The sequence below is a fragment of the Chloroflexota bacterium genome (assembly GCA_038040195.1).
Taxonomy (GTDB): Bacteria; Chloroflexota; Limnocylindria; order QHBO01; family QHBO01; genus DASTEQ01.
Window position 1 is genome coordinate 56,975 of sequence record JBBPIR010000001.1, and the last position, 88,586, is coordinate 145,560.

Sequence of the window (88,586 nt, forward strand, 5' to 3'; positions counted from 1 at the left end):
GCTGGTGAGCCGGTTCTGGATGCCGGCCACCTCGCTGACCCCGGCCAGGCCCGCAATGGCGCCACTCACGAGGGCCGCCGCGAGTAACGTCCGGCCGACGTTGATGCCGGCGAAGCGCGCCCCGTGCGGGCTCAGGCCGGCAGCTCGCAGGCGCAGCCCGGCCGGGGTGCGGGCCAGGACGTACCAGGCGATGACGATGACGGCGATCGCGAGGAGGAAGCCGAGGTGGAGCCGGGAGCGCTCGAGGAGCTGGGGGAACTCGGCCACCGCCGCGATGCGCGGCGACTCGGGGAAGCCGGTGACCGGGTCGCGCCACGGTCCGTGGAGCAGGCCGTTGACGAGGAGCAGCGCCACCGGGTTGAGGAGGAGAGTGGTGACCACCTCGTCGATCCCGAACCGGATGCGAAGGATGGCCGGCACCAGGGCCCACGCCGCGCCGGCCAGCGCCCCGGCGACGATCATGGCTGCCAGGGCCGCGATGGGCTGCCACCCGCCGACTACCATGCCCACCCCGGCGGCGGCGATGGCGCCCAGCAGGAGCTGGCCCTCGGCGCCGATGTTCCAGTAGCCGGCCCGGAAGGCGATGGCCACCGCCGCCCCGGTAAACAGGATCGGGGTGGCGGTGACGAGGACCTCGATCGCGGTGAAGCCGCTCGTCAGCGGGGCGATGACGAACAGGTAGTAGGCCTCGATGGGGTTCGCCCCGGCGAGCAGGATGGGACCGGCGGTGATGGCGAACGTGATGAGGATGGCGGCCAGCACCAGGACCGGCGTGGACCACGGGGAGAGGCGGAATCGGCTCCGCATGCGGCGGCGCATGCGCGCGCGCATCAGGCGGCCCTCCCGCGCACTATGCGGCCCTCCCACGCCCGGCCATCAGCATGCCCAGGTGCTCGACGTCCGCCTCGGCAGCGGTCATCTGACCCACGATGCGCCCCTCGTAGAGGACCACCAGCCGATCGGCCAGCGCCAGCAGCTCGTCGAGGTCCTCCGACACGAGTAGCACCGCGGCGCCACGCCGGCGAGCGGCGAGGAGCTGCGAACGGACGTACTCGGTGGCCCCCACGTCCAGGCCGCGGGTCGGCTGCGACACGACGAGCACGCGCGGGTCGCGGGACAGGACGCGGGCCAGGAGGACCTTCTGGACATTGCCGCCCGACAGGGTCACCACCGGGTCGTCGGGGCGGGCACGGATGTCGAAGCGCTCGATGAGCTCGTCGGCATGGGCGCGCACCGCCCCTTCGTCGATCCGCCCGCCGCGCCGGAACTCGTCGAGCCGCTCGAGGACCAGGTTGTAGGCCACCGACAGGTCGCCGACGAGGCTGGCGTGGCGGTCCTCGGGGATCCGCCCCACACCGGCGCCCATCACGGCCGTGGGGTTGGCGGCGGTGACGTCGGTGTCGCTGACGGAGATCGACCCGCCGCTCGGGCGCCGCATCCCGGACAGGACCTCCACCAGCTCGGTCTGGCCGTTGCCTGACACGCCGGCTACGCCCACGATCTCGCCCGCGGCGACGTCCAGGGAGATATCGGTCAACGCCGGCAGCCCCTGGGTGCCCGCGGCGTGGAGGTTCCGGATGCGAAGGATCGGCTCTTGGGCAGCCCGGGTCGCATCGGCTGGTCGTTCGACCCCGAAGCTCGGACGGCCGACCATCATCCGCGCCAGCTCGCGCTCATCGGTCTGCCCGTCCACCGTGCCCACCACCTCACCGCGACGCAGCACCGTGATGCGGTGGCTGATGGCCCGCACCTCGGCCAGCTTGTGGCTGATGAACACGACCGCCATGCCCTCGCCGACGAGCAGACGGAGGGTGGCGAACAGGGCCTGGACCTCGTCGGGGACCAGGACCGCGGTGGGCTCGTCGAGGATGAGGATGCGGCACTCGCTGGAGAGGGCCTTGAGGATCTCGACCCGCTGCTGCTCACCCACCGACAGGTCCGCGACCCGGGCGGCGGGATCGACCCGGATGCCGAGGCGGGCGGACGCCTCCTCGGTCTGGCGCCGAGCCTGGTCGAGGTCGAGCCGCAGCGTGCTGCCCCGACCGAGGACGAGGTTCTCGGCCACGGTCATGGGCCGCACCAGGGCGAAGTGCTGGGTCACCATGCCGACTCCCGCCTGGATCGCGTCGCGCGGCGAGCGGATGGCCTGGACCTGGCCGCCCACCAGGATCTGGCCGGCGTCGGGATGAGTCAGCCCGTACGCGATCCGCATGGCGGTCGTCTTCCCGGCCCCGTTCTCGCCCAGCAGGGCGTGGACCTCCCCGGCCCGGACATCGAAGTCGATCCGATCGTTGGCGACGAGGTCGCCGAAGCGCTTGGTGATGCCGCGGAGCGCGAGTGCTGGCGCGCCGGGTGAGACGCCGGGTGGCGCGCCGGCTGGCGCGCCACCTACGCCCATCTTGGGACCGCTAGCCGGGCACCACCGAGGCTAGCCGGGCACCACCGAGCCCGGCGGGGTGGCCTCGTTGATGTCCACCCGGAAGGTCCCGGCCTTGATCTGCGCCTCCCGCTCCGCGACCAGGGCGGCCAGGTCGTCCGGCACGCCGCCGGGGATGTCGGTGTTGATCGCCGCCAGTGCGGCGCCGCCCTTGGCCACCATCGAGAAGTCCTTCAGGTCCTGGGAGGTGTAGGACCCGGCCAGCACCTGGTCGATGACGTACTTCACCGTTGGGACCATGTTCCAGGTGACACTGGTCACCACGTTCCCCGGCGCCAGCTCCTGCTGGTCGCTCATGTTGCCGACGGCGACCAGGTCGTTTTCCTGCGCCGCCTCGATGACCCCGAAGCGCTCCGCGAACAGGACGTCGGCGTCGGCACCGACCTGCGCCAGGGCCGCTTCCTTGGCCGCGGCCGGATCGAACCAGCTGTTGAGGAACGTGACCTTGACCTCGACGTCCGGGTTCGTCTCCTGCGCCCCGGCGATGAAGGCGTTGACGATGCGGTTCACCTCGGGCACCGGGTAGCCGCCCACGACGCCCAACACGTTCGTCTGGGTCAAGCCGCCGGCGATCATGCCTGCGAGGTAGGCGGGCTCATGGATCCAGTTGTCGAAGACCGAGACATTCGGCTCGGTCGGCCCGACGCCGGAGCCGAATACGAAGGCGATATCGGGGTAATCGGCCGCTACGGCGCGCACGGCATCCTCGTTGCCGAAGGCGTCGCCGAAGATGATGTCAGGCTGGTCCTGCTCTGCCGTCTCGCGCAGTACCCGCTCCATGTCACCGGCGTAGCCGATGTCATCGGCGAAGGTGTACTCGATGCGCCCAGCATCCGCCTCGGCCTGGAGCGCGGCGTGGATGACGCCATCCCATGGCTCCTCGATCTGAGTCGCGAAGGCGCCGAAGACTTTGAGTGTCCCCGCGTCCCCGCCATCTGGTGCGGGAGAGCCGGTGCAGGCGCCGAGCGCCAGCAGCGCGCTGAATGCGATGGCCAGCGGGCGCCATGCAGCCTTGCGGCGGGTGACAAATGGAATGCGTGCGTCCATCGACTGGACCCTCCTCCGAGCGACCCCCGGGGCACGAGGATCAGGCGGTCTAGCCTATGCCACACGCGTCGGCGCCGCACGCCTTGTTCGCGCGTCTGGCCCACCCGGAGGTGGGGGGCCTGAGGCCGCGCGGCGGCCTACCGCGGCTGAAGCAGTTGAGCGATCCGTTGGTGAGAGACGCCGAGTAGGACACCGGCATCACGAACGGTGAGCCCTTCTTCCACCAGGCGCCGCGCGGCCTGACGGGTTAGCTGAGCGGCGACATCCTGAGCTTGTGCGGCTTGAGATCTGGCGGTCGTCGCCTGGTCGACGATGGCACGGACCGTGTCGGGCATTTCGGGAACCACCATCACTTCAAAGGAGTCGGGAGCAACGTCCAGCACGCCCGCTATGGCATCTCGGGCCATGTCCTCAGCCTGGTCGATACGGCGGACCTGGGTGTGCACCCCGCGGATGCCCTCTGCATCCAAGGCCCACCATCCACCGGAGCGGCGAGCACGAACCGTGTAGCGTTTCATGGCCGCCACCAGCCCTCGCCGAAGATCGATTCCAGTTCACGCATGATGGCCTCGGCTGTCCGTTCGCTGATATCGCGATGTCGCGGGACGGCAAAGGACAATCCACCCACCTCCCAGATTTCGTGCTGGCTCCCCTGTCGGTTGAGTCGGTACCGAATGCCTCGTTCCGCAGCCGCCGAGCGGATCCGATGGATGAGCGCCCGGCGCTTCATCGATCATAGTCTAGAGGCATAGCCAGATCAAGGCTATGCCACTGGCCTTATCGGCAGATTATCGACCGGTGATCAGCCCCAGCCGAACGGAGCGCCACCATCGGTATGGGATGGGGCGCCCCGCGCGGCAGTCGTTACGCCGTTTGGCTGTACAGCAGCGATCCCGGCGTGGTGAGCAGCTCCCCCGTCTCGAGCCATGTCTTCAGGCCGGACAGGATCATCGGCCATCCGCCGTAGAGCTCCTCGTTGGCGCCTTCGCGCAGCTGATCGTGGGTCAGGGTCAGCCGGCACGAGTCGCCGACCGGTTCGATGTCCCACGTGACCCGCGAGGTGCCCTCCGCCTTCGCCTCGTCGGACCAGAGCGCCACCATGCTCTGGACCAGCCGGCGCGGTGGGTCGACCTCGAGGTTCTGCCCCTCGCCCAGCAGCCCATCGCCGCCGGGGTGTGTCACCTCGACGCGCGAGCCGGGCGTCCAGTCCGACGTCTGACGCGTGCCGAAGTTGTACTTGGCCCGGATCTCGGGGTCGGTGATCGCCTGCCACAGGCGCTCCGGGGTGGTCTTGATATAGATCTCGTAGATCTTCTCCATGGGGTTCTCCTCCAATTCGTTCTTGAGCCCGCTCAGGGCTGAGACCCAGGGCTCGGCGTACTTGCTCACCCATCGGTCATGGATGAGTCGGATGGGGACCGGGTTCAGGAAGTGCAGCTTCTCGCGCCCGCGACGCCGGGTCACCACCAGGCCTGCCTCCTCGAGCAGCCGCAGGTGCTTCATGACGCCGAAGCGCGTCATTTCGAAGCGCCCCTGCAGCGCGCGCAGCGACTGACCGTCCTCGGCGAAGAGCTCGTCGAGCAGGGCTCGCCGGGTTGGATCGGCCAGGGCTCTGAACACCTCGTCCATGCGGGAGACTATAGGTGACCGATTGGGGTAATTATCCCGTGGGCGTAGGTACGCCCGAGGGCTATGCTGCGCCGTATGAAGCGGTCGCAACTGGCGTCCCGTGGGTCCGCGCAGTCGGTGATCCGCCCATGCCGCTGAATGACCAGTATCCGAAGTCCGTCGTCTTTGTGGTCGGTTTGCGGAGAGATCCGGCCAGCGGTGCATTTGTGCAGACTGCTATTGGGACTGCCTTCTTCGTCGCTATCCCGACCGCTCTTCCAGATCGCGTTTGGGTTTACCTCGTGACGGCTGCACATGTCGTAGAGGCCGAGACTGAGACCTGGGTCCGTGTTCGCGCAAAGAATGGTCTGCTGCCACTCGTGCGGGTGCCGCAATGGACGATCCATCCCAAAGATGACGTGGCGGTCACGCTCGTCGGTGGCGTGGCGAACGACCTCGACATGATTTGCGTCCAGGAGGCGATCTTCCTTGACGTGTGGCCGAGAAAACCCACCGTTGGTGATCGGGTGTATTTCATTGGCCTGCTTGCCATGGCCGAAAGCATGGTTCAGGAAAACGTGCCTATGGTGCGGTCTGGAACCCTCGGCCGCATGTACCAAGAACGGGTGCCGCTGCGCCATGGAGACGACAGAGTGACGTACCACCAGGCGCACCTGATCGACTGCCGGTCATACGGTGGATTCAGCGGGTCTCCGTGCTTTGTCCAATTCCAGAGCACATTGGGCGAGGGGGAGAGACGTGGAGGCGTGTTCGTAGGCGGCGTCTCCCTTGTGCCTGAGACCGTCTGTCTCGGGCTGATAAGTGGTCATTGGGACGACATGGTCCGAGCCAAGGCTACCGGAGAAATGGCGAACGACGAGATCGCTCAAAACATCCGGTTCCCGATCAACACAGGCGTCGGGATCGTCACGCCGATAGAGAAGGTACGGGAGTGTTTGATGGACGAAAACCTCAAGGCTGCGCGGGACGCAGATGACGCTCAGTTGGTGGAGACAGCAGCTCGGGAGGAGAGGGAGAAGGCCGGCACTCCCGATACGACCGATGAACCCCCAGCAGGATTGACGAAGAGCGACTTCGAGGCCGCTCTACGGAAGGTCAGTCGGCGGAAGCCTTCGGATGAGGGCGCCAAGGAAGGGAGCTAGACGTCGGGCACCGTGCCTGCCATGACCCGGCTGACATGCGGTAGTGCATCAGTTTGAGTCGATCTCCTGATCACCTGCCGGCACAGCAACGGTCCAGCTAGGCGGCTTGCGTATGGCGCCGAACTTGTCCCGCAATTCACCGGGGAACTGGCAGGCGGTCAGCTGCGCTTCCGTGGTCTTTCGGAACATCCCGCGCGGAACTGCAGCCTTGAGTTCAGGGCTGTCATGCCGGGGTTCGTCACTCGGATAGCCCGCAGGTCGCTCGGGACGAAGAATGCCTATCGGCAGTCCGTATTCGCTTTGCACCCGCTCGACTGGCCAGGCTAGATCGCTGTCGTTCGAGATCACCCACGCATGCTCAAAATGCTTGGCGGCGGCATCAATGACTAGTGCCGTCGCAAGGTTCACGTCTGAACCCTTCTCCTCCTTGCGCCACACCTTGACCCAATGATTCGATGGGTTTGGCATGTGCGGGTTCGGCGCGTAAGGCGGATCTACACGCTGTTGTTTCTTGGGCCGGAACCGGAAGAATCCCTTCTTGACTTCCACGTTGGGCAAGGTTCCGAGGGCTCGAAGGTACTCGCGTTGCCGATAGGTCGTTGCAGGATCGGCGGGCAATCCAGGGACATCAGCGGTGAAGTACCAAATCTTCTCGATCACGAATTGGGGAAAGGCGCGTGCGCACAGTGCCGAGAGGTCCAGCCATTTGTAGGGCGTCCCCTGCAAGGCTCCGTAGTAGAGGTTGAGGCCATCCACGTAGACGAAGGCTCGGAGTCGCGGCATCGCAAAGTACTCCTCCCGCCGCTTGACAACTTCGGCTATCGTAAACGTACTAACTCAGCCGCTACGGTTGCTGGGGCGAGGAGGCTGTCGAAAGACGGCCTCTTTTGTTGCCCGGAACCTAGTCGAGCAGCGCCGCGATCCTAGTCGGTGGTTGCCTTCACAATCTGACGAAGGAACGTCTCGAACATCGGCTGAACGTCCATCCGGTGGTTGTAGCGGAAGCCGAATTCGTCCAGGTACATCTGCAGGTACTTCTCGGAAACGTTGTGGTACGTGCCGCTGATCCCGCGCTTCACGAGCGACCAGAAGCCTTCGATGGTGTTGGTGTGGACATTGCCAAAGACGTAGACCTTGCGGGCATGATGGATGCGGCGGTGGAGGTAGCCGTGGGCGTACAGCCGCGAGTAGTGCGCGGCTTCATCGGTGAACACCATCGCGGACGGCAGGACGTGCTCAACCACGTTGCCAGCCAGCGGGGAGGTCGGATTGACGACCGCCCGAACACGTCCGCCGCGCTCGACCATCCCCTGAACTGTGACCTTCTTGGCCTGCCAGTCCCGCATGGCCTTCGAATGGTCCGAGGTGTGCTTCCGAGGCTTTCCGCCGATGTAGGTCTCGTCAACCTCAACCGTACCGTCAAGGTTCGTCACCTCTTCTGCAAGCAGCTCTCGAATCTGGTGGAACATCCGCCACGCCGTTTTGTAGGTGACGCCCAGGTCGCGCTCAATGGCCTTTGCGGAGATTCCACATCGCGTCGAGGCCATGAGGAAGATGGCCCGGAACCAGAGACGCAACGGCGTCCGCGATCCGTGGAAGATCGTTCCAGCGGTCGGATGCTCATGGTGGCCGCAGCGGTCGCATGAGTAGGACGGTCGGCTACGAACCCGATGATGCTTCGTCACCGCATCGCACACCTTGCAGTAGATGCCGTCCGGGTAGAGGTACTCACGCAGCCAGTCGAGGCATGCTTCGTCGGTCGGGAAATCTCGCTCAAAGTCGAGGATCGTGTACCGCTCCATTGGACTCTTGGGCTGCTTTCGGTAGGTCATGTACCTACTTTAGTGACCTATCGTGACAACTGTCTGTCGCAACCTACACCGAGGGGATAATTACCCCGATTGGTCACATGTAAAGCCCTAGCCCGCCTTCGGCCCGTGGCGGCCATCCACGTCCGACTAGCACCAGCGCGAGCCGGTATGGGTTCTGTGTCACAGGCTTTCGTGACATCGTGCAGCGCGATAGCACGAAGTGCTGTGATAGGGCGCCTTAGGCTCCCCCAATCGGCGAGTCATCCACGGGTAATGGCATGGGCTGGATGGTGGCCCGATGCCCAAGGTCCGCGACGCGATCCGCCTCGTGGAGTCAGAAGGGTGGTTCTGGGTGCGAACCCGCGGAAGCCACCGACACTATCGGCACCCGTTCCGGCGTGGCCTGGTCACGATCGCCGGGAAGGAAAGCCAACAACTGCCGATCTCGACGTGGCGCAGTATTCTCAAGCAGGCTGGGATCGATCCCAAGGAGCGATAGATGCGATACGCAGTCGTATTCGAGAAGAGTGGCAACGGGTACGCGGCCTATGTGCCGGATTTGCCCGGCTGCATCGCGGCCGCCCGCACACGCCGCGAGGTCGAGACGCTGATCGAGTCGGCGATTCGCGAGCACCTGGAGTTGATGCGTGAGGGCGGCGACCCCATTCCGTCGCCGACGACCTGGACCGACCTCGTTGAGGTTGCCTAGCCCAACGGCACCTAGCCCCTAAGCCAATCACGAGGGCCGACCCATTGAGACTCTTCGGGCCGACGAGCATCGACAAGCTCGAGTCCAAGCGAGGCGTCGCCGCCTTGGTCGAGGCGCTTCAGGGGGCTGACCCCGAGCGTGCCCGGGAGGCCGCCGCAGCACTGGGTCGGCTCGGTGACCCGGCGGCGGGTCTGGCACTGATCAACGCCCTCACGGACGCGGGACTCCGAGATGCGGCTGCCGCGGCACTGGTGGCGATGGGGTCGAAGGTGGTGGACATCCTGGTGATGACCCTCCGCCAGGCGCATCCCGACGTTCGAGATGCCTCGGCGAATTCGGGCGTCCGAGTCGCGATCGCCGGGGTCCTGGGCCATGCGGGCGACCAGCGGGCCGTGGAGCCCCTGATCACCGCCCTCGACGACGTCCCGGAGGTGGGGCTGGCCGCTGCGGAGGCGCTGGGCAAGCTGAAGGATCCCCGAGCGCTGGAACCGCTCAGTCGCCTGGCGGTGCCGTTTGGCATCACCGCCGTGGAAGCGCTGGGCAACCTGGGCGATCAGCGGGGCACAGCTGTGGTGGTCGATTGGGTCATGCCCGACGGGCCTGACGGGTTGGTTCGCAGCGACCCCGACGAGGCCGCGGCGGCCATCCGGGCCCTGGGCCAGCTCGGCCCGGCCGATCTCGTGATGCCCGTCATCGACCGGATCAGCAGCCACTTCCCGGGCCAGGGGACGCCGTATGGCGACGTGATTCACGACGCGATGCGGGAAGCTGAGGCGTCGCTGGGCGCATCGGTCCAGTAGGTGAAAGCCTCGACGCTGACGCGCGCGGTCTCGCTGGCCGACGACCCGGCCGACGATGACGACCTGCGCCTCCGCAAGCGGGTCGGCATCGCCATCGGTTACGTGGCCATCGCAACCTCTCTCGTCCGTCTGGTGGCCCTGGCCGCCGTGGGCGAGGACAACCCGGTGATCTGGGGCGTATCGGTCGGCTTCGTCACAGTCATGGCGGCCAACCTGGCCTTCGTCGCCCGCACTCGGCGGTTCACCGCCTACATCTACGTTCTGCTGGTCTTCGCCGCGGTGGCCGGGGTGATCGGGAGTCTGGCCCTGGGCGGCCTGGTGGCGTCCAGCGCGTCGATCGTGTGGGGGATGCTGCTCCCCATTGCCGCGCTAATGTTCCTGGGGCCGCGCCGGGCCATCCCCGTCTTCGCGCTGTACGGCGCCATGCTGTTGACGGTCATCGTCCTGGATCCGCTGGTGGCCAACCGGGCCGAGCCGCCGCCCTACCCGATCCGCCTGGCGCTACACGGCTTCAACCTGTTCGGGGTGGGGCTGATCGTGTTCCTGCTGCTGCGCTCCATGGACCTCCGCCGTCGCGCCGCCCAGGCCCGATCCGAGGAGCTGCTGACCAACGCCATTCCCTCCGGGATCGCGACGCGGCTGCGCCGCGGCGAGCAGCGGATCGCCGACGTCTACCCCGAAACCACGGTCCTGTTCGCCGACCTGGTCGGCTTCACTCCCTGGGCTGAACGAACCGATGCGGACCGCGTGGTCGACGTCCTGGACCGCCTCTTCAGTCGCTTCGACGAGCTGGCCATGGCCTCCGGGGTCGAGAAGGTCAAGACCATCGGCGATGCCTACATGGCGGTGGCCGGTGCGCCCGAAGCTCGAATAGACCACGCCGATGCCGCTCTGGCACTGGCCCAGGCGATGCTGGGTGCCGCGCGCGAAGTGCTGGCAGAAGACGAGGTCCCACTCGAGCTCCGCATCGGTCTGGCATCAGGATCAGTCGTAGCTGGTGTCATCGGTCAGCGCCGGCTCCTGTTCGACCTGTGGGGCGACACCGTCAACACGGCCTCGCGGATGGAGTCGGCCGGCGTGCCGGGGCGCGTCCAGGTGGCGCCATCCACGTGGGAGATCCTCCGCGACCGCTATCGGTTCGAGCCACGTGAAGGCGTTGAGGTCAAGGGCAAGGGCCGCATGACCACCTACCTGTTGGTGGACTAGCGACCCAATGTTGACAGGTTCGGTAGGAATCCATACCATTCGGGTATGAAAGCCATCGTTTCCGAGAAGGGTCAGGTGACCATTCCCAAGCCCCTGCGTGCGCGCCTCGGAATCAAGCCCGGCGCGGTGCTCGATTTCGAAGCCGAGGGCGGGACGTTGGTCGCCCGCAAGTCCCAGACGCTGGACCCGGTCGATGCAGCGTGGGGCATCCTGAACCTCCCCGAATCGGTAGACGCCTTCCTCGAGCGTACGCGCGGCCGCGGATGATCACGGCCGTCGACACCAACGTCTTGCTGGATGTCTTTGCCGCCGACCCGCACTTTGGACCGTCCTCCCGGGATGCCCTGCGGCGGTGCCTGGCGGAGGGAAGCCTGATCGCGTGCGACGTGGTGTGGGCAGAGGTGGCGGCTGCGTTCGAGAATCCGGAAGCCGCCGCCGGTGCCCTGGATGGGCTCGAGGTGGGTTATGACGGCGTCGATCGCGACGCGGCGCTGAAAGCAGGGGCGGCTTGGCGCCGCTATCGGACGAAAGGCGGGACCCGTCGCCGGATCGTGCCCGACCTGATCATCGGTGCCCATGCCGCGGCTCGTGCGGAGCGGTTGCTTACCCGCGACCGCGGGTTCTATCGGTCCTCGTTCGCCAAACTCACGATTCTCGATCCCAGGTATCGGTCCCCTACTCGCGACTGATCGGCGCCGCTACAGTACGGCCGTGGGCGATTACTCCCGTCAGGAAGCCGCGGAGCGGGCCGGGATCAGCCTCGAGGAGCTGAACCAGCTGGTCGAGCTGGGCATCCTGACCCCCCGCGAGGGGGATCGGCTCACCTCCGGAGACGTTCGCAAGGCAGGGCTGGTGCGGAGCCTGGGGGCGACGGGCGTGCCCCTGGAGGGCATCGGTGCTGCCGTGCGGAGCGGGACCTTCCCCCTCGAGTTCATGGACTCCCCCGCCTACGAGCGCTTCTCGGTGCTCAGCAGCGAGACCTTCCGGGAGGTCAGCCAGCGGACCGGGATCCCGGTCGATTTTCTGATGGTCATCCGGGAAGCGGCGGGCTCCGCGCAGCCGAGCCCCGATGACCGCGTCCGCGAGGCCGAGCTGGCCGTCCTCCCGCTTGGCGAGCTCTTCCTGGGCGCAGGGTTACGTCCCGTGGCCGTCGAGCGCGTCCTGCGTGTGTACGGTGAGAGCCTGCGTCGAATTGCCGAAGTGGAAGCCGACTTTTGGCGGACCGAGGTCATCATGCCGCTGCTCGCCGCGGGCAGTTTGGCGACCGATGTCACCCAAGGCAAACTCGCCGAGGAGTTTTCGGCTCGTGCCGACGATGCGGTATTGGCGCTCCTTCACCTCCACCAGACCCATGCCTGGACCGCCAACATCATCGCCGGCTTCGAGCTGGTCATGGACCAGGCTGGGCTCCATCGCCGCCTCGAGCGGCCGCCGGCGATGTGCTTCCTCGACCTCACCGGCTACACCCGTCTGACCGCCGAACGCGGCGACGAGGCCGCCGCCCAGCTGGCGACCGACCTCAGCCGGCTCGTGCAGCGGACATCGGTCCAGCACGGCGGGAAGCCGGTGAAATGGCTCGGCGACGGGGTGATGTTCTACTTCCCCGACCCCGGCCCGGGTGTGGTGGCCGCGCTCGAGATGGCGGAGGGCGTGACAAACGCGGAGCTGCCGCCGGCGCACGTGGGCCTGCATGCCGGCCCGGTGGTGTTCCAGGAGGGCGACTACTTCGGGCAGACCGTGAACGTCGCCTCCCGGATCGCCGAGTACGCCCGACCGGGGGAGGTGCTCGTCAGCCAGGCCGTGGTGGACGCCGCTTCCGGGGCACCGGTGGCGTTCACCGACATCGGCGAGGTGGAGCTCAAGGGCGTGTCCGGCGCCGTCCACCTCCACGCCGCCCATCGCGGGGGCTCCTGACCGGTCAGACCTCGACCAGATCCCGACGATTGTCGGATTCCGGCATGCCCGCCCGTTGTCAGTAGTAGCAGGAGCTTCAACTACGCTGCCTGTGCCGGAGGACGTCGCATTGAGGGTTTCGCTCGTGGACGAGGAGCCGAGGGTGGCTGTCGGGGCGGTCGGGGCTGTCGACGCCGTCGAGGCCCCCGAGATCGAGCCCGAGCGGCTGGATCCGGCACTCTTCGGGTCGCTCTACCAGAAGCACCGCCTCTCGGTGTACCGCTACCTGCGCGCACGCACACAGAGCGACGCCGACGCGCTCGACCTTGCCGCCGACACCTTTGAGCGAGCGTTCGCGAGCCTCGGGCGGTTCCGCCGACGTGATGGCGGGGTCCAGGCGTGGCTGTTGCGCATCGCGAGGAACACCGCGATTGATGCCCATCGTCGGCGCCGACCAACGGTCGGCCTGGCGGGCGCGGATGCCCATCTGGGCCGGATCGCGGTCGAGGCCGATCGGCAGGACCAGGAGCGCGTCGAGATCCTCGATCTTGTCGGCCGGCTCCCAAGCGATCAGCGCGAGGCGCTCCTCCTTCGATATGGCAGCGGGTTGACGGCGAGGGAGATCGGCGTCGCGATCGGGAAGCGCGAAGGCGCAGTCCAGAAGCAGATTGAGCGCGGGCTGGCCGCGCTGCGGGAGGCCCTTGATGACCACGCATAACGAGATTGAGACCAGGCTTCGCCAGGCGTTCGAGGTGTCCCCCTCAGAGGATGGCCTGCGCTGGCTCGACCAGCGCGTCGCCCAGGTGGCGGCTGGACAGACAGCGATTTCCCGCCGCGGCGTGCCCAACTTGCGCGTCTTCCTTCGACCACTGGCCCTCGTCGCAGCGTTCGTGCTCCTCACCGGTGCCGTGGTCGCGGCGATGGGTCTTCTCGAGCGAATGGTCGAGGAGTCGTCCATCCCCGGTTGGCGTGTGGCCTGGGACCGGGCCGAGATCCTCGGCATCCAGCAGACTGATGCCGGGCTCACGATCACCCTCGAGCGCGCCTATGCAGATCTCAACCAGGTGTTGGTCGGTTTCACCGTCGAGGGCCTGGGAGACGCGGCGATCTCAGACCAAGGGGATCGCGCTCCAATCGAGTGGATTGCCGAACTCCGTGATCCAACGGGCCGGACATCGGATCAGTGGGCGCCCAGTATGCTCGCCATGGGCCTCGAAGAGACCATGCTGTCAGCTGTCGTGCAGACGTGGTTGGGGACCCCCGCCCCGGTGGCCGGGACCTGGGAGCTGACCATCACCTCAGTTGGATACAACAGCGGCACGTGGTCCTCCGGCGAATGCACCGTCGGAGCCACCGACCCAGCATGCGTGAACCCGCCTGCCAACGCCATGGTCGAAGGCACCTGGCGATTCGAGTTCCAGCTGCCCGAACCCACCGGAACGGTCGTCTCGCTCGACGTGAGTGACACGGCTGGCGACGCCACCCTGCACCTCACCGAGCTTCGGGTCACGCCGAGCATGATCAGGTACCGGATCGCGCTGGATGTTGCCGGCAACCCGGTCGCGTACTGGGGATGGCCGAACCCATCGGTCTCAAACGGCAGTGCCGCATACATCACGAACTCGGCCACGCACATCCTGACCGGGGATCTGACTCAGGGGTCCGACATGGAGTACTCCACCTCCGCCGGGGCCGATGCGGCCACGGGCACCTGGGAGATCGTGATCCCCGAGCTGACGTACGGCCTGACCAACGACGAGGTGATCCACCTCAGCGGTCCGTGGACGCTCACGGTGACAGTCCCATAGAGCGTAGGCCGGCCGCTCGAAGCGCTGTACCGTAGAGGAAACACGCTGAAGGAGTGATCCGTGGCCAAGTACCTAGTTATCGGCCGTTATACCGCGGAGGGAGCGAAGGGGGTGCTCAAGGAAGGCGGCTCCGGCCGGCGCGACGCGGCCCGCCAGATCCTCGAGTCGGTGGGCGGCACGCTGGAGTCGCTGTACTGGGGTTTCGGCAAGGATGACTTCTATGCCACCGTCGAGCTGCCGAGCCACGCCGCCGCGGCTGCCGCCAGCTTGGCCATCAGCGCCTCGGGATCGGTCAACGTGCGGAGCATTCCGCTCATGACCGCCGAGGACATCGACGCCGCCACCAAGCTGTCCCCGTCCTTCCGGCGCCCAGGAGCCTAGGAGATAGACCGATGACCGAACAGTCAGCTGCAACCCTGAAGCGCACCTCCGATGCGTCCGTAGCCGTGGTTCGTCAGGCGTTTGACGCCTTCGAAAGCCGCGACCCGCAAGCGGCAGTCGAATTGATCGCTGATGACGTCGAATGGCACGAGATTGGCCGAGCCGAGCCCATCATCGGCAAGGAGGCGCTTGCCGCTCGCTATGCCTCGGCCATGCCCGGGTGGAACATCACCGGCGAGCTCCATGACATCGTGGCCAACGACGATCACGCCATCGCGCTGGTGACGGCCACCGCAAACGTGGGCGGACGAAGCCTCACGTACCGGGTCGCGGAGATCTATCACATCCGCGACGGAAAGATCGCCGCCCGCTGGGCGTTCTCGGACGACACCTCGGCGATCAACGCGTTCTTCGCCGACAGCTGACGCAGTTGGGGCAGCTGGGGCAGCTGGGGGGCAGCTGGGGCGCCACATCAAGGGCGCGCAAACGGGGGCCCGGGCTACGTCTCGGCGCAGTGCTGAGTCGGGTAGAGTCGCCTCCTCCCTACCGCATGCGAGGCAGACCGATGTCACACCATGAGCACCCCAACGCGACACTCTTCCGCGAGATGAACGCCAAGCTGAATGCGGAAGGCCCTCAGGCCATGGCTGACTACCTCGCCGATGACGTCGAGTGGCACGAGATCGGCCGAGTCGAGCCCATCCGTGGCAAGGCGGCGCTCGCCGAGCGCTGGGCAGGCATGGGTGACGCGGGCGGTTCGTTCTCGGTGGATGTCCACGACACGGTGGCCAATGACGATCACGTGATTCAGCTCGTCACCGCCACGGTGACCATGGGCGGCAAGACGTTCACCTACCGCACCGCCGAGATCTTCCACGTGCGCGACGGGAAGGTCACCGCCCGCTGGGCCTTCTCGGACGACACCGCGGCCATCAACGAGTTCTTCGCCGGCACCTAGGAGTCAGCGGCCTGGCGGCGAAGCTCCCCGAGGTACGCCGCCGCTCCCCGCCACGTGGGCCACGTCGGCTCGACCTCATAAGGTGCCGGAGGCTCGGCGAGGCGGCCATGGGGTTCGACAAGGATGGCACGAGCGCCGGCGGCCGCGGCCAACTGGCGGTCCGTCGTGAGCAGTTCGGCATCGGCGGATTCGGCGAGCGCCAGGTACGTCGCGTCGTAGGCGGTCAGCCCGTGGCGCTCCACGAGGTCGATCACGATCAGCCGGCCGAACGCATCGGTCTCGATCGTTTCGATTCCGAGCTCCTCCAATTCGCGGATCGCCTCCAGAATATCGGCGCTCGTGTAATGGTGGCGGCGAGCCAGCGAATTGATCACCTCCAACCAGAAGAACGCTGGGACGCTGGGACGGCCGCGCTTGCGCAGAAGGCGCCGGATGAGATCACGCGCCGGCTCACGGCGGACGATGGCGACGGCGATTGACGCGTCTATGACCAACCCGTTCACAACTCTCGATGCCCGTGGTCACGTTCCCATCGAATGGCAGCTGCGGAATCCAGATCGTCAGGACCTTCGGGATGCGCGATCGCCATGCGCTTCGCGAACGCCTCCAGGCGATCGAAGGCCGCTTCGCGCCGGCGGATCATTTCCTCATCGGGCTGGTCGAGGCGTGTGCCGTCCTCGTAAGGGACCAGGACGGCCATGGGTCGGTGATCCCGCTCGATCACGATTCGCTCGCCGGCCGAGGCCCGGTCGAGCCACTCCCCCATCCTCCGCCGCAGGTCCATGGCTGTGATGGTTCTCATAGCCGACCAGTATAGTCGGCTCACATAGTTGTCTCCGGGGTCGACTATGCGTCCATCCACGGGGGTGCCCGGTTAGGATGGGGTGTCAATCTGAGGAGGTACCCCGATGGCCGAGCATCCAAGCGCCACGCTGATTCGCGAGGGACTGCGCGCCCTGAATCGCGGCGACATCTATGAGATGGCCGACATGCTCGCCGAGGACGTCGAATGGCACGAGATTGGTCGCGCTGAGCCCATCCGCGGCAAGGCGGCGCTCGCCGCCCTCTATGGCGGAGCTGCCCTGCCCGACTCCGAGATCACCGCGGAACTCCATGACGTGGTGGCCAACGACGACCACGCCATTGCGCTGGTCACGGCCACGGCGCGGCGCGGCGGCCGGACCCTTACGTACCGGACCGCGGAGATATTCCATGTCCGCAACGGGAAGGTCACGGCGCGCTGGGCGTTCTCCGACGATACCGCGGCCATCAACGAGTTCTTCGCCGGCACCTAGTCACGGGGCGATTCAGGCGCGGGCGGGCAGATCCATCAGGAGGGTCGATCCGTCCGGGCCGGTCGTCTCGACCGATATGGCGCCACCACTCGGCGCCAGGAGCTCGCGGGCGATGGTCAGACCGATGCCGGCGCGGGGGCCCGCGCCGGGTTGGGTGGCAGGTTGGATGGCGCGCGCCGGATCGGATCTGTAGAAGCGCTCGAAGATGTGGGGCAGGTCCTCGGGCGGGATGCCGGGGCCCTGGTCGATGACCCGAATCTGGACCCGATCCCCCGCCTCCCCGGCGGCCGTGGCGGTGACCCGGACGCTCCTCCCGCTCGCGGTGTGTTGGGCGGCATTGGTCATCACGTTGCGCAGGGCGCGGCCCAGGTGCGCGGTGTCGGCCCAGGCCGCGAGCTCCGGCGCCACGGGCTGCACCTCGACCTTCACGCCGCGCTCGCGGTAGAGGCCATCGAGCGCGGAGGCGGCCTCGGCCAGGATGGCGGCCACCTCCACCCGCTCGGGGCGAGCCTGGAGGGGCGCGGCCTCGGCGCTGGCCAGCTCCCCGAGCTGGACGATCACGCTCCCGAGTGCCGACGCGGACGCGCGCGCAGCCTCCAGGTTGGCGAGGTTCTTGGGCACGACCCCGTCGATCATGGCCTGCAGTTGACCCTCCAGCACGGTGGCGGGGGTCGCGAGGTCGTGGGCCATGTCGGTCGCCGCCCGGCGGCGGAGCATTTCCGTCCGTTCCAGTCGGGTGGCCATGGTGTTAAACGCGCCGGCCAGCTCCTGCGACTCGCGGTCGCCGCCGCCGGTGGCACGAGCCGACAGGTCGCCGCCTTCCAACCGGGAAGCGGCTGCCGTCACGTCCCGCAGCGGCCGAGTCTGTCGCCGCGCAATCCATACCGCCAGGCCCGCGATGACGACCAGGGACACCAGCCCCGATATCACCAACGCTTGGTTGAACAGGCGCAGGAACGGTTGCTCGGGGTTCTGGGCAGCCACGATGACCGAGATCATCGCGACTTCCTGGTCGGCGACCACCACCGGAGCATCGAGGCCGCGAGTCTCCCCGGCGGGGAGCATCTGGTCACCAAAGTGCGTGATCTCGCGACCCTCCGGGCCGTACACCGTGACCGGGCCATGCATGCTCCGAGACAGGCGCAGCAGGACCGATCGGGCCTCCCGCAGCGTCCCGCCCTGGCGCAGAAGCTCACCGAGCGCGTCGGCGGTCGCGTCCACCTGGTCCTGCTGCTGGGCGGTCACCACGTCATCGAAGGACCGGATGACCACCCGGTTGACCACCGCTCCCGTGAGCAGCAGGACAACCAGGACCGCGGCAGATAGGACCAGGCCCAGACGGACGGCCAGCGGCATGCCGGTGGCGCCCGTGGGGCTACCGGTGCTCCCCGGGGTGGGCGGCAGGGCCTGCGTCATATTGCGTCTCGGCTGGCGACCAGCCGATACCCGGCCTGGGGAACCGTCTCGATCAACCACGGGTCCGCCGCATCGTCCCGCAGCTTGCGACGCAGGTTGGCAACGTGGACGTCCACGACCCGCTCGAACACGTCGTCCGGCCGCCGCGCCACAGCCTCCAGGAGCTGCTCCCGGGTCATGACGCTCCCCGGCCGACGTGCCAGAGCCAGCAGCAGCCGCGCCTCCCCCGGTGTCAGCCGCCCGGATCGGGCGGCATCGGTCCCCTCCCCCGCCAGCGTGTACCGGCGGGTGGCGGGGTCCAGGGCCAGGCGTCCGCTGGCAAGCGACAGCATCGGTTCATCGGTCAGGTCATGCCCATTCCCGCCCGATGGCGTCGCGCGCCGCAGGATGGCTGCCACCCGGGCGGTCACCTCGTGGGGGTTGAACGGCTTGCCCAGGTAGTCGTCTGCTCCCTGCCGCAGGCCGGCAATCCGATCGGCATCGGTCCGCTTGGCCGATGTGATGAGGACCGGAACCGATCCACGGTCGCGCAACTCCTCGAGAACCGTCTCGCCCTGCATCTTGGGCAGCATCAGGTCGAGGATCACCAAGTCGGGGGGTTGGGCGTCGTATGCGGCCAGGGCAGCGGCGCCGTCCCCGACGTCGGCCACCGCGTAGCCTTCGCGTTCCAGGTACAGGCGCAGCAGCGCGCGCAGCTGCGGCTCGTCCTCGACGATCAGGATCCGCGGCTTGGCCCTGGCCTGGGCCCCGTTGGGGCGGGATTGGCTATTCGCGCGCGCCATGTGTGGGGCAGATGCTATCGGTCCGCCGATTCAGGAGTTGTGAAGGCCCGCCCCAGCTCTTCGGTTGGCGGGCCACCGTGCGGCGCCGGGCTCTTGTACACCACATGTACGCATCGGCCAAAAGCGCTTGGATGCGGCCCGGATTTGGCCCGGATTTGGCTCCCGCGTGGCCAATTTGGTCACGTCGTGAACATTCCGGCCAAGATTCGGTGCTTTCGGAAGGCTTGGGCGGTTAACCGTGGCCGATACGTACGCCACGTGTACAAACGCCCGGCCGGTGACTTTCTACACTGGTGCCCAAATGGAGACTTGGCAAGCGATCAACACGGTCCGGGTCGTCCGGCGGTTCGCTGACCGGCCGCTCGCCGACGAGCATCTCGATCGCATCCTGAACGCCGGCCGCCGGACCGGCAGCAGCAAGAACGAGCAGAAGTGGGCGTTCATCTCGGTGACGGACCGCGAGGTTCTGAGCCAGCTCACCGGGGTCGGGCGTTACGCGGACCACTTGACGGGCGCAGCCGTGGCGGTGGCGCTCATCACGCCCGATGACAGTGGGCGCGGTTCACGCTCGCTCCTGTGGGACCTGGGCCGCGCGGCCCAGAGCATGGTGCTGGCGGCATGGGAGCTGGGGATCGGCAGCGCGCCGGCAACGGTGTTCGACTTCGACCTCGCTGCGCAGGTGCTCGGCCTGCCGGACGGGCAGCGGTGCCACTATCTGCTGTCGTTCGGGTATCCGGCCGACCCGTCGGTGCTCACCGCGCCCAACAAGCGAGGCGGCCGCAAGCCGCTCGACGCCGTGGTTCACCGGGAGCGCTGGTAGGCCCAGGCTCCTAGCTCGTTGGATGCCGCATGCGTCGGGTTTGTCCCACCCAGTGGACGTATCGGCCAAGAAGGACCTGAGCGCGGGCAGGAATCGGCTGTTTCGTGGCCGTCTGGTTCACGCTGCGGGACAACCGGCCAAGTAGAGGACCCTTGGGGGCGGATTCAGCTGCGAAGTTGGCCGTTATTCCCACCCGGTGGGACAAGGACCAGGTCGCGTGCGAGTTGGGCCAATTCCGTGCGGGAAAGCGAAACGCCCGGTCCGAAGACCGGGCGTTCCAGTTTGCGAGTGGGTCGGGGCCTAGGCGGCCTGGACCTTCACGGCGCGGTCACCCTTGGGGCTGGACTCAACCTCGAAGGCCACGGACTCGCCGCCAACCAGGCGATCGAAGTCCAGAGAAGCGGCGAGCTCGTTCTTGTGGAAGAAGTATTCCTTCCCGTCGGGGCCGCCGATAAACCCGAAGCCGCGCTCCGAGATGACTCTCTTGATAGTTCCGGTAGTCATTGCAAAAAACCTCTGTCTCCTCGAACCAACACTTGCCTCACACAGCCGGCTCGAGAAGGAACCAACGACTACGCGAAGTCCATCGGAGAAGCCAATGGAGACCTATAGGGTACCACTACCCATCTGAAATGGCCGATTTCCGATCCGGATTTGGGCCTTACCGATCCGGAACGGCCGCCTGAGCCCTCGCCGAAGCCGGGGCTGGCAGGGATCCGCCATTCGCGGTTCCGACCTCGCCCTTGGTCCACGGCTCGGCCCACGAATAGCGGTGGCTGGTCTGTTCAAGCGCCTTCAGGACGTCCGCGCGGGCGAGATCCAGCTGGGCGCTCATCTTTCGGGCGTGGGGCCAATCCCCTTCGGGCATCTCGAGTTCCGCGCTGACGGCAGCGCGGGCACGGCGATAGGCCTGGATGGCGTCGTTCGCGGTGCGGGTGATCTGGTTCGTGGCCTCGCGCAGCATTCGCAGCCGCTCTTCGGGCCGCTGCTCTTCGGCCAGGCGGCGATCGAGGATCTCGATCAGATCACCAATGGTCCCCGGGGCGCGCTGGAGGAGTTGGAGATCGGGCACGCGGCGGCCCAGGCGGGTGTGCGCTGGCCTTATCGGCACCGCGGGCTCCGGATCATGAAGACACTCCTTCCGCGCGGCCTCAGCGACCGGGTCTCGCCGGACCTAGAAAGGAGTGATCGGAGGAGCCGCGATGCGAATGCCCCTGACTCGGGGCTCCTAAGGATACCACCCAGGTGTAGGCGCCCGGGGACGGACCCCGGACGCCCGCTACGTGGGCGTGATCTGGTTGGTCGCCTCAGTGCTGGATGTCGATCACCAGCCGGCTGGGATCGAGCAGGGTGAAGGCCCGCAGGCAATCTCCGCTGTTGACGCCGAGGAACCAGTTGTGGGTGGCCTCGAAGTCTCCGTACTCGACGAACTGGACGATCTGCGCGTAGCCGGGCTCGAAGTTGGTCGGGCCCTGGTACGGCTGCTCGCCGGTTTCGGTGTCGTACTTGGTGGCGCCGCCCAGGGTGATTCGATACACCACGGAGCCGTTGACCTCTATCGGAAGACCGCTCGGGTTCTGAACGTACGGCGGCTGAGCGAGGTCGAGCTCCAGGTTCGGCGTTCCGCCGTCGTACTCGAACACGATCCGGTCGTACCCATCGTGGGTTCCCACCCGAATGTCCTGCGTGATCAACGGGTGGAAGTCGCTGCCGACCGCATCGAGCGTAATCGGGAGGTCGCAGGTGAACGGCGGTTCCACGCCCGTGGACGGCTCCGCGGACGGTTCGACAGATGGGGACGGCTGTGCGGAGGGCTCACCCGAAGCGGATGGATCGACCGATGCCGGCGCGGAGGCGCTGGCGCTGGGTCCAGGGCCTCCCACCAGCGGGCCTCCGGCTCCCAGCTGGAGACCGACGATGACGGCCAGGACCACCACGGCGGCCACGGCTGCAACGGTGAAGAATCGGTTCACGAATGGATTCCTCCATGGTCCGAACACGGTCCGCTGGCCGGTGTGCTCGATTTCGGTGCGCACTTCGTCGTAGACGTGGTCGGGTAGGTCCGTCTGGCCCTCGCTCAGGAAGGCATCGATGAGCCGATTGGGATCGCGGGGCGCAGTCATGCCGTTCGCTCCTGTGAGGGCACTCGGGCGTCAGCTTCCAGGCTGGCCCGCAGCGCGATGGTGGCGTGGTGGATGCGGGACTTCGCGGTCCCAAGTGGAATACCGAGTCGGTCGGCCACCTCGGGCACGGGCAGTCCCACGTAGTGGTGGAGGACCAGGACCGCACGCTGCTCAACGGTGAGGCGGCGGAAGGCCCGCTCCAGCTGGTCACGGTCGTGGACGGTGAGGATGTCATTCGCGTTCGAGGCCAGGTCCACGGGGAGCATCCGGATCGAGGACGACCACCGTCGTCGTCGTTTGGCCTCGGCATAGCAGGCATTGACCAGGATCCGATGGAGCCACGGCTCGAACCGATCCGGGTCGCGGAGCTGGCGGAGATCCCGCCAGGCGATGATCAGCGCGGCCTGGACGGCGTCCTGGGCGACATCGGTGTCACGAAGGATGCGGGTGGCAATCGCCATGCACCGGTCACCCGCGGTGCGCGCAAGTGCGTCGAAGGCCTCGCGGTCCCCCTGTTGCGCGGCATCGATGAGTGCGGCCCTGGGTGGTGACTGCATCTGTCTCTGAAGATCATCCGGGCAGGGTCAATCGTTCAATCTGGGAGCCTACGCCTACTCGCCACGGCGGACTCCAGGCCGGCTGGGGCACGTCGCGGCACTCAATCCTCGGGAAGCGGGCAGGCCTCCCGTCCTTCCTGCAGGTAGGGAGACACGCGGGCGGCCCGGCAGGGCCGCCCGCGCATCGGTTCGGTGGCTGGAATGCGAGCCGTTACTCGAAGGTCATCGACTCGAGGATGGCGTGCAGCTCAGCGAGGTCTTCGGCCGGCGTTTCGGCGTAGTAGTTCGCGTCCATCACGATCAGCTGTCCGTCGACGTCCAGGATCCACAGCTCGTCGATCTGGCCAGGGCCCTGGTGGTAGCGCGAGGGGCCGGTGCTCAGGGAGTCTCCCCCGCCCGCCCAGCTTGCGAAGGTGCGGTCGTCGCATTCGCTGAACACGGCGTCATCCCGCACGTGGAGGGTGATCGACTTCCCGGCGTACCCGTCCACCGTGATGTCCACCGGCGCCGAGGCATCGCGCGACGCCTGGGCCGTCAGGGCGGCCACGGCCTCATCGACCGTTGTCGCAGGGGTATCCGGCATCGTCGTTGACCATCGGCATGGGTCCCCATACACGTACAGCTCGCCGAAGAAAGGCCCGATCATCCCCGCACCATCCGGCGGGTCGGCGTTCTCGTTTTTGATGAGGATTCCTCCATTCGGTTGTTCGCCGTACCAGCCGGGGGCCGGGATCGTGACCGTGATCGACGGCCCGCCGGCCGGATGCGCGAGGACGAACGGGCCCAAAGGGAGGCTGCCGTCAGGCGGGGCCGACGGCGTGATCGACGGCGTGGCCGTCGGCTCCGGGGTCTCGGTCGGCTCACCGCCCGGCGCGGGCGAGCCCGGCAGCAGGTTGAAGGCGATGACCGCGATCACCACCACGGCGGCGGCCACCAGGCCGACGCGGACGAAGTTGCTGTTCATGAATCTATCCCTCCACGCCGACCAAGCCGATCGGCGCTGTGGGGTCGCGTCGAGCTCGTCCAGCACCGCCCCCAGGACGCGATCCGCGTCCTCGTGCCGGTCTTCGTTCAGCCACGACCGAACGATGCGGGTGACGTCGCGGTCGGTGCTCATTGAGCGGCCTCCCGTGACGTTGGGCGAGCGTCGGCGTCAAGCGCCGTGCGCATCGCACGCATCGCGTAATGCAATCGAGAGGAAACCGTCCCGACGGGGACGCCGAGCACGTCGGCGACCTGGTCGAGCGGCAGGTCCAGGTAGTGGTGCAAGACCACCACCGATCGATGTTTCAGGGAGAGACGCCGGAAGCCGCGCTCCAGCTGGTCGCGATCGACGACCGATCTGAAGCCGTCCGCCGCCATCGGTTCGTCAACCGTAAGGAGGCGGATGTTCGGCGCCCAACGGCGGGTTCGGCGGCCCTCGGCGTAGCAGGCGCGCACGAGAAGCCGATACGACCAGGCCTCGAAGCGGGCCGGGTCGCGGAGCTGGGGAAGGTCCTGCCAGATGCTCAGCAGCGCCTGCTGCGTCGCGTCCTCGGCCAGGTCGACGTCGCTCAGGATCCTGTGCGACGTCGCCAGGAACCGATCTGAAATCGTGGCGGCCAGATCGGCGAATGCCTCCTGGTCTCCACCCTGCGCCCGTATCACGAGATCGGTATCCATGCCCTCTTCCGCCAATGGCGTCAGTTCAGTCCCGACGCTACACACGGTATGGGGCCGGGCGACGGAGAAATCTTCAAACGGGCGAGAAAAGGCCAGCCGCCGGACTGACCGGCGGCTGGCATCGGTACGGGTGTGGTGTTACTCGATCTGGATCGAGTCGAGAATGGCCTCGAGCTCGGCTACTCGAGAATCCGGGACGCCCGGGCCGTGCAGGGTGGTGATGACCAGCCTGGTCCCGTTGACGTCGAGGATCCAGACCGTAAAGACATCGTCGCCGCCAGGCGCAGACTGGACGTCCGTCCCCTGGTTCACCTGCCACAGCACCGGTTCGTCGGCAGCGCACGTGCCGAACGTGTCCGGAGGAACGTAGTCCAGCTGCAGGCCGTCGAACCCGGCCACGTTCACGTCGGTTGGAGCCGAGAAGGTCAGCCCCGGAACGGTGCCGAGTGCCGCTGCGAGGTCTTCCACGGTTGGCCCCACTGCCGGATCGCGGAAGAGGAGCTGCGGGTCGCACGGATCCTCGTACAGGTTGTCGACGCTCATGACAGCCAGCGTGGCCTTGATGTCTTCCGTCGACCAGACCACCCAGTCGGGAGGAAACTTCTCCCACCCGGAGGGCACGGTGAAGGTCACACGGACCGGCGGAACGTGGGTAAAGACGTACGACCCCGGTGTGAGCGGGGATACGTCGAGGCCGGAGAAGTCCACGGCCGCCGCCGGGTCGGGTGTCGTGGTCGGGGCTGTGCTGGGTTCGACGCTCGGGAAGCGCGAAGACGCCGGCGGGCCGCCGACGTTGTTCCCGCCCAGGAAGAGTGCTCCGCCGATGATCACCGCGCCGATGATCACCGCGGCCACCAGGCCCCATCGGGCCGGGGTATCCATGCTGCGGTTCATGTACAGGTCCCTCATCAGTCCGGAGACCGGACCAATCTGCTTCGTAGTCGGGAGCTGGGCGCGGACGGCGTTGCGGACGACATCGGGCAAGGGGGTCAGGCCCTCGTACTCGTCGAGGTAGCCCTTGAGCTGCCCGATGAACTCTTCGTCGCGTGTCATGCCGGCCCTCGCCTGGCTGGAGCCCGCGCATCGGCCTCGAGGGCCTCGCGCAGGTGCTGGAGTGCGTAGTGGAGGCGGGAGCGCGCCGTTCCGACGGGCGTCCCCATCGTCTCGGCCGCTTCCGCGGGTGTCTGGCCCAGGTAGTGCACCAGGACGACCACCGTCCGGTGCTCAACGCTGAGCCGCCGGAACGCATGGTTGAGCTGGTCCTGGGTGGCGATCTGTGAGGCGACGTCGGACACCATCGGCTGGTCGTGGAGCAGCAGTCGGAGGTTGCCGCGATGACGTCGTTCGCGGCGCGCTTCGACGAAGCACGCGTTCACGATGAGCCGGTAGGTCCAGGCCTCGAAGCGGTCGGGATCCCTCAATCGTGGCAGGTTGCGCCACGCATCGAGCAATGCCTCCTGCGTCGCGTCCTGCGCCAGGGTCGTGTCACGCAGGATCCTGCATGCCACGGAGTGCAGACGGTCCCCGATGCGGTCGATCAACGTGTCGAACGCCTCTTCGTCGCCGTGCATCGCCTGCTCGACGAGCCTCCGCTCCATCCCTCAGCCTCTAGCGTTGGTCGCTGAATGCGGCCAATCGACGAGTATGACTCTGCGTCCGGCGCCAGCGTTCAACGGAGTGATGGCGTAGGGGATCTTGACGCGATCTTCACTGCCGGCCGCGAGAGTCCGGGCTGCCAGGGAGGGCACCAACACAAAGGCACTCCCCAACGAGGTAGCACGGAACGATGTCTCAGCCATTCAAGCTCCTGGGCGGCGCGGCCGCCCTGATCACCGCCGCCCTGGTGGGCGGCACCCTCATCGGTTCTGTCCTTGCTGCGCCGGGCTCCACCGCCAGCGACGACCGGCTGCTGGCGGTCGGCGAGGACCCGTCCGGCGAAAAAGGCGAGTACTGCCAGGTCTTCCTCGACACCTTCGCCGAGGAGCTGGGTGTGGGGACCGATGAGCTGGCACCGGCCGCCAAGGCCGCATCGATCGCCGCCATCAACCAGGCTGTCGAGAATGGCGACCTGACCGAGGAGCAGGGCGCCGCGGCCATCGAGCGGATCAACAATTGGGACGGCACCGGGTGCGCGTTCATCGGCTTCCACTTGCGGCACGGGGCGCATCACGGCGCCCGGGTCGAGTTCATGTCCGGGCTGTTCGAGTCCGCGGCCAAGTCCCTTGGCATGGAGGTCAGCGAGCTCCGCGAGGCGCTCGCGGATTCGACTCTCGAGGAGGTCGCCGAGGCCCAGGGTGTCGACTACGCCGATGTCGTCGCGGCAGCCCTGGCATCGGCCAAGGCAGATCTCGACGCAGCGGTCGAAGCCGGCACCATCACGCAGGACAAGGCCGATGCGATCTACGCGCGGCTGGAGACCTGGCTGAACGAGGGGGGCATCGGGAATTGGGGCGAGCGTGACGGCCGCCCGGGACCGGGCCGCCCGGGACCGGGTCGCCCGTTCTTCGGCCCGCCAAGCTCAACCGATGGCTCAACCGATGGCTCCGCGGAGGGAACTTCCGCCTAGGCTCGAGCCGTCTTATTGCCTGAGGGCCGCCCTGGCTGTGGGGCGGCCCTTTTGGTAATCGACCAGGGAGGCGCCTGGCGCCGAAGGTGGCTGTATCACAGCTCTTCGTGCTATCGCGCCACACGATGTCACGAAAGCTTGTGACACGTAGCTAGCCACTCCGCAGAGGAGCCCGGGTCGATCCGACGGGGTCAAGCCACCGGGTCGAGCCACCGGGTCGAGCCGCCGGGGTCGAGCCGGGTACTTCTGGGTGACTCGTGTGGGGGATTCTGACGCAGTCCGGTGCGGCCGTACGATCGGGCCATGGCTGCGGTAACCCGTCCCCACGCGGCGCTGGCCGGGCTCGCCTTCGGCGAGACGCTGGCCGATCCAACCGGTATCCGCCGGCTGCTCCGCCACTACCTGGCGCGACCGGTGACGGCGATGTTCGTGGCCGCCCCGCTGGTGAGCGCCGTCCTGGGCCTGGGAAACTCACCGCTCCTCCTCACACTGAGCGGCCTGGCGGCCCTCCACCTCGCCACCGACCTGCTCCTGGAGCGGGCTGGTCATCCCGTCTCACCAGACCGACTCCTCCAGCTGAGCCTGATCACCTGGCCGGCGGGATTCGCCGTCATGGGCGCGGCGGGCTGGACCCCGTTGACAGGCGAATTCCACGGCGAGCTCATCGTACTGGTCGGCGTGGTGGTGGCCGGCTTCGTGGGCATCGTCACCCAGCCTGTCACCGCGGTGTTGTGGGGAGTGGCCGCCCTGGCGGCGCTGGGCCTGGGAGCCTCGCTTGAGGGACCGGTGACCGGCGAGACGATGATCGCGGCGGCGTCCATCGCGGTCGGCACGTTCTTCGGCTCCGTGCTGGGCGCGATCCTCGAAGGGTTCCTCGACCGTCGTCGCCACCTGCTCCAGGAGATGACGCGGATTTCGTCAGGCGGCGATCCGTTCGTGATCGCGTCGTCGTTCATCGACGCCCTCACGCGCTGGACGGCCATCCGCACCGCCTCGCTGACGTGGTTCACCGAGGACGGACGCTCGGTCCTGCTCGCGATCCGGGGTGAGAATCTGCCGCCGGCACTGACCCAGGGCAACACGCTCCCCGAGCAGCGCAACGAGTACATGCGCCGGATGGCGGCCAACGGCCCGTGGATCACGGGATGGGCGGTCAGCGACGACGACGAAGCCTACTCCCGCGCCGTTGCCGCAGCGGGCATCAGCACCACGGCCTACCTCCCGATGGTGCACGAGGGCCGCCTGCTGGGCGTGCTCGGCGTGGCCCAGGGCGAGGCAACCGGCGGCCGGGCCACCATTTCCGAGGAGTTCCCGATCCTGGTCGAGGTGGCGGAGCACGCCACGACGGCCCTGGGGCCGCGACTGGCCGATTCGGAAGCGCGCGCCACCGCCTCGGAGATGCTCGACACCGTCCTGGAGCGGCGCCTGTACTGGCCGGTCTTCCAGCCCATTCGCGACCTGTCCTCCGGTGAGATCGTGGGCTACGAGGGGCTCAGCCGCTTCGACGCCCCGGTGTCGACCGGGCATCTGTTCCACCAGGCCGTGATCATGAACCGGCTCCACGACCTGGAGGTCGCCACCCTGAAGGCAACGATCGACGCCTCGCAGTCCCTGCCGTCCGACTGCTGGCTAAGTGTCAACAGCTCCCCCCACCTGCTGACCGATACCGAAACCCTGGCCGCGATCCTGGGCTCGACCAAGCGCCCAGTGGTGATCGAGCTGTCCGAGCACGAGCTGGTCACCGACTACGAATCGATCGCCTCGGCGCTGGAACGTCTTGGTCCGTCCTACAGCCTGGCGGTCGACGACGCGGGGGCAGGATTCGCGAGCCTGCGCCACATCCTCGAGGCGCGCCCTGCCTATGTGAAGCTGGACCTGGCGCTGGTCCAGGGGCTGGCGGAAGACGCCACCCGTCGCGCGTTGGTGGCAGCGATGGTCCACTTCGCGGCCGAAGCGGGCTTTACGCTCATCGCGGAGGGCGTGGAATCGAAGGCCGATCTCAGGGCGTTGCGGGTCCTCCGCGTGCACATGGGCCAGGGTTTCCTGCTCGGGAAGCCGGAACGGATCCGGGAAGTGGGCTTCCGCCCGACCCTGAGTGCGGCGGAGCGGCGGACCGCGACGGGGCAGCCAATGAGGACGGGCCCGCAAGGGTAGACCCAGCCCGACGCGGGGCGCACCATGCGTCCGACCATGGAGCGCCCCCTGTCTTCCAGAGCGCTGACGCTGATCTGGCTGGCGGGGTTGGGGCTCAGCGTCGCGGCCAGCAGCCTCAGCGCGGCCAACGGGCGGCCGCCCGGGGTGTTCCTGCCGGTTGGAATCAGCAGCGCTGTATACGTCACGTCCGGGTACGCCATGGCCCGCCGGCGCCCCGCGAACCGGATCGGGTACCTGCTCGGCGCGATCGGGTTGTTCCAGGCCGCGCAGGTGGCCCTTCGACACCTGATCCCGGTGACCGAGGTCGCCAACGTGGCACTGGGCCCGGTCGGACCGGTGATCCTGGCCTATGTCTTGCTCGCCTACCCGTCCGGCGTGTTGGCGGGACGGATCGAGCGCTGGGCTGTAGGAGGCATCGCCCTCACCTTCGCCTTGCTCGCGGTTGCCACGGTGTTCACCGTTGAGCCGGTCGCGCACGGGACCAGCCGCTGCCCGCCCTGTGTTCCGAATCCGCTGCGGATCACCGACCTCGGGGTGTTTCCATTCATCGACGACCTGAACTCGGTGGCGGTCGTGGCGTCGGGCCTCATCGTCTCGGTCCTGTGCTTCCGCCGCTGGTGGTTGGCGCGAGAGGCTGCTCGCCGGGTGTTGGCCCCGGTCCTGTTCGGCGGAATCGTCACCGGGTTGGGCTTCGCGGTCATCGGAATCGTTTCCGCCGTCGGGCTCGATTTCTCCCTTGGGGCCCAGGTCCTCCTGCTACTCCAGATCCTGATCCCGATCGCCCTGGCCGTGACCTTCGTGTACGTGTACGCGGCTCGCGGCGCAGTGTCGGGAGCGGTGGTCCAGCTGGGAGCGAGTCCCCGGACCGAGGCGCTGGAGGACGCCCTGCGCCATGCCCTGGGGGATCCGGAGCTGATCGTCGCGCGCTGGTCAGCTGCGGCCGGGGCGTACCTGGATCGGGAGGGGCAGCGGGTGGACCTGGACCGGCTGGACGTGGCGCGCGCGGCGCTCCGCCTGGAACGCGAGGGTCAGCCATTGGCGACCGTTGTCCATGACGCGACTCTGAACGTGGATGCCGAGCTGGTGGCGACCGTCGCGGACGCGGTCCGCTTCTCGGTGGAGTCGACTGAGCTCCGCGACCAACTGCGGGCCCGTGGCGGGGACGTCGCCAATCTTCCGCGGGGCGAGGTGACGTTCCTGTTCGGCGACCTCGAAGGCTCGACCGAGATGCTGTCCGCGCTGGGCGATGCCTACATCGACGTCCTGGCCGAGCTGCGACGGATCGTGCGCGAGGTGACCGACCGATTCGGCGGCCGCGTGGTTGACGCGCGAGCCGACGAGTGCTTCCTCGCCTTCGCCGATCCGAGCCAAGCCATGGTCGCGGCAGGCGAGATCCAGCGTCGGCTAGGGGATGCGATCTGGCCTGCCGGGGCGGCACCGCGCATGCGGATTGGGCTTCACTGCGGGACGCCTGATCTCACGGCGGACGGATACGTGGGCATCGACGTTCATCGGGCCGCGCGGGTGATGGCCACCGCCCAGGGTGGCCAGATCGTGGCATCGGCCACGGTGGCGACCGCGGTGGGCGAGCGCGTCCCGCAGGGCGTGAACCTGGTGCCCCTTGGCTACGTCAGCCTGAAGGGGATTTCCGAACCGGAGTTCTTGTACCGGGTGGTGTCGGCGCCAGACTGATACCGGCGCCAGACTGATACCGGCGCCAGACTGATACCGCCGCCAGAGCCCAGACCTCACATCGGTCATCATTCCGCCGTTATGACTGGTGGAATGGTGACCTCGCGTGTCGACTGGCTGATCTTCCTGGCCCTGGGCCTGATGTGGGGCAGCAGCTACCTATTCATCAAGATCGGCGTCGAAACGCTCACGCCGTTCACGCTGATCGCGCTTCGGCTCGGGATCGGACTGATGGTGCTGGCTGCAGTCGTGGCGGTGGCTCGCGAGCCACTCCCCCGCAGCCCGCGGATGTATGGCCACCTGGTCGTCATGTCCATCGTCAGCGTTGCGCTGCCGTTCTTCCTGATCACGTTCGCCGAACAAACGACCGACTCGGCGCTGGCGGCCATTTTCGGTGCGTCAGTCCCGCTGTTCGTCATCGTCATTGCCGCGATCTTCCTGCGCGACGAACCGATCACGGTCAACCGGCTGGCCGGCCTGGCCATCGGCTTTGCCGGGGTGCTCATCCTCGTCAGCCCAGGCCTCGGCGCCGCCATGTCCGGCTCGAACCCGCTGGGCGAGATCGCGCTCATCGGTTCGTCCATCTCGTATGCCGTGGGGGCGGTGTACGCCCGGCGGAACGTCCGCGAGCTGCGACCGATGATCGCGGCTGTCTTCCAGGTGGGTTTCGCGTTCGTCATCACCTCGGTGCTGGCGTTGGTGCTCGAGCGGCCTTTTGCGACCGTCGTCCGCCCCGACACCGTGATCTCGGTCCTGTGGCTGGGGATCCTCGGCTCGGGCCTGGCCTACCTCGCCTTCTTCCGCCTGCTGGGTCGGTGGGGCGCCACGCGCACGTCGCTGGTCGCCTATCTCTTGCCGGTGGTCGGCATCGCGCTGGGCGTCCTGGTGTTGAGCGAGCAGATGGATGCCCGGATCCTGCTCGGGACGGCGCTCGTGATCGGCGGTGTGGCGCTCGTCAACAGCCGATTCGGGCAGCGGCGCCTGTTCGGTCGTGCGGACGCGGAGCCCGCGGCTGGGCCGAGGCCCTAATCGTTCGGGACTGGGACCGCCTTCGACGGCTGGTGCTGGCGCAGGTGGAAGGCCAGGTCCAGGGCGGTTTTCCCAACGATCAGCACCAGCAGCGACCCGACCGGCGTGCCCAGGAAGATGCTGACGAACGCGCCCAACAGGATGGTGAGGTGCATGATCACCAGCCGTCCGTAGGGCTGGGTCATGACCTGGGCTGGAGACAGCGTTCGGTATTCGCCCCGGCCAAGGTAGTTCGTCCAGAACGAGACGCCATGGCTGATGGACAGACCGATGGCGCCCAGAGCCAAGACCCCGAGATCGATATTGGGTCCGGTCAACGGAGCCGGAATCGTTCCATTGGGTCCGAGGGACGGGTCGCTGGCGATCGCCGGGATCAAGGTGAAGACGAACACGCCATGGACAACCCAGAACAGGCCGTAGTGCATGGCGAAGAACCCCGCCACAGCGACGCGGCCCCTCGAGTTGAACGAACTCATGGGTCGGCCGTTCAGGGTCCAGCGAAGGGACGAGGGCGCCGTGCCCTCGGCGCGCAAGATCTTCAGGATGTTGATGACGCCCACTACCCCGTTCTCGACCCAGTACAGGGCCAGGATGAGCAGCAGGTCCCAGCCGAGCCACAGGACGCCGGCCAGGGGGACGAGGTTGAAGAGCACGAGCAGGGCGGCGGCCGTGGCCGACGAATTGACCCGATAGGCGTCGAACGCCCGTTGCAGCAGGCTCCGCGCAGGCATCGGCTGGGTGCTGGTCACGGTGTCACAGCCATTCGTGCTATCGCGCTACACGATGTCACGAAGGACTGTGACGCGATGGGCAAGGTGGGGCTGAGGCCGGCTGCAAGGAGGGGCTGAGGCCGGCTGCAAGGTGGGGCTGAGGCCGGCTGAAGCCGGGATTCCCGAGCCGCCTGGTCAGCCGCCACCCCAGGCCGGAGGCCGCGGACGCATCGAATCGGCGCCGTTCCAGGCGTCCCATTCCTCGACCACCAGGCCGTCGGCGTCGAACTGCAGAAGCGAGATGCCGGCCAGGGTCACCGGCTCGTCGTTCTCGATCTGGGTTGCCCACCACGGGACCGCCGCCCGGTTGCCGTCGACCACCGGATCGCCGAACCAGGCGGTGACCGTGTGCTCGGACGCGAACGACTGGGTCACATACTCCCGCGCGCCGTCCAGGCCTCGGTACGGCTCGCGGAACGGCTCGGCCCAGTACTCGCAATTCGGGGCGTAGAGGGTCAGCACCGCCTCAACGTCCCGTTCCTCCCACCCCCGCTGCCAGGTCTGAGCCCACCGTTGGGCCGCCGCTCGGATATCGTTCAACGGGCGACCTTTGGCATGGGTCCCTAACCGCCGATCTGCGACATATTACGGGGAGGTGGCCGGAACCCAGGGTCCCCGATGTGGTGCTTCAACTCCTTGTTCCAGGCCGCCTCGCGGACGAGCTCCTCCAGGGCGGCGTCTGACGCTCCGGCGCGCATAGGTCCGCGCAGATCGGTCTCGTCGATACTGAACAGGCAGGTTCTCAATGTCCCCTCGGCGGTCAGCCGCAGCCGATCGCATGCGTCGCAGAACGGCTCACTGACCGGGTTGATGAAGCCGATCTCGCCCACCCCGTCCGCAAACCGATACACCCGGCTGGTCTGGGCCGGGTCGGCCATGGGCACCCGCTCCAGCGGAAGCCAATCCGACGGGACCGATGCCTCCAGGGCTGCCTTCAGCTCGGCTCCGGTCAGGACCGAGTCGGGCGACCAGCGGCCGCCCCCGTCCAGGGGCATGAACTCGATGAAGCGGACCACGTAGCCGCGCGTGCGGGCCAGCTCTGCGAAGGCCCGGACCTCGCGGTCGGTGGTGTCACGGAGGGCGACGGCGTTGATCTTGATCGGTCGGAGCTGGGGGTAGGCCTCCGCCGCACGAAGACCGGCAAGGACCTGCGCGAGCGCGTCGCGGCGCGTGATGTCGCGGAAGGTCTCGGCCACCAGCGAGTCGACGCTGACGTTGAGCCGCTGGAGGCCTGCCTCGGCCAGGGCGGCGACGTGGCGCTCGAGCAGGAACCCGTTGGTGGTGAGTGACAGGTCAGTCAGGCCGTGGGGTTCCATGGCCGCCAGGCGACGCACGATGTCGGGCAGCTCACGCCGGACGAGTGGCTCCCCGCCGGTGAGCCGCACGTTGGTTATCCCGAGCCGGACGAGGAGGCCCACCAGGCGCTCGATCTCGCCGGGGGTGAGCAGCTCCCCGTGGGGCAGGAACGTCATGTCCTCCGAGGGCATGCAGTACAGGCAGCGGAACTGGCAGGCATCGGTGACTGACACGCGCAGCGCGCGCAGCGTCCGCCCGAAGCCGTCGACCAGCGGCCCCTCCCCGTGGGCAGGGGCCGTGGCGGGCGTGGGACCGATGCCGTTTCCGTGGGTTGCGCCTGGCAGCCCCGTGATCTGGGTCAGAACCTGCGCCATGGGTACAGCCTGCCAGACCGTTGTTACGCTTGCACGACGTGGTGCTCAGGTAGGCTTCGCGTCATGACGAAGGTCGGCTACGCGGCCATGCTCGAGCAGTTCCATCCGACCGAGCTGTTGGGATGGTGCGAGCAGGCGGAGGCGGCCGGGTTTTCGGCCGGCTTCATGGTCAGCGAGCACTTCCACCCGTGGACCCCGCAGCAGGGCCAGGCCGCCTTCGCGTGGGCCTTCATGGGGGCGCTGGGGCAGCGGACGTCGCTGCCGTTCGGGACGGCGGTCACGACGCCGGGGTTCCGCTACCACCCCGCGGTGATCGCGCACGCCGCCGCCACGATGGGAACCATGTACCCCGGACGCTTCTGGCTGGGGCTTGGGGCCGGGGAGGCGCTCAACGAGCACGTCATCGGCGGCGAGTGGCCGGAGATCGGCGTCCGGAGCAGCATGTTGTTCGAGGCCATCGAGGTCATCTCCAAGTTGTTCTCCGGGGAGGTGGTCAAGCACGACGGGGAGTACTTCACGCTGGAATCGGCGCGGCTCTACACCCGACCCGAAAAGCCGGTACCGATCTACGTGGCCACCGCCGGGCCCTACAACGCCAAGCGAACCGGCCGATGGGCGGACGGGATGATCACGGTGGGAGCGGCGGACGAAAAGCTCGAGATGCTGTGGGCCAAGTTCGCCGAGGGCGCCACGGGGGCGGGCAAGGACCCGGACACCATGCCCAAGCTGCTCCAGATTCACGTGTCGTGGGCCGATACCCAGGCCGAGGCAGAGGCCCAGGCCATTCGCGAGTGGCCGAACGGCGGGATGCCATTCGCCAAGCAGGACATCCGCAACCCGGAGGACTTCGCGAACATGGCGAAGCTGGTCCGCCTGGAGGACTACGCCAACCGGATGCTCATCAGCGCCGACCTGGACGAGCACGCCGCCGCGTTGCAGCGCTTCGTGGAGATGGGGTTCTGGGAGGTCCACGTCCACAACGTCGGCCGCAACCAGGCGGAGTTCATCCGCGCCTATGGGGAGCGGGTCCTGCCCCAGCTCAAGCTCGGCTGACACTGGGGTTCGGCTGACACTGGGGTTCGGCTGACGAAGGCGAGGCGTGCGCGGCTGAGCGCGGCTGAGCGCGGCTGAGCGCGGTATCACAGTCATTCGTGCTATCGCGGTATCGTGCTGCACGATGTCACGAATGCTTGTGAGCATTCACTATGGTCGGCCGTGTGCTGGCTGAGCCGATGACTGAACCGACCTTCCTGCCCACCCCGGACGGCCGGGCGCTGGACGTCTACCTCGCGGGACCGCTTGACGGGATCCCGCTCCTCTTCCACTTCGGCACGCCCTCATCCGGGCTGCCGTTCGACCCAGCGGTGGAGACCTTCGCGACACGCGGACTGCGGCATGTGAGCTTCAGTCGAGCCGGGTACGGCTCGTCGACCCGTCGACCGGGACGCTCGGTAGCCGATGTGGTCGACGACGTCGGGAGCGTGCTGGACCATATCGGTGCCGAGTCGGTCTACGTCATCGGCTGGTCGGGCGGCGGGCCGCATGCCCTGGCCACTGCGGCGCTCATGCCGGAGCGGGTCAGGGGGGTGGCCCTCATCGGTGGGGTTGCCCCGTATCCGGCCGAGGGTCTGGATTGGACCGCCGGCATGGGCGAGGAGAACATCGAGGAGTTCGGAGCCGCGCTGGAGGGACCAGAGGCGCTGATCGGGTTCAAGGAGCGGGCCTTGCCGGAGCTGGTCAAGGTCACCGGCCCGCAGGTCGCCGATGCCTTCGGGGACCTGATCGATGACGTGGACCGCGGGTCCTTGACTGGCGAATTTGCGGAGTGGATTGCCGCGTGCATGCGGGACGCGCTGCGCGAGGGGTACTGGGGCTGGTTCGACGACGACATGGCGTTCATCAAGCCGTGGGGCTTCGACCTGGATTCCCTTCGCGTGCCAGTCCACGTCTGGCAGGGGGGCCACGACCGGATGGTGCCCTTCGCCCACGGGGAGTGGCTGGCGGCGCACATTCCCACCGCCCGGCCTCACCTGCTCCCCGAGCATGGCCATCTCAGCCTGGCCGTGGACTCCCTCCCTCTAATAGTCGACGAGCTGCTGGCCGACTGAGCTACTCGACCGATACCCAGACGGTGGCGATCCCCTGCCCAACGCCGATGCACATGGTCGCCAGCCCGTAGCGGGCCCCGCGACGGCGCATCTCGTGGGCCAGCGTCGCCACCAGGCGAGCGCCGGAGGCGCCCAGCGGATGACCGATGGCAATGGCCCCCCCATTGACGTTAACCTTCTCCGCATCCAGTCCCAGCTCCCGCATGCACGGCAGCGATTGCGCGGCGAAGGCCTCGTTCAGCTCAACGAGGTCAAGGTCGCTCACCGACAGGCCGGCACGCGACAGGGCGAGGCGGGACGCCGGGACGGGGCCCAGGCCCATGGTTGCCGGATCCACGCCGGCCACGGCGGACGACCGCATCCGGATCATGGGACGCAGGCCTGCCTCCCGCGCGCGGGCCTCGGACATGACCACCACCGCCGCCGCCCCGTCGTTGATCCCGCTGCTGTTCCCCGCGGTCACCGAACCCGACTCGTCCTTCCGGAACGCCGGCTTCAGGCCGGCCAGCTGCTCCAGGGTCGTTTCGGGTCGCGGGTGCTCATCACGGTCCACTACCACCGTCTCGCCCCGCTTCGGCCCCGGCACCGATATCGGTATGACCTCGTCCGCAAACCGACCGGCCTCCAACGCGGCCGCCCACCGCTGGTGCGATGTCAGGGCGAATCGGTCCTGGTCCTCGCGCGAGACGCCCACCCGCTCGACCACGTTTTCGGCGGTCTCCCCCATGGAGTACGGGTAGTGGACATCGGCCAGGCGTGGGTTTGTGAAGCGCCAGCCCAGGGTCGTGTCGTAGATCGTCTGCTCGCCACGCGGGAACGCGGCGGAGGGCTTGGCCATGACCATGGGGGCGCGGGTCATGGACTCGGAACCGCCCGCGACGAAGACCGCGCCGTCGCCCGCGGTGATGGCATGTGCCGCCGCCACGATCGCCTGCATCCCCGATCCACACAGCCGATTGACCGTCTGCCCGGGGACCGATATCGGCAGCCCCGCCAACAGGACGGCCATCCGGCCCACGTTGCGGTTGTCCTCGCCGGCCTGGTTGGCGGCCCCGATGATCACGTCGTCGATGGACTCCGGATCCAGGCCGGCTCGCTCAACCACCGCACGGATGACGTGCGCGGCCATGTCATCGGGGCGAGCGTTGGCCAGCGCTCCGCCGTAGCGGCCGAAGGGGGTCCGCAGCCCGTCGACGACGACCGCTGTCCGCGCCGGATCGGCATTCACCGCGACAGTATGCCCGCAGCCAGGCGAGTGCCAGGGGCTAGCATCGGGCCATGGTGATGGCCAGCTGATGGCGGACCGATCCTGGCCGCTGCCGATCCCCGGAATCCGGCGGGCATGGTGGCTGCGCGAGGCGCTGACCACCGAGGCGGCCGCGGGTCGGGTCGCGCCCGCTCCCCCGCTGGTGGGTGTGGCGAGCGCGGAGGTCGCGATCATCGGCGGCGGGTACACCGGGATGTGGACCGCCTACTTCCTGACCGAGCGGGCACCCGGGGTGCGGATCGTGCTGCTGGAACAGGACATCTGCGGGGGAGGGCCGTCGGGACGGAACGGAGGCTTCGTCCACGGCTGGTGGGTGCAGCTCCCCTATCTCGTGAAGCGGTACGGCACCAAGGCCGCGATCGAGATCGCGGATGCCGCCGACGAGGTGGTGGACGGGATCGGGGCGTGGTGCGCGCAGCACGGCGTGGACGCCTGGTACCGCAAGGCTGGCTCACTGGAGGCCAACGCGTTTCCGGCGGTCGACAGCGGCTTCGAGGCCACCGCCGCCAGGTTGGAGCGACTGGGCGCCGGCGGCCAGCTGGCCGCCTGGGATGCGGCGGCGGTCCAGCAGGTGTGCGCCTCCCCCGCGTTCCGCGACGGCCTATGGATGCCGAGCGCGGCCTCCATCCAACCCGCCCGCCTGGCCCGCGGCCTGCGCCGCGTGTTGCTGGAGCGTGGCGTGACGATCCACGAGAACACCCGGGTCCGACGGTTGGACGCGCACGCCGGCACCGGCGCGCCCGGGCAGCCCGGCGTGCGGATATGGACCGATAACGGATCGGTAATCGCCCACCAGGCAATCTTGGCCGTCAATGCCTGGGCCGCCGGCTGGCCCGGACATCGACTCCGACTGCTGGCCTGGGGCAGCTACATGGTTGTGACCGAGCCCATCCCCGACCGGCTGGAGGCGCTGGGCTGGACCGGCGGGGAGCTGCTCAGCGACACCCGCTTCACCATCAGCTACTTCCGCACTACGGACGACGGGCGGATCGCCTTCGGTGCGGGGGTGGGCGCGGCCGGCTTCGACGGCCGCATCGGTCAGACCTTCACCCACGACCGGCAGGCCATCGCCCGGGTGGTGGCCAACTTCGACCACCTGTTCCCGATGCTGCGCGACGTCCGGTTCGAGGACGCCTGGGGGGGACCGATCGACATCACGGCCGACCGCTTCCCGGTGATCGGGTCGCGGGACGGGGGCCGCGTCCACTATGCGTACGGGTTCTCCGGCAACGGGGCTGGGCCGGCGCGCCTGGCCGGTCGCGTCCTGGCTGCCCTGGTTGACGATCCCTACGACCCGCTGGCTCGGCTGGCGATGGTCGGCCGCGGGCAGCGGATCCTTCCGCCCGAGCCATTTCGCTACATCGGGGCGCGGCTCATCCGCGAGGCCCTTATTCGGCGCGACGACGCCCTGGACGCCGGCCGTCGGCCGGGCCTCTTCATTCGTGCCCTGGCCCGCGTTCCGAGCTTGCTCGGCTATCGGTTCGAGCATTAGGCCGGCGGAGGAGGTGGTCGTTCGAGCGACCCCCGCCGTATCACAGGCGTTCGTGCTATCGCGCTGCACGATGTCACGAAGGAGTGTGATACGCGGCCATCGGCGCGCGGATGTGTCGGGCATCAGTTGGCCACGTCGGCCACTCACCGGAAATCCGTTGACCCGCCGAACGGCCCCGGCGTAGCATCTCCGCCACGACCGGGGATCCCTGGCCGAAGAGGAGGTTGGTTGTGCTCGCCCGTACCCGCCGCCTGCGCGTTGCGCTGGCCACATTCGCCACCACCGCGTTGGTCCTCGCCTCGTGCCAGGGAGCGGAGCCCCAGGAGCTGCTCGTCCTCGAATGGTCTGGCTACGAGGCACCCGACTTCTGGACCGACTTCCAGACCGCGAATCCGGAGGTAGCCCTGGACTGGGAATACGGCGCCACGGACGCCGACATCCTGGCCCTGATGCAGGCCGGCAGCCAGGCTGACATCTTCCATTTCTATACCGGCTGGCAGCAGTTCTACGTCGACGAGGGCCTGGTCCGAGAGATCGACACCAGCAAGCTGACCAACTGGGATGCAATCCCCGCCGACATGCAGGCCCTGGGCCAGATCGACGGCAAGCAGTACTACATCCCATGGGACTGGGGCTTCACCTCCATCCTCTACAACACCGAGCAGGTTCCCGAGGTCACCAGCTGGGACGCGCTGTTCAACGAGGACTACGCCGGTCACATCTCGATGTGGGACGACGGTCCGGGAGCGGTGACGGTCTCGTCGTACATCCACGACTACGATGAGACGGCCATCACCCAAGCGCAGCTGGCCGCCATCGAACAGGAGTGGAAGGACCAGAAGCCGCTCAACCTCCACTACTGGTCCGGGGAGCCGGATTTCTGTCCCGAGGTCGTCAGCGGGGAGATCTGGGTCGCCTACGCCTGGCAGGGCTGTTACGCGACGGCGCTCGGCGAGGGCGCACCGGTGGCTTATGCCGACCCGGTCGAGGGCAGGAACAGCTGGGTCGGCCTGTACGGCATCAGCGCCGACACCGATAGCTACGAGTTGGCCCTCAAGTTCCTGGATGCCAAGCTGGCCGAGCTGACATGCGGCAACCTGGTCACCCTCTACTACTACGGCTGCGCGAATGGCGACGTCATGGCCGCTGTCGACGACCCGTTCCTGATCGACGTCTTCAGCCTCGACGACCCGGCCGTTCTCGAGCGGACGAACTTCACGCCGATCATCACCGCGGAGCAGCGGGACGCGTGGTCCGCGATGTGGACCCGGGTCGCGGCGGACTAGCCGCCGGGGGAAGACCGGCGTAGACCGATGTTGGGGCGGCGAGGAGCGCTTCGCTTCCTCGCCCTCCCCCCATACGTCTGGCTGGGGCTGTTCTTCGTTCTGCCGCTCGTCCTCATCGTCGCCATCTCGTTCCGCCCGGAAACCGGACCGATCGACTTCGATGACCCCTGGAGCTTGTCGTTCATCCAATACGAGCGGGTACTGGAGACGCCCGCCTATCTGCGGTTGCTGGGGATATCGGTCCTCATGGCCCTGGCGGTGGCGGTATCCGCCACCGCGCTCGCCTATCCGGTGGCCTATTTCCTGACCTTTCGAGCGCGGGACCGGGCAACCCTGTACCTCATCCTGTTGCTGATCCCGTTCGCCACGAGCTACCTCCTGCGGGTGATGGCCTGGCGGCTCATGCTCGGCCAGGAGGGGGCGATCAACTCGTTCCTCCAATTCGTCGGCCTGACGAGCGGGCCGTTAGACCTGCTGCTCTACTCCCGGGCGGCGGTCGTCATCACCCTGGTCTACGTCTGGATTCCGTTCGCGGCACTCCCCATCTACGCCGCCATGCAACGGATCGATCGCGCCCACCTGGAGGCGGCCGCGGACCTGGGTGCCGGGCCGTGGAGCCGGTTCTGGCGGATCACCGTCCCCCTCAGCCTGCCCGGCGCGCTTGCCGCGTTCTTCATGGTCTTCATTCCAACCGTCGGGGAGTACGTGACCCCGTCCCTGGTGGGCGGGACGGAAGGGATCATGTACGGCAACCTCATCCAGGACTTCTTCACCAGCGCCGCCAACTGGGCGTTGGGGTCGGCGTTCTCGGTGATCATGCTGCTGGTCACCCTGCTCCTGGTCGTGGTCGCGCTGCGGGTCGTTGACCTACGGCGGGTGGCGACGTGACGGCGACGCGGACTCGGAGCGCGGTCGGCGTGGGCCGGACCCGGGTCCCGCTACGGGCCACGTACGTGGCCGTGCTCCTGCTCCTCTACTTCCCGATCGCGCTCCTTGCCGTCTTCTCGTTCAACGAGAACACCATCCTGATCTTCCCGCTCAGCGGGTTCACCCTGGAACGGTACAGCGAGGTCTTCAGGGACGCGGGTCTCATCGAGGCGGCTCGCAACTCGCTCGTGGTGGGGGTCATGGCGGCAACCCTGGCGACCCTGATCGGCTTCGCGGTCAGCGTGGCGGTCGTTCGCTTCCGGTTCCGTGGCCGAGCGGGGCTGGTTGCTCTGGCGGGGCTGCCGCTGATCGTGCCGTTCGTCGTCCTGGGCGTCTCGCTCTTCTTGCTGTTCATCTTCCTCGACATCCCGCGCTCGCTGCTGACGATCGCCATCGGTCACACGGTCGTGGCCGTGCCGTTTGCGACGTTGATCCTGCTGGCGCGGATGATCGGCCTCGACCCGAACCTCGAGGACGCCGCCATGGACCTGGGCGCGACCTACCGGACCACGCTCCGCCGAGTGGTAGTGCCACTCATGGGGCCGTCACTCCTGTCGGCGTGGCTGACGTGCTTCATCGTCTCGTTCGACGAGGTGGCGATCGCCCTGTTCCTGGCCGGCGGGGATCCCACCTTCCCGATCTTCCTTTACGGGCAGCTGCGGTTCGCTCAGCGGGTCCCGGTCCTGATCGCCATGGCGGTCCTGCTGATGATCGGGACGGTGACGCTGACCCTCATCGCCTTCCGACTGGGCCGCCGCCGGGCCTAGGTCGCTCGGCGCGTTCCATTTTGTTCACCACACGGACGTATCGGCCAAGAAGGAGGTCGAACCGGCCGCGATCTGCCTCTGCGTGGCCGTTTCTGTCACCAGGTGACCATTTCGGCCAAGAAGAGCAGTGATTTCGAGTCAAACCGCATCAATGTTGGCCGTTATGTCCACCTGGTGAACATTGGCCTTCGCCGCCGCCGCTGAGGGTCAGTGGCGGTGGGCCGGGTGGGTTGAGGCCACCGCATCCAGGAGCCGCCGAGAGGCGAGGGCCACTTCGGCCACGGCCTCGTCGAATGCACCCTCGTTGGCAGCCGACGGGCGGCGATACCCGCTCACCTTTCGCACGTACTGGAGCGCGGCCGCGGTGATGTCGTCGTCCGGGGCTACCTCGGCCCCGTCCCGGAGGACGTGAATGGATCTGCACATGGAGCCTAGCGTAGCGCGGAGGTGGCAATCCCGCGCGCGGTGACGACGGTGGCAACCCCGCACCAGCAGTCGTTCTGGGTGCTGGGCGTCGCGTCACAGCAGTTCGTGCTATCGCGCTGTCGTGCTGCACGATGTCACGAATGCCTGTGATACCCGGTGGCCCCCCCGGCGGTGGCGCCCCGCGAGCGGCACACCCGCTCCGGATCAGAACTCGGGGATCAGCTCCTCGAGCGAGTCGATGACCCGATCCGCGGCGGCGACATCGGTCTCGGCGAACTGCGGCACCGCGATGCATGCCAGCCCGGCAGCCTTGGCCGCCGCCACCCCCGCCGACGAGTCTTCCAGCGCCAGGACGTGCCGCGGCTCAACTCCCAACCGCTGGCAGACCAGCAGGTAGATGTCGGGGGCCGGCTTGGAGTGGGCCACGTCATCCGAGGTCACGATCACGTCGAAGACATCGGTCAAGCGGGCCGTGGCCAATGCGGCATCCACAAGCCGCCGAGGCGAGTTCGAGGCCAGGGCCAGTGGCAGCCGGCCGCGCAGGCGCGCGACCAGCTCCAACGCTCCAGGGCGCCCGGCCACGTCCACCTGCAGGGCCTCGTACATGGAAAGCACCATCTCCTCGACCAGGGCCGGACCACGCTCGGGCGGCTGACCCAGGCGCTCGGCGAAGTAGCGGGCCGTGGTGTCGAATGCGGTCCCGATCACGGCCATCTTGTCCTCGCGCGTGAACACGGCGCCATGGGCGGCGAACAGCTGCTCCTCGGCCGCCTGCCACACGACCTCGGTGTCCAGCAGCAGCCCGTCCATGTCGAAGACCACCGCCCGATACCGATGCGGAGGCTCTGCACGCATCAGGCGGCGTCGAAGAAGGACCCGCCACTCCCCGCCAGGGAGCGCAGGAGCGGCACCACGGCGTATCGGGCATCGGGGGCAGTGCCCGCCAGCGCGTCGAGGGTGCCACTCACACGCCCCAGGCCCAGGCGCTCGCCCCAGGCCAGGGGTCCCTCGGGCCAGTTGGTCCCGAGGCGCATGGCGGTGTCGATGGCCGCCGGGCTGGCGGTCCGATCCTCCACCGCGGAAGCGGCCTCGTTGACGACCGTGGCCAGGACCCGGTCGCGGATGGCATCCGCGTGGAGTGGCTCCGTGCCACGAGGCGCCGAATCCGGAGCGAGGCCCGCCCAGGGAGCGCCCCGTTCCCCATCGGTCCCATAGTCGTAGAAGCCCGCGCCGGCCTTGCGGCCCAACCGCCCGGCCTCCACGAGGACCCGCTGCACGGCGTGGGGCATGTAACGCGGCGCCCGCCCGAACGCCTCCCACACGCTCTCGCTGACGGCCAGGTTGACGTCCAGGCCGATGGTGTCGATGAGCTCGAAGGGGCCCATCCGGAACCCGGCCGCTCGCATGGCGGCGTCAATGGCCGGGGCCTCGGCCGCGCCCTCACCCAGGATGCGGAGCGCCTCGAGGTAAAAGGGGCGCGCCACCCGGTTGACGATGAACCCGGGCGTGTCCGCCGCCTCGACCGGCGTCTTGCCCAGCTGGCGCGCCAGTGCCGCCGCGGCCTCCACGACGTCCCGATCGGTACCCGAGGCGCCGATGACCTCGACCAATGCCATCAACGGGACAGGATTGAAGAAGTGCATCCCCACCACTCGCCCCGGGCGGGTCGTGGCCTCCGCGATGCGCCCCACGGACAGCGACGAGGTATTAGTGGCCAGGATGGTCGAAGGAGCGGCCGCGGCATCCAGCCGTCGGAACGCGTCGCGCTTGAGGTCCAGCTCCTCGGGGATGGCCTCGATCGCGAACTCCGCGGTCGCCAGATCGGCCACCGACTCGGCCTCGTGGATGCGGCCCATGGCGGCCTCGGCCAGGCCCGCGTGCAGCTCGCCCTTGGCCACCCGTCGCTCGAGGAAGCCGCCGATCCGGTCACGCGCTCGCTCGTACGCCCCGGACACCGGATCGAGCAGCGCCACCTCCAGGCCGGCCTCGGCCGCGACCTGGGCAATCCCCGCTCCCATCGTCCCGGCGCCCAGGACCCCGATGCGCTGGATGTCCCTCAACGGCCGGTGAAGCGCGGGTCGCGCTTCTCGGCGAATGCGGTCACGCCCTCGGCATGGTCCTCGGTCCGTCCGGCCAGCTCCTGGAGCTCGGCTTCCAGCTTCAGGCTGGCGGTCAGGTCAGCCTGTTCGGCCTGGTTGATGGACCGCTTGGCCAGTCCGATGGCCGCGGTTGGGGCCGCCGCCAGGCGACGCGCCACCTCACGCACCCCATCCGCAAAATCGGTCGCCGGAAAGACGCGGTTGACGAGCCCCGCCTCGGCCGCGTCGGCGGCCGACATCGGTTCACCGCTGAAGATCGTTTCTGCAGCCCGATGGCGACCGAGGGTCCGAACCAGGGATCGGGTCGAGCCCGAGTCGGGCACCAGGCCGATGCGGACGAAGGCCTGGATGAAGCGCGCGTCCTCCGAGGCGTAGACCAGGTCGCAGGCCAGAGCGATGCTGACCCCGGCCCCGGCGGCGACCCCGTTCACGGCCGCGACCACCGGTTTGGGCAGCTCGCGGAGGGCGGTGATGAGTGGGTTGTACTCGTCGGTCAGGACGCGGCGGAACTGGCGTTCGCCGCTGCCGGCGCGCAGGTCTGCACCCGAGCAGAAGCCGCGACCCTCACCCGTGATGACCAGGCAGCGCACCGCGTCGTCGCGCCCGGCGGTTTTGACCGCCGCCAGCAGCTCGCGGCGCATGGTCGCGTTCATCGCGTTGAGCGAGTCGGGGCGGCTGAGGGTGATGGTGCCGACGCCGTCGGCGAGGGTCCAGCGGATGGTCTCGTACGCAGGCTCGGCCACGAGACCGATTCTAGCCAGCCGCGCCGGCTAGTCTGCCGCGCTCCCCGCATGGCGCTGGCGAAAGGTGCGGCCCTTGATCCGGTTGCCGCAGATGGCCATGGTGCACCACGCCCCGGAATGGTTCCGGGAGTGGTCGTAGAACGCCCACTGGCACTCGTCGTTGCGGCATACCTTGAGCCGCTCCCAGGTGCCCAGGGTCATGGCGTCGTAGATCGTCCCCAGCAGTCGGGCCACGGCGGGGGCGATGCCCTTCCCGCCGTCCCCATCGAGCCGCGCCCCGCCATTGAGGCGCATCCGCAACGGGTAGCGGGCCGCGATCCGGTCGAGCCGTGGGCGCGCCTCGGGTTCGTTGGCGTGTCCCGCGTTGGCGGCCAGGACGTCGCGGAGGGTCTCGCGGAACGCGCGGGCGGTCGCCAGGTCACGCTCGGTGAGGCGCCGGCCGGCAGGCAGGAGGGCGCGCTCCGCCATCCACGCCGACAGGTCGCCCGGCGAGGAGAAGCCCTCCCCGTCCGATTCCACGTCAAAGGTGTTCACGAACTGGCGAACCAGCTCCAACTCGCCCGGCGCTGGCTGACGGCGGGCGGAGTCGGTGGCCACCGGCACCGTCATTGGTGTCGCCAAATTTCCTCTCCCGGTGTCACCGAATCACCACCGAACTGTGTTGACAGGTTAGGTCTAACTGTCATACGATATACACAGGTTAGCACAGCGTCAATCACAACGAATGCAGGAGCGATGTTCCAGATAGAGCACCCGGACGACTTTCTCCTCCGCTTCGACCAGAATCGGCGGCGGATCGAGGAGCGCAACCGGCTGATCCGTGCCCTGCGCGGATCCGCGCCGCCGTTCAGCGAGGCCACTGAAGCCCGGCTCCGATCGGTGATGCGCGACCAGCTCCACGCACAGACCGAGACCGGACGATGACCCAGCTCTGGGCCCCAGTCCACGTGGAAACGAAGGAGGCGTACCCGATGAACCGAGCTGACGTCGAGCATTGGCTGGACCGATACCGACACGCGTGGAGCACGGACGACCCGAAGGACATCGCCGCGCTCTTCACTGAGGACGCGACCTACTCCCCGTATCCGTGGCCCCGTGACGAGCGGACCTGGCACGGGCGCGACACGATCATCGAGAAGTGGATCGGTCACGGAGACGCGAAGGCGAAGTGGCAGTTCGAGCATCGGATCGTGGCCGTGGACGCGGACACGGCCGTCATCGAGGGCTGGACGACCTATGCCCCCACGACTGAGACCCCGTACGAGGACGCCTACGCCAACATCTGGGTCATCCGCTTCGCGGACGACGGGCGCCCTTTCGTTCGCCGAGTGGTGGGTCCAGCGCCCCGTCCCGAACGAGGGCTGATCACTTCAGCGCTTCAGCGGCCCTTGAAGTTGGGGTCGCGCTTCTCCAGGAAGGCGGTCATCCCCTCCTTCTGGTCGTCGGACGAGAAAAGCAGATAGAACAGGCGGCGCTCGTGCGCCAGCCCATCGGTCAGGCCCATCTCGAACGCGGCATTGACCGATTCCTTCGCCAGGCGAAGGGCCAGCGGCGCGCGCTTGGCGATCTCCGCCGCCAGGGCCAGGGCATCCTCGACCAGCAGCTCGTCGGTCACGACTCGTGAGACAAGGCCGATGCGCTCCGCCTCCGCGGCCGTGATCGGCTCGCCGGTCAGGATCATCTCCATCGCCTTGCTCTTGCCGATGGCTCGCGGCAAGCGCTGGGTCCCGCCGGCGCCGGGCATGACCCCGATCTTGATCTCGGGCTGACCGAAGCGGGCGCTCTCCGCGGCGATGATGATGTCCAGGGCCATCGCCAGCTCACAGCCGCCGCCCAGGCACCAGCCGGCGACCGCCGCGATCACGGGCTTCGTGATCTTGCGGACCCGATCCCACTGCGCGATGCGGTTCGTGCGCAGCATGTCGATGGGCGAGGCACCGGCCATCTCCCCGATGTCCGCGCCCGCGGCGAAGGCACGCTCGCTACCGGTCACCACGATGACCCGGACCGCTTCGTCGCGGTCGAGCTTTTCCAGCGCCTCGCACAACGCGTCCATGGTCGGCCCGTTCAGGGCGTTCAGCTGCTTGGGACGATTCAGCCTGACGAGGGCGACCCGGCGCGCCTCGTCGAGTTCGACCAGGACCAGAGGCTCGTCGCTCATCCGCTTCTCGTCATGGGATGGACTCGAAGACCGAGGGGAGCTTGACCGCGCAGGCGCTGCAGTACTCCGCGTACGCGGACAAACCCGACTGACCACATTCCGGGCACACCCGACCGGCGCCTGATTGCAGGGACCGCAGCGCCTCCACGCGGGGCGGGCGCTTCTCGTGGAACGCGGCCACCGCCTCGCGGGTCTCGTCGTCAGTGGAGTGGAGGGCCAGCCACTCGCGGGCATGGGTCACGGTCTGGGCCCACACCAGGTCCTTCCACCAGTTGAGCTGGGTCTTCGTGTAGCGCAGCGCTTCCGGCAGCTTGCGGCGCAGGTTGGTGACCAGCCCGTCGACCGTGGCATCCAGCTCGCCGCGCGGCACGACCCGCGACACGAGCCCCCACTCCAGTGCCTGGCCGGCGGGGATCGGCTCGCACAGCATCAGGATTTCCCGCGCCCGCCGATCGCCGACCAGCAGCGGCAGCCACTGGGTGGCGCCACCCGCGGGCACCGAACCGTGCTCAGGTCCCACGTGCCGGATGTAGGTGTCGTCGGCCATGACCGCCAGGTCGCATGCCATCTGGAGCTCGTTGCCGCCTCCCACGCACGCGCCGTTTATGCGGGCGATGGTCGGCTTGCCGATGCTCCGCAGCCGGTCGTGCATCTCGATGAACGCCCCCATCCAGCGCCAGTACTGCCCGCTGGTGGCGCCCATGGCCGCTTGCTCGTCGAGATCCGCCCCGGTGCAGAACGCCTTGTCTCCTGCCCCGGTGACCACGATCACCGATACCGATTCGTCCCACGCCGCCTGTTCGAAGGCGGCGCCCAGCTCACGGAGGGTGCGGAAGTCGAACGCGTTCATGACCTGAGGACGATCGATCGTCACGGTGGCCACGCCGCGCGCGGCGTCGCGCGCGTATTGGATCCGGTCGAAACCCAGGCTGGCCGGATCGGCCGCGACCGGGGCTTCCGGTTCGGTCATGCGTATCGGTCCGGCATCGGTCAGATATCGGATTCGTCGTCCGCGACCAACATGGTCACCCCGGCGCTCGCGAAGTTGCGGAGGTCCCTCCCGCTCTCGACCCCCGCCTCCGAGGCCAGTGCGGCGTCCAGGTCGGCCCGGGAGTCGAAGGCCATCTCGGCGATCAGGTAGAAAGCAGGCGCACGACCGCCCACCCCATCGGTCCGGGTCAGGCGCAGGTCGCGAAGCCCCGGGTAGCGGCGGACGATGGGGACATGGGTATCACGGTAGTGGGCCTCGAACGCGGCCGGGTCCTCGGGGGCCGCGTAGAGGGCGATCAGGCGGACGGCCACGCGTCGGGGACTACTGTTTGGTCTTGAAGTAGTCGGCGTTGATCTGGATGTAGTTGGTCCACTGCCCGGGGGTCGCGTCCTCGGCAAAGATGGCGGTCACCGGGCATTCCGGCTCGCAGGCCCCGCAGTCGATGCACTCGTCTGGGTCAATGAAGAACATCGTGTCGTCATCGGTGGCATGGATGCAGTCCACCGGGCAAACATCGACGCACGACCCGTCCTTGACCCCAATGCACGGCTCCGTGATGACATACGTCATGCGCGGCCGATGGTACACCGATGCCTCCGCATCTACCCGGTCCGGCGTCGGGTACAGTCCGGCTCATGCTGATGCCGTGGTCGTTCGGCCACCCTCCGTTGATCGTCGCCGCCGCCACTCCGCTGACTGACGGCGGAACCACCCTGGACGAGGGAGCCATTGGACCGATGGTGGCCTTCCTGGAAGGCCACGGGGCGGATGGGGTGTTCTGCTGCGGGACCACCGGGGAGGGGATGCTCCTGTCGATGGACGAGCGGCGTCAGGCCGCGGTTGCGTTCCGTGCTGTGGTGCGGGGCAAGCTGCTGGTCCACGCGGGCGCGCAGACCACGGCCGACACCACGGCCCTGGCCGCCCATGCCGCCTCGATTGGGGCTGACGGCGCGGCGGTCATCCCGCCGCCTTACTTCCCACTCGATCCAGAGGCGCTGACGGAGCACCTCGTCGCGGCGGCGGCCGCGTGCGCCCCGCTCCCCTTCTTCATCTACGTCTTCACCCGGCGCAGCGGATACCCGCTGCCCACGGAGGTCATCCGCCGCGTCGGGAGGCGAGCCGACAACCTGGTCGGGCTGAAGGTGTCGGAGTCACCGTTCGCTGATGTCGCGCCGTACCTGGAGCTGGGCCTCCCCGTGCTCGTCGGCTCCGAGCCATTGATCGTCCAGGCCCTTGCGGCCGGGGCGGTGGGTGCGGTAAGCGGGCTCGCTGCCGCCTTTCCTGACGTGGTGCGCGAGGTGCTCGACGACCCGACTCCCTTCGGCGCTGGCCGCCTGGATGCCCTGCGCGGCACGATGGAGGCGCAGCCGTTCATCGCGTCCGTGAAGCACGTACTCGGCCGACGGGGAGTGCCGGTCCGACCCGATGTCCGGCCGCCACTTCGCCCGTTGACCGGCGAGCAAATCGCGCGGGTGGATGTGGCCCTGACCCAGGTCGAGCCGTCAGCCGTCGGGGTCTAGCCCGTCGCGATCTCGGCGGCCGCTGCGGCCGCCCGCAACCGGGCGTAACCCGGTTTGATCTGCTCGTTGATGACCCGGATCCGGCCATCGAAGGGCAGAAACGCGCTCTTGATCGCGTTCAGGGTCAGCCACTCCATGTCGTCCAGGCCGATTCCAAACGCCCGGACCAGGTTCGCGAACTCGTCGGTCAGGGTGATGCCGCTCATGAGGCGGTTGTCGGTGTTCACGGTCACCCGGAAGCGGAGACGCCGCAGCAGGTCGAACGGATGCTCGGCGATGGACCGCACCGCGCCGGTGTGGACGTTCGACGACGGGCACATCTCGAGTGGCACCCGGGTGTCGCGGACATAGGCCGCCAGCCGGCCCAGTGAGACGCGCCCATCCGGATGGACCGTGATGTCGTCCACGAGACGGACGGCATGCCCCAGGCGCTCGGCCCCGCACCACTGGAGCGCCTCCCAGATCGAGGGCAGGCCAAAGGCCTCCCCGGCGTGCAGGGTGAAGTGGAAGTTCTCGTGGGCGATGAGCTGGAACGCATCCAGGTAGCGGGTGGGTGGATAGCCTGCCTCCGGGCCGGCCATGTCGAAGCCCAGCACGCCGTGGTTGCGGTGACGGACCGCCAGCTCGGCGATTTCCACCGAGCGTGCCGCTTGGCGCATGGCACTGATCAGAAGGCCCGTGGTGATGGGGCGTCCCTCGGCCCCTCTCCGGAATCCCGCCAGGACCGCGGTTACCACCTCGTCCAGGCTCAGGCCGTTCTGGAGGTGCTGCTCCGGCGCGAAGCGGACCTCGGCGTACACCACGCCATCGGCCGCCAGGTCTTCGATGCACTCGGCCGCTACTCGTTCCAATGCCTCGGGCGTCTGCATGACGCCGACGGTGTGAACGAACCCCTCCAGGTAGTGTTCGAGGCTGGTGCCGTCCGCTCCGCGGCGGAACCAGGTCGCCAGCGCGTCGGGGTCGGTGGTTGGCAGGTCGCGGTACCCCGTCTCGGCCGCCAGCTCGACCACGGTCCGCGGCCGGAGGCCACCATCCAGGTGGTCGTGGAGCAGGGCCTTGGGCGCAGAGCGGATGGTCGCCAGGTCGAGGCTCACGGGGTCGTGGCGGCCTCGTTCATCTCGAACCGCGACGGCGGCGCGGCGGCCGCCAGGCGTGCAATCTCGGCATCGGTTAGGTCGAACCCAAAGCGAATGGCCGCCACGTTTTCGTCCTGGTAACGCCGCGGTAACGAGCTGCGAATCGCCTCCTCGTCGTACTCGATGCCCGCCAGACGGAGAAGCCGGCCGAGCGCGATCATGTTCCCGAACAACTCCTTGCCGAAGTGCTCGGACCCCAGGGAGGCGAACGGGATCTGCTCGTCGCCGGGCAGCCCCAGGCCCAGGTCGGTGACCACCTTGCGGCCGCTGATCCGCAGGTGCCCGCGGTCGGCCAGACGGAGCAGGATGTCGGCCTCCTCGACCACCGGGTTGTCGATGGGCGTGTCGCTGAACGTGACGAACGCGTCGGACATGGAGCCGCGAACCGAGGAGTCGTAGTCGAACAGGACCGTCACCTGCTTGCCCATCCGGGCCAACAGCGTGCCCAGCACCCCGGCGATGAGTCGGACTCCCTGGCCACCAACCCCGTCGAGCGCGATACGGGTCGCCATCCTGCCCCCTTGCCGACCCTACGCCTCGAGCTCGGCCGGGTCGATCCCGGCCTCGCGGAGGGCGTCCGCCAGCGTCAGCTCGCCCTTCGCGACCCGCAGCTTCACCTCCGGGTCGAGGCGCTGCATGAGGGCCAGCTTCTTCTGGGCTTCGGCGCGCTTGCGCGCCTTCTCGTCATCGGAAACCGTTGGGCGATCGGCTTTAGTCGGACCCTCCGCCGGCGCGGAAGCCTCCATCGGTGCGGATGTAGGAGCGACCGCATCGTCTGCGCCAGCGAGGCTGGCCGGCGCGGCGGCATCGGGCTTGGCGGCGCCATCAGCCTGGGCCCCGTTGGTTCGTTCGGCATGGCCTTCGGGGTACACGATGCCCAGCTCGAACGGTCCCAATCGGTCCGCACCCTTGGGCGCTCGCTTGTAGGTCTTGCGGTAGAAGGTGAGCATGTCGTTTGCGTTGGCGAACCCGATCCGTCGCCCGTTGTTTTCGATGCACTGCGAAGTGATGTCCACGAACGCGAACCCGTCGTGGCTGATCGCCTCGCGGATGGCGGTCCGCATCTGGGGCTGGTGGTAGACCGTGGTCCGCGCGTACAACGCGTGCGGGGAGCTGCGCACGATCCCCTGCAGGTTGATGGGCGTGTTCGGGTTGCCGCCCGGGGAGGACAGGGTCTTCGTCCCGGTCGGCGTGGTGGGCCCGGTCTGGCCACCGGTCAAGCCGTAGATCTCGTTGTTGTTACACAGGACCGTGATCCGCGCGTTGCGCCGGATGGCGTGGATCAGGTGGTTGCCGCCGATACTGGCCGTGTCGCCGTCGCCCGCCACCACGATCACGTTCAGCTCCGGGCGCACGGTCTTGATGGCCTCCGCCACCGGCAGGGTCCGGCCGTGGAGGGTGTAGACCGACTCGTACTTCATGTAGCTGCCCATCCGCCCGGTGCAGCCGATGCCGGTCACGAGCACGGTATTAGTGTGGTCCAGTCCCAGCTCGTCGAGGACCATGGCCAGCTCGATCATGATCGTGCCGATGCCGCAGCCGGGGCACCAGATGGTCGGGAACAGGTCCATCTTGAGCTTGGACTTGAAGCCGAGCTCGGCGAAGGCGGCCTCGGGCATCAGCCGATCCCCAGCGGAGCGCGCGCAACGCGATCAGAGGGGGCCGGTGGGATGGGCGGCTCGTCGGGTCCGTCGCCCAGGACTCGCTCCAGTCCGGCATTGACGGCCTCCAGGCTGATCCGGCCGCCGAGCAGCGGGACGCGCTTGACCTCACGACGGAGGGCGAGCTCGGCCATGTCCGCGTACTGCCCATCGTTGGCCTCAATGGCCACGATGCTTTCGTACCCGTCCGCGACCGCCCGCAGCTCATCGGTGAGCATGGGGTGGATCCGGATGGGGCGGAACAGGGCGTAGTCGGGGGCCAGTGGCGCGGCGACACGGGACACGATCCCGTAGCAGATGACCAGGGTCTTGGCGTCGGTGTTCCAGCCGTGCTGGTACAGGGCGTATCGGTTCGCGACCGCCAGGTGCCGTTGCTTGGCGGCGTAGAACTGGCGCAGGTACTCGTCCGCGTCCGCGGTGGCCGGCTCGCCGGCGTTGGGGCCGTGCTCGTACATCAGGACCCCGGCGAAGAAGCGCGGGTCGGCCTCGCCGTTGCGGGCCAGGGGCACAAGCTCGCGAGGGGCGACAGTCACGCTCGCCTCCAGCTCGTCCAGGTCCACGACCTCGTTCAGGTGGGCTACGAACGTGTCGGACAGGAGGACCACCGGGGAGCGCGATTCCTCGGCCGCGTTGAACGCCGCCACCGCCAGCGTGAAGGCCTCCGTGACGGAGTTCGGATACAGCGCGATGGGGGTGTAGTCTCCGCTGCTCCCGTACCGAACCTGGAGGATGTCGCCCTGGCCGGGCATGGTCGGCATTCCAGTCGCCGGCCCAACCCGCTGGACGTCCACGAATACGCACGGCACGCCTACCTTCTGCGCGTAGCCGATTGCTTCCTGCATCAGGCTGAAGCCCGGGCCGCTGGTGGCGGTGAAGGATTTGGCCCCGGCCAAGCTGGCGCCGATCACGGCGTTGGCGCTCGCGATCTCATCCTCGGCCTGCAGGAAGCCGAACTCGGGGTGCTCGGCCGCCCAGCCCGAAGCCACGTTCAGGATCTCGGTCGAGGGGCTGATGGGGTAGCCGGCGTAGTACGAGGCCCCCGCCGCGATGGCGCCCCGGAAGACCGCCTCATTGCCCTGGACCAGGCGGCGCATCGGTCTAGGCCTCGGTCTCCGCGCCGGCCGCCTGGTGGCTCTCGCCTTCCTGGCCCCCCTTCGCCGCGTAGGCCGCGATGGCGGCGGGGATCATCTCGATCGCCAGGTCGGGGCAGTAGCGCTCGCACAGGCCGCACAGGATGCAGTTCTCCAGCTCGAGGATGGCGTCGTCGCGCAGCACGAGCGTGCCCTTGGGGCAGATGTCGACGCAGATGTCGCAGCGCTTGCAGAAGACCGGGTTCCAGGTGATGTTCTGGTAGTCGATCCAGCGCACGCCGTCGTGGTGGTTGGTCGAGGTCCCGGTGCCGAAATCGAGGGCGGTGTCCACCCGTTCTTTGCTCATGGGGGGACCGATGATAGTCGGGTCGCCGGCGTCGCATGGGTATCCTCCGAGAATCGGTCGCAATATGGGTACACCATGGCGGAGTCGCTATCCAACGCGAGGCATGCCGAGCGGTACGTCAAAGCACCGCCGGCCGGCCGTACGACACGTACGGCCGGCCGCTCCCTTGCCATCTCGCTGCTGCTGCTCGCCGGCTGCTCGGGCCTCTTCCCAAGCCCAACCCCCTCCCCGACGCAAAGGCCGTCGCCCACCGCCACGCCGATTCCCTCCCCCATTCCGAGCCCAACCCCGGAGGCCCTGGCGGAGTTTCCGCTCCCGGTGGTCACGGGCCAGACCGGCTTCCGGGTACAGATCACCGCCGCCGAGGTGAGCGCGCACCTGGCCCTGGGAACGATCCTCGTCCCGTGCGAGGTGACCGTTGTGATCGGCTCCGTGGTCAGCCCCGCGGAAAGCGCCGCGTGCCTCGATGGCCTCAAGATTCCGGCCGCCCTGGCAGAGGACCCGCAAACGCTGGCACTCCTGCCACCCGGCCTGGTCAGTCCGGCCACCAAGGTCCTTCGCATCGGCCCGGCTGACCCGTTCGGCGGACCGCGGGCGCGCCGCCACTACTACCCGGTGCGCGGCAGCGCGATCGGCCTACCCGAATCCTGGACCGACTATGACCGAGACGAGATCCGAACCCTCATGTCGCTCGGGGACTCGTGCCCCGACCGGGGAGTTGCCTACCAGGCCATCACCCTCGGCCGCGGCTGGCCGTGGGTCTTCGATGGTGGCCACGCCATCTACCGGCGCATCTATCCGAACCCGGTGGCACCAGGCAGCGTGGGCTACGGATTCAACGTCGTGGATGCGGTGCCCGCCGGGGATACCGGCGGTGTCGCCCGCCTGGTGCGGGACGCCGACGTCACGGTCGACGACTTCGAATGCCCCGTCGTCGACAACTGGCAGGTGAATGGCGGCAGCGTGTTCTCGATCGATCCGGCGGTGCTACCCCACCTCCGCGACGACTTCGGCGTCGACGTGGCCACCCTGGCCGCCAACCACGTGTTGGACCAGGGCGTGGCGGGCCTCCTGGAGACGATCGCCAAGTTCTACGCCGCCGGCATTCCGATCACCGGCATCGGTGCCGATCTGAACGCCGCGCTGGAGCCGGCGCTGGTTGAGGTCGGGAACATGACGTTCGCCTTCGTCGGCTTCAACGAGGTCCCAGGCGCCAGCCCGGCCGGGGCAGACCAACCGGGCGTGGCCTGGATCAACCAGGCGAACGCGGAAGAGGCCGTGCGGCGTGCGCGCGAAGCCGGAGCGACCCTTGTGTTCTGCATGCCGCAATGGGGCCTGCCCGAGTATCGGTCGGGATGGACTGCCCTTCAGATCCAGCACCAGGCCATGTTCTATGCCGCGGGATGTGATCATATCCTGGGCTCCGGCACGCATTGGGCAGGACCGATTGGGTTCAGCCGAACCGATGACGGCGCGCTGCACTACGCAATTGGCAGCCACGGCAACTTCCTGTTCGGCCAGGACTGGAGCCAAGAGACGCAGGAGGGGGTCATCGTGGAGTTCGCGTTCCGGGGAACCGAGGTGGCCCAGGTCCGCCTGTATCCCTACATCATCTTGGACCAGGCCCAGCCGGCGCTGACCGATCCGCTGACCGACGGAGCTCATGTCCTCCGGCGGGTCTACGACAGCTCGGGCTGGACCTACTAGGCGGCCCGCTCCGCCGTCGGTTCCACGGCCGCTTCCGGCTCCGGCACGTCACGGGGCCGGCCGCTGACCATGGCTACCACCGCGCCGATGATGATCAGGCTGGCCAGCCAGGTTCGTGGCGTCATGGGCTCGCTGAGCACGATGGCGCCGAGCGCCACGGCCACCACCGGGTTCACGTAGGCGTAGGTCGAGACCACGCTGACCGAGGCGTGGTGCAGGACCCAGATATAGGCCGTGAAGGCCACAACCGAGCCGAACACGATGAGGTAGGCAACCGCCATCAACGAGGCGCTGGAGAAAGTGCTGGGATCGACCGCGGACAGCTCGCCGCGCAGGATGCCGACCCCGAGCATCACGGTCCCACCGGCGACCATCTCGAGCCCGGCACCCTGAAATGGTGAGCGCGGCAACGGAGCGCGGCGGGCGTAGATTGAGCCGAGTGACCAGCAGATGGCCGCCCCGGCCACCAGGCCGATCCCGACCGGGTCGAGGGCCGCGACCCCCTCCAGCGGGACCACCAGGATGCCCACGCCCACCGCGCCCGCCACGAGGCCGGCGAGCGCAAGCCGGCTGGGACGTTGCCCGGCAACCAGGGCTTCGAAGATGGCCATCCAGATGGGCGAGGTGGCCACGATCAGGGCTGCGATTCCCGACGGGATGCGCTGCTCGGCGAGCACCACGCCTCCGTTGCCGCCCAGCAGGAGGAGGGTTCCGATGATGAGCGCCGAGCGCCAGTGGAGCCAGCTCGGCCGCTCGCCCGGCTGGCGGCGTGCGCGCCGCAAGATACCGATGCCGACCAGAAGCAGCACACCCGCCGTCGCGTACCGGACTCCCGCGGCCACGAGCGGGGGCAGAGTCTGGACCATCACCGCGATCGCCAGGTAGGTTGAGCCCCAAACCACGTACACAATCAACAGCGCGGCCGCGACGGCCAAGGGCGACGTGGAGCGCTGATCGGGCCGGGTCACCGGCGCATTGTGCCGTGACAGGGCGAGTACCATTTGACGCCCATGTCCCGGTCCTGGCGCCTCCTGACTGCCACGCTCCTGGTCCTGACGGCCTGCATGCCATCGGCTTCCAGCCGCATCCCCGGTGCGTCAGGGTCGCCGCCTTCGGCGTCGCTGGCGCCCTCTGGTGAACCATCGGCATCGGGTTCAGCCGAGCCAACTGATTCCGAAACGCCGAGCGGTGGACTGCCCGCCTTCGTGTGCGATCTGCCGATCACCGGTGCGGCCAGCATCGGGCTAGCTCATCTCGCCGACGTGCGGGTGGGCACCCACGCCGGGTATGACCGCATCGTCTTCGAGTTCATGGAGGACGGGACACCGGAGTTCCGGGTCGAAGCCGCTGAGCCGCCGTTCACCATGGATCCAAGCGGCATGCCAATGGCGGTCAACGGGTCGGCGTTCCTGCAGATCATTTTCAACGGCGGCACGAAGGTCGGCGACGACGGGACTCCCACCTACACCGGTCCCACCGAGTTCGGACCAGGATTCGACCAGCTGGTGGACCTCATCGAGCGAGGCGACTTCGAGGCGGTCAATAACTGGTACGTGGGGATGGCCGGCGAGGGGTGCCTGCGCGCATTCGTGCTCAGCAACCCGAGCCGCGTTGTGATCGACCTTGAGCACTGATTCCCTCGCGCGCGGGATCCCGCCTGCCGCACGAGCGTCGGCAGTGAGCAGTGACCAGGGTCGACGAGCCGCCATCCTCCTCCTGACAGCAGCCGCCTTCGGGCTCCTGGCACAGCTGCTCTTCTACGGAGTGGGTCTCGGCCTCAACGTCCCGGTCACCATCGGGGTGGCGCTCACCGCCGGCTGGCTGGCTCGACCGTCGACGGCGCCCGCCCTGCGATCGGCCGATGCCTGGCTGCCGATAGCAGCGCTCATCCTGGCGGCGTTCGCCGCCCTGCGCGGGGATCCCACGCTGGTCGCTCTCGATGTGCTGGGCAGCCTGGCACTCACCGGTGCGGCGCTGGCGAGCTTTGCGGGGGTGCGGGTCGTCGAGCAATCACTCGACCGGCTGGCAGCCCTGGGCGGACGGGTCATGGGCGCTGCCGCCTGGGGAGCCGCCGAACCCCTGGAGACCGTCGCCAGGTCCATCCCGCCCGGTCGCACGCGGGGCAACCTCGCACGGGCCACGCCGGTCCTGCGCGGTCTGCTGATCGCCATCCCGCTGCTCCTCGTGTTCGGCTTGCTGTTCTCGGCAGCAGACGCCGTCTTTGCGCGCTACGCCGGCGACTTCTTCAGCTGGCAGGTGGACTGGGACACCCTGGTCGGACGAACGATCACCGCCTTCATCGCCGCGTGGCTGGCCGGCGGGATGCTGGCGTTCATCTCGTCCAACCGCGCTGCCCAGTCGGAGCTGGCCACGGATGCGTGGGTGGGCCGGCCCCGCATCGGCACCGCCGAATGCCTGACCGTACTGGTCGCCCTGAACGCGCTGTTCGCGGTGTTCGTCGCCTTCCAGGCCACCTACCTGTTCGGTGGGCTCGATACTCTGGACGCCAGCGGCCTGACCTACGCCGAATACGCCCGGCGCGGCTTCTTCGAGCTGCTCGCGGTCGCCTTCGGGGTGGCGGGTGTGATCCTCGTCCTCGAGGCCTTCGTCACGCGCCGCTCGCGATGGTACGTGGCGGCCGCGGTCGGGCTCGTCGCCCTGACCCTGGTGGTGCTGGCCTCGGCTTACCTCCGGCTCCGCCTCTACCAGGACGCGTATGGCTGGACAGAGCTCCGCTTCTACGTCTTGGCCGCCATCCTGTGGCTGGCCATTGGGGCGCTGGGCACGGCGGTCGCGCTGGCCACCGACCGCACCCGGTGGCTGCTGCACGGCATGATCGCGCTCTCGGTCGTCTTTGGCCTCGCCTTCAACCTGATCGGCCCGGTTCGGTTCATCGCTGAGCGGAACGTCGAGCGGGCCGTGGACCCCTCATTGGTGCCGCCCGACGGCCGGACAGGACTGGACGTCCACTACCTGGCCAGCCTGGGCACGGACGCGGACATCGTGCTCGCGGAGGCGCTTCGGCGCCTGCCGGTCCAGGCAGCCCGGGTGACGCGGGACGCACTCAACTTCAACGCGGACACGCTCGCGGCCGATCGGGCCGGCCAGGCCTGGCAGGCCTGGAACTACTCGCGTGAGCGGGCGCGCGCGCTGCTGGGCTCACCGTAGTGGCCGAGCGGCCGACACCCCCATCCGGCGCCCTCGAGACCTCGAAGTCGTACGCGGCTAGGTTTGTCACCGAGCGGGGCGAGATCGTGTGTGAGCTGTTCGCGGCGGATGCGCCGCTCACCGTGGAGAACTTCGTGAACCTGGCGCGGGCGGGCTTCTATGACGGGACGACCTTCCATCGGGTCATCCGCGGGTTCATGGCCCAGGGTGGTGATCCGACGGGGACCGGGAGCGGTGGCCCCGGCTACCAGTTCGGCGATGAGTTCAGTCCGCGGCTGCACCACGACGCGGCGGGGGTGCTGTCCATGGCCAACGCCGGCCCGAACACGAATGGCAGCCAATTCTTCATCACCCTCGCGCCGACGCCGCATCTCGACGGGAAGCACTCGGTGTTCGGTCGGGTGACGGACGGCATGGACGTGCTGCTCTCCCTTCGAGAGCGCGATCCGTCGCGCGCCACGGCCCTCGGCGACCGCATCGAGCGCATCGAGATCAGCGAGAAGCCGAAGCCCTAGCCGATTTCGTGGCGGTTCAGGCGGCCTCGTACAGGAGGGCGTAGGTGACGGCCGGGTCGGGCGCGAAGTCGAAGCTCGTTCCACACGCGCTGCACAGCAGCTCGTCTGAGTTGCGGTCGACCTCGAAGGCGACCTCGTCCTCGCACCAGGGGCAGATCAGGTGAACAGTCATGCGCGGAGTCTGGAGCCGCGTTACGACACCTCGCCTGTCGCATACTACTTGCGCGATTGCGCAAATACTGATACCGTCACCTTCGTGATGACCACCGCTCTCCCGGCCGAGGCACAACGCGACCGCTCGGCGGCCGTGGCCCGTGCCCTGGCGGACCCGAAGCGGCTGTGCGTCCTCGAGTTCCTCGCCGATGGCGGCGAGCGCTCGGTCGGGGACCTGTCTCGGAACGTCGGGTGCCAGGTCCCGAACATGAGCCAACACCTCGCTGTCCTCCGCGCCGCCGGCATCGTCGCCGGCCGACGCCAGGGCAGCACCGTCCTGTACCGCATCGCCGATCGCAGCGTCCTGGACCTGGTCGGCGCCCTGCAACGGGTCGCCGGCTGAGCGGCGCCCCACCAACAGTCCACGAAAGGAACCACTGAGCCAATGTCGTCCAACGTCCCCGAGGTCACCGATGCCACCTTCGACGAGCTGGTGACCCAGAACGATCGCCCGGTCATCGTCGACTTCTGGGCCGCCTGGTGTGGTCCCTGTCGCCTGGTCGCCCCGGAAATCGACAAGATCGCCGAGAAGTACGCCGGCCAGGTCGACGTCTACAAGCTCGACGTTGACGCCAACCCGCACATCGCATCCCACTTCGGGATCATGAGCATCCCGACCGTCGCGTACTTCCAGAAGGGCCAGCCACCGAAGGCCGCGGTTGGGTTCCGGCCCATGGCCGCACTGGAGTCCGCGTTCGGCCTGGACAGCCTGGCCGCATCGGCGTAAGCCTCACCCCAGAGTCCCGCCCAACCAGCGCCCGGGCCGTTGCCCGGGCGCTCTGTATGCTGACCGCATGCCGGCATTGACCCGGGGCGCACCGCGGGCCGCGATTCTGGCCATCGTCCTCGGCGTGCTGGCCGCGGCCGTTCCCATCGGCCCAGCCGAGGTTCGTGCCGGCGGAGGCCTGGTCACCGTCACCGACGCGACGTACCTGGTCCAACCCGACCTGGCGCGGGTCCACGTGACCATCGACGCGGTATCGACTTCCTACGAGGCGGACACGTCGAAAGGGCAGGTCTACTACTCCGGCATCACGATCTCCGTGCCGCCCGGGGTGAGCAACGTGGCCGTCACCTCGGGTGGGTTTTCGCTCCAGGCGAGCGCCTCCACCACGGCCGACGCTACCCGGATCGAGATCGAATTCGGGGCGGCCGTGTATTACGGGCAGAGCTACGGATATCGGATCACGTTCGACATGGTCGACCCGGGCGGGACAGCGGACCGCGACTTTCGGATCGGCCACAGCGTGGCCGCATTCCCGGTCTGGGCCTTTGGCAGCGATGGGGCTTCAGGCAGCAGCGTGGTCGTCCTGCTTCCGCCGACCTTCACTCCGAGCGTGTATGGCGGACCGCTGGGCGAGACCATCGAGGGCGACGGATCGGTTCGGCTCGCCGCCAGCGTGAGCGACGCATCGATCTGGTTCGCCTACGTAACCGCCGAGCGGCCGGGCCTGTTCACCAGCATCCCCTTCACCCTGACCCTGGGCGGCAGGGAGGCCAGCGTGATCATTCGGGCCTGGGACGACGATCCAGAATGGGCGGCTCGCACGCAGGACCTGCTGACCGATGGCCTGCCGGCACTGATGGAGCTCATCGGGCTGCCATGGGCGGTGTTCGGAGACCTCAAGGTCGAGGAGTCGGCCAATCGGCTGGGCGACTACGCGGGGATCTACAACAAGCTGACCGAGAAGATCAACGTCCGCTATGACGCCGATGCCACGGTGACCCTGCATGAAGCCGCCCATATCTGGTTCAACCACGACCTGTTCCGCGACCGATGGATCGGCGAGGCATGGGCCGAGTTCTACGCCGTCCAGTCCGCCGAGGTTATCGGTGTCACGGGCGAGACCTTCACGCTGACCGATGACCTGCTGGCGGCCCAGATCCCGCTCAACGACTGGGCCGGCATCGGGTTCGAGGGGCCCGATGTCGAGGCGTTCGCGTATTCCGCTTCGTACCACCTGGCGGGGCTCATCTTCGATCGGACCGATTTGGAGGGTCTGCGGGCCGTGTGGCGCGCCGCCAACGACGCCGAGATGGCCTACCAGCCACTCCACGCCACGGGTGCGCCCCGCACCGGCGTGGCCATCACCCAGCAGGGCTGGCAGCGCCTGCTGGACCTGCTCGAAGAGCGAACCGGAGCCGACTACGTCGACCTTTGGTCCGCGTGGGTCGTGAACGACGCCCAAAAAGTGCAGCTGACCGAGCGCGCCGAGACGCGCGCGCTCTACTTCGAGGGCGTGGCAGCGGCTGGAGACTGGGAGCTGCCCGAGCTGATCCGCTATGACCTGAGCAGCTGGCAGTTCGAGGACGTCGTCGCCGAGCTCGAAGTGGCGGACCAGGTGCTGGCCAAGGCGGATGCCATCGCGGACATGGCGGCCGACCTGGACCTCATGCCGCCGGACGAGCTGCAGGCTGCGTTCGAGGGCAACGATGGATTGGAATCCGCTCTGGATGAGGGGGAGTCCGAGCTGGCCGCGGTCGAGGACATCAAGGAAGCCACGACCGCGCTGGCCGCGGATCCAGGCTTCGTGGCCTGGGTCGGCCTCCTGTTCTCGGATCCCAGCCTCGAGCTGGCGACCGCCCGTGATGCCTGGGAGGCGGGTGACAGCGCAGCGGCCGCGTCCGGGTCCGGCTCGGTCATCGTCACCCTGGACGAGGCTGGCGACCGCGGCGCAGAGAGGCTGGCGGCGAGCGGCGGCGTCTTGTTGGTGGTTGGGAGCGGGGCCGCCCTCGTCTGGCGACGTCGAGCGCGGCCTCGGCCGCCGGCCGTGGATGAGCAGGCGCCGGCCGCGGATGATCAGGCGCCGGCCGGTGGCGACGACGAGGCGACCGGCTAGGCCGCTGACGCGTCGTCCTGCATCATCCCGAACGGGTTTCCCTCGGGCCTCCCGTAGACTCGTTCATCTTCGTGACCCGATCCATCACGGCCGTCCTGTTGGGCAACTTCACGCTCCGCTTCTCGACGGGGCTAACCGGTGCGCTGCTGCTCTTCTACCTGACCGACCTGCCGAAGTTCGACAAGGACGTCGTCGCCGTGTCGGCATTCACGGCGGGCGTTCTGGGGGCGCTGTACTTCGCAGCCGAGTTGATCTTGTCTCCGTTCTTCGGGATGCTGGCCGACCGGTTCGGGACGCACCGCCTCATGCAGCCGGGCCCGATCATGGGCGGCGTGGCGGTCATCGCCACCGCCCTGACCACCAGCGTCCCGCTGCTGGGAGGGTTGCGCTTCCTGGAGGGAGCGGCCGCAGCGGCCAGTGTCCCCGCCGCGTTGGGCTACATCGCCATCGCCACCTCGCGCAGCCAGGCACTGCGCGGCCGCGTCGTGGCCCGCTTCGAGGTGGCCACCCTGGGTGGGGTGGGCATCGGGTCGGCCGCGGCCGGCTTCCTGTATTCGGCCATGGGCCCAACCGCGTTCTACGTCAACGCCGTGATCTACGGGATCACGCTGCTCATCCTGCGCTACGGGGTCGAGGACCTGCCCGAGCATGTGCCGACCTTGCCGGGCGAGGAGACCGTGCCAGCCGCCCTGTTCCACATCGGGCGCTACCGCGAGGTGCTCCGCAGCCGGCCGGTGTGGCTGCTGGCCCCGACCTGGATCGCGCTCAACGCCCTCCTCGGCTCGTGGGGGACGCAAGCGTTGTTCCAGCTGGTCCAGGAGCCGTCGGATCGCTTCGCGGACCAGGTCCTGATGCGGGGCTTCGAGCCGTGGCAAGCTGGTCTCGTCCTGGGCGTCGGTCTGCTCGTGCTGTTCGGCGGGCTCCTGTACTGGGGCACCCGGTTCACCCGTCTGCGGCGGACGACGATCATCGGGATCGGGTTGGCCGGGGGCGGCGTCTTCGTGGCGGCGGTCCTGGGCGTCAACCACTCGTCCAGCCTGCCCATCTGGTTCCTGGCCGGCCTGCTGGGCATCGCCGCGGCCGGCCTCTTTGTGCTCGCCGGCGCCACGCCCGCCGCGGTTGGCTTCCTGTCCGACGTGAGCGAGGGATACCCCGGCCGGCGGGGCGTGATCATGGGCCTGTACTCGGTGTTCCTGGCCGTGGGCCAGATCATCGGCTCGGTTGTCGCCGGCGTCGCCGCGGAGTGGGGCGGCATCGATGGCCTCCTCATCGCCAGCGGCGGCCTGCTCGTCGTGGCGCTGATCCCGCTCGGGCAGCTGCGCGCGGCGGAGCATCACATGCCCGTGCATCCGGCAGCGGCGGCCGAGGAGTTTGGCGGCGGGGAGTCGCTATCCTAGGCGCCCAATGCGCCTTTCCCGGCTCTTTTTCACGACCCTGCGCGAGGATCCCGCGGAAGCCGAGATGGTCTCCCATAGGCTCCTCGTGCGGGCTGGGTATGTCCGCCAGCTGGGCTCGGGGATCTACTCGCTGCTGCCGCTCGGCTTCCGGGTCACCCGCCGCGTGGAGCAGGTCATCCGCGAGGAGTTGAACGCCATCGGCGGGCAGGAGATGGAGATGCCGGTGGTCCACCCGGCCGACCTGTGGAAGGAGTCCGGGCGCTACCAGAAGATCGGTCCGGAACTGGTCCGCTTCAAGGACCGCGCCGGCCGGGACATGGTGCTGGCCATGACCCACGAGGAGGTGGTCACCGACCTTGTCCGCGACTTCGTGCACAGCTACCGGCAGCTGCCAGCCATCGTGTACCACTTCCAGACCAAGTTTCGCGACGAGCCGCGCTCACGGGGCGGGCTGATCCGGGTCCGCGAGTTCGTCATGAAGGACAGCTACACGTTGGACGCCGACGAGGCGGGTCTCGACCGCGGGTACGAGCTCCACCGCGAGGCCTATGTGAAGATCTTCCAGCGCCTGGGGCTCCCGACCGTGATCGTCGGGTCGGATGTCGGGATCATGGGCGGCAGCGAAGCCCACGAGTTCATGGTCCTCAACGAGCACGGCGAAGACAGCCTCGTCCTGTGCGAGTCGTGCGGGTATGCGGCCAACCAGCAGATCGCGATCGTCGCCCGGCCAGACCCACCGGCCGAAGAACCGTTGACCGCCGAGGAGGTGGCCACCCCCGCCGCGGACACCATCGCCTCGCTGGCCGAGCAGCTGGGGATCGGGACCGAACGGACGGCCAAGGCCATGTTCTACGTCACCGGCGACGGCCGCCTGGTGACCGCCATCCTGCGCGGCGACTTCGAGGTCAACGAGACGAAGCTGACCAACGCCGTGAAGGCGGTGGGTGGGCTGCGGCCGGCCCACGTCGACGAGATCCGGGCCGCCGGCATGGAGCCCGGCTACGCCTCGCCGATCGGTGCCCACGACACGGTGGTGGTGGTCGACGAGCTGGCCGCCCGCTCGCCGAATCTGGTGGCGGGCGCCAATCGGCACGGGTACCACCTGCTGAACGTGAACCACGGCCGAGACTTCATTGCCGACCTGGTGGCGGACATCACCAACGCCCGCGAGGGAGACCCGTGCCCCCAGTGCGGCAAGCCGGTCGTCCTGCGCCACGGGATCGAGGTCGGCAACATCTTCAAGCTGGGCACCGATTTCACGAAGGCCCTGGGCGCCACCTACCTGGCCGAGGACGGCAGCCGCCAGCTGGTGGTCATGGGCAGCTACGGGATCGGCCTGGGGCGCAACGTGGCCTGCATCGTCGAGGAGCACCACGACGACAAAGGGATCGTCTGGCCGCGCGAGGTGGCGCCCTATCCGGCGCACCTGGTCGCCCTGGGCGCCGGCAAGGACCCGGCCGTCGGCGAGGCCGCCGAGGGCCTGTATCAGCGCCTGACCGATGCCGGGGTGGAGATCCTGTACGACGACCGCGATGAGTCCCCTGGCGTCAAGCTGACCGATGCCGAGCTGCTGGGAATGCCGACCATCCTGACCGTCTCGACCCGGTCCCTGGCCGCGGGCGGGGTGGAAGTCACCGATCGGGCCAGCGGCGACCGCGGGATCCGGCCGCTGGCCGACGTGGAGGCCGATCTCGTCGGCGGCGCCGCCTAGACGTCGCGCAGCTGGGGGAAGACCTCGGCGCCCAGCCGCTCCAGGAGGGACGTGTCGTTCACGCCCCGGACGCTGAAGATGACGTGCTGGGCGCCGGCCTCGGCCAGGGCACCCCATCGGTCAATCAGCTGCGCCGGTGAGTCCCGCTCCAGGTCCACGCCCTTGAGCACGCTCCGCTCGATCTCCTCGTATGGGCGCCCCACGCGCTCGCAGTGCTCGCGCAGGACCGCGTATTTGTGACGCAGGGTGTCGGGGTCACCAAACACGTTGGAGGCGTCCGCGTATTGGGCCACCAGGCGCAGCGTCTTCCGCTCCCCGCCCCCGCCGATCATGATCGGGACCCGCGGACGGCTGAGGGACTGGGGCGAGTTCAGCAGCCGGGTAGCGGTGAAGTGCTTCCCGTCGTGCCGTCCCTGGCTGCCGCTGCCCCCGGACCACATGGCGTGGGCCATCTGGAGCGTCTCCTCCAGCATCTCGAAGCGCTTGCCCAACCGGGGGAAGGGCCAGCCCAGGCCCATGGACTCTTCCTCGTTCCAGGCCGCCCCGATCCCGAACCAGGCTCGCCCACCGGACAGCACGTCCAGGGTGGTCGTGGCCTTGATCCAGACGCCGGGTGGCCGGTAGTGGATGCCGCCCACCATCAGCCCCAGGCGTGCCCGCTTCGAATGGGCGGCCATGAAGGCCAGGGCCGTCTGGCCGTCGAGCATCGGCGCCTCCGGCGGACCAACGCCACGGATCTGGAAGAAGTGGTCCATGACCCAAATGGAGTCGAAGCCGACCTCGTCGGCTGTCTGCACCACCCGCGCCAGGGTCGGACCGATGGCGGCTGCGCCGCCGGGCCAGGTGAAGGAGCTGATCTGGAGGCCGAACTTCACGCGGCGGTGGGGGCAGGAATGGCTGCCCCGCGCAACCTCATGACTCGACCGCGACGCCCTTCCAGAAGGCGACGTAGCCCTCGATGTTCTTGGCCGCGTCCGACGGCTCGGGGTAGAACCACGCGGCGTCGCGGTTCTCCGCGCCGTCGACAGCCAGGGTGTAGTAGCTCGCCTCGCCCTTCCACCAACAGGTGGTATGCGTGTCGCTCGGCTTCAGGAACTCGGCTTGCACGGTCTCGGGCGGGAAGTACACGTTGCCCTCAACCATCTCGATGCGGTCGCTCTCCGCGATCACCGCCCCGTTCCAGGTTGCGCGTGCCATGTCGGTAGCGTACTCCGGTTTGCAAAGCGCCAGCGGCGAGCCCAGGAAGCGAAGGTGCGTCGGGGCACCCCCGGGCACGGCACCCCGACGCTGCGGCCCCCAAAGTCCTACGCCACGGCCTCGGCTGTGGCCATCGCCACCGGCTCGTACTCGACATCGGTCAGTCCGCCGGCCAGGTATTGGTCGTAGGCCGCCATGTCGAAGTAGCCGTGCCCCGAAAGGTTGAACAGGATGACCCGCGACTCCCCCGCTTCGCGGGCATCGAGCGCTTCGTCGATGGCGGCCCGGATGGCGTGACTCGACTCCGGGGCTGGAATCAGCCCCTCAGTCCGCGCGAACCGGATGGCGGCCTCGAAGCACGTGTTCTGGCCGTACGCCCGGGCCTCGATGAACCCCAGCTCGTACAAGTGCGATACCAACGGCGCCATGCCGTGGTAGCGCAGCCCGCCGGCGTGGATGGGCGCCGGCCGGAATTCGTGACCCAGGGTGTGCATCTTCAGCAACGGGGTCATGCCCACCGCGTCGCCAAAGTCATACCGATACTCCCCCCGGGTCAGGCTCGGACACGAGGCGGGCTCCACGGCCAGGAACCGGGTCTGGCTGTTCCCCGCTAACCGGTCGCGGAGGAACGGGAACGCGATGCCGGAGAAGTTCGAGCCGCCGCCCGCGCAGCCGATGACGACGTCGGGCGCATCGCCTGCCATCTCCATCTGCTTGATGGCCTCCTGACCGATGACCGTCTGGTGCAACAGGACGTGGTTCAGGGCGCTCCCGATCGAGTACTTGGTGTCCTCGCGGGTGGCGGCCTCCTCCACGGCCTCGCTGATGGCGATGCCCAGGCTGCCGGTCGAGTCCGGATCGGCGGCCAGGACCTGGCGGCCGGCGTTGGTTTCGCGAGATGGGGACGGGACGACCGTCGCGCCCATGGTCTGAATGAAGCTGCGCCGATACGGCTTCTGCTCGTAGCTGACGCGAACCATGAAGACCTTGGTCTCGATCCCGAACAGCGCCCCGGCCAGGGCGAGAGCGCTCCCCCACTGGCCGGCTCCGGTCTCGGTGACCAGGCGCGTCACCCCCTCGGCCTGGTTGTAGAACGCCTGGGCGATGGCCGTGTTCGGCTTGTGGGAGCCGGCCGGCGAAACGCTCTCGTTCTTGTAGTAGATGCGCGCCGGTGTATCCAGCGACTGCTCCAGGCCCAGGGCCCGGATCAGTGGCGAGGGCCGGTAGATGCGGTATGCCTCCCGGACCGGCTCCGGGATCGGGATCAGCCGCTCGGTGCTGACTTCCTGGCGGATGAGCTCCATCGGGAACAGCGGCGCCAGGGCCTCCGGACCGATGGGCTCCCGGGTCGCAGGATGCAGCGGCGGGGGCAGCGGCTCCGGAAGGTCCGCGGCAATGTTGTAGAAGTGCGTCGGGAGCTCGCTCTCGGGGAGCACGAACCGACGCTGCTGACCTGGGGACATGACGGTGACCTCCTGAGAACAACCTGACCCCTCCGTCTCAAAGGACGAGGGGGTCGTCTCGTGGTGCCACCTTTGTTCCCCGGTGTTCTCACCCGGGCTCGTTCGACCACGGCTCGCCTGCCTGCGCCGGCTCACGATGGCCTCGGCCTTGATATCGGTGCCTCTCCGCCGACCGCTACTGGCGCCTGACCCATGTCCGCGCGTTGGCTGCCGGAGCTCCCGGGTCCATTCGCCGATCGCGCCGTCGCCGGGGTCTCACTGGTCCCGACTCCCTGGAGGCTCGCTTGACCGGGTACTCGTCCCGATCGTCGCTGTATTGAACTGTGGCGCGGACGCTACCGACTTGGCACGGCCGCTGTCAAGAGCGGGTCGCCGCCAATGGCCGGAGCCCGACCTCAGAAAGCTCGGCGCGGGCCAGCCGGTCGTATCGCCCGGCGAACCAGTCCCCGAACGGATCGGGGGAGAACTCCAGCAGCTCGTCGTATTCGAGCCGATGCAGGGCCCGCGAGGCGAGCAGCTGTTCTACCTGTCCGGCTTCGAGGGCGTTCGGCGGCCGCCGAACGACGCGCTGTGCGGCCCGAAGTCGGCGCAGCCGGCTCACCCGCCACGGCAGGTAACGGTTCAGCCACGGGATGAGGGCCACCGCGACCAACAACAGAGCCAGCAGGACGGCAATGGCAAGGAGAAGCCGCTCGAGATCGGTCCCGAAGCTGATCAGTGGATTCGCAGCCGCGGCGAACCCCCCACTGACCGCGTCGGCGGCCCCTTCGCCGATCAGTGGGATGCCCCGTATCGACTCTCCCAGCTGGCGCCCCGCACGGCCCAGGTTCGTGCCACTCTCGGCCACGAAGCGTCCGGAGCCGGCGAGGTCGGCAAGAAACAGGTAGAGGCGCAATCCCAGCGTGCCCCATAGCGCTACCCAGGCGAGGGTCGCCACATCGGCGAGCATCTCGCCGAGGCGTGCCCGCGGCAATTCGCTCCAGATGGTCATCTCCGGTACTCCTGATCATGCTTGATTCGTTGACACGGATCTTCGCGGAGCGCGATCATGCGCGCCAAGGAGGTCGTCATGACCGAAGAAGAACGCCGAACCACTGTCACCCAGGAGCCGACCGATACGGCAGCAGGTGCCCAGTCCACGACCACCCGCCGCGAAATCCGGCCCAGTGGGGGTGAGACCTTCCGACGTGTCGTGATCCTGATCTTCGGGATCATCCAGATCGTGATCGGGCTGCGCTTCGTGCTGCTGCTCATCGATGCCGACGAAGCGAACGCGCTGGTGGGCGCCATCCTGAACTTCAGCCAGCTCTTTGTCGGGCCGTTTGAGGGGGTCCTGCGCACGGATGGGCTCGCCGCCCAGGGCTCGTACCTCGACATTACCGCCATCGTCGCCTTCGTCGGCTGGACCCTGCTCGAGGTGATCCTGATTTGGGGCGCGAGAATCTTCCGCCGAGAGCCCGCCTAATCGTCTGCTACGACGGCGAATGCGGGGTATGCCTCGCCGCCGTCGAGCGCCTGCGGAACCTCGACGGCGATGAACGGCTTCGTTTCGTGCCCGCCCAGCGGGTCACGAGCGAGCTCCCTGACTTCGCCGCGCGGATCGAGCCCGGCGCGCTCTCGTCCGCGCTGCACGTCGTAGAGCCCGACGGCCGATGGGTCTCCGGCGCTGAGGCGGTGCTTCGGATCGCGGAGACCGTCCCGCGCTTGCGACCCATCGCGCGACTCGGCCGGCTTCCGCTGGTGAACCAACTGGTGGAGCCCCTATACCGCCTCGTGGCCCGGCATCGGCATCGGCTCAGCCGGCTGCTGGGCTCGGCAGGGTAGGCGGGAGGACCACCTCGAAGCAGGTGCGGCCCGGCGTGGACTCGACGTCCAGGGTCCCACCGTGCTGGACCACGATGTTGTGGCTCAGGTGGAGGCCCAGCCCTGTCCCCACCCCGGGCGGCTTGGTGGTGAAGAACGGCTCGAAGATCTTGGACAGCGTCGCCGGCGGGATGCCCGGTCCGGAGTCGCAGATCGTGACGCGGACCCCGCCGCCATCGGTCCGTTCGACCCGAATGCTGATCTCGCCGCGGCCGTCCATGGCATCGGCCGCGTTGTCGAGCAGGTTGGTCCACACCTGGTTCAGCTCGCTGCCCCAGCCCTCGATCTCGGGCAGGTCGGGAGCGTAGTCCCGCGTGACGGTGACCTCGTTCAGCTTGTGGGCCAGGATGAGCAGCGTGTCGTCGATGCCCCGGCACACGTTGAAGCGCTGGACCGGCGCCTGGTCGAGGTACGCGTAGCCCTTCACCGCCCCGACGATGGCGCTGATCCGCTCGGCGGCCATCTGGATCTCGGCCAGCAGCTCGTCGGCGGTGGCCACGCTGGCCAGCCAGCGCACTGCGGCCTCAACCTCGGCCGGGGGAAAACCGACTGCCGCCGTGCGGACATCGGCGGCCGTCCAGCCAGCGGCGGCCAGCATTCCGGCTGACTCGTCAGGATCAGCGGTGTCCGGCAGGCCGGCCTCACGCAGGGCGGCGGCGATTTCATCGACGCGGTCCGCGCGAGCCAGCGGATCTAGGGCTACGCCGGCGTCGGATGGCCTGGCCCCCAGCAGGGTCGCCAGCCGGGGATCGCCGGTGACGATGGCGGAAGCCGCGTCATTCCGCTGCCGAATCGCTTCTGCCAACGAGGCTGCCGACCGACGGATGGCCGCCGCCGGGTTGTTCAGCTCATGGGCCAACCCGGCCGCCAGCGTCCCCAGGCCGGCCAGCTTCTCGCGTTGGCGGAGGGCCTCCTCCATTCCCCGCAGCCGCCCGGTGATGGTGCGAATGAGCGCCAGGACGGCCTCCGGACCAGCGGACAGGAGGTCGCCCAGGGCGGCATACGGGATCCGCAGGACGTCCACCTGGTCGACGGCCCGGACCGACGCCATCCGTTGGCCCCGCTCCAGGCCGGCGATCTCGCCCTGGATCGACCCGGGGCCCACCCGGTTGAGGTAGACATCGGCGTTGCCCGACCGCTTCGTGATTTCCAGCTGGCCGGCGACCACCACGTACAGGTCCTCGGCCGGATCACCCTCCCGGATCAGGTACTCATCCGGACCCAGGTGTAGGGGCTCGGTGTGCCCCGCCAGCCGTTCGAGATATTCGTCGGCGAGCTCGGCGAAGAGGGGCGTGGCCCGCAGCTGTTCGGCACGGGTACTGGCCACGGCGGTTACAGCGTGGCGAGGTAGTGGTGGACGAACTGGATGGCCATGGCGCCCTCCCCCACCGCGCTGGCGATGCGCTTGACCGATTGGGACCGGACGTCGCCAGCGGCGAAGACGCCGGGCACGCTCGACTCCAGCAGGAAGGGCTCCCGATCCAGGCCCCAGCCGGCCGGCCGCTTCCCGTCATGGAGGACGGCAGGGCCGGTAGCCACGAATCCGGCCTCGTCACGCTCCACATCGTCGGGCACCCAGTCGGTCCGTGGCTGCTGCCCGATGAACACGAACAACGCGGCCACGGGCAGCGTTTCGGAGGTCGGGCTGGTGCCGTCGCCTCGGTCGCAGGTCAGGCTCGCGGCGGCCAGGTGGCCCTCCCCGGCGACGGCGCTGAGCGCCGTCTGGTAACGAACCTCGATGTTCGGGCAGGCGGCGATCTGGTCGATCAGGTACTGGCTCATGGAGGACAGGGCGGGGGTCCTCACCATGAGCAGGACCCGTTTGGCGAAGCCGGCGAGGTACATGGCGGCCTGACCCGCCGAGTTGCCGCCGCCCACGACCCCGACCTCCAGGTCGCGATACAGGACGGCCTCGGTGACCGCGGACCCGTAATAGACGCCGGCCCCAGCCAGCTCGGCGGCGCCGGGGATCTCGAGCTGGCGGTAGCTGACCCCGGTGGCGATCACCACCGTCTGACAGCTGATCTCCGACCCGTCGTCGAGGGTGATGATCCGATACGGGTCCGCGCGCCGGATGGCGGTGACCTCCCGGGGGGACAGGATCTCGGCACCCAGCCGGCGGGCCTGGGTCAGCGCCCGGCGTGCGAGCTCGCCGCCCGACAGGCCGGCTGGGAAGCCAAGGTAGTTCTCGATCCGACTGGTGGTTCCGGCCTGCCCTCCGGGCGCCTCGCGCTCGATGAGGACGGTCTTGAGCCCCTCCGACGCCCCGTAGACCGCGGCTGCCAGACCCGAAGGTCCGCCGCCCACGATGGCGAGGTCGTAGAACGGCAGCGCGGCCACGGTCTGGATCCCGACCTTCTCGGCGATCTGACGGGTGGATGGGTTGTGCAGCAGGGTGCCGTCTTCGAGCACGATCAGCGGCACGGCAGGGTCGATATCGGCTTCGGCCATGCCCGCGCCCAACGCGACCCGCCGCCCCTCCGGGTCGGCGACAGGATCGAGCCACTGGTACGGGACCTGGTTGCGGGTCAAGTAATCGCGGATGTCGTGGCCGCGGGCTGCCCAGCGGCCCGCCACCAGGCGCAGGCCGCTGAACGGCGGACGGTAGCCAGCTGCCCAATCGGCCAAGAGTTCGTCGAGGATCGGGTACAGCTTGTCCTCGGGTGGATCCCACGGCTTGAGCAGGTACTGGTCGAGCCGGATCTCGTTGATGGCGCGGATGGCGACATCGGTATCGGCATAGGCGGTGAGCAGGACGCGCCGAGCGTCCGGCTGGAGGTCGATCGCCTGGGCCAGGAACTCGATCCCGGTCATGTTCGGCATCCTCTGGTCCACCACGAACACGGCTACCGGATCGCCCCGAACGGTCAGCTCGCGGACGGCGTCCAGCGCCTCCGCGCCAGCGCTGGCAGCCACGATCCGGTAGTCCTTGGCGTAGCGCGTCCGCAGGTCCCGTTCGATGGCGCGCAGGACCGGGATGTCGTCATCGACACACACGATGGTGGGGCGGGTGGCCACGATCGGAGTCTAGCCGTCGCGGATCACGCGCGGGTCAGGATAGGATTCGGCTCATGAGCCCCGCCCACCAGCGCGCCGACGTCGTCATTGTGGGCGGCGCGGTCATCGGTTCGGCGGTCGCGTCGTTCCTGGCCCGGGATCCTGATTTCTGGGGCAGCGTCCTGGTCATCGAGCGCGACCCGACGTACGCCACCGCATCGACCACCCTGTCGGTGGCATCGGTCCGCCAGCAGTTCTCCACCCCGGTGAACATCCAGATGAGCCAGTTCGCGGTGCAGGTCCTCAAGCACCCTGACCTGTGGTTCCCCCTCCTCGACCCGGTCCCGGAGTTCGACTTCGTCGAAGGCGGGTACCTGTTCCTGGCCTCGGCGGGCGGTGGGGGGATCCTGTGGGCCAACCATGCCATCCAGCGTGAGGAGAACGTGCAGGTCGTCATCCTGTCCCCCGACGAGCTGAGCCACCGGTTCCCGTGGCTGACCACCGAAGACCTGGCCGGCGGGTCGCTGGGCACGTCCGGCGAGGGCTGGTTCGACGCGACCGCCATGATGCAGGCGTTCCAGAACTCGGCCCGGGCCTCGGGCGTCAAGTACCTCACCGGGGAGGTGACCGGCATCCTGTCGTTCGGCGGGCGGGTGGACGCGGTCATGCTGTCGGACGGCCGGCTGATCGAGTGCGGGACGCTGGTCAACGCGGCCGGTCCGCGGGCCGGGGCGGTGGCCCGCTTCGCCGGCGTGGAGCTCCCGGTCGTGCCGCGCAAGCGGATGGTCTATTCATTCTCGTGCCGAAAGGAGATCCCCGACGCGCCGCTGGTCATCGACCCCAGCGGGGTGTACTTCCGTCCCGATGCGCCGCACTACATCGGCGGGTATTCGCCTCGCGACGGGGAGCCGGATCCGGACACCCTCGACCTGACCGCCGACCTCGCCCCGTGGGAGGACCGCGTCTGGCCGGCCATGGCCCACCGCGTGCCCGACTTCGAGGCGGTCAAGATGCGGCGCGCGTGGGCCGGTCATTACGAGGTCAACACCGTCGACCACAACGCGATCATCGGCCCCCACCCGGAGGTGAAGAACCTGCTGTTCGCCAATGGCTTCTCGGGGCACGGTCTCCAGCAGGCGCCGGCCGTAGGCCGCGGCCTGGCCGAGCTGATCATCCACGGCGCCTATCGGACGATTGATCTGACCCCGCTCGGCTACGAGCGGATCGCGCGGGGGCAGCCCCTCCGCGAGCTGAACGTGGTGTAGCCGATGCGCGGTCTGGTCGCGATCGGGGTGGGCATCGGAGTGGTGGCGATCCTGGCCGTGGTGGCGGTGGGGTTGTCGGCCGCCCAGGATCCGGGCCAGTTCCCGGCCGACTCGCCCCAGGCCGCACTCCAGGAATATCTCCAGGCGTTCGAGGAAAAGGATTACGAGGCCGCGTATGCCTCCTTCTCGGCGGACGTCAAGCGCCAGATGAGCCTCGAGGAATTCGAGCGTGCGGCCACGGATTACGGGATGTACGCCACCGAGTCGCGCCGCGTTGTGTACGACGGCATCGACCAGGTCCAGACCGGTGGTGACGAACGCGCGACGCTGCGGCTGACGGTCGAGGTCAGCTACGGCGACGTGCTGTTCGCTGACCGATACTCGTACCCGACCGAGGTTCGCATGCTGCGCGAGGATGGGGTCTGGCGCATCGATCAAGCCCTGGTCCATCTCGACCTCGCACCCGTCCCTGCACCCGCTCCGGCCGACTAGAGGGCCATACCGATGCAAGCCGCTCGACGGCTGTACGTCTACCTCCTGTCGGGAGTGTCGCTTGGCTTCGTCCTGTTCGGGCTCCAATCGCTGGTCCGGGTCCTGCTCGAAACGTTCGGCATGAGCGGGGACGTGCTGTCGGGCCAGCTCGAGGCCAGCCAGCAGCTCAGCGGGGCGCTGGCCCTGGTCGGCGTGGGCACCCCCGTGTGGCTCCTCCACTGGTGGTTCGCCGAGCGCAGCATCCGTCCCCAGCACGACCCATCCGACGCCGAACGTCAGTCCGCCCTGCGGGCCCTGTACTTCGCGTTGCTGCTGGCCATCCTGCTGGCCATCTCAGCCTTCGCGATCAGCGACCTCGTCTTCGGGCTGCTGGCCGACCTCCTCCCGGCCCCGGACGCGTATTCCGGTTCTCCGGCCGGCCCGGCGCTCGCGACGGCGCTGGTGGGTGGCGCAGCCTGGGGGTACCACGCGCTCCTGCGGCGACGCGACATGGCCGCGGGGGAGCTGCGCCGCGCGGCCGTGTGGTTGCCGCGGGCCTATCTGTATGGGGCCGCATTTGGGGGCGCGGTCTGGTCGTTGACGAGCCTCGTCCCTCTCGTAGATGCCGCGGTCCGGAGCGCGGTCGGCGACACGGTCGAGCCGTACGTGTGGATCGGCTCAGTCGGACCGACCATCGTCGGGGCGGCGATCTGGGTTGGACATGCCTGGTATGCCAGCCGCCTGCGTACCGATCCCGGCTGGCGCGGCGCCAGCGAGCGGGGTGCGCGGCTGCGCCTCGGATACCTGGTGGCCCTGATCGTGGTCGGCGTGACCGGCACCATCGCCCTCGTGTCAGCCGCGCTTGAGCCGTTGCTGGCGGCCCCGCTGGGCGTGGGTCGACCGCCGGACCAGATCCTCCCCGCCATGGCGACCGGCGCGATCGCGTCCCTTCCGTTCGCACTTGCGTGGTGGTTCCACGCTCGGACCCTGCGGCGAGAGGCCACGGTCGATGTCGATGCGGATCGACCGGGGCTGGCCTGGCGGCTGGAGCACGTGGCGGTCGGCCTGACCGGGCTCGCGTTTGCGGCTGCGGGCACCGCCCGCCTGATCACGATCACGCTTGACACGACTCTCGGCGCGCATCCCGAGCTCAGCAGCCCGGTCAGCGAATTGGCCCTCGACCTCCCGCTGGCGATCCTCGGAGGGGCGGTCTGGATCTGGGCCTGGGTGCCCATGGAGCGGCGACACCAAGCATTTCCCCAGGCCGAGGCGGCGTCGACGGTACGCCGGGCTGGGCTGCTCATCGTGCTGGCCGTCGCGGTCATCGCCGGGCTGTCCAGCCTGGCGCTGATCCTGTATCGGCTCTTCGGGTTCCTGCTGGGCGCCGGGTTGAGCGGGGACGCCGTCGGGGAGCTGAGCACCCCGGCCGGCATCCTGCTCGTCGCCCTGGTGGCTGGGCTGTATCACGGTCTGGCGTTGCGCGGGGACCTCGCCCTGGCGCTGCCACCGCAACCCCAACCCGGCGTAGCCGAGCGTGAGCCAGCCGCGGCCGTGCCGGAGCCGATCCCTGCCGAGGAGGCCCACTGGGAGAGCGAAGGCGGGCCGGTGCTCCCGCCCGGCATCCCGTTGACGCTCCGCGGGCCGGATGGCTCGGACGTCGAGGCAGCGCTGAAGGCGGCACGCGACGCGCTGCCGGAGGGCTACCGCCTGGAGCGCAGCTGATCCATGTGCGGCCGATTCGCGCAGCCACATTCCGCGGAGGAGCTGGGCCGCATCTTCCGGGCCCGGCCGACGGTCGACCTCCCGGGTGAGCGGTACAACGTGGCGCCCACCGACGAGGTGGCCGGCGTCGTCGAGCACCATGGGGAGCGGGTTATCGAGCCGTTCCGGTGGGGTCTGGTCCCGTGGTACGCGGAGGACCGGAGGGGGGCGGCGCGCCTCATCAACGCGCGGGCCGAGACGGTGGAGCGCTCCCCGGCCTTCCGGACCTCGTTCGCCAAGCGCCGCCTCATCGTCCCGGCCGCCGCGTTCTACGAGTGGCATCGGGCGGACGGCCGTCGCGAGCCGTTCGCCGTGCGGCGCCGGGATGGGGAGCCGCTGGCCCTGGCCGGGGTGTGGGCCGTCTGGCGGGAGGCGGACACCGGGGAGCGGCTGTACACGTGCTCGATCCTGACCACCGTCCCGAATGACCTGGTCTCGCCCATCCACAACCGGATGCCGGTGATCCTGGATCCTGCCGACTGGGACCTGTGGCTGTCGGAGGACGCAGGGCTCGCCGAGCTGCGAGCGCTCTTGTTCCCGTTTCCGTCCCAGCCCCTGGACGCCTACCCCGTCTCGGCCGCCGTGAACAGCGTCCGCAACGACGGGGCCGAGCTTCTGGCGCCCATCGGGTGACGGTCCTCGACCTGCCGCCGGGGGCGCTGGTCGTGCTGATCGGCCCGGCGGGGAGCGGGAAGTCGACCCTGGCCGCCCGACACTTCTCCTCGACCGAGGTGCTCGCCTCGGACGACTACCGCGCGGCCGTCGCCGGCGACGCGGGCGACCAGTCCGTGACCGGCCAGGCGTTCGGCCGCCTGCATGCCGACCTGGAGCGCCGGATGGGTGCCGGCCAGCTGACCGTGATCGACGCAACCAACGTCCAGGGATGGGCCCGCCGCCGGCTCCTGGCCGCGGCCGCTCGTCATCGCCGCCCGACGATCGCCTTGGTGCTGGCCCTCCCGCTGGAGATCAGCCTGGCCCGCAACGCCGCCCGGACCGACCGACGTGTCCCGCCCTCCGCGGTTCGCAGACAGGATCGCTTCCTGCGGGCGTCGTTGCCGAAACTCGAGGAGGAGCGATACGACACCGTCGCGGTGCTCACCGACCCCGACCAGGTGGAGAGTCTCGAGGTGCGCCGGATTCGGGACACAACGTAATGTCCCGAAGGAACGGCACCCGACCCTTTGATGCAATCTCCGGAGCCGTCACCAGGACCTTGATGCAATCTCAGACCCGGATCGTGCTGCCCCTTCGGGACTCGAGAATCATAGGCCCCCACCTAACATCCCCACAATAGGGGTTATCCACCACTTTCCAGCCTAATTGCACACTCATCCACAGGTTCTCCACATCTCCGACCAGCGCTGATAACCTGCCCACAACATGGATCCGCACCGTTCCGGCGGCTGGAAGAAGTCCTCCGCGGAGCTCGTGAATAGCTTCGCAGCCGCGATCGCGGCGCTCCCCGAGCTCGAACGTCGCCAGATGTTCGGCTACCCGGCGGCCTTCGCCAACGGCCACCTGGTCACCAGCCTCCACCAAGAACGTTGGGTCGTCCGTCTACCCGATGCGGGCCTCGCGGAGCTGGCGATGTTGGGCGGCACGCGGTTCGAGCCCATGCCCGGCAGGCCCATGCGCGGCTACCTTGCCTTCCCGGCGGACATGGTCGCGAACCCCGACGCCCTCCAGCCGTGGCTGGAGCGGGCGCTCGCGCATGTGCTCCAGATGCCGCCCAAGGAGAAGGCGAAGCGTTGACCTAGGCGGGCCGTCGCGCGAGGCGCAGTACGTGACCAGCTCGCGGGTTTTCATCGGTCTGGCCGCTCGCGGATCACGGGTCCATACTAAGTTGCATGACGACCGAGGCGGCGCTGGCGGACTGGCTGGACCGATACGAGCAGGCGTGGCGCAACAACGATGCCGCCCAGATTCGGGCGCTGTTCACCGACGATGCGATCTACCGCTGGCACCCCTGGGAGGAGCCCGCCGACGGTGCGGATGGCGCCGACGAGATCGTTCAGGCCTGGCTCGAGCAGCCCGACGATCCGGACGACTGGACCCTCGAATGCGAGCCCCTGGCCATCAACGGCGAGCTGGGCGTGGCCCGCTGCGTGACGCGCTACCGGGCCACCGCCCGCGGTCCGGCCCGGGTCTACCACAACATCTGGCTCGTATCGCTCACCGATGACGGGCGGTGCGCGGAGTTCACCGAGTACTACATGAAGGAGCCCATTGAGGAGACGGCCTGAACCGATGGCGTTCGGGGTGTGGGGTTCGCCGAGCGACCGAGGCTCGCATCACAGTCGTTCGTGATATCGCGCTAACGTGCTACGCGATAGCACGAAGCGTTGTGAGCAGACCGCCGGCGGGCTGACGGCCGGTCAGCGCCACCGCCGGGTCAGGTAGCCTGCGGAGCGTGCCCGCCACCCTTCACGTCCTCCACGCCGGATACGTCGACGAGCGGGGCGTCGGGGCAACGGTGAGCCTGGTCCTGGACGGAGCCGCCCGGATCGTGGTCGACCCCGGGATGGTGGCCGACAGAGAGCAAGTGGTGCCGGGCCACGGTCCGCCATTCCGGGTCGCGGGCGCATCGGTATCCTGAGCGGCGTGAGCGTCGATCGGCTGGAGCACTCCGAGGAATGGAGGGTCCGGACCTTTGAGCTGGACTCCAACGGGCACGTCAACAACGCCGTCTATCTGAATTACGCCGAGCAGGTGGCGGTGGACCACGCCGAGGCCCTGGGATTCGGGCGGGAGTGGGCTGACCGGCACCAGGTGGCGTGGGCGGTGCGTGAGCATCACGTGGTTTACCACCGCCCGGCCGTGTACCGGGACCTGCTGCTGCTGACGACCCGGGTCCAGTCCCTGGGCGGGGTGCGCGCCGTCCGGCACACGACGATCCGGCGCGAGGCTGACGGGGAGCTGCTGGCCGAAATTACGACCCAATGGGTGTGCCTCAAGCTGCCCGAGCAGCGTCCGACCCGGATCCCGGCCGACCTGAAGGCCGCCTACGCCCGCGACCTCGAGACCGATGCCGCGGGCGCGTGAGATCGGCATCCTCATCGGACGCGGCAGGCCCGGTCAGAACAACGCGATCACCGACGTGGCGGGGGTGCGGGTGGGCCACACGACCCTCATCTCGGGAGACGGCCCTTTGGTGATCGGCAAGGGCCCGGTCCGCACCGGCGTCACGGTGATCGTTCCGCACGACGGTGACATCTGGCGCGAGCCGGTCTTCGCGGGCTGTTTCACGCTCAACGGCAACGGGGAGCTGACCGGCCTGGAGTGGATGCGCGAGTCAGGGTTCCTGGGCGGTGCGATCGGGCTGACCAACACCCACAGCGTGGGCGTCGTCCACGACGCCCTGATCGCACAGGCAGTGTCGGGCTCCCAGCCCGGCGCGGAGTCCTGGGCCCTCCCCGTGGTCGGTGAGACATGGGATGGCCAGCTGAATGACATCAACGGCTTCCATGTCCGGGCTGAGCACCTTCAGGCGGCGCTGGAAGCGGCCCGCGAAGGTCCGGTGGCCGAGGGAAACGTGGGCGGCGGGACTGGGATGATCTGCCACGAGTTCAAGGGTGGGATCGGGACCGCATCGCGGGTCCTGCCGACCGAGGCGGGTGGCTGGACGGTGGGGGTGCTGGTGCAGGCCAACTACGGTGACCGCGACCAGCTGCGGATCGACGGCGTGCCGGTCGGTGAGGCGATCGGTGCCCGCGAGGTGCCCAGCCCGTGGCCCGTCACTCGCAGCCCGTTGACGCCCATGTCCGCGCGAGCCGGCTCGGAGGGGGGCTCGATCATCGGGATCGTGGCCACCGACGCGCCGCTGCTCCCCCACCAGTGCGAGCGCCTCGCGAAGCGGGCCGCGATCGGCGTGGCCCGGGTCGGCGGCTACGCCTCCCACGGGTCGGGTGACATCTTCGCCGCGTTCGCGACCGGGAACCGGAACCTCTCCGCGACGGCCCGGGGGACGGCTGACCAAGGCCTCACCGCGCCCGCTCGGCTGGTCGTCGACGGCGCCATCACGCCGCTCCTTCTGGCGACCGTGGAAGCGGTCGAGGAGGCCATCGTCAACGCCCTGTTCGCGGCGGACACAATGGTCGGTCGAGACGGCATCACGGCCCATGCCCTGCCCCATGACCGGGTGATCGAGGTCATGCGCCGATACGGCCGGGCCGCGGCCGTTCCCTGAGGTCTAGCCGCCGGCGCGCTCCACGAACTTCCCCAGGACCGTGTCCCAGCCGGTGTCGTAGCCGGCAACCCGATCCGCGGCCGCGTCGCCGTGGACGTCCCAGCCGCGATGGTCGAGCTCGACCCGGGTCGCGTTTGGGCCTTCGGCGACGAACCGGATCGTGAGCTGCGTGGCCAGGGCCGGGTCATACCCGGGGTGCCAGGTCGTCGAGAAGCTGCCCGGTGGATCCCAGGCGGTGATCGTTCCCCAGACTTCGGTCCCATCCGGAGTGCGCTCAAAGATGCGGCCACCGACGGCGCCGTCCATGACGACCTCCACGGCGGCTGACTGTGCCACCGAATGCGTGACCCCCGGCCACCACGTCCCGATCCCATCCGTGAACAAGCGGAACGCCGCCTCCTGCGACAGCGGCACTATCACGCTCTTGCGGACCACCGCGTCTGTCTGTGTGTCCATACCTCTACTCCTTCGCTGCTGACTCCGAGGCGACCCGGTATGCCTCCAGGGCCCGGCCCCAGAACTCCTCCATCCAGGTGCGGAGCGCACCCAGCCCGTCGGTGCTGACGGCGTACACCCGGCGCGTCCCATCGGGCCGGACCGATACCAGCCCGGCATCCATCAGCACCCGGAGGTGCTGCGACACGGCTGGGCGGGTCACGGGCATCCCATCCGCGATCTGATGCACGGCCATCGGGCCGGACAGCAGCCGCTCGAAGATGCGGCGCCGGGTCGGGTCGCCCAGCGCACCGAGGACATCCAGTTGGTTAGTATCCACTAACCGTTAGCCTACACTTACGTGTTGGATTGCGTCAAGGGGTTCCCGGCGGCTCGTATCATCGGCATCCGATGAGCGGCTTCATGCGCGGTCTGCGGTCGAACCTGGGCGCCCTCGAGGAGCGCAACTTCCGGCTGCTGTGGCTGGGCCAAACCGGCTCGACCCTCGGGGATGGCCTCTCGTTCGTCGCCATCGCCTTCGCCGTGCTGGAGATCGGCGGGACGGCCACCGACATCGGGATCGTGTTCGCGGCCTTCTTCCTGCCCAACGTCGTCTTCCTGCTGGTCGGCGGGGTATGGGCGGACCGGCTGCCGCGCAACTACGTGATGTTGACGAGTGACGGCGTCCGGGCGGTAGTGCAGATCGGCCTCGCGCTCCTCCTGTTCTCCGGATCGGCCCAGGTGTGGCACATCGTGATCGCCGCCGCCCTGCATGGGACCGCGTCCGCGTTCTTCGTGCCGGCAGCGACCGGGCTCATGCCCCAGGTGGTCAGCCCGGACCGGCTCCAGCAGGCAAACGCCCTCATGACCATCTCGCGCAGCGCCGCCTTCGTCATCGGTCCGGCCGTATCCGGCCTCCTCGTTGCGGCAGGTGGACCGGGCGTCGTGTTCGCGGTGGATGCGGTCACGTACGTGTTCTCGATGGTCACCCTGGCCCTGCTCCGGATCGAACGGGCCCTTGCAACCGTTGTCCGCGAGTCGTTCCTGTCCGAGCTGGCCCACGGCTGGCGCGAGGTCCGGTCCCGCGATTGGCTGATCGGGTCACTGGTCGTGTTTGGGGTTTCGAACATGGCAATGGGCTCGTTCATGGTCCTAGGCCCGGTCATTTTCGAACGCGAGCTCGGCGGAGCGGCGACCTGGGGCCTGGTCATGACGGTGGGTGCATTCGGGGCCCTCCTCGGCGGGGGAGTGGCCCTGCGCTGGAAACCGGCTCGCCCGCTGGCCGTGGGGTTCGCGCTCATGCTGATCGGTGCCACCCGCACGCTGTCGCTCATTCCCCCGCTGCCCGTCCTCGCCATCGCGGTCGCTGGCCTGGCGACGCTGGCCGCAATTTCGATCTCGAACACGTTGTGGGAAACCGTGCTCCAGCAACGGATTCCGCAGGAGTCCTTGTCGCGCGTGTCGTCGTACGACTGGATGGTGTCGCTCGCGTTCCAGCCGATCGCCTTCGTGCTGGTAGGCCCCCTGGCGGACACGATCGGCGAGGTGCCGACCCTGCTCCTCGCGTCGGCCATTGCCCTTGCCGCCAACTTCGGCGCGCTTCTCGTCCCCAGCATCCGCAACATGCGTCGGCTCGAGACCGATCCCGCCACCGAGGTGGCGGGCGAGGCATCGATGCCCATCACCACGGGTGGCTCGGTCCCCTGATCCTGAGACGTATGGCCCGCGCCCTGGTCGTGAGTAGACTGGGGGCATGTTCTCGTTCCTGGCCGGTCGCAAGTCGACCATGCCCGATCCCGCCAAGGCCCTCCCCGGGCGCGCGACGCCGCTCCCCACCGCCGAGCGCCACCTCCTCAACGGCCAACCCCTTCAGGGCCCGTACCCGGAGGGCGCCCAGATTGCCGACTTCGCTGCGGGCTGCTTCTGGGGCGTCGAGAAGACGTTCTGGCAGATCCCTGGCGTGATCGTGACCGCGGTGGGGTACCAGGGCGGCTATACCCCCAACCCAACCTACGGCGAGGTCTGCTCCGGGGAGACCGGCCATGCCGAGGCGGTGCGCGTGGTGTTCGACCCGGCTCGGGTCACCTACGAGCAGCTGCTCAAGGCCTTCTGGGAGGAGCATGACCCCACCCAGGGCATGCGCCAGGGCAGCGACATGGGCACCTCGTATCGGTCAGCCATCTACACCCATACCGATGCCCAGCGCGAGGCCGCGCTGGGGTCGCGCGAGATGTACGGCCGCGAGCTGGCCAAGGCCGGATACGGACCGATCACGACCGAGATCGCCGATGCGGTGCCGTTCTACTTCGCCGAGGACTATCACCAGCAGTACCTGGCCAAGAACCCGAACGGCTACTGCCCTGTTCATTCGACCGGCGTCATCTTGCCGGTCGAGCAGATGGAGCAGGTCTAGCCGGAAAAGTCCCAGGGGCGGCTAGGGTCGGAGGCGACCGAAGTTCCGGCGGGAGTTTCGTCGCGCGGGCCGCTGCGACCGTGCGTCCGAGGCGCCCGACCACCGCCCGATGCTGGCCTGGCTGCCGGCTGGGACATATCCCGGGTGGGGCCTGGGGGTGCCGGCCCGTGGTCGACCCTGGGGGTGACGCTGCGGTCGACCGCTCCCTTGTCCGGTGCGCAAACGGATCGACTGGGGACGGATAGTCCGGTCCGGCTCGAAGCCCGGGATGACCTCGACCGGGATGGCATGACCGAGAAGCCGTTCGATATCGCGCAGGAGCTGCCCTTCGTCGACACAGACCAGCGAGATGGCGATGCCGTCCACGCCCGCGCGACCGGTGCGCCCGATGCGATGGACGTAGTCGTGGGCCACCATCGGCAATTCGAAGTTGACGACGTGCGGAAGCGCGTCAATGTCCAGGCCGCGCGCGGCGACCTCGGTCGCGATGAGCAGGGTGACACGCCCCGCCTTGAAGTCGGCCAGGGCTCGCGTCCGCTGTGGCTGGCTCTTGTTGCCGTGGATGGCCGCGACCGCGATGCCGTCCCGCTGGAGCTGCTCCGCCAGCCGGTTGGCGCCGTGCTTGGTGCGGGTGAAGACGAGCGCCTGGTCGATCTTCCGCGACCGAACCAGCTGGCTCAGGAGCTCGCGCTTGCGCTCACGGTCGACCGGGTGGATGACCTGCTCGACGAGCTCGGGAGGTGTGTTGCGAGCGGCAATCTGGACCTGGGCCGGGCGGTCGAGGAGCCCATCGGCCAGGCGGCGAATGTCGTTCGAGAAGGTGGCCGAGAACAGCAGGTTTTGCCGCTTGGCGGGCAGTCGGGCCAGGATCCGTCGGATGTCGCGAATGAATCCCATGTCGAGCATGCGGTCCGCTTCGTCCAGAACGAGCACCTCGACCCCGCCCAGGTCGACGGTGCCCTGGCCGAGGTGATCGAGCAGCCGACCCGGTGTTGCGACCACGATCTCGGCGCCGGCACCCAGGGCGCGCACCTGGGGATGGAATCCGACACCGCCGAAGACCGTGGTCGACCGGATGGCCCGATGCCGGCCGTAGGTGCGGACACTCTCTTCCACCTGCATGGCCAGCTCCCGGGTGGGAACCAGGACGAGCACGCGGACCCGGCGACGGCCGTCGGGGCGCGGCGAGGCGTTGAGGCGCTGAAGGATCGGCAACACGAAAGCGGCCGTCTTGCCGGTGCCGGTTTGGGCGCCGGCCAGCAGGTCACGCCCGGCGAGGACGAAGGGAATCGCCTCGCGCTGGACGGGGGTCGGCTCGGTGTAGCCGGAGTCCGCGACAGCGCGGAGCAGGTCGGGCGACAGCCCGAGGTGAGCAAAGGACACGGTGGAAATTCTCCTGACGAGGCCCTCCCGCATGATGCGGGGCCCGGTCAGGGCATGGGTGAATCGGGGTTCAGCGGCAAGGGGCCGGGACGCAGACCGAGGCGTCCGTGGAAACCCGGGGAATCCGCACCTTACCACACGCGCCGGAGATGGGCCGAAGCCGGGGCTACTCCCCCGCCACCTCGATCTCACGCCAGGCCACCCAAGACGGACTGGCGGTCGTCTCGATGCGCAACCAGCGGACCGCCGGCCAGGTCCCAGGTGAGTTGAGCCTTAGGGTCTGGTAGTCGGTCGTTACGCCGCTCAGGGTTCCCAGCAGCACCAGTTCGCCCCCGGCATCGACGCGGCCCCACACATGATGCTCGGTAACACCCGTGGGGGTTTGGGCGACGGTCAGCCGGAGCTCCGATAGGCTGGTGGCCTGGCCAAGATCGATCTCGATCCAGGCTGGCCACCCTCTGCCGGCGTTCCAGATCGTGTCCGGGTTGCCGTCGACCGCGTTCTCGACGGGCGCGTAGGCAGAGGACGCCGTGACGGGACGGCGCCAGGCAAGATTGCCGCCCGGGCCGCCCAGCCCAAGCGAGGCTCGGTCATCGAAGTACCGGTTTACCAGGGCCGTGAAGGTGTCTGGATCGGTCTCCGGCAGCACCCGGTCCGGGTGGTCGTTCCACGACTGGAAGATGACATGGTCGGGCCGACCGCCGTCGCGATCTTCGTGGTCGAGGGCATGCTGGCCTGCCAGGTGGACCCATTGCTCGTCGGACGGAGCGCCACCACCGTTGTAGAGGATGCCGACCGGGATGGAGCGCGCCACTCCGGCCGCTTCAACTTGCAAGGCGAGCGTCGACCAATTGGGCCTCGACCAGTCGGAGTCCAGGTGCATGAACGCCATCGGCTCGCCCACCGCGGCGTGATAGGCGTCCATCCACTCGGCCAAACCATCGGCCGATACCAGGCTGGGGGTCGGCTCGATATCCCCGACCACAACCCAGGGGAACTCCTCGCGCACCGCCGTCACGAATTCGGCCACGCCCTGCGCCACCCGGTCCACCGGCCACTGGCACGCGTTTGAACCGCCGTATACGTGCGCGTAGTACCACGGCTCGTCGAGGGCGATCACCTGCAGCGTTCCGCCAGCCTCCTTGATCCGCTGTGCCAGCCGCCGCCCCGAGTCGGATCCCGCGAATCCCTCGACCCCCTCTCCGCAGCCCACGGGGTCTAGCGGGCCGGCCTCCACGGCCAGGATCATGCCGCGTGCCCGGATGCCGTCGATAGCCGTGCGCAGCAGGCTCGTGCTCGCGCTGTCCACCCACTCCCCATACAGCTTGAAGACATCGATCCGGTCGGCGGCCTGCGTCCACTCGGCGTCGTCGGCGAATAGGGCCATGAAGTCCTCGGAGCCGATCTGCGTGTGACCCGGGAGGGGCGGGAGGGGCGCGAACCAGACCAGGTCGCGAGCCGACAGGTCCGCCGGCGTCGCAACCGGCGACGTGGTGGGGCTGGACGTTACAGATGTCGGCGTCGGTCGGTTGGATCCCGTCCCTGGCGATGGTGACGAGCTCGTGCTACAGGAGGATGCCAGTAGCACGAAGGCGGCAAGTACCGCGAGCTGTCGGTGACGGCCGACACCACTACTCATGGAGGGAGCGTACTGGACCGTTTCCGGCGCGGCGTGCCCACGATCGTCACTCACTGTTATCGGTTCCACCGGAGCAGCAACTAGGAACGAACTTCCACCCTGACCCGGTACTTGTGGCCGAGGTCACAAGACGCGCCTCGGCTGCTAGCGTCGAGTCATGGACTTCCTCACCAACGATCTCGTCAACCTTCTGCCCATCGCTGCCATCATCGCGCTGGTCGCCGGTATGGCCGTGGTCATGCGTGGCAGGCCGCGCGGCGGTCGCATCATTCGAGTGGTTGGCATCGGCGGCGGCGGGGCGAATACGGTCGAGGCCATGATCCGGTCCGGGATGCGTGGCGTTGACTACGTCGTGGTGAACACCGATCTCCACGCCCTGCGTCGGTCATCGGCCCGCACAAAGATCGCCATTGGGAAAGCGATGACCAACGGTCTTGGGACCGGCGGTGACGCAGCGCTCGCTGAGACGGCGGCTCGTGACGGGGCCGAACTGATTGGCCGTGCCCTGGCGGGTTCCGACCTGGTCGTCATCACCGCGGGGCTTGGCGGCGGGACCGGATCGGGAGCCGCCCCGGTGGTGGCCGACATCGCCCGCCAGCATGGCGCCCTGACGATGGCCGTCGTGACCAAGCCGTTCAGATTCGAGGGCGCTCGCCGTCAGCAGGTCGCGCAGAACGCCGCGAGGATCCTGGAAGACAAGGCCGACGCCGTGGCCACCGTTCCCAACGACCGAGTGCGCGACGTCATGCCCGCCGACGTGACGGTGGAGGATGCGTTCCGGTCGATCGATGAGGTCCTGCGCCGCAGCCTTGGCGAGATCGTCGCTCTCATCGCGGTCCCCGGCCGAATCAATATTGACTTCGCGGACGTGCGGGCCGTCCTGCAGGGTGGCGGGGCGGCCGTGGTAGGCCTCGGTCGCGCAGGGGGCGAAAACCGGGCCGCCGAGGCTACCCGCAGTGCGATGGCGGCAACCCTGCTCGAGGCTCGGATGGAAGGAGCGACGTCGATCCTTCTGAACGTGAGCGGCTCGCGCAAGCTCAAGCTGGCCGAGCTCGACGAGGTCGCGAAGACCGTGCTCGCCACGGCCGGCCAGGACGCGAACGTCGTGTTCGGGATGAGCCTTGACAGCCGCCTGCGGGACGAGGTTCAGGTCACCCTCATTGCGACCGGCTTCGAGGCTGCGCCACATGCCGAGGGCTTTACGAGCCCATCCGCCGACGCGACGCCGGCGGAATGGCGTCCCGTCTGGCTACGCCGGTCCGGGGCGGACGCCGATCCCAAGCCGACGCCCAGCACGTCCGGCCCCCGGCCGCGGCGTGCTAAGCGAACGGCCGCGCGGCCGCCTCAAGCCGAGGGCGCCCCTGACCCCGGGTTGGTGACTGAGGGCTGACACAGCCCTCGGGGGGCTACTTCTTCTTGGCCGCAGGCTTCTTGGCGGCCGGCTTCTTGGCCGTCGGTTTCTTCGTGTCGTGGTGGCTCACCCTAATTCCTCCATCGGGCGCAAGGCGCCGAAGTCGCGCCTGACGCCGGTTTGGTGGCCGGGGGCTGATACAGCCCTCGGGCGGTTACTTCTTCTTGGCCGCA

At 68.4% G+C, this 88,586-nt stretch carries 102 protein-coding genes (1 of these 102 cut by a window edge); 52 read left to right on the top strand and 50 right to left on the bottom strand.

Annotation, left to right across the window (positions count from 1 at the left end; genetic code table 11):
- The 6 genes from AABM41_00275 to AABM41_00300 form a co-directional block, all read right to left on the bottom strand.
- Positions 1-831, bottom strand: the 5' portion of a protein-coding gene (locus AABM41_00275) for an ABC transporter permease (protein MEK6190738.1). 294 nt of this gene lie to the left of the window's left edge; the window shows 831 of its 1,125 coding nt (coding positions 1-831); its start codon is at positions 829-831; the stop codon falls past the left edge of the window.
- Between the two features lie 19 nt (positions 832-850).
- The gene (locus AABM41_00280; protein MEK6190739.1) at positions 851-2,398 is read right to left on the bottom strand and encodes an ABC transporter ATP-binding protein; all 1,548 of its coding nucleotides are present in this window, start codon (positions 2,396-2,398) and stop codon (positions 851-853) included.
- A gap of 30 nt (positions 2,399-2,428) precedes the next feature.
- Complete coding sequence (locus tag AABM41_00285) at positions 2,429-3,484, bottom strand: BMP family protein (protein ID MEK6190740.1); 1,056 nt, start codon at positions 3,482-3,484, stop codon at positions 2,429-2,431.
- A gap of 137 nt (positions 3,485-3,621) precedes the next feature.
- Positions 3,622-4,002 (bottom strand): transcriptional regulator, encoded by a 381-nt coding sequence (locus AABM41_00290; protein MEK6190741.1) that lies wholly within the window; start codon positions 4,000-4,002, stop codon positions 3,622-3,624.
- On the bottom strand, positions 3,999-4,214 hold the full coding sequence (locus tag AABM41_00295) for a hypothetical protein (GenBank protein ID MEK6190742.1): 216 nt from the start codon (positions 4,212-4,214) through the stop codon (positions 3,999-4,001). Before AABM41_00295 ends, AABM41_00290 begins: the two co-directional genes overlap by 4 nt.
- Positions 4,215-4,348: 134 nt before the next feature.
- Positions 4,349-5,113 carry an SRPBCC domain-containing protein gene (locus tag AABM41_00300; GenBank protein ID MEK6190743.1) on the bottom strand — a complete coding sequence of 255 codons (765 nt, stop codon included), beginning with the start codon at positions 5,111-5,113 and terminating at the stop codon, positions 4,349-4,351.
- A gap of 14 nt (positions 5,114-5,127) precedes the next feature.
- Between AABM41_00300 and AABM41_00305 the strand changes: the two genes are divergently transcribed.
- Entirely contained in the window at positions 5,128-6,255 is a 1,128-nt protein-coding gene (locus tag AABM41_00305) for a trypsin-like peptidase domain-containing protein (protein MEK6190744.1), read from the top strand.
- Positions 6,256-6,303: 48 nt separating this feature from the next.
- Here AABM41_00305 and AABM41_00310 read toward each other — a convergent pair whose 3' ends face one another.
- Together AABM41_00310 and AABM41_00315 are read right to left on the bottom strand one after the other, a co-directional pair.
- The gene (locus tag AABM41_00310; protein MEK6190745.1) at positions 6,304-7,038 is read right to left on the bottom strand and encodes an NYN domain-containing protein; all 735 of its coding nucleotides are present in this window, start codon (positions 7,036-7,038) and stop codon (positions 6,304-6,306) included.
- A 140-nt stretch (positions 7,039-7,178) separates the two neighbouring features.
- Positions 7,179-8,087 (bottom strand): IS1595 family transposase, encoded by a 909-nt coding sequence (locus tag AABM41_00315; protein MEK6190746.1) that lies wholly within the window; start codon positions 8,085-8,087, stop codon positions 7,179-7,181.
- Positions 8,088-8,364: 277 nt separating this feature from the next.
- On the opposite strand from AABM41_00315, the gene AABM41_00320 reads away from it, so the two are divergent.
- The 12 genes from AABM41_00320 (at position 8,365) to AABM41_00375 (ending at position 15,821) form a co-directional block, all read left to right on the top strand.
- Positions 8,365-8,565: a type II toxin-antitoxin system HicA family toxin gene (locus AABM41_00320; GenBank protein ID MEK6190747.1), complete on the top strand. Its 201-nt coding sequence runs from the start codon at positions 8,365-8,367 to the stop codon at positions 8,563-8,565.
- Entirely contained in the window at positions 8,566-8,775 is a 210-nt protein-coding gene (locus AABM41_00325) for a type II toxin-antitoxin system HicB family antitoxin (protein MEK6190748.1), read from the top strand. It begins immediately after the preceding gene.
- A 44-nt stretch (positions 8,776-8,819) separates the two neighbouring features.
- Positions 8,820-9,575, top strand: coding sequence for a HEAT repeat domain-containing protein (locus AABM41_00330; GenBank protein MEK6190749.1), 756 nt, complete (start codon positions 8,820-8,822; stop codon positions 9,573-9,575).
- Complete coding sequence (locus AABM41_00335) at positions 9,576-10,781, top strand: adenylate/guanylate cyclase domain-containing protein (protein MEK6190750.1); 1,206 nt, start codon at positions 9,576-9,578, stop codon at positions 10,779-10,781.
- A 45-nt stretch (positions 10,782-10,826) separates the two neighbouring features.
- Positions 10,827-11,048, top strand: a complete 222-nt coding sequence (locus AABM41_00340) for an AbrB/MazE/SpoVT family DNA-binding domain-containing protein (GenBank protein MEK6190751.1) — start codon at positions 10,827-10,829, stop codon at positions 11,046-11,048.
- Positions 11,045-11,470 carry a type II toxin-antitoxin system VapC family toxin gene (locus AABM41_00345; GenBank protein MEK6190752.1) on the top strand — a complete coding sequence of 142 codons (426 nt, stop codon included), beginning with the start codon at positions 11,045-11,047 and terminating at the stop codon, positions 11,468-11,470. The genes AABM41_00340 and AABM41_00345 overlap by 4 nt, the downstream gene beginning before the upstream one ends.
- A gap of 22 nt (positions 11,471-11,492) precedes the next feature.
- Complete coding sequence (locus AABM41_00350) at positions 11,493-12,695, top strand: adenylate/guanylate cyclase domain-containing protein (protein MEK6190753.1); 1,203 nt, start codon at positions 11,493-11,495, stop codon at positions 12,693-12,695.
- Between the two features lie 142 nt (positions 12,696-12,837).
- Positions 12,838-13,392 (top strand): RNA polymerase sigma factor, encoded by a 555-nt coding sequence (locus tag AABM41_00355; protein ID MEK6190754.1) that lies wholly within the window; start codon positions 12,838-12,840, stop codon positions 13,390-13,392.
- Positions 13,379-14,482 carry a DUF4179 domain-containing protein gene (locus AABM41_00360; protein ID MEK6190755.1) on the top strand — a complete coding sequence of 368 codons (1,104 nt, stop codon included), beginning with the start codon at positions 13,379-13,381 and terminating at the stop codon, positions 14,480-14,482. Before AABM41_00355 ends, AABM41_00360 begins: the two co-directional genes overlap by 14 nt.
- A gap of 60 nt (positions 14,483-14,542) precedes the next feature.
- Positions 14,543-14,863 (top strand): GYD domain-containing protein, encoded by a 321-nt coding sequence (locus AABM41_00365; protein MEK6190756.1) that lies wholly within the window; start codon positions 14,543-14,545, stop codon positions 14,861-14,863.
- 11 nt (positions 14,864-14,874) lie between these two features.
- Positions 14,875-15,288, top strand: a complete 414-nt coding sequence (locus AABM41_00370; GenBank protein ID MEK6190757.1) for a nuclear transport factor 2 family protein — start codon at positions 14,875-14,877, stop codon at positions 15,286-15,288.
- A 140-nt stretch (positions 15,289-15,428) separates the two neighbouring features.
- Positions 15,429-15,821: a nuclear transport factor 2 family protein gene (locus AABM41_00375; protein MEK6190758.1), complete on the top strand. Its 393-nt coding sequence runs from the start codon at positions 15,429-15,431 to the stop codon at positions 15,819-15,821.
- Here AABM41_00375 and AABM41_00380 read toward each other — a convergent pair.
- On the bottom strand, positions 15,818-16,324 hold the full coding sequence (locus AABM41_00380) for a type II toxin-antitoxin system VapC family toxin (protein ID MEK6190759.1): 507 nt from the start codon (positions 16,322-16,324) through the stop codon (positions 15,818-15,820). The two genes, AABM41_00375 and AABM41_00380, sit on opposite strands and share 4 nt — an antisense overlap.
- Positions 16,321-16,623: a type II toxin-antitoxin system prevent-host-death family antitoxin gene (locus tag AABM41_00385; protein ID MEK6190760.1), complete on the bottom strand. Its 303-nt coding sequence runs from the start codon at positions 16,621-16,623 to the stop codon at positions 16,321-16,323. The genes AABM41_00380 and AABM41_00385 overlap by 4 nt, the downstream gene beginning before the upstream one ends.
- Positions 16,624-16,729: 106 nt before the next feature.
- Between AABM41_00385 and AABM41_00390 the strand changes: the two genes are divergently transcribed.
- Positions 16,730-17,116 (top strand): nuclear transport factor 2 family protein, encoded by a 387-nt coding sequence (locus tag AABM41_00390; GenBank protein ID MEK6190761.1) that lies wholly within the window; start codon positions 16,730-16,732, stop codon positions 17,114-17,116.
- A gap of 12 nt (positions 17,117-17,128) precedes the next feature.
- Here the strand turns inward: AABM41_00390 and AABM41_00395 are convergent, their stop codons facing one another.
- Both AABM41_00395 and AABM41_00400 read right to left on the bottom strand, forming a co-directional pair.
- A complete protein-coding gene (locus tag AABM41_00395) occupies positions 17,129-18,532 on the bottom strand; it encodes an ATP-binding protein (GenBank protein ID MEK6190762.1) in 1,404 nt (467 codons plus the stop codon).
- Entirely contained in the window at positions 18,529-19,314 is a 786-nt protein-coding gene (locus tag AABM41_00400) for a response regulator transcription factor (GenBank protein ID MEK6190763.1), read from the bottom strand. Before AABM41_00400 ends, AABM41_00395 begins: the two co-directional genes overlap by 4 nt.
- Before the next feature lie 301 nt (positions 19,315-19,615).
- On the opposite strand from AABM41_00400, the gene AABM41_00405 reads away from it, so the two are divergent.
- Positions 19,616-20,134, top strand: coding sequence for a nitroreductase family protein (locus AABM41_00405; protein MEK6190764.1), 519 nt, complete (start codon positions 19,616-19,618; stop codon positions 20,132-20,134).
- A 300-nt stretch (positions 20,135-20,434) separates the two neighbouring features.
- On the opposite strand, the gene AABM41_00410 is transcribed toward AABM41_00405, so the two are convergent.
- The 8 genes from AABM41_00410 to AABM41_00445 form a co-directional block, all read right to left on the bottom strand.
- On the bottom strand, positions 20,435-20,638 hold the full coding sequence (locus AABM41_00410; GenBank protein ID MEK6190765.1) for a cold shock domain-containing protein: 204 nt from the start codon (positions 20,636-20,638) through the stop codon (positions 20,435-20,437).
- Between the two features lie 157 nt (positions 20,639-20,795).
- Positions 20,796-21,245: a hypothetical protein gene (locus tag AABM41_00415; protein ID MEK6190766.1), complete on the bottom strand. Its 450-nt coding sequence runs from the start codon at positions 21,243-21,245 to the stop codon at positions 20,796-20,798.
- A 196-nt stretch (positions 21,246-21,441) separates the two neighbouring features.
- On the bottom strand, positions 21,442-22,257 hold the full coding sequence (locus AABM41_00420) for a hypothetical protein (protein ID MEK6190767.1): 816 nt from the start codon (positions 22,255-22,257) through the stop codon (positions 21,442-21,444).
- Positions 22,254-22,814 (bottom strand): RNA polymerase sigma factor, encoded by a 561-nt coding sequence (locus AABM41_00425; GenBank protein MEK6190768.1) that lies wholly within the window; start codon positions 22,812-22,814, stop codon positions 22,254-22,256. The genes AABM41_00420 and AABM41_00425 overlap by 4 nt, the downstream gene beginning before the upstream one ends.
- Positions 22,815-23,025: 211 nt before the next feature.
- Positions 23,026-23,931 carry a hypothetical protein gene (locus AABM41_00430; protein MEK6190769.1) on the bottom strand — a complete coding sequence of 302 codons (906 nt, stop codon included), beginning with the start codon at positions 23,929-23,931 and terminating at the stop codon, positions 23,026-23,028.
- On the bottom strand, positions 23,928-24,476 hold the full coding sequence (locus AABM41_00435; GenBank protein MEK6190770.1) for a sigma-70 family RNA polymerase sigma factor: 549 nt from the start codon (positions 24,474-24,476) through the stop codon (positions 23,928-23,930). Before AABM41_00435 ends, AABM41_00430 begins: the two co-directional genes overlap by 4 nt.
- Before the next feature lie 138 nt (positions 24,477-24,614).
- Positions 24,615-25,529: a hypothetical protein gene (locus tag AABM41_00440; GenBank protein ID MEK6190771.1), complete on the bottom strand. Its 915-nt coding sequence runs from the start codon at positions 25,527-25,529 to the stop codon at positions 24,615-24,617.
- Positions 25,526-26,074: an RNA polymerase sigma factor gene (locus tag AABM41_00445; protein ID MEK6190772.1), complete on the bottom strand. Its 549-nt coding sequence runs from the start codon at positions 26,072-26,074 to the stop codon at positions 25,526-25,528. Before AABM41_00445 ends, AABM41_00440 begins: the two co-directional genes overlap by 4 nt.
- A 188-nt stretch (positions 26,075-26,262) precedes the next feature.
- Here AABM41_00445 and AABM41_00450 point away from each other — a divergent pair, with 188 nt between their 5' ends.
- The 4 genes from AABM41_00450 to AABM41_00465 all read left to right on the top strand — a co-directional run bounded on the left by AABM41_00450 (position 26,263) and on the right by AABM41_00465 (position 31,917).
- Positions 26,263-27,042, top strand: a complete 780-nt coding sequence (locus AABM41_00450) for a hypothetical protein (protein ID MEK6190773.1) — start codon at positions 26,263-26,265, stop codon at positions 27,040-27,042.
- Positions 27,043-27,345: 303 nt separating this feature from the next.
- A complete protein-coding gene (locus tag AABM41_00455; GenBank protein ID MEK6190774.1) occupies positions 27,346-29,196 on the top strand; it encodes an EAL domain-containing protein in 1,851 nt (616 codons plus the stop codon).
- Between the two features lie 36 nt (positions 29,197-29,232).
- A complete protein-coding gene (locus tag AABM41_00460; protein MEK6190775.1) occupies positions 29,233-30,888 on the top strand; it encodes an adenylate/guanylate cyclase domain-containing protein in 1,656 nt (551 codons plus the stop codon).
- Between the two features lie 93 nt (positions 30,889-30,981).
- Complete coding sequence (locus AABM41_00465) at positions 30,982-31,917, top strand: DMT family transporter (protein ID MEK6190776.1); 936 nt, start codon at positions 30,982-30,984, stop codon at positions 31,915-31,917.
- On the opposite strand, the gene AABM41_00470 is transcribed toward AABM41_00465, so the two are convergent.
- The 3 genes from AABM41_00470 to moaA form a co-directional block, all read right to left on the bottom strand.
- Positions 31,914-32,648, bottom strand: coding sequence for a DUF6498-containing protein (locus tag AABM41_00470; protein ID MEK6190777.1), 735 nt, complete (start codon positions 32,646-32,648; stop codon positions 31,914-31,916). The two genes, AABM41_00465 and AABM41_00470, sit on opposite strands and share 4 nt — an antisense overlap.
- 174 nt (positions 32,649-32,822) lie before the next feature.
- Complete coding sequence (locus AABM41_00475; protein ID MEK6190778.1) at positions 32,823-33,227, bottom strand: nuclear transport factor 2 family protein; 405 nt, start codon at positions 33,225-33,227, stop codon at positions 32,823-32,825.
- Between the two features lie 23 nt (positions 33,228-33,250).
- A complete protein-coding gene (gene moaA / locus AABM41_00480) occupies positions 33,251-34,357 on the bottom strand; it encodes a GTP 3',8-cyclase MoaA (GenBank protein ID MEK6190779.1) in 1,107 nt (368 codons plus the stop codon).
- A gap of 63 nt (positions 34,358-34,420) precedes the next feature.
- Between moaA and AABM41_00485 the strand changes: the two genes are divergently transcribed.
- Together AABM41_00485 and AABM41_00490 are read left to right on the top strand one after the other, a co-directional pair.
- Positions 34,421-35,410 carry a TIGR03557 family F420-dependent LLM class oxidoreductase gene (locus AABM41_00485; GenBank protein ID MEK6190780.1) on the top strand — a complete coding sequence of 330 codons (990 nt, stop codon included), beginning with the start codon at positions 34,421-34,423 and terminating at the stop codon, positions 35,408-35,410.
- Between the two features lie 179 nt (positions 35,411-35,589).
- Complete coding sequence (locus AABM41_00490; GenBank protein ID MEK6190781.1) at positions 35,590-36,465, top strand: alpha/beta hydrolase; 876 nt, start codon at positions 35,590-35,592, stop codon at positions 36,463-36,465.
- Between the two features lies 1 nt (position 36,466).
- Here the strand turns inward: AABM41_00490 and AABM41_00495 are convergent, their stop codons facing one another.
- Complete coding sequence (locus AABM41_00495; GenBank protein ID MEK6190782.1) at positions 36,467-37,693, bottom strand: thiolase family protein; 1,227 nt, start codon at positions 37,691-37,693, stop codon at positions 36,467-36,469.
- A 67-nt stretch (positions 37,694-37,760) separates the two neighbouring features.
- Here AABM41_00495 and AABM41_00500 point away from each other — a divergent pair, with 67 nt between their 5' ends.
- The 4 genes from AABM41_00500 to AABM41_00515 all read left to right on the top strand — a co-directional run bounded on the left by AABM41_00500 (position 37,761) and on the right by AABM41_00515 (position 42,204).
- Positions 37,761-39,224: an FAD-binding oxidoreductase gene (locus tag AABM41_00500; GenBank protein ID MEK6190783.1), complete on the top strand. Its 1,464-nt coding sequence runs from the start codon at positions 37,761-37,763 to the stop codon at positions 39,222-39,224.
- A gap of 230 nt (positions 39,225-39,454) precedes the next feature.
- The gene (locus AABM41_00505; GenBank protein MEK6190784.1) at positions 39,455-40,510 is read left to right on the top strand and encodes an extracellular solute-binding protein; all 1,056 of its coding nucleotides are present in this window, start codon (positions 39,455-39,457) and stop codon (positions 40,508-40,510) included.
- Positions 40,511-40,537: 27 nt separating this feature from the next.
- Positions 40,538-41,398 (top strand): ABC transporter permease, encoded by an 861-nt coding sequence (locus AABM41_00510; protein ID MEK6190785.1) that lies wholly within the window; start codon positions 40,538-40,540, stop codon positions 41,396-41,398.
- Positions 41,395-42,204 (top strand): ABC transporter permease, encoded by an 810-nt coding sequence (locus AABM41_00515; GenBank protein ID MEK6190786.1) that lies wholly within the window; start codon positions 41,395-41,397, stop codon positions 42,202-42,204. Before AABM41_00510 ends, AABM41_00515 begins: the two co-directional genes overlap by 4 nt.
- A 207-nt stretch (positions 42,205-42,411) precedes the next feature.
- Here the strand turns inward: AABM41_00515 and AABM41_00520 are convergent, their stop codons facing one another.
- From AABM41_00520 to AABM41_00540, 5 genes are all read right to left on the bottom strand, one after another.
- Complete coding sequence (locus AABM41_00520; protein ID MEK6190787.1) at positions 42,412-42,630, bottom strand: DUF2277 domain-containing protein; 219 nt, start codon at positions 42,628-42,630, stop codon at positions 42,412-42,414.
- Between the two features lie 204 nt (positions 42,631-42,834).
- The gene (locus AABM41_00525; GenBank protein MEK6190788.1) at positions 42,835-43,485 is read right to left on the bottom strand and encodes an HAD family phosphatase; all 651 of its coding nucleotides are present in this window, start codon (positions 43,483-43,485) and stop codon (positions 42,835-42,837) included.
- A complete protein-coding gene (locus AABM41_00530; GenBank protein MEK6190789.1) occupies positions 43,485-44,690 on the bottom strand; it encodes a 3-hydroxyacyl-CoA dehydrogenase NAD-binding domain-containing protein in 1,206 nt (401 codons plus the stop codon). The genes AABM41_00525 and AABM41_00530 overlap by 1 nt, the downstream gene beginning before the upstream one ends.
- The gene (locus tag AABM41_00535; protein ID MEK6190790.1) at positions 44,687-45,472 is read right to left on the bottom strand and encodes an enoyl-CoA hydratase-related protein; all 786 of its coding nucleotides are present in this window, start codon (positions 45,470-45,472) and stop codon (positions 44,687-44,689) included. The genes AABM41_00530 and AABM41_00535 overlap by 4 nt, the downstream gene beginning before the upstream one ends.
- Positions 45,473-45,499: 27 nt before the next feature.
- Entirely contained in the window at positions 45,500-46,069 is a 570-nt protein-coding gene (locus AABM41_00540) for a CGNR zinc finger domain-containing protein (protein ID MEK6190791.1), read from the bottom strand.
- A gap of 138 nt (positions 46,070-46,207) precedes the next feature.
- Between AABM41_00540 and AABM41_00545 the strand changes: the two genes are divergently transcribed.
- Together AABM41_00545 and AABM41_00550 are read left to right on the top strand one after the other, a co-directional pair.
- Positions 46,208-46,396 (top strand): hypothetical protein, encoded by a 189-nt coding sequence (locus tag AABM41_00545; protein ID MEK6190792.1) that lies wholly within the window; start codon positions 46,208-46,210, stop codon positions 46,394-46,396.
- A gap of 47 nt (positions 46,397-46,443) precedes the next feature.
- Positions 46,444-46,935, top strand: a complete 492-nt coding sequence (locus AABM41_00550) for a nuclear transport factor 2 family protein (GenBank protein ID MEK6190793.1) — start codon at positions 46,444-46,446, stop codon at positions 46,933-46,935.
- Here the strand turns inward: AABM41_00550 and AABM41_00555 are convergent.
- From AABM41_00555 to AABM41_00570, 4 genes are read right to left on the bottom strand one after another with little or no spacing between them, the layout of a single operon-like run.
- Positions 46,851-47,633 (bottom strand): enoyl-CoA hydratase-related protein, encoded by a 783-nt coding sequence (locus tag AABM41_00555; protein MEK6190794.1) that lies wholly within the window; start codon positions 47,631-47,633, stop codon positions 46,851-46,853. The genes AABM41_00550 and AABM41_00555 overlap by 85 nt on opposite strands.
- Positions 47,634-47,643: 10 nt before the next feature.
- Positions 47,644-48,603, bottom strand: a complete 960-nt coding sequence (locus AABM41_00560; GenBank protein MEK6190795.1) for an enoyl-CoA hydratase/isomerase family protein — start codon at positions 48,601-48,603, stop codon at positions 47,644-47,646.
- 20 nt (positions 48,604-48,623) lie between these two features.
- Positions 48,624-48,935 (bottom strand): EthD family reductase, encoded by a 312-nt coding sequence (locus AABM41_00565; protein MEK6190796.1) that lies wholly within the window; start codon positions 48,933-48,935, stop codon positions 48,624-48,626.
- Positions 48,936-48,945: 10 nt separating this feature from the next.
- Complete coding sequence (locus AABM41_00570) at positions 48,946-49,194, bottom strand: ferredoxin family protein (GenBank protein ID MEK6190797.1); 249 nt, start codon at positions 49,192-49,194, stop codon at positions 48,946-48,948.
- 65 nt (positions 49,195-49,259) lie between these two features.
- Between AABM41_00570 and AABM41_00575 the strand changes: the two genes are divergently transcribed.
- Entirely contained in the window at positions 49,260-50,144 is an 885-nt protein-coding gene (locus AABM41_00575) for a dihydrodipicolinate synthase family protein (protein ID MEK6190798.1), read from the top strand.
- Here AABM41_00575 and AABM41_00580 read toward each other — a convergent pair.
- From AABM41_00580 to AABM41_00600, 5 genes are read right to left on the bottom strand one after another with little or no spacing between them, the layout of a single operon-like run.
- Positions 50,141-51,238: an adenosine deaminase gene (locus AABM41_00580; protein ID MEK6190799.1), complete on the bottom strand. Its 1,098-nt coding sequence runs from the start codon at positions 51,236-51,238 to the stop codon at positions 50,141-50,143. The genes AABM41_00575 and AABM41_00580 overlap by 4 nt on opposite strands.
- Positions 51,235-51,792 (bottom strand): 2-oxoacid:acceptor oxidoreductase family protein, encoded by a 558-nt coding sequence (locus tag AABM41_00585; GenBank protein MEK6190800.1) that lies wholly within the window; start codon positions 51,790-51,792, stop codon positions 51,235-51,237. Before AABM41_00585 ends, AABM41_00580 begins: the two co-directional genes overlap by 4 nt.
- Before the next feature lie 18 nt (positions 51,793-51,810).
- On the bottom strand, positions 51,811-52,899 hold the full coding sequence (locus tag AABM41_00590; protein ID MEK6190801.1) for a thiamine pyrophosphate-dependent enzyme: 1,089 nt from the start codon (positions 52,897-52,899) through the stop codon (positions 51,811-51,813).
- Positions 52,899-54,035, bottom strand: coding sequence for a 2-oxoacid:acceptor oxidoreductase subunit alpha (locus AABM41_00595; GenBank protein ID MEK6190802.1), 1,137 nt, complete (start codon positions 54,033-54,035; stop codon positions 52,899-52,901). Before AABM41_00595 ends, AABM41_00590 begins: the two co-directional genes overlap by 1 nt.
- 4 nt (positions 54,036-54,039) lie before the next feature.
- Positions 54,040-54,378 carry a 4Fe-4S binding protein gene (locus AABM41_00600; protein ID MEK6190803.1) on the bottom strand — a complete coding sequence of 113 codons (339 nt, stop codon included), beginning with the start codon at positions 54,376-54,378 and terminating at the stop codon, positions 54,040-54,042.
- A 75-nt stretch (positions 54,379-54,453) separates the two neighbouring features.
- On the opposite strand from AABM41_00600, the gene AABM41_00605 reads away from it, so the two are divergent.
- A complete protein-coding gene (locus tag AABM41_00605) occupies positions 54,454-56,085 on the top strand; it encodes a CapA family protein (protein ID MEK6190804.1) in 1,632 nt (543 codons plus the stop codon).
- Here the strand turns inward: AABM41_00605 and AABM41_00610 are convergent.
- On the bottom strand, positions 56,082-57,053 hold the full coding sequence (locus AABM41_00610) for an EamA family transporter (protein ID MEK6190805.1): 972 nt from the start codon (positions 57,051-57,053) through the stop codon (positions 56,082-56,084). The genes AABM41_00605 and AABM41_00610 overlap by 4 nt on opposite strands.
- A 237-nt stretch (positions 57,054-57,290) precedes the next feature.
- Here AABM41_00610 and AABM41_00615 point away from each other — a divergent pair, with 237 nt between their 5' ends.
- Genes AABM41_00615 through AABM41_00625 form a run of 3 tightly spaced genes read left to right on the top strand, consistent with a single transcriptional unit; the run spans position 57,291 to position 59,768 of the window.
- Positions 57,291-57,719, top strand: coding sequence for a hypothetical protein (locus tag AABM41_00615; GenBank protein ID MEK6190806.1), 429 nt, complete (start codon positions 57,291-57,293; stop codon positions 57,717-57,719).
- 43 nt (positions 57,720-57,762) lie between these two features.
- Complete coding sequence (locus tag AABM41_00620; GenBank protein ID MEK6190807.1) at positions 57,763-59,253, top strand: DUF4173 domain-containing protein; 1,491 nt, start codon at positions 57,763-57,765, stop codon at positions 59,251-59,253.
- Positions 59,253-59,768 carry a peptidylprolyl isomerase gene (locus AABM41_00625; GenBank protein MEK6190808.1) on the top strand — a complete coding sequence of 172 codons (516 nt, stop codon included), beginning with the start codon at positions 59,253-59,255 and terminating at the stop codon, positions 59,766-59,768. The genes AABM41_00620 and AABM41_00625 overlap by 1 nt, the downstream gene beginning before the upstream one ends.
- A gap of 16 nt (positions 59,769-59,784) precedes the next feature.
- Here the strand turns inward: AABM41_00625 and AABM41_00630 are convergent, their stop codons facing one another.
- Positions 59,785-59,940, bottom strand: coding sequence for a hypothetical protein (locus AABM41_00630; GenBank protein ID MEK6190809.1), 156 nt, complete (start codon positions 59,938-59,940; stop codon positions 59,785-59,787).
- Between the two features lie 87 nt (positions 59,941-60,027).
- Here AABM41_00630 and AABM41_00635 point away from each other — a divergent pair, with 87 nt between their 5' ends.
- The 5 genes from AABM41_00635 (at position 60,028) to AABM41_00655 (ending at position 65,929) form a co-directional block, all read left to right on the top strand.
- Positions 60,028-60,324 (top strand): metalloregulator ArsR/SmtB family transcription factor, encoded by a 297-nt coding sequence (locus AABM41_00635; GenBank protein ID MEK6190810.1) that lies wholly within the window; start codon positions 60,028-60,030, stop codon positions 60,322-60,324.
- 42 nt (positions 60,325-60,366) lie between these two features.
- The gene (gene trxA / locus AABM41_00640; GenBank protein MEK6190811.1) at positions 60,367-60,708 is read left to right on the top strand and encodes a thioredoxin; all 342 of its coding nucleotides are present in this window, start codon (positions 60,367-60,369) and stop codon (positions 60,706-60,708) included.
- Positions 60,709-60,775: 67 nt separating this feature from the next.
- Positions 60,776-62,821: a hypothetical protein gene (locus AABM41_00645; GenBank protein ID MEK6190812.1), complete on the top strand. Its 2,046-nt coding sequence runs from the start codon at positions 60,776-60,778 to the stop codon at positions 62,819-62,821.
- A gap of 71 nt (positions 62,822-62,892) precedes the next feature.
- A complete protein-coding gene (locus AABM41_00650) occupies positions 62,893-64,218 on the top strand; it encodes an MFS transporter (GenBank protein MEK6190813.1) in 1,326 nt (441 codons plus the stop codon).
- A gap of 7 nt (positions 64,219-64,225) precedes the next feature.
- Positions 64,226-65,929 (top strand): proline--tRNA ligase, encoded by a 1,704-nt coding sequence (locus AABM41_00655; protein MEK6190814.1) that lies wholly within the window; start codon positions 64,226-64,228, stop codon positions 65,927-65,929.
- On the opposite strand, the gene AABM41_00660 is transcribed toward AABM41_00655, so the two are convergent.
- The 4 genes from AABM41_00660 to AABM41_00675 form a co-directional block, all read right to left on the bottom strand.
- On the bottom strand, positions 65,926-66,804 hold the full coding sequence (locus AABM41_00660) for an LLM class F420-dependent oxidoreductase (protein ID MEK6190815.1): 879 nt from the start codon (positions 66,802-66,804) through the stop codon (positions 65,926-65,928). The two genes, AABM41_00655 and AABM41_00660, sit on opposite strands and share 4 nt — an antisense overlap.
- A 37-nt stretch (positions 66,805-66,841) precedes the next feature.
- Complete coding sequence (locus AABM41_00665) at positions 66,842-67,126, bottom strand: DUF427 domain-containing protein (GenBank protein MEK6190816.1); 285 nt, start codon at positions 67,124-67,126, stop codon at positions 66,842-66,844.
- Between the two features lie 107 nt (positions 67,127-67,233).
- Positions 67,234-68,589 carry a TrpB-like pyridoxal phosphate-dependent enzyme gene (locus AABM41_00670; GenBank protein MEK6190817.1) on the bottom strand — a complete coding sequence of 452 codons (1,356 nt, stop codon included), beginning with the start codon at positions 68,587-68,589 and terminating at the stop codon, positions 67,234-67,236.
- A gap of 358 nt (positions 68,590-68,947) precedes the next feature.
- The gene (locus AABM41_00675) at positions 68,948-69,580 is read right to left on the bottom strand and encodes a hypothetical protein (protein ID MEK6190818.1); all 633 of its coding nucleotides are present in this window, start codon (positions 69,578-69,580) and stop codon (positions 68,948-68,950) included.
- A gap of 57 nt (positions 69,581-69,637) precedes the next feature.
- On the opposite strand from AABM41_00675, the gene AABM41_00680 reads away from it, so the two are divergent.
- On the top strand, positions 69,638-70,054 hold the full coding sequence (locus AABM41_00680; GenBank protein ID MEK6190819.1) for a hypothetical protein: 417 nt from the start codon (positions 69,638-69,640) through the stop codon (positions 70,052-70,054).
- A complete protein-coding gene (locus AABM41_00685; GenBank protein MEK6190820.1) occupies positions 70,018-70,413 on the top strand; it encodes a DUF393 domain-containing protein in 396 nt (131 codons plus the stop codon). Before AABM41_00680 ends, AABM41_00685 begins: the two co-directional genes overlap by 37 nt.
- On the opposite strand, the gene AABM41_00690 is transcribed toward AABM41_00685, so the two are convergent.
- Together AABM41_00690 and AABM41_00695 are read right to left on the bottom strand one after the other, a co-directional pair.
- Entirely contained in the window at positions 70,385-71,779 is a 1,395-nt protein-coding gene (locus AABM41_00690; GenBank protein MEK6190821.1) for an ATP-binding protein, read from the bottom strand. The genes AABM41_00685 and AABM41_00690 overlap by 29 nt on opposite strands.
- Before the next feature lie 5 nt (positions 71,780-71,784).
- Positions 71,785-73,470, bottom strand: a complete 1,686-nt coding sequence (locus tag AABM41_00695; protein MEK6190822.1) for an FAD-dependent oxidoreductase — start codon at positions 73,468-73,470, stop codon at positions 71,785-71,787.
- A 53-nt stretch (positions 73,471-73,523) separates the two neighbouring features.
- Here AABM41_00695 and AABM41_00700 point away from each other — a divergent pair, with 53 nt between their 5' ends.
- The 10 genes from AABM41_00700 (at position 73,524) to AABM41_00745 (ending at position 81,132) form a co-directional block, all read left to right on the top strand.
- Positions 73,524-74,714, top strand: coding sequence for an FAD-binding oxidoreductase (locus AABM41_00700; GenBank protein ID MEK6190823.1), 1,191 nt, complete (start codon positions 73,524-73,526; stop codon positions 74,712-74,714).
- 3 nt (positions 74,715-74,717) lie between these two features.
- Entirely contained in the window at positions 74,718-75,206 is a 489-nt protein-coding gene (locus AABM41_00705) for a hypothetical protein (protein MEK6190824.1), read from the top strand.
- A gap of 12 nt (positions 75,207-75,218) precedes the next feature.
- Positions 75,219-76,907 (top strand): DUF5671 domain-containing protein, encoded by a 1,689-nt coding sequence (locus AABM41_00710; protein ID MEK6190825.1) that lies wholly within the window; start codon positions 75,219-75,221, stop codon positions 76,905-76,907.
- A 3-nt stretch (positions 76,908-76,910) separates the two neighbouring features.
- Entirely contained in the window at positions 76,911-77,579 is a 669-nt protein-coding gene (locus tag AABM41_00715; protein ID MEK6190826.1) for an SOS response-associated peptidase, read from the top strand.
- Positions 77,576-78,100, top strand: coding sequence for an AAA family ATPase (locus tag AABM41_00720; protein MEK6190827.1), 525 nt, complete (start codon positions 77,576-77,578; stop codon positions 78,098-78,100). The genes AABM41_00715 and AABM41_00720 overlap by 4 nt, the downstream gene beginning before the upstream one ends.
- Positions 78,101-78,326: 226 nt before the next feature.
- Positions 78,327-78,698 carry a TfoX/Sxy family protein gene (locus AABM41_00725; protein ID MEK6190828.1) on the top strand — a complete coding sequence of 124 codons (372 nt, stop codon included), beginning with the start codon at positions 78,327-78,329 and terminating at the stop codon, positions 78,696-78,698.
- 95 nt (positions 78,699-78,793) lie between these two features.
- Positions 78,794-79,189, top strand: coding sequence for a nuclear transport factor 2 family protein (locus AABM41_00730; GenBank protein ID MEK6190829.1), 396 nt, complete (start codon positions 78,794-78,796; stop codon positions 79,187-79,189).
- A gap of 167 nt (positions 79,190-79,356) precedes the next feature.
- A complete protein-coding gene (locus AABM41_00735) occupies positions 79,357-79,542 on the top strand; it encodes a hypothetical protein (protein MEK6190830.1) in 186 nt (61 codons plus the stop codon).
- 5 nt (positions 79,543-79,547) lie between these two features.
- Positions 79,548-79,988: an acyl-CoA thioesterase gene (locus AABM41_00740; protein MEK6190831.1), complete on the top strand. Its 441-nt coding sequence runs from the start codon at positions 79,548-79,550 to the stop codon at positions 79,986-79,988.
- Positions 79,972-81,132: a P1 family peptidase gene (locus tag AABM41_00745; GenBank protein MEK6190832.1), complete on the top strand. Its 1,161-nt coding sequence runs from the start codon at positions 79,972-79,974 to the stop codon at positions 81,130-81,132. Before AABM41_00740 ends, AABM41_00745 begins: the two co-directional genes overlap by 17 nt.
- A 3-nt stretch (positions 81,133-81,135) precedes the next feature.
- On the opposite strand, the gene AABM41_00750 is transcribed toward AABM41_00745, so the two are convergent.
- Both AABM41_00750 and AABM41_00755 read right to left on the bottom strand, forming a co-directional pair.
- The gene (locus tag AABM41_00750) at positions 81,136-81,588 is read right to left on the bottom strand and encodes an SRPBCC family protein (GenBank protein ID MEK6190833.1); all 453 of its coding nucleotides are present in this window, start codon (positions 81,586-81,588) and stop codon (positions 81,136-81,138) included.
- Between the two features lie 4 nt (positions 81,589-81,592).
- Complete coding sequence (locus AABM41_00755; protein MEK6190834.1) at positions 81,593-81,907, bottom strand: metalloregulator ArsR/SmtB family transcription factor; 315 nt, start codon at positions 81,905-81,907, stop codon at positions 81,593-81,595.
- A 71-nt stretch (positions 81,908-81,978) separates the two neighbouring features.
- Here AABM41_00755 and AABM41_00760 point away from each other — a divergent pair, with 71 nt between their 5' ends.
- Both AABM41_00760 and msrA read left to right on the top strand, forming a co-directional pair.
- Positions 81,979-83,274, top strand: coding sequence for an MFS transporter (locus tag AABM41_00760; GenBank protein ID MEK6190835.1), 1,296 nt, complete (start codon positions 81,979-81,981; stop codon positions 83,272-83,274).
- Positions 83,275-83,320: 46 nt separating this feature from the next.
- Positions 83,321-83,980 (top strand): peptide-methionine (S)-S-oxide reductase MsrA, encoded by a 660-nt coding sequence (msrA, locus tag AABM41_00765; GenBank protein MEK6190836.1) that lies wholly within the window; start codon positions 83,321-83,323, stop codon positions 83,978-83,980.
- 21 nt (positions 83,981-84,001) lie between these two features.
- Here the strand turns inward: msrA and AABM41_00770 are convergent, their stop codons facing one another.
- Entirely contained in the window at positions 84,002-85,363 is a 1,362-nt protein-coding gene (locus AABM41_00770) for a DEAD/DEAH box helicase (protein MEK6190837.1), read from the bottom strand.
- Between the two features lie 166 nt (positions 85,364-85,529).
- Positions 85,530-86,750: a discoidin domain-containing protein gene (locus AABM41_00775; protein MEK6190838.1), complete on the bottom strand. Its 1,221-nt coding sequence runs from the start codon at positions 86,748-86,750 to the stop codon at positions 85,530-85,532.
- Positions 86,751-87,159: 409 nt separating this feature from the next.
- Between AABM41_00775 and ftsZ the strand changes: the two genes are divergently transcribed.
- Positions 87,160-88,392, top strand: a complete 1,233-nt coding sequence (ftsZ, locus tag AABM41_00780; GenBank protein ID MEK6190839.1) for a cell division protein FtsZ — start codon at positions 87,160-87,162, stop codon at positions 88,390-88,392.
- The last annotated feature ends 194 nt before the right edge of the window (positions 88,393-88,586 follow it).

Excerpts from the sequence above, each read along its gene's own strand:
- AABM41_00750 (MEK6190833.1), bottom strand. The coding sequence starts at position 81,588 with ATGGACACACAGACAGACGCGGTGGTCCGCAAGAGCGTGATAGTGCCG.
- AABM41_00575 (MEK6190798.1), top strand. The coding sequence starts at position 49,260 with ATGCTGATGCCGTGGTCGTTCGGCCACCCTCCGTTGATCGTCGCCGCC.
- AABM41_00430 (MEK6190769.1), bottom strand. The coding sequence starts at position 23,931 with ATGAGCACCGACCGCGACGTCACCCGCATCGTTCGGTCGTGGCTGAAC.
- AABM41_00555 (MEK6190794.1), bottom strand. The coding sequence starts at position 47,633 with ATGAGCGACGAGCCTCTGGTCCTGGTCGAACTCGACGAGGCGCGCCGG.
- AABM41_00390 (MEK6190761.1), top strand. The coding sequence starts at position 16,730 with ATGGCCGAGCATCCAAGCGCCACGCTGATTCGCGAGGGACTGCGCGCC.
- AABM41_00465 (MEK6190776.1), top strand. The coding sequence starts at position 30,982 with ATGGTGACCTCGCGTGTCGACTGGCTGATCTTCCTGGCCCTGGGCCTG.
- AABM41_00585 (MEK6190800.1), bottom strand. The coding sequence starts at position 51,792 with ATGGCGACCCGTATCGCGCTCGACGGGGTTGGTGGCCAGGGAGTCCGA.
- AABM41_00450 (MEK6190773.1), top strand. The coding sequence starts at position 26,263 with ATGTCTCAGCCATTCAAGCTCCTGGGCGGCGCGGCCGCCCTGATCACC.
- AABM41_00710 (MEK6190825.1), top strand. The coding sequence starts at position 75,219 with ATGCAAGCCGCTCGACGGCTGTACGTCTACCTCCTGTCGGGAGTGTCG.
- AABM41_00370 (MEK6190757.1), top strand. The coding sequence starts at position 14,875 with ATGACCGAACAGTCAGCTGCAACCCTGAAGCGCACCTCCGATGCGTCC.
- AABM41_00340 (MEK6190751.1), top strand. The coding sequence starts at position 10,827 with ATGAAAGCCATCGTTTCCGAGAAGGGTCAGGTGACCATTCCCAAGCCC.
- AABM41_00360 (MEK6190755.1), top strand. The coding sequence starts at position 13,379 with ATGACCACGCATAACGAGATTGAGACCAGGCTTCGCCAGGCGTTCGAG.
- AABM41_00525 (MEK6190788.1), bottom strand. The coding sequence starts at position 43,485 with ATGCGTGCAGAGCCTCCGCATCGGTATCGGGCGGTGGTCTTCGACATG.
- AABM41_00280 (MEK6190739.1), bottom strand. The coding sequence starts at position 2,398 with ATGGGCGTAGGTGGCGCGCCAGCCGGCGCGCCACCCGGCGTCTCACCC.
- AABM41_00385 (MEK6190760.1), bottom strand. The coding sequence starts at position 16,623 with ATGAGAACCATCACAGCCATGGACCTGCGGCGGAGGATGGGGGAGTGG.
- AABM41_00435 (MEK6190770.1), bottom strand. The coding sequence starts at position 24,476 with ATGGATACCGATCTCGTGATACGGGCGCAGGGTGGAGACCAGGAGGCA.
- AABM41_00500 (MEK6190783.1), top strand. The coding sequence starts at position 37,761 with ATGGCGGACCGATCCTGGCCGCTGCCGATCCCCGGAATCCGGCGGGCA.
- AABM41_00290 (MEK6190741.1), bottom strand. The coding sequence starts at position 4,002 with ATGAAACGCTACACGGTTCGTGCTCGCCGCTCCGGTGGATGGTGGGCC.
- AABM41_00545 (MEK6190792.1), top strand. The coding sequence starts at position 46,208 with ATGTTCCAGATAGAGCACCCGGACGACTTTCTCCTCCGCTTCGACCAG.
- AABM41_00395 (MEK6190762.1), bottom strand. The coding sequence starts at position 18,532 with ATGACGCAGGCCCTGCCGCCCACCCCGGGGAGCACCGGTAGCCCCACG.
- AABM41_00315 (MEK6190746.1), bottom strand. The coding sequence starts at position 8,087 with ATGACCTACCGAAAGCAGCCCAAGAGTCCAATGGAGCGGTACACGATC.
- AABM41_00470 (MEK6190777.1), bottom strand. The coding sequence starts at position 32,648 with ATGCCTGCGCGGAGCCTGCTGCAACGGGCGTTCGACGCCTATCGGGTC.
- AABM41_00460 (MEK6190775.1), top strand. The coding sequence starts at position 29,233 with ATGGAGCGCCCCCTGTCTTCCAGAGCGCTGACGCTGATCTGGCTGGCG.
- AABM41_00510 (MEK6190785.1), top strand. The coding sequence starts at position 40,538 with ATGTTGGGGCGGCGAGGAGCGCTTCGCTTCCTCGCCCTCCCCCCATAC.
- AABM41_00560 (MEK6190795.1), bottom strand. The coding sequence starts at position 48,603 with ATGACCGAACCGGAAGCCCCGGTCGCGGCCGATCCGGCCAGCCTGGGT.
- trxA (MEK6190811.1), top strand. The coding sequence starts at position 60,367 with ATGTCGTCCAACGTCCCCGAGGTCACCGATGCCACCTTCGACGAGCTG.
- AABM41_00670 (MEK6190817.1), bottom strand. The coding sequence starts at position 68,589 with ATGTCCCCAGGTCAGCAGCGTCGGTTCGTGCTCCCCGAGAGCGAGCTC.
- AABM41_00595 (MEK6190802.1), bottom strand. The coding sequence starts at position 54,035 with ATGCGCCGCCTGGTCCAGGGCAATGAGGCGGTCTTCCGGGGCGCCATC.
- AABM41_00455 (MEK6190774.1), top strand. The coding sequence starts at position 27,346 with ATGGCTGCGGTAACCCGTCCCCACGCGGCGCTGGCCGGGCTCGCCTTC.
- AABM41_00325 (MEK6190748.1), top strand. The coding sequence starts at position 8,566 with ATGCGATACGCAGTCGTATTCGAGAAGAGTGGCAACGGGTACGCGGCC.
- AABM41_00490 (MEK6190781.1), top strand. The coding sequence starts at position 35,590 with ATGACTGAACCGACCTTCCTGCCCACCCCGGACGGCCGGGCGCTGGAC.
- AABM41_00665 (MEK6190816.1), bottom strand. The coding sequence starts at position 67,126 with ATGGCACGCGCAACCTGGAACGGGGCGGTGATCGCGGAGAGCGACCGC.
- AABM41_00705 (MEK6190824.1), top strand. The coding sequence starts at position 74,718 with ATGCGCGGTCTGGTCGCGATCGGGGTGGGCATCGGAGTGGTGGCGATC.
- AABM41_00775 (MEK6190838.1), bottom strand. The coding sequence starts at position 86,750 with ATGGCCCTATTCGCCGACGACGCCGAGTGGACGCAGGCCGCCGACCGG.
- AABM41_00655 (MEK6190814.1), top strand. The coding sequence starts at position 64,226 with ATGCGCCTTTCCCGGCTCTTTTTCACGACCCTGCGCGAGGATCCCGCG.
- AABM41_00300 (MEK6190743.1), bottom strand. The coding sequence starts at position 5,113 with ATGGACGAGGTGTTCAGAGCCCTGGCCGATCCAACCCGGCGAGCCCTG.
- AABM41_00675 (MEK6190818.1), bottom strand. The coding sequence starts at position 69,580 with ATGACCATCTGGAGCGAATTGCCGCGGGCACGCCTCGGCGAGATGCTC.
- moaA (MEK6190779.1), bottom strand. The coding sequence starts at position 34,357 with ATGGCGCAGGTTCTGACCCAGATCACGGGGCTGCCAGGCGCAACCCAC.
- AABM41_00730 (MEK6190829.1), top strand. The coding sequence starts at position 78,794 with ATGACGACCGAGGCGGCGCTGGCGGACTGGCTGGACCGATACGAGCAG.
- AABM41_00760 (MEK6190835.1), top strand. The coding sequence starts at position 81,979 with ATGAGCGGCTTCATGCGCGGTCTGCGGTCGAACCTGGGCGCCCTCGAG.
- ftsZ (MEK6190839.1), top strand. The coding sequence starts at position 87,160 with ATGGACTTCCTCACCAACGATCTCGTCAACCTTCTGCCCATCGCTGCC.
- AABM41_00680 (MEK6190819.1), top strand. The coding sequence starts at position 69,638 with ATGCGCGCCAAGGAGGTCGTCATGACCGAAGAAGAACGCCGAACCACT.
- AABM41_00410 (MEK6190765.1), bottom strand. The coding sequence starts at position 20,638 with ATGACTACCGGAACTATCAAGAGAGTCATCTCGGAGCGCGGCTTCGGG.
- AABM41_00570 (MEK6190797.1), bottom strand. The coding sequence starts at position 49,194 with ATGACGTATGTCATCACGGAGCCGTGCATTGGGGTCAAGGACGGGTCG.
- AABM41_00375 (MEK6190758.1), top strand. The coding sequence starts at position 15,429 with ATGTCACACCATGAGCACCCCAACGCGACACTCTTCCGCGAGATGAAC.
- AABM41_00590 (MEK6190801.1), bottom strand. The coding sequence starts at position 52,899 with ATGCCCGAGGCCGCCTTCGCCGAGCTCGGCTTCAAGTCCAAGCTCAAG.
- AABM41_00420 (MEK6190767.1), bottom strand. The coding sequence starts at position 22,257 with ATGACTGCGCCCCGCGATCCCAATCGGCTCATCGATGCCTTCCTGAGC.
- AABM41_00715 (MEK6190826.1), top strand. The coding sequence starts at position 76,911 with ATGTGCGGCCGATTCGCGCAGCCACATTCCGCGGAGGAGCTGGGCCGC.
- AABM41_00405 (MEK6190764.1), top strand. The coding sequence starts at position 19,616 with ATGGAGACTTGGCAAGCGATCAACACGGTCCGGGTCGTCCGGCGGTTC.
- msrA (MEK6190836.1), top strand. The coding sequence starts at position 83,321 with ATGTTCTCGTTCCTGGCCGGTCGCAAGTCGACCATGCCCGATCCCGCC.
- AABM41_00605 (MEK6190804.1), top strand. The coding sequence starts at position 54,454 with ATGGCGGAGTCGCTATCCAACGCGAGGCATGCCGAGCGGTACGTCAAA.
- AABM41_00550 (MEK6190793.1), top strand. The coding sequence starts at position 46,444 with ATGAACCGAGCTGACGTCGAGCATTGGCTGGACCGATACCGACACGCG.
- AABM41_00285 (MEK6190740.1), bottom strand. The coding sequence starts at position 3,484 with ATGGACGCACGCATTCCATTTGTCACCCGCCGCAAGGCTGCATGGCGC.
- AABM41_00295 (MEK6190742.1), bottom strand. The coding sequence starts at position 4,214 with ATGAAGCGCCGGGCGCTCATCCATCGGATCCGCTCGGCGGCTGCGGAA.
- AABM41_00310 (MEK6190745.1), bottom strand. The coding sequence starts at position 7,038 with ATGCCGCGACTCCGAGCCTTCGTCTACGTGGATGGCCTCAACCTCTAC.
- AABM41_00700 (MEK6190823.1), top strand. The coding sequence starts at position 73,524 with ATGAGCCCCGCCCACCAGCGCGCCGACGTCGTCATTGTGGGCGGCGCG.
- AABM41_00320 (MEK6190747.1), top strand. The coding sequence starts at position 8,365 with ATGCCCAAGGTCCGCGACGCGATCCGCCTCGTGGAGTCAGAAGGGTGG.
- AABM41_00745 (MEK6190832.1), top strand. The coding sequence starts at position 79,972 with ATGCCGCGGGCGCGTGAGATCGGCATCCTCATCGGACGCGGCAGGCCC.
- AABM41_00425 (MEK6190768.1), bottom strand. The coding sequence starts at position 22,814 with ATGCAGTCACCACCCAGGGCCGCACTCATCGATGCCGCGCAACAGGGG.
- AABM41_00485 (MEK6190780.1), top strand. The coding sequence starts at position 34,421 with ATGACGAAGGTCGGCTACGCGGCCATGCTCGAGCAGTTCCATCCGACC.
- AABM41_00635 (MEK6190810.1), top strand. The coding sequence starts at position 60,028 with ATGACCACCGCTCTCCCGGCCGAGGCACAACGCGACCGCTCGGCGGCC.
- AABM41_00345 (MEK6190752.1), top strand. The coding sequence starts at position 11,045 with ATGATCACGGCCGTCGACACCAACGTCTTGCTGGATGTCTTTGCCGCC.
- AABM41_00400 (MEK6190763.1), bottom strand. The coding sequence starts at position 19,314 with ATGGCGCGCGCGAATAGCCAATCCCGCCCCAACGGGGCCCAGGCCAGG.
- AABM41_00520 (MEK6190787.1), bottom strand. The coding sequence starts at position 42,630 with ATGTGCAGATCCATTCACGTCCTCCGGGACGGGGCCGAGGTAGCCCCG.
- AABM41_00600 (MEK6190803.1), bottom strand. The coding sequence starts at position 54,378 with ATGAGCAAAGAACGGGTGGACACCGCCCTCGATTTCGGCACCGGGACC.
- AABM41_00630 (MEK6190809.1), bottom strand. The coding sequence starts at position 59,940 with ATGACTGTTCACCTGATCTGCCCCTGGTGCGAGGACGAGGTCGCCTTC.
- AABM41_00445 (MEK6190772.1), bottom strand. The coding sequence starts at position 26,074 with ATGGAGCGGAGGCTCGTCGAGCAGGCGATGCACGGCGACGAAGAGGCG.
- AABM41_00725 (MEK6190828.1), top strand. The coding sequence starts at position 78,327 with ATGGATCCGCACCGTTCCGGCGGCTGGAAGAAGTCCTCCGCGGAGCTC.
- AABM41_00645 (MEK6190812.1), top strand. The coding sequence starts at position 60,776 with ATGCCGGCATTGACCCGGGGCGCACCGCGGGCCGCGATTCTGGCCATC.
- AABM41_00440 (MEK6190771.1), bottom strand. The coding sequence starts at position 25,529 with ATGACACGCGACGAAGAGTTCATCGGGCAGCTCAAGGGCTACCTCGAC.